At 66.1% G+C, this 115,343-nt stretch carries 71 protein-coding genes (1 of these 71 cut by a window edge); 31 read left to right on the forward strand and 40 right to left on the reverse strand.

Annotated features, from left to right (window positions below; all coding sequences use genetic code 11):
• Nucleotides 1-35 precede the first annotated feature (35 nt).
• Nucleotides 36-2,522, forward strand: coding sequence for an ATP-dependent helicase HrpB (gene hrpB, locus ACSION_RS01850; RefSeq protein WP_435304600.1), 2,487 nt, complete (start codon nucleotides 36-38; stop codon nucleotides 2,520-2,522).
• Between the two features lie 146 nt (nucleotides 2,523-2,668).
• Nucleotides 2,669-3,046 carry a hypothetical protein gene (locus tag ACSION_RS01855; RefSeq protein ID WP_435304601.1) on the forward strand — a complete coding sequence of 126 codons (378 nt, stop codon included), beginning with the start codon at nucleotides 2,669-2,671 and terminating at the stop codon, nucleotides 3,044-3,046.
• Between the two features lie 3 nt (nucleotides 3,047-3,049).
• Here the strand turns inward: ACSION_RS01855 and ACSION_RS01860 are convergent, their stop codons facing one another.
• Both ACSION_RS01860 and ACSION_RS01865 read right to left on the reverse strand, forming a co-directional pair.
• On the reverse strand, nucleotides 3,050-3,586 hold the full coding sequence (locus ACSION_RS01860) for a pseudouridine synthase (RefSeq protein WP_435304602.1): 537 nt from the start codon (nucleotides 3,584-3,586) through the stop codon (nucleotides 3,050-3,052).
• A gap of 59 nt (nucleotides 3,587-3,645) precedes the next feature.
• Nucleotides 3,646-4,515: a class I SAM-dependent methyltransferase gene (locus ACSION_RS01865; RefSeq protein WP_435304603.1), complete on the reverse strand. Its 870-nt coding sequence runs from the start codon at nucleotides 4,513-4,515 to the stop codon at nucleotides 3,646-3,648.
• Nucleotides 4,516-4,657: 142 nt separating this feature from the next.
• Here ACSION_RS01865 and ACSION_RS01870 point away from each other — a divergent pair, with 142 nt between their 5' ends.
• Nucleotides 4,658-5,686 (forward strand): NADP-dependent oxidoreductase, encoded by a 1,029-nt coding sequence (locus tag ACSION_RS01870; RefSeq protein WP_435304604.1) that lies wholly within the window; start codon nucleotides 4,658-4,660, stop codon nucleotides 5,684-5,686.
• A 10-nt stretch (nucleotides 5,687-5,696) separates the two neighbouring features.
• Here ACSION_RS01870 and ACSION_RS01875 read toward each other — a convergent pair whose 3' ends face one another.
• The 4 genes from ACSION_RS01875 to ACSION_RS01890 all read right to left on the reverse strand — a co-directional run bounded on the left by ACSION_RS01875 (nucleotide 5,697) and on the right by ACSION_RS01890 (nucleotide 11,990).
• Nucleotides 5,697-6,602 (reverse strand): hypothetical protein, encoded by a 906-nt coding sequence (locus ACSION_RS01875; protein WP_435304605.1) that lies wholly within the window; start codon nucleotides 6,600-6,602, stop codon nucleotides 5,697-5,699.
• The gene (locus ACSION_RS01880) at nucleotides 6,599-9,304 is read right to left on the reverse strand and encodes a bifunctional acetate--CoA ligase family protein/GNAT family N-acetyltransferase (protein ID WP_435304606.1); all 2,706 of its coding nucleotides are present in this window, start codon (nucleotides 9,302-9,304) and stop codon (nucleotides 6,599-6,601) included. The genes ACSION_RS01875 and ACSION_RS01880 overlap by 4 nt, the downstream gene beginning before the upstream one ends.
• Before the next feature lie 67 nt (nucleotides 9,305-9,371).
• Entirely contained in the window at nucleotides 9,372-11,081 is a 1,710-nt protein-coding gene (gene aceK / locus ACSION_RS01885; RefSeq protein WP_435306640.1) for a bifunctional isocitrate dehydrogenase kinase/phosphatase, read from the reverse strand.
• 30 nt (nucleotides 11,082-11,111) lie between these two features.
• Complete coding sequence (locus ACSION_RS01890; protein WP_435304607.1) at nucleotides 11,112-11,990, reverse strand: LysR substrate-binding domain-containing protein; 879 nt, start codon at nucleotides 11,988-11,990, stop codon at nucleotides 11,112-11,114.
• 109 nt (nucleotides 11,991-12,099) lie between these two features.
• Here ACSION_RS01890 and ACSION_RS01895 point away from each other — a divergent pair, with 109 nt between their 5' ends.
• Nucleotides 12,100-12,324 (forward strand): hypothetical protein, encoded by a 225-nt coding sequence (locus ACSION_RS01895; RefSeq protein WP_435304608.1) that lies wholly within the window; start codon nucleotides 12,100-12,102, stop codon nucleotides 12,322-12,324.
• A 74-nt stretch (nucleotides 12,325-12,398) separates the two neighbouring features.
• Here ACSION_RS01895 and ACSION_RS01900 read toward each other — a convergent pair whose 3' ends face one another.
• The 5 genes from ACSION_RS01900 to queF form a co-directional block, all read right to left on the reverse strand.
• A complete protein-coding gene (locus ACSION_RS01900) occupies nucleotides 12,399-14,624 on the reverse strand; it encodes an NADP-dependent isocitrate dehydrogenase (RefSeq protein WP_435304609.1) in 2,226 nt (741 codons plus the stop codon).
• Between the two features lie 248 nt (nucleotides 14,625-14,872).
• Nucleotides 14,873-15,043 (reverse strand): hypothetical protein, encoded by a 171-nt coding sequence (locus tag ACSION_RS01905; RefSeq protein ID WP_435304610.1) that lies wholly within the window; start codon nucleotides 15,041-15,043, stop codon nucleotides 14,873-14,875.
• Between the two features lie 159 nt (nucleotides 15,044-15,202).
• Nucleotides 15,203-15,682, reverse strand: a complete 480-nt coding sequence (locus ACSION_RS01910; RefSeq protein WP_435304611.1) for a hypothetical protein — start codon at nucleotides 15,680-15,682, stop codon at nucleotides 15,203-15,205.
• Between the two features lie 35 nt (nucleotides 15,683-15,717).
• On the reverse strand, nucleotides 15,718-16,038 hold the full coding sequence (locus tag ACSION_RS01915) for a LysM peptidoglycan-binding domain-containing protein (RefSeq protein WP_435304612.1): 321 nt from the start codon (nucleotides 16,036-16,038) through the stop codon (nucleotides 15,718-15,720).
• A 107-nt stretch (nucleotides 16,039-16,145) separates the two neighbouring features.
• Nucleotides 16,146-16,961 (reverse strand): NADPH-dependent 7-cyano-7-deazaguanine reductase QueF, encoded by an 816-nt coding sequence (gene queF, locus ACSION_RS01920; RefSeq protein ID WP_435304613.1) that lies wholly within the window; start codon nucleotides 16,959-16,961, stop codon nucleotides 16,146-16,148.
• Between the two features lie 69 nt (nucleotides 16,962-17,030).
• Here queF and ACSION_RS01925 point away from each other — a divergent pair, with 69 nt between their 5' ends.
• The 4 genes from ACSION_RS01925 (at nucleotide 17,031) to ACSION_RS01940 (ending at nucleotide 21,012) form a co-directional block, all read left to right on the forward strand.
• Nucleotides 17,031-17,453 (forward strand): protease inhibitor I42 family protein, encoded by a 423-nt coding sequence (locus tag ACSION_RS01925; protein WP_435304614.1) that lies wholly within the window; start codon nucleotides 17,031-17,033, stop codon nucleotides 17,451-17,453.
• A gap of 112 nt (nucleotides 17,454-17,565) precedes the next feature.
• Nucleotides 17,566-18,837, forward strand: coding sequence for a lytic murein transglycosylase (locus ACSION_RS01930; RefSeq protein WP_435306641.1), 1,272 nt, complete (start codon nucleotides 17,566-17,568; stop codon nucleotides 18,835-18,837).
• Nucleotides 18,834-19,700 carry a D-hexose-6-phosphate mutarotase gene (locus tag ACSION_RS01935; RefSeq protein WP_435304615.1) on the forward strand — a complete coding sequence of 289 codons (867 nt, stop codon included), beginning with the start codon at nucleotides 18,834-18,836 and terminating at the stop codon, nucleotides 19,698-19,700. Before ACSION_RS01930 ends, ACSION_RS01935 begins: the two co-directional genes overlap by 4 nt.
• A gap of 67 nt (nucleotides 19,701-19,767) precedes the next feature.
• Nucleotides 19,768-21,012, forward strand: a complete 1,245-nt coding sequence (locus ACSION_RS01940; RefSeq protein ID WP_435304616.1) for a TCR/Tet family MFS transporter — start codon at nucleotides 19,768-19,770, stop codon at nucleotides 21,010-21,012.
• Nucleotides 21,013-21,066: 54 nt separating this feature from the next.
• On the opposite strand, the gene ACSION_RS01945 is transcribed toward ACSION_RS01940, so the two are convergent.
• From ACSION_RS01945 to ACSION_RS02020, 16 genes are all read right to left on the reverse strand, one after another.
• Nucleotides 21,067-21,525 carry a PepSY domain-containing protein gene (locus tag ACSION_RS01945; RefSeq protein ID WP_435304617.1) on the reverse strand — a complete coding sequence of 153 codons (459 nt, stop codon included), beginning with the start codon at nucleotides 21,523-21,525 and terminating at the stop codon, nucleotides 21,067-21,069.
• A gap of 128 nt (nucleotides 21,526-21,653) precedes the next feature.
• Nucleotides 21,654-22,829 carry a benzoate/H(+) symporter BenE family transporter gene (locus ACSION_RS01950; protein ID WP_435304618.1) on the reverse strand — a complete coding sequence of 392 codons (1,176 nt, stop codon included), beginning with the start codon at nucleotides 22,827-22,829 and terminating at the stop codon, nucleotides 21,654-21,656.
• The gene (locus ACSION_RS01955) at nucleotides 22,826-23,710 is read right to left on the reverse strand and encodes a methylglyoxal synthase (RefSeq protein WP_435304619.1); all 885 of its coding nucleotides are present in this window, start codon (nucleotides 23,708-23,710) and stop codon (nucleotides 22,826-22,828) included. The genes ACSION_RS01950 and ACSION_RS01955 overlap by 4 nt, the downstream gene beginning before the upstream one ends.
• A gap of 65 nt (nucleotides 23,711-23,775) precedes the next feature.
• Complete coding sequence (locus ACSION_RS01960; protein WP_435304620.1) at nucleotides 23,776-24,243, reverse strand: hypothetical protein; 468 nt, start codon at nucleotides 24,241-24,243, stop codon at nucleotides 23,776-23,778.
• Nucleotides 24,244-24,336: 93 nt separating this feature from the next.
• The gene (locus tag ACSION_RS01965) at nucleotides 24,337-25,782 is read right to left on the reverse strand and encodes an FAD-dependent oxidoreductase (protein WP_435304621.1); all 1,446 of its coding nucleotides are present in this window, start codon (nucleotides 25,780-25,782) and stop codon (nucleotides 24,337-24,339) included.
• On the reverse strand, nucleotides 25,779-30,251 hold the full coding sequence (gene gltB, locus ACSION_RS01970) for a glutamate synthase large subunit (protein ID WP_435304622.1): 4,473 nt from the start codon (nucleotides 30,249-30,251) through the stop codon (nucleotides 25,779-25,781). Before gltB ends, ACSION_RS01965 begins: the two co-directional genes overlap by 4 nt.
• 239 nt (nucleotides 30,252-30,490) lie before the next feature.
• On the reverse strand, nucleotides 30,491-30,856 hold the full coding sequence (locus ACSION_RS01975) for an I78 family peptidase inhibitor (protein WP_296278752.1): 366 nt from the start codon (nucleotides 30,854-30,856) through the stop codon (nucleotides 30,491-30,493).
• A gap of 58 nt (nucleotides 30,857-30,914) precedes the next feature.
• On the reverse strand, nucleotides 30,915-32,729 hold the full coding sequence (locus tag ACSION_RS01980; protein ID WP_435304623.1) for a carboxypeptidase regulatory-like domain-containing protein: 1,815 nt from the start codon (nucleotides 32,727-32,729) through the stop codon (nucleotides 30,915-30,917).
• On the reverse strand, nucleotides 32,726-34,894 hold the full coding sequence (locus ACSION_RS01985) for a hypothetical protein (protein ID WP_435304624.1): 2,169 nt from the start codon (nucleotides 34,892-34,894) through the stop codon (nucleotides 32,726-32,728). Before ACSION_RS01985 ends, ACSION_RS01980 begins: the two co-directional genes overlap by 4 nt.
• Nucleotides 34,891-36,045, reverse strand: a complete 1,155-nt coding sequence (locus ACSION_RS01990) for a BatA domain-containing protein (protein ID WP_435304625.1) — start codon at nucleotides 36,043-36,045, stop codon at nucleotides 34,891-34,893. Before ACSION_RS01990 ends, ACSION_RS01985 begins: the two co-directional genes overlap by 4 nt.
• Entirely contained in the window at nucleotides 36,042-36,932 is an 891-nt protein-coding gene (locus ACSION_RS01995; RefSeq protein ID WP_435304626.1) for a DUF58 domain-containing protein, read from the reverse strand. The genes ACSION_RS01990 and ACSION_RS01995 overlap by 4 nt, the downstream gene beginning before the upstream one ends.
• Before the next feature lie 10 nt (nucleotides 36,933-36,942).
• On the reverse strand, nucleotides 36,943-37,938 hold the full coding sequence (locus ACSION_RS02000; RefSeq protein ID WP_056879898.1) for an AAA family ATPase: 996 nt from the start codon (nucleotides 37,936-37,938) through the stop codon (nucleotides 36,943-36,945).
• A 21-nt stretch (nucleotides 37,939-37,959) separates the two neighbouring features.
• A complete protein-coding gene (locus tag ACSION_RS02005; RefSeq protein ID WP_435304627.1) occupies nucleotides 37,960-38,670 on the reverse strand; it encodes a DUF4159 domain-containing protein in 711 nt (236 codons plus the stop codon).
• A 46-nt stretch (nucleotides 38,671-38,716) separates the two neighbouring features.
• On the reverse strand, nucleotides 38,717-40,051 hold the full coding sequence (locus ACSION_RS02010) for a TldD/PmbA family protein (RefSeq protein ID WP_435304628.1): 1,335 nt from the start codon (nucleotides 40,049-40,051) through the stop codon (nucleotides 38,717-38,719).
• Nucleotides 40,052-40,074: 23 nt separating this feature from the next.
• The gene (locus ACSION_RS02015) at nucleotides 40,075-41,709 is read right to left on the reverse strand and encodes a TldD/PmbA family protein (RefSeq protein WP_435304629.1); all 1,635 of its coding nucleotides are present in this window, start codon (nucleotides 41,707-41,709) and stop codon (nucleotides 40,075-40,077) included.
• Between the two features lie 179 nt (nucleotides 41,710-41,888).
• Nucleotides 41,889-43,517, reverse strand: a complete 1,629-nt coding sequence (locus ACSION_RS02020) for a TldD/PmbA family protein (RefSeq protein WP_435304630.1) — start codon at nucleotides 43,515-43,517, stop codon at nucleotides 41,889-41,891.
• Nucleotides 43,518-43,642: 125 nt separating this feature from the next.
• Here ACSION_RS02020 and ACSION_RS02025 point away from each other — a divergent pair, with 125 nt between their 5' ends.
• Nucleotides 43,643-44,476, forward strand: coding sequence for an NYN domain-containing protein (locus tag ACSION_RS02025; protein WP_435304631.1), 834 nt, complete (start codon nucleotides 43,643-43,645; stop codon nucleotides 44,474-44,476).
• The gene (locus ACSION_RS02030) at nucleotides 44,476-45,075 is read left to right on the forward strand and encodes a DUF938 domain-containing protein (RefSeq protein ID WP_435304632.1); all 600 of its coding nucleotides are present in this window, start codon (nucleotides 44,476-44,478) and stop codon (nucleotides 45,073-45,075) included. The genes ACSION_RS02025 and ACSION_RS02030 overlap by 1 nt, the downstream gene beginning before the upstream one ends.
• A gap of 3 nt (nucleotides 45,076-45,078) precedes the next feature.
• On the opposite strand, the gene ACSION_RS02035 is transcribed toward ACSION_RS02030, so the two are convergent.
• On the reverse strand, nucleotides 45,079-45,510 hold the full coding sequence (locus ACSION_RS02035) for a VOC family protein (RefSeq protein ID WP_435304633.1): 432 nt from the start codon (nucleotides 45,508-45,510) through the stop codon (nucleotides 45,079-45,081).
• The gene (locus tag ACSION_RS02040; protein WP_435304634.1) at nucleotides 45,507-46,229 is read right to left on the reverse strand and encodes an iron-containing redox enzyme family protein; all 723 of its coding nucleotides are present in this window, start codon (nucleotides 46,227-46,229) and stop codon (nucleotides 45,507-45,509) included. Before ACSION_RS02040 ends, ACSION_RS02035 begins: the two co-directional genes overlap by 4 nt.
• Before the next feature lie 213 nt (nucleotides 46,230-46,442).
• Between ACSION_RS02040 and ACSION_RS02045 the strand changes: the two genes are divergently transcribed.
• Nucleotides 46,443-47,279, forward strand: a complete 837-nt coding sequence (locus tag ACSION_RS02045; protein WP_435304635.1) for a hypothetical protein — start codon at nucleotides 46,443-46,445, stop codon at nucleotides 47,277-47,279.
• Nucleotides 47,280-47,327: 48 nt separating this feature from the next.
• Here ACSION_RS02045 and ACSION_RS02050 read toward each other — a convergent pair whose 3' ends face one another.
• Complete coding sequence (locus ACSION_RS02050; RefSeq protein WP_435304636.1) at nucleotides 47,328-51,035, reverse strand: indolepyruvate ferredoxin oxidoreductase family protein; 3,708 nt, start codon at nucleotides 51,033-51,035, stop codon at nucleotides 47,328-47,330.
• A gap of 159 nt (nucleotides 51,036-51,194) precedes the next feature.
• Between ACSION_RS02050 and ACSION_RS02055 the strand changes: the two genes are divergently transcribed.
• The 7 genes from ACSION_RS02055 to ACSION_RS02085 all read left to right on the forward strand — a co-directional run bounded on the left by ACSION_RS02055 (nucleotide 51,195) and on the right by ACSION_RS02085 (nucleotide 56,707).
• Nucleotides 51,195-51,827 carry a tetratricopeptide repeat protein gene (locus tag ACSION_RS02055; RefSeq protein WP_435304637.1) on the forward strand — a complete coding sequence of 211 codons (633 nt, stop codon included), beginning with the start codon at nucleotides 51,195-51,197 and terminating at the stop codon, nucleotides 51,825-51,827.
• A gap of 51 nt (nucleotides 51,828-51,878) precedes the next feature.
• The gene (gene ggt, locus ACSION_RS02060) at nucleotides 51,879-53,612 is read left to right on the forward strand and encodes a gamma-glutamyltransferase (RefSeq protein ID WP_435304638.1); all 1,734 of its coding nucleotides are present in this window, start codon (nucleotides 51,879-51,881) and stop codon (nucleotides 53,610-53,612) included.
• Between the two features lie 171 nt (nucleotides 53,613-53,783).
• Nucleotides 53,784-54,326 carry a hypothetical protein gene (locus tag ACSION_RS02065; RefSeq protein WP_435304639.1) on the forward strand — a complete coding sequence of 181 codons (543 nt, stop codon included), beginning with the start codon at nucleotides 53,784-53,786 and terminating at the stop codon, nucleotides 54,324-54,326.
• A 618-nt stretch (nucleotides 54,327-54,944) separates the two neighbouring features.
• On the forward strand, nucleotides 54,945-55,181 hold the full coding sequence (locus ACSION_RS02070) for a DUF1653 domain-containing protein (protein ID WP_435304640.1): 237 nt from the start codon (nucleotides 54,945-54,947) through the stop codon (nucleotides 55,179-55,181).
• A complete protein-coding gene (locus ACSION_RS02075) occupies nucleotides 55,178-55,678 on the forward strand; it encodes a hypothetical protein (protein ID WP_435304641.1) in 501 nt (166 codons plus the stop codon). Before ACSION_RS02070 ends, ACSION_RS02075 begins: the two co-directional genes overlap by 4 nt.
• A gap of 9 nt (nucleotides 55,679-55,687) precedes the next feature.
• Nucleotides 55,688-56,233, forward strand: a complete 546-nt coding sequence (locus tag ACSION_RS02080; protein ID WP_435304642.1) for a DUF1697 domain-containing protein — start codon at nucleotides 55,688-55,690, stop codon at nucleotides 56,231-56,233.
• A gap of 36 nt (nucleotides 56,234-56,269) precedes the next feature.
• A complete protein-coding gene (locus tag ACSION_RS02085; RefSeq protein ID WP_435304643.1) occupies nucleotides 56,270-56,707 on the forward strand; it encodes a hypothetical protein in 438 nt (145 codons plus the stop codon).
• Nucleotides 56,708-57,081: 374 nt separating this feature from the next.
• Here the strand turns inward: ACSION_RS02085 and ACSION_RS02090 are convergent, their stop codons facing one another.
• From ACSION_RS02090 to zwf, 4 genes are all read right to left on the reverse strand, one after another.
• Nucleotides 57,082-58,803: an ExeM/NucH family extracellular endonuclease gene (locus tag ACSION_RS02090; protein WP_435304644.1), complete on the reverse strand. Its 1,722-nt coding sequence runs from the start codon at nucleotides 58,801-58,803 to the stop codon at nucleotides 57,082-57,084.
• A 109-nt stretch (nucleotides 58,804-58,912) separates the two neighbouring features.
• Nucleotides 58,913-59,431: a c-type cytochrome gene (locus ACSION_RS02095; protein ID WP_435304645.1), complete on the reverse strand. Its 519-nt coding sequence runs from the start codon at nucleotides 59,429-59,431 to the stop codon at nucleotides 58,913-58,915.
• 166 nt (nucleotides 59,432-59,597) lie between these two features.
• Nucleotides 59,598-60,311 (reverse strand): 6-phosphogluconolactonase, encoded by a 714-nt coding sequence (gene pgl, locus ACSION_RS02100; RefSeq protein ID WP_435304646.1) that lies wholly within the window; start codon nucleotides 60,309-60,311, stop codon nucleotides 59,598-59,600.
• An 88-nt stretch (nucleotides 60,312-60,399) separates the two neighbouring features.
• Nucleotides 60,400-61,878, reverse strand: coding sequence for a glucose-6-phosphate dehydrogenase (zwf, locus tag ACSION_RS02105; protein WP_435304647.1), 1,479 nt, complete (start codon nucleotides 61,876-61,878; stop codon nucleotides 60,400-60,402).
• A 124-nt stretch (nucleotides 61,879-62,002) separates the two neighbouring features.
• On the opposite strand from zwf, the gene ACSION_RS02110 reads away from it, so the two are divergent.
• The 7 genes from ACSION_RS02110 (at nucleotide 62,003) to ACSION_RS02140 (ending at nucleotide 94,493) form a co-directional block, all read left to right on the forward strand.
• Nucleotides 62,003-62,752 carry a GntR family transcriptional regulator gene (locus ACSION_RS02110; RefSeq protein WP_056879880.1) on the forward strand — a complete coding sequence of 250 codons (750 nt, stop codon included), beginning with the start codon at nucleotides 62,003-62,005 and terminating at the stop codon, nucleotides 62,750-62,752.
• A 322-nt stretch (nucleotides 62,753-63,074) separates the two neighbouring features.
• Entirely contained in the window at nucleotides 63,075-82,076 is a 19,002-nt protein-coding gene (locus ACSION_RS02115; protein ID WP_435304648.1) for an OmpA family protein, read from the forward strand.
• Between the two features lie 11 nt (nucleotides 82,077-82,087).
• On the forward strand, nucleotides 82,088-85,807 hold the full coding sequence (locus ACSION_RS02120; protein ID WP_435304649.1) for a hypothetical protein: 3,720 nt from the start codon (nucleotides 82,088-82,090) through the stop codon (nucleotides 85,805-85,807).
• Nucleotides 85,808-86,012: 205 nt separating this feature from the next.
• Nucleotides 86,013-87,425 carry a prealbumin-like fold domain-containing protein gene (locus ACSION_RS02125; protein ID WP_435304650.1) on the forward strand — a complete coding sequence of 471 codons (1,413 nt, stop codon included), beginning with the start codon at nucleotides 86,013-86,015 and terminating at the stop codon, nucleotides 87,423-87,425.
• Between the two features lie 507 nt (nucleotides 87,426-87,932).
• Entirely contained in the window at nucleotides 87,933-91,490 is a 3,558-nt protein-coding gene (locus ACSION_RS02130) for a beta strand repeat-containing protein (protein WP_435304651.1), read from the forward strand.
• 192 nt (nucleotides 91,491-91,682) lie between these two features.
• Nucleotides 91,683-92,180 (forward strand): hypothetical protein, encoded by a 498-nt coding sequence (locus ACSION_RS02135; protein ID WP_435304652.1) that lies wholly within the window; start codon nucleotides 91,683-91,685, stop codon nucleotides 92,178-92,180.
• A 144-nt stretch (nucleotides 92,181-92,324) separates the two neighbouring features.
• The gene (locus ACSION_RS02140) at nucleotides 92,325-94,493 is read left to right on the forward strand and encodes a prealbumin-like fold domain-containing protein (RefSeq protein WP_435304653.1); all 2,169 of its coding nucleotides are present in this window, start codon (nucleotides 92,325-92,327) and stop codon (nucleotides 94,491-94,493) included.
• Between the two features lie 2 nt (nucleotides 94,494-94,495).
• On the opposite strand, the gene ACSION_RS02145 is transcribed toward ACSION_RS02140, so the two are convergent.
• Nucleotides 94,496-97,159 carry a protein kinase domain-containing protein gene (locus ACSION_RS02145; RefSeq protein ID WP_435304654.1) on the reverse strand — a complete coding sequence of 888 codons (2,664 nt, stop codon included), beginning with the start codon at nucleotides 97,157-97,159 and terminating at the stop codon, nucleotides 94,496-94,498.
• A gap of 456 nt (nucleotides 97,160-97,615) precedes the next feature.
• Between ACSION_RS02145 and ACSION_RS02150 the strand changes: the two genes are divergently transcribed.
• Nucleotides 97,616-103,774, forward strand: a complete 6,159-nt coding sequence (locus tag ACSION_RS02150; protein WP_435304655.1) for a hypothetical protein — start codon at nucleotides 97,616-97,618, stop codon at nucleotides 103,772-103,774.
• On the opposite strand, the gene ACSION_RS02155 is transcribed toward ACSION_RS02150, so the two are convergent.
• On the reverse strand, nucleotides 103,750-105,825 hold the full coding sequence (locus ACSION_RS02155) for a TonB-dependent receptor plug domain-containing protein (protein ID WP_435304656.1): 2,076 nt from the start codon (nucleotides 105,823-105,825) through the stop codon (nucleotides 103,750-103,752). The two genes, ACSION_RS02150 and ACSION_RS02155, sit on opposite strands and share 25 nt — an antisense overlap.
• A 109-nt stretch (nucleotides 105,826-105,934) precedes the next feature.
• A complete protein-coding gene (locus ACSION_RS02160; RefSeq protein ID WP_185894573.1) occupies nucleotides 105,935-106,348 on the reverse strand; it encodes a MerR family transcriptional regulator in 414 nt (137 codons plus the stop codon).
• Between the two features lie 101 nt (nucleotides 106,349-106,449).
• Here ACSION_RS02160 and ACSION_RS02165 point away from each other — a divergent pair, with 101 nt between their 5' ends.
• Nucleotides 106,450-107,073 (forward strand): cation transporter, encoded by a 624-nt coding sequence (locus ACSION_RS02165; protein ID WP_185894572.1) that lies wholly within the window; start codon nucleotides 106,450-106,452, stop codon nucleotides 107,071-107,073.
• 64 nt (nucleotides 107,074-107,137) lie between these two features.
• Here the strand turns inward: ACSION_RS02165 and ACSION_RS02170 are convergent, their stop codons facing one another.
• Both ACSION_RS02170 and ACSION_RS02175 read right to left on the reverse strand, forming a co-directional pair.
• The gene (locus ACSION_RS02170; RefSeq protein ID WP_435304657.1) at nucleotides 107,138-108,139 is read right to left on the reverse strand and encodes a hypothetical protein; all 1,002 of its coding nucleotides are present in this window, start codon (nucleotides 108,137-108,139) and stop codon (nucleotides 107,138-107,140) included.
• Nucleotides 108,139-108,681, reverse strand: a complete 543-nt coding sequence (locus tag ACSION_RS02175) for an RNA polymerase sigma factor (protein ID WP_185894577.1) — start codon at nucleotides 108,679-108,681, stop codon at nucleotides 108,139-108,141. The genes ACSION_RS02170 and ACSION_RS02175 overlap by 1 nt, the downstream gene beginning before the upstream one ends.
• A gap of 126 nt (nucleotides 108,682-108,807) precedes the next feature.
• Here ACSION_RS02175 and ACSION_RS02180 point away from each other — a divergent pair, with 126 nt between their 5' ends.
• From ACSION_RS02180 to ACSION_RS02190, 3 genes are all read left to right on the forward strand, one after another.
• Entirely contained in the window at nucleotides 108,808-109,473 is a 666-nt protein-coding gene (locus ACSION_RS02180) for a hypothetical protein (RefSeq protein ID WP_185894576.1), read from the forward strand.
• Complete coding sequence (locus ACSION_RS02185) at nucleotides 109,470-110,030, forward strand: cytochrome b (RefSeq protein WP_260618848.1); 561 nt, start codon at nucleotides 109,470-109,472, stop codon at nucleotides 110,028-110,030. Before ACSION_RS02180 ends, ACSION_RS02185 begins: the two co-directional genes overlap by 4 nt.
• 186 nt (nucleotides 110,031-110,216) lie before the next feature.
• Nucleotides 110,217-110,846 carry an alpha/beta hydrolase gene (locus ACSION_RS02190; protein ID WP_435304658.1) on the forward strand — a complete coding sequence of 210 codons (630 nt, stop codon included), beginning with the start codon at nucleotides 110,217-110,219 and terminating at the stop codon, nucleotides 110,844-110,846.
• A gap of 177 nt (nucleotides 110,847-111,023) precedes the next feature.
• Here the strand turns inward: ACSION_RS02190 and ACSION_RS02195 are convergent, their stop codons facing one another.
• Nucleotides 111,024-111,422 carry a hypothetical protein gene (locus ACSION_RS02195; protein WP_435304659.1) on the reverse strand — a complete coding sequence of 133 codons (399 nt, stop codon included), beginning with the start codon at nucleotides 111,420-111,422 and terminating at the stop codon, nucleotides 111,024-111,026.
• An 880-nt stretch (nucleotides 111,423-112,302) separates the two neighbouring features.
• On the opposite strand from ACSION_RS02195, the gene ACSION_RS02200 reads away from it, so the two are divergent.
• Nucleotides 112,303-115,343, forward strand: partial view of a hypothetical protein gene (locus tag ACSION_RS02200; RefSeq protein WP_435304660.1) — the 5' portion only. It continues 1,588 nt past the right edge of the window; 3,041 of the gene's 4,629 nt are visible here — the first part of the coding sequence; it begins with the start codon at nucleotides 112,303-112,305; its stop codon lies off the right edge, out of view.

Here is a 115,343-nt window from a genome sequence, read left to right on the forward strand (position 1 = left end):
TCCCGCTGGCGCGAAAGCCGTATCCTTTGCGCCGCATGCCGTCGCCCACGTTCCCGATCACCCCGCTGCTGCCGGATATCGTCCGCAGCCTGTCCGACCATCCGCGCCTGGTGCTGGAAGCCCCGCCCGGTGCGGGCAAGACCACGCAGGTGCCGCTGGCGCTGCTGGACGAGCCGTGGCTGCAGGGCCGCAAGATCGTGATGCTGGAACCCCGCCGCGTGGCCGCACGCGCGGCGGCCGGGTTCATGGCCAAGCAGCGGGGCGAAGCGGTCGGCGGCACGGTCGGCTACCGCATCCGGTTCGAGAACAAGATCGGGCCGGACACGCGGATCGAAGTGGTCACCGAAGGCATCCTGACCCGGATGATCCAGGACGATCCGATGCTGGAGAGCGTCGGCGCGATCCTGTTCGACGAATTCCACGAACGCCACCTGGCGGGAGACCTCGGCCTGGCGCTCGCGCTGGATGTGCAGGCGCAGCTGCGCGAGGACCTGCGCATCGTCGTGATGTCCGCCACGCTCGACGGCGAGAAGCTGGCGCGGTTCCTCGATGCGCCACGACTGAGCAGCGAAGGCCGCGGCTTCCCGGTCCAGGTCGCGCACTTCCCCGCGCGCCGCGACGAGCCCACCGATGTGCAGGCGCGCCGCGCCATCGAACAGGCCGTGCAGGCGCATCCCGGCGACGTGCTGGTGTTCCTGCCTGGCCAGCGCGAGATCGCGCGCGTGGCGACGATGCTGGCGGAGGTCTTGCCGCAGGACATCGTCGTCCTTGCCCTGCACGGCGAACTGCCGGTGGAGAAGCAATCCGAAGCGCTGCAACCGGATCCACAGGGCCGACGCCGCGTGGTGCTGGCGACCAACGTGGCGGAATCGTCGGTGACGCTGCCCGGCGTGCGCGTGGTGGTCGACAGCGGACAGGCGCGCGAGCCTTCATACGACCCGAACAGCGGCTTCTCGCGGCTGGAAGTGACGACCATCTCGCAGGCCTCCGCCGACCAGCGCGCCGGTCGCGCGGGTCGCGTGGCCGAAGGGTGGGCGTATCGCCTGTGGCCGCAGTCGCAGCGGCTGGATCCGCAGCGGCGGCCGGAGATCGCGCTGGTCGAACTCGGTGCGCTGGCGTTGGAGCTGGCTGCATGGGGCAGCGACGACCTGCGCTTCGTCGATGTCCCGCCGCCCGGCGCGATGAACGCCGCGCGCGACCTGTTGCGCCGCCTCGGTGCACTGACGGCGACGAACGCCATCACACCGCTGGGCAAGCGCATGCTCGCACTCGGCACGCATCCGCGGCTCGCGGCGATGTTGCTGTCGGCAGGCGAGGGCGAGGACCGCGCGCTCGCCTGCGACCTCGCCGCGCTGGTCGAAGCGCGCGATCCGCTGCGGATGGGCGGCGATGCGCTGGCCGCGCGCTGGCGTGCGCTGGCGGCGTTCCGCAGCGGCCGCGCGCCGCAGGACGCGAACCGGTCCGGCCTGGCCGCGATCGAAGCCGCTGCGAAGCAGTGGCGGCGCCGCGTGCGTGAGAACGCAGCGCCGCCCTCTTCCGTTGAAGCGCATCGCCTGGGCGACGTGCTGATGCATGCATTCCCGGACCGCATCGGTTTCCAGCATCCCCAGGACGCGCGTCGCTACCTGCTGGCGAACGGACGCAGCGCACGGCTGTTCGACGACAGTGCGATGGTCGGCGAGCCGTGGATCGTGGTGAGCGAGCTTCGCCACGAAGCGCGCGACGCGCTCGTGCAGCGGGCCGCACCGCTGGACGAACGGCGCCTGCGACGCGACTTCGCCGATCGCTTCGTCACCGAGGACACCGTCCGCTGGGATGCGTCGCGGCGCGCGCTGTCGGCGCAACGCGAATCGCGCTTCGACCAGATCGTGTTCGACGCACGGCCCGCCGGCCGCGTGGATCCCGTGCTCGCCGCCGCCGCGCTGACCGATGCGGTGCGCGACCTCGGTCTGGACGCGTTGCCATGGCCCGAATCGCTGCAGCAATGGCGCGAACGCGTGCGCTGCCTGCGCGAGTGGATGCCGGACCTCGGCCTGCCCGACCTGTCCGACGCCGCGCTGGTGGCGACGCTCGACACTTGGTTGAAGCCCGCGTTCGCCGGCAAGACGCGGCTGGATGCGCTGGGCGAGGACGATCTGGCGAACGCGCTGAAGTCCGGCCTCGACTGGTCGCTGCGCCAGCGCATCGATGCGCTCGCACCCACGCGGATCACCGTGCCGTCGGGCATGGAGCGCCGCATCGAGTATGCGCACGGCCAACCGCCGGTGCTGGCGGTGAAGCTGCAGGAGTTGTTTGGCCTGGCCGACACCCCGCGCGTGGCGGACGGCCGCGTGCCCGTCCTGCTGCATTTGCTGTCACCGGGCGGCAAACCGCTGCAGGTGACCTCCGACCTGCGCAACTTCTGGAACTCGACCTATGCCGAGGTGAAGAAGGAGATGAAGGGGCGGTATCCGAAGCATCCGTGGCCGGATGATCCGTGGAGCGCCCAGGCCACCCATCGGGCGAAGCCGCGCGGTACGTAGCGCGCCCAGGCGACCCATCGGGCGAAGCCGCGCGGGACTTGACGCGTCCATTCAGCCCGCGGCCAGCGCCGCGCCGACGAACTAACACCCCGTAAACATCCTCGCCCGGACACTGGCGACCTACCCACCTCTTCAGGGAAGGCCCCATGAGCAAGCTGACCACCATCACCGACCGCGCACTGGAACTTGCCAGCCAGGCGGGCAGCAGCATCAAGCATGCCGTTCCGGGCGCGGACAAGCTGCTGCAGACCGGCGCTGCCCTGGGCGTGGCCAAGACCGGCGGCAAGCTCGCGGTGAACTTCGTCCGACGCAACCCGGCCGTCGCGGTCGCGGCGGGCATCGGCGTGGGCCTGTTGGCCCTGGTCGCCTACCGCAAGCGCAAGCGCGATGAGGCCAACGCGCCGATCGAAGGCAAGTCGCGCCGCGTGGAAGCGCGCAAGGTCAACGGCAGCGGATCGTCAGCGCGCAAGACCGGCACGCCGCGCCGTCCGCGCAGCACCGCGTCGCGTTCCGCCGATACCTGATCGTTACAGCGCCCGCCACGTGCCGGGCGCGAGACCATCGAGCCGCACATCGCCCATCGCCGCGCGCACCAGCCGCAGCGTGGGCAGGCCGACCGTGGCGGTCATGCGGCGCACCTGGCGGTTGCGGCCTTCGGTGATCGTCAGTGCGAGCCACGCATCCGGCACGGTCTTGCGGAAGCGCACCGGCGGATCGCGTTCCCATAGCGCAGGGGCCGTTGCGAGCTGTTCGACCTTCGCGGGCAGCGTCGGCCCATCGTTCAACACCACGCCTCGCCGCAGCTGCTCGAGCTGCGCGTCCGTCGGCGTGCCTTCCACCTGCACCCAGTAGGTCTTGGGCTGCTTGTGGCGCGGATCGGTCAGACGGTTCGCCAATGCGCCATCGTCGGTGAGCAACAACAGGCCTTCACTGTCGTAGTCGAGACGGCCCGCGGCGTACACGCGCGGCGGCAAGCCGAACGCCGCCAACGTCCGCCGCGGCGGATCGCTGCGGTCGGTGAACTGGCAGAGCACGTTGAACGGCTTGTTGAAGGCGATGAGCATCGGCGAAGACGACAACGCCGTCGCGACCTGGCAGGCCGCGACGGCGCGTGCGTTCCGGCTTACTTGGCGGCCGGCTTGATGAAGCGCAGCGTCATCCGGTCGCTCTCGCCGATGGCCTGGTACTTGGCGCGGTCCGCTTCCGGATGGTCGTTGGTCGGCGGCAGCGTCCACACGCCGTTCGGATGGTCCTTGGTGTCCTTCGGGTTGGCGTTGACGTCGCTCTTGCCCGCCAGCTGGAAACCGGCGGCGGTGGCCAGCGCGATCACCTGCGCTTCGCCGACATAGCCGGTGCCATCGTCGGCCGGCACATCGGCCTTCGCGCGATGCTCCACCACGCCCAGCACGCCGCCGGGCTTCAGCACCTCGTAGAAGCCCTTGAACATGCCTTCGGCCTGGCCGGCCTTGCGCCAGTTGTGCACGTTGCGGAACGTCAGCACCACGTCGGCCGAACCCGCGGCACCGAACACCGGCGCGGCCGGGTCGTACTTCACGGTCGCGGCCTTGTCGAACTGCGCCGGGCCGTCGGTGAACTTCTTCTGCAGGTTGTCCACGCCGCGCTGGTAGTAGTTGCGGCTCTTCTCGGCCACGGCGGCGGGATCGACGACCGCGGCCACGTACTTGCCCTTCGCCTTCAGGTACGGCGCCAGCACTTCGGAATACCAGCCGCCGCCGGGCGTGATTTCCACGACGGTCTGCGACGGCGTGACGCCGAAGAACGACAGGGTTTCCTTCGGATGGCGGTACGCATCGCGCGCCGCGTTCTTCGGATCGCGCCAGTCGCCTTTCAGCGCGGCATCCAGTGCGGCGACATCGGCGGCGGGCAGCGCCTTCGCTGCAGCGTCGGTCTTCGCCGGCGACGCGGCGAACACGGCGGGCGATGCGGCGAGTGCGGCCACGAGTGCCAGGGACAGCGGAATACGGGTCGTCATGCGTCAGCCCTCCAGAAAGGTGCGCGGAGCCTAGCACGCGACATGTTCAGGCGGCATGGCGGTCGTCGCAGCACGGGCACGCTTCACCGCATGCCCCATCGTCGTCGTTAGACTGGGGCGCACCACCTACGGAGTCATCGCCATGACACGCCACGACGCTACGCAGAACACCCGCATCGTGCTGGCATCGCGGCCGCGCGGCGAACCGACCGCCGACGATTTCCGCCTCGAGCAGGTGCCGTTACCCGAACCCGCGGACGGCCAGGTGCTGCTGCGCAATCGCTACCTCTCGCTGGATCCGTACATGCGCGGCCGCATGAATGCCGGACGTTCGTATGCCAAGCCGGTGGAGATCGGCGAGGTGATGGACGGCGGCACGGTGTCGGAAGTGATCGTCTCGCGCCACCCGGATCTGCAGCCCGGCGACCTCGTGCTCGCGCATGGCGGGTGGCAGACGCATGCCGTCGCGCAGGGCGGCACGCTGAAGCGCAAGCTGGATGCGCGCGTCGCGCCACTGACTACCGCGCTCGGCGTGTACGGCATGCCGGGCTTCACCGCGTATGTCGGCCTGCACGAGATCGGCAAACCGCAAGCCGGCGAAACCGTCGTGGTCGCCGCAGCCAGCGGTCCGGTCGGGGCGACGGTCGGGCAGATCGCGAAGCTGCAGGGCGCGCGCGCCGTCGGCATCGCGGGTGGCGAAGCCAAGCGGGCGTACCTGCGCGACGAACTCGGCTTCGACGTCGCGCTGGATCATCGCGCGCCGGATTTCGCCGACCAGCTGCGCGCCGCCTGTCCCGATGGCATCGACGTGTATTTCGAGAACGTCGGTGGCGCGGTCTTCGATGCGGTGCTGCCGCTGCTCAACGATTTCGCGCGCATCCCGGTGTGCGGCCTGGTCGCGCACTACAACGACACCGCCTTGCCGGCCGGGCCGGATCGCATGGCGATGCTGATGGGCCAGATCCTGTCCCGGCACCTGACCGTGCGCGGCTTCATCCAGTACGACTTCATCGCGCTGTACCCGCAGTTCCTGCGCGACATGGGCGCCTGGCTCACCGACGGCAAGATCCGCTACCGCGAGGATCTCGTGGATGGTCTCGAGAACGCACCGCGCGCGCTGATCGGCCTGCTGCGCGGGGAGAACTTCGGCAAGGTGGTGGTGAAGCTCTGAACACTGCGGCTCAGCGCTCGATCCCGTGCTCGGCTTCGTAATCCTGCATCTTCGCGATGGCGTCCAGCAGATACGCGTACCACGCCTTCTCGATCTCCTCGAGCGGTCCGATCAGGCGTTCGAAGTCGGGCGTGGAGGCGCCCAGGGCAAGTAACTGTTTGTAAGCGCTGGCGTACGTCCCATCCCGGTGGTGGAAGAGGAAGTGCGAGAGACTCCAGTAGTGCAGGTAGTACAGATTGACGTGCTGGTCGATGCCCGGGCCGCGGCCTTCCACCAGCTCCCGCAACGGGATGAAACGCACGGCCGCGACGTCGGCGTCGAGGCTCCCCGTGAGCTTCATGCGCGATAGCCACCAGATCGGATAGGTGTCGGGATCGCTGCGACCCGGTGTGAGCACACCGTTCTCAAGCCAGCTCGCGCCGAGATAGCCTGCGACGCCTTCGTTGGCCCACGCGGGCAACCGCCAGCCGGCGACTTCGGTGTTCAGTTGGTGCACGGCCTCGTGCAGCATCCAATGGTACGGGTTCGCGCTGCCGCTCCCGTAATACGCATAGCAGGCGGGCCGCAGGTAATAGGCTTCGGCCCATGGCCGGCTGCGGTTGCTGCGCGCGAACTCGTCCGCGTCGCGGTAGAGCACCAGGATCAGCGGCGTGGTCGACGGCGCGACATGGTCCGCGAACAGCGACAGGTAGGCGGCATGCAGGCTTTCCGCGGCGGCGGCGATCTCCTGGGTCTGCGCAGGGGTCGCCGTGCTGTGCACGCGGTAGTGCGCGGTCTGCAGGAGGCTCGCGTCGTCCGGGATCGATGCCTTGGGTGCGGAAGTACGCTTCGGGGGCGTGGCCCTCCACGCGATGACGCCGGCGACCGAAGCCGTCAGCGCCAGTGACATCGCGACCAGCACGGTGCGACGCTTCATGCGGAGGAGGGCACCGGCAGGCTGACGTTCATCAGCGTGGGGTCGTCCGGGTCCAGTTTCACGGTGAACCCCAGGCTTTCGCACATCGCGAGCATGGTGCGGTTCTCGCGCAGCACCTGGCCTTCGATCAGCTTCAGGCCCTGCCATTGCGCGTACTCGATCATGATCTGCATCAGCTTCCAGCCGATGCCGTGGCCCTTGAGGTCCGAGCGCACCAGGATGCCGTACTCGCCCTTCTCGTAGTTCGCGTCGGCATGCAGGCGTACCGCGCCGAGCATCTCGTGGGTTCCCGGATGTACCGCGACCAGCGCGATCGAGCGCGCATAGTCGAGCTGGGTCAGGCGTGCGATGAACTCGTGGCTGAAATGACGCACCGACTGGAAGAAGCGCAGGCGCAGGTCTTCGTCGGTGATGTGGGTGAAGAACTCGCGGAACATCGCGTCGTCTTCCGGCCGCACCGGGCGGACCAGCGCGGGCTGGCCGTCGGCGAGTTCGATGGTCCTTTCCCACTCCGTCGGATACGGGAAGATCGCGAAGCGCGGATGGCCGCGGCCCTTGTGCAAAGCGCGGCCGCGGGCCACGGCGATGCGTGCGTCCACCGCGACCACGCCGTCGCGGTCCGCCAGCAGCGGGTTGATGTCGAGCTGCTGGATCTCCGGGATATCGGCCGCGAGCTGCGCCAGCTTCACCAACACCAGCGCGACGGCGCGCTCGTCGGCCGCCGGCACGTCGCGGTAGGCCTTCAGCACGCGCGACACGCGGGTGCGTGCGATCAGTTCGTGCGCCAGGCGCAGGTCCAGCGGCGGCAGGGCGACGGCCTGGTCGTTGATGACTTCCACCGCCGTGCCGCCACGACCGAACGCGATCACCGGGCCGAACACGGGATCGTCGGCGATGCCGGCGATCAGTTCGCGCGCCTTCGGGCGCAGCACCGTCGGTTGCACCAGCACGCCTTCGATACGTGCCTCGGGCCGGCGTTCGCGCGCACGCAGCAGGATGCCGGCGGCGGCTTCGCGCACGGCATGTGCGTTCGGCAGGTTGAGGCGCACGCCATCCACGTCCGACTTGTGCGGGATGTCGGGCGACAGGATTTTCACCGCCACTGTCCTGCCTTCGGCGAGCAGCGGGGCGGCGATGCGCGCGGCATCCTCGGCGTCGGTCGCGCGCCAGAGCGGCGCCATCGGAATGCCGTAGGCGGCGAGCAGTTGCGTGGTGGCCAGCGGATCCAGCCAGGTCTGGCCGGCGTCGAGCGCGGTGTCGACCAGGGCACGCGCCATCGCCACGTCGGGACTGAAGTCTTCCGGCAGGCTGGGGGGCGTCTCCATCAACGCGGCCTGCACCTCGCGGTGGCGCACCAGGTGCATGAAGCCGGCGACCGCATCGGACTCGTTGGGGTAGCGGGGCACGTGCGCGGCATCGAGCACGGCTTCGGCCTGCGGATCGTTGCCCAGCCACACGGTGAACACCGGCTTGCGCGACGCGGCCGCGGCGCCGCTGCCCAGCACGCCGACCACCGCATCGGCGGCCTCCGCCGAAGACGACAACACGGTAGGCACGTTGACGGCCAGCAGCGCATCGTTCTCGGGGTCGGCCAGCAGCGCTTCGATCGTCGCCGCATAGCGTTCGGCATCGATGTCGGTCAGCAGGTCCACCGGATTCGTGCGCGACCAGCCGACCGGCAGGATGCGATCCAGCGCATCGCGCGTGGCATCGGACAGCGTGGCCAGCGTGCCGCCCTGTTCGTACAGGTGATCGACCGACAGCGCACCCACGCCACCGCCGTTGGTGAGGATGGCCAGCCGCCGGCCCTGGAACGGACGCACCTGTCCCAGCGTGCGCGCCGCCGCGAACAGCTCGTGCAGCGAGCGCACCCGCAGCAGGCCAGCGCGCCGGAAGGCCGCGCCGTACACCGCGTTGGGTTTGGCGAGGTTCTGCGTGTGCGTGCTGCCGGCGGGCGTGACCTTGGCGTTGCGGCTGTGGCCGGACTTCACCACGACCACGGGCTTGGTGCGCGCGGCCGCACGTGCGGCGGACATGAACTTGCGCGCGTCGCGGATCGCTTCCACGTACAGCAGGATCGCGCGCGTGCGGTGGTCGGTGGCGAAGTAGTCCAGCAGGTCGGCGAAATCGACATCCAGTGCATCGCCCAGCGACACGACGGCGGAGAAGCCGACCGGTTGGCTCATGCTCCATTCCACCAGGCCGCCGGAAATCGCACCGGATTGCGAAATCAGCGCGAGGTCGCCGGCCTTCGGGAAACGACTCGCCAGGCTGGCATTGAGGCGCGCATGCGGCGCGATCACACCGAGGCAGTTCGGACCCAACACGCGCAACCCCTTCTCGCGCGTCAGCGCTTCCAGTTGCGCGGCCGGCGAACCGGGGCCGCTGCCCATCGCCGCGGTGAGCACGACGACCGCGGCGGCGCCTTTCTCCGCAGCCTCGGCGGCCAGCTGCGGCACCGTTGCCGCGGGGGTGGCGATCACGACCAAATCCGGCGTCCACGGCAGGTCGCGCAGGTGGCGTACCGTCGCCACGCCGTCCATCGGCGACGGATGCTTGTTGACCAGGCCGATGGGACCGGCGAAGCCGGCGTCACGCAGGTTCTCCACCACCGCGCGGCCCACCGAGCGCGGACGCGACTGGCTGCCGACCACGGCGACGGCGCGTGGGCGGAAGATCGAGTCGAGGCGGTAGGTGCTCATGGCGGGAAGGCGGTCTCCACGTGGCGACTAGGGTAACGCGCCGCCTGTTGCAGGGGCATGCGCGCGGTCACGCGAGCTTGAGCGTGTCCGGGTAAGGCGGAGTATCCGGATAGTCGCCCGCCGCGAGGTGCGACTGAAGGTCGCGCCACCAGCCAGGCTGGAACAGCGCGCCGTGCGCGGCCTTCAGCGCCTTCGCCTGCGACTCGGGCAGGCCGAGGAACTGCGGGAACCGCTCCGGGAACACATCACCGGCGTCCACATGGAACCACGGCGCATCGGCCATCTGTTCTTCGTAGCTCTCCGCCTGCGGCCAGTCGCGGAACTGGCAGTCGGTGACCAGGCGAAGTTCGTCGTAGTCGTAGAAGACCACGCGTCCGTGCCGGGACACGCCGAAGTTCTTCAGCAGCATGTCGCCGGGGAAGATGTTGTTGCGCGCCATGTCCTTGATGGCCTGCCCGTAGTCGAGCGCGGCGGCGCGCGCGGCCTCGGGCTTCTGCTCGCGCAGGTAGAGGTTCAGCGGCCGCAACCGCCGCTGCACGTAGCACAGCGCGATGACGAGGTCGTCGCCGTCTTCGCTGATGCTCTGCGCGCAGCTCTCGCGCAATTCCTGCAGCAAGGCCGGCGCGAACCGTGCACGCGGAAAGCGCAGGAAGCGGAATGCCTGCGTGTCCAGCAGCCGGCCGACGCGATCCAGGTGGAAGACCAGGTCGTACTTGTCTTCCACGTCCTGCCGGCTCATCGCCTTCGGATAGGCGAACCGGTCGCGGATCACCTTGAACACCAGCGGGTAGCTGGGCAGGGTGAACACCGCCATCACCATGCCGGGCGTGCCTTCGGCGTGCACCAGCCGTTCGTCCGGGTGCGCGGCGAAATGGTGGAAGAACGTGCGGTAGCGTTCGGTCTTGCCCTGCTTGGCGCGGCCGAGCACCGTGTAGATCTCGTCGATCGGCTTGCCCGGCAACAACGAGCGCAGGAACACGACCGCATCGCCGACCGTCGCCAGGTCGGCGTGGAAATAGCTGCGCGAGGTGCCGAACAGGTGCGCCACGTCGGCGCGATGGGTCAGCACGGCTTCCGCCCTCAGCTGGCCGCCGTCGTTCACCAGCGCGATCACGCAGGGCGAGAACCGGTGTTCGCCGAACACGCGGCCGACCAGATAGGCGCGCCGCTCGCGGTAGAACACCGTGTCCAGCAGCTCGATGCCGCGCACCGGCTGCGCGCCCCAGTGGGCCAGGTCGTCCTGCAGCCGTACCGCGATCGCCGCCGCGCACCGGGTTCGGTGCGCATACGGCACGTCGAAGCCGTAGTCCGCCAGTACGCGCGCGAAGGTGTCGGTGGGCCGATGCTCGGAGACCGCGTAACTGTGGCGTGCGACGGGGTGGGTGATCGCGTCGGTGGGTTCCACATCGAGTGCGACGAACTCCAGCGCCGGGTCCACGCCGCGGATGCGCAGGAAGCGGCGGCTCAGCGTGTTGTAGAAGGTCTTGTAGAGCTCGCGGTCGATCTGGCTGGCGACCAGCACCTCGAACGCGTCGCGCGCGGCGATCCACAGCGCCCTGTCGTGCGCCCGCCCGAGCAGCGCCGACTGCAGGCGCAGGGCGCATTCGGCGATGCACTGGTCGTACAGCGCGATGCGTTCGACGGCATCGTGGCGGGCCGCGGTCCAGTCCTGCGTCTCGAACCTGATCTTCGCGCGCTGGGTGATCTCGGCGAAGCGCGCGTGGTAATCCGCGAAGGCATCGTGGATCAGGCGGGCGATGGCATCGGCGGGGACCATGCGCGCGATGTTAGCCGGCACGCGCTGGAGTCATCGCTCCACTGCGATGCCGGCCTGCTCCAGCAGCCAGCTGCGCACCTTGCGGAAACCGGGATGGGCCAGGCTGCGTTCCGGATACACCAGGTAGTGGGCGAAGTCGGCCTGCAGCCGTTTCTTCGTCAGCGTCACCAGCCGCCCGGCCTTCACCAGGGGCTCGGCCAGCGTCCAGCGCGCCAGTGCTACGCCCACGCCTTGCGCCGCCGCCTGGTGCAGTGTCTCGGTGTCGTCGAACTGCGCGACATAGCGCGCCGGCGGCTGCCCGCCGAAATGTTCGAACCAGTCTTTCCATCGATTGACCGGATCGCCCAGCAACGGCAACTTCGCCATCTGGTCCGGTGCCGGCCGGCCGTGCTGTTTCAGCAAGGCGGGGCTGGCGACCGGGGTGATCCATTCGTGGAAGAGGAACTCCGCGTGCACGTTCGGCCAGCGTCCACCGCCGAGCCGCAGCGCCAGGTCCACCGGCTCGCGCTCGAAATCCACCACGTGCGTGCTCGATTGCAGATTGAGGCCGAGCTCCGGATGCTGGGCCAGGAACGCCGGCAGGCGCGGCACCAGCCAGGCCGTGGCCATCGAAGGGATCAGGCTCAGCGTCACCGTGTGGTCGTTGCGCAACGTGGCGCGCCGCAGCGCATGCTCGATGGTGTCCAGTGACCCGGAGATGGCATCGAAGAGGCGTTGGCCTTCCGGCGTCATCTCCACGCCGCGAGGTCCGCGCGCCAGCAGCTTGTGGCCCAGCCGTTGCTCCAGCAGCCGCATGCGGTGGCTCAACGCGCTGACGGTGAGGTGCATGGCCTCGGCGGCGCGGGTGAGATTGCGCAGGCGCGCGGCCGTGACGAAGGCGTCCACCTGGTCCAGCGGCAGTCGGCTCATCTTGAATCCACCTCAAGGCTGGCTTGCGGAGCTTTCGCTTTTTCGGGGCCGATCATGCGCCTACCTTGGGAGTCCTTCAAGCCGGACACCGGCGCCACGGAGCAGTCCCATGCAAACCGAAACCAGGAAGCAGTGGTGGCAGCAGCTGGGTGGAATGAGCCAGGGCATGCTGTTCCTGCAGGGTCATATCGCCCACACCGACAGCCCGCCGCCCGAACCCGCCCACCGGCACCATGTCCATGATGAAGCGGGCCAGGCGCGCCATCGCGAAGCGGTGCAGCGGCTCGGCGCACGGCGGCTGCGTGCGATGACCTCGTTGTCGTTGTTCCGCTGAGCGGACGGCCGTTCAAAACACGACGCCCGGCATGAAGCCGGGCGTCGGGATGGCTGCATCCGGCGGACCGGACGTTACAGCGAAGCCAGCGCGTCGTTGAAGGTCTTGCTGGGACGCATCGCGGCGGCGGTCTTGGCGATGTCGGGGTGGTAGTAGCCCCCGATGTCGAGCGCCTTGCCCTGCGCGCCGTTCAATTCGCCGATGATCGCGGCTTCGTTGTCGGCCAGGGCTTTCGCCAGCGGCGCGAACTTCGCCTTCAGTTCGGCATTCTCGTCCTGCGCGGCCAGCGCCTGCGCCCAGTACAGGGCCAGGTAGAAGTGGCTGCCACGGTTGTCGAGTTCGCCGACCTTGCGCGCGGGCGAGCGGTTCTCGTCGAGGATGCGGCCGTTGGCGACGTCCAGCGCGTTGGCCAGCACCTTGGCGGGCGTGTTGAGGTAACGCTGACCCAGGTGCTCCAGCGATGCGGCTAGTGCGAGGAACTCGCCCAGCGAATCCCAGCGCAGGTAGTCCTCTTCCAGGAACTGCTGCACGTGCTTCGGCGCGGAACCGCCGGCGCCGGTCTCAAACAGGCCGCCACCGGCCATCAGCGGGACGATCGAGAGCATCTTCGCGCTGGTGCCGAGTTCCATGATCGGGAACAGGTCGGTCAGGTAGTCGCGCAGCACGTTGCCGGTCACCGAGATGGTGTCCTCGCCCTTGCGGGTGCGTTCCAGCGACACCTTCATCGCCTCGACCGGCGGCAGGATGCGGATATCGAGCGCGTCGGTGGTGTAGTCCTTGAGGTACTGCTCGACCTTGGCGATCACCTGCGCATCGTGCGCACGGTCCTTGTCCAGCCAGAAGATCGCCGGCGTCTTGCTCAGGCGCGCGCGGCCGACGGCCAGCTTCACCCAGTCCTGGATCGGCGCATCCTTGGTCTGGCACATGCGCCAGATGTCGCCGGCTTCGACCTTCATCTCGAACACGACCCGGCCGGCGTCGTCGGTGACGCGCACGCTACCGTCGGTCGGGATCTGGAAGGTCTTGTCGTGGCTGCCGTATTCCTCGGCCTTCTGCGCCATCAGGCCGACGTTGGGTACGCTGCCCATCGTGGCGGGATCGAAGGCGCCGTGCTTGCGGCAGTCGTCGAGCACCGCCTGGTAGATGCCCGCATAGCAGCGGTCCGGGATGACGGCCTTGGTGTCCTGCAGCTTGCCTTCGGCGTTCCACATCTTGCCGGAGTCGCGGATCATCGCCGGCATCGACGCGTCGACGATCACGTCGCTCGGCACGTGCAGGTTGGTGATGCCCTTGTCGGAATTCACCATCGCCACCGCGGCGCCATCGGCGTAGACGGCTTGCAGGTCGGCCTTGATCGCGTCCTGTTGGTCGGCCGGCAGTGCGCCGAGGCGCGCGTACAGGTCGCCGATGCCGTTGTTGGCATCGAAGCCGATCTGCTCCAGCACCGCGGCATGCTTGGTCAGCGCCGCTTTGTAGTACTCGTTGACCACCACGCCGAACATGATCGGGTCGGAGACCTTCATCATCGTGGCCTTGAGGTGCAGCGAGAACAGCACGCCCTGGGACTTGGCGTCGGCGATCTCGGCAGCGACGAACGCGGCCAGCGCCTTGCGGCTCATCGAGGCGGCGTCGACGATCTCGCCGGCTTTCACCTTCACCTTGTCCTTGAGCACGGTGACCGTGCCGTCGGCGACGACCAGTTCGATCTTCAGCGCGCCGTCGTTGGCCAGCGTGGCCGACTGTTCGCTATCGAAGAAATCGCCGGCCGCCATGTGGGCGACGTGCGATTTGGAATCCGCGCTCCACGCGCCCATGCGGTGCGGGTGCTTGCGGGCGTAGTTCTTCACCGACAGCGGCGCGCGGCGATCGGAGTTGCCTTCGCGCAGCACCGGGTTCACTGCGCTGCCCTTGACCTTGTCGTAGCGCGCCTTGGCGTCCTTTTCCTTTTCGTCCTTCGGCTCGTCCGGGTAGTCCGGCAGCGGGTAGCCCTGCGCCTGCAACTCCTTGATGGCGGCCTTCAGCTGCGGCACCGAGGCACTGATGTTGGGCAGCTTGATGATGTTGGCTTCCGGCTGCGTCGCCAGCTGGCCCAGCTCGGCCAGGTCGTCGCTGATCTTCTGCGCGTCGGCCAGGTACTCGGGGAACTGCGACAGGATGCGGCCGGCCAGCGAGATGTCGCGGGTTTCCACGGCGATGCCGGCGGGGGCGGTGAACGCCTCGACGATCGGCAGCAGCGACTGGGTGGCGAGGAACGGGGCTTCGTCGGTGAGGGTGTAGATGATGCGGGGCGTATCCGACATGGGGATCAGGACTCTCGACAAGGGGCGATGGGGAACTCAGCGCGCCATTGTCGCGTGTCGCCGCACGCAGGGCAAAACGAGGGGGTATGGAGGGGAAGCCGCCTGCGCCAGGGCTGTCTATGAGACAGCGATCCGGAGCGCTCACTCCGGATACGGTTTGGCTGCCGGACTGGGAAGATTGGGCTGGCGCGAGAATGGAGGAGCGGGCCGTCAGACCCGCTCCCTGCCGTGCACAGTTAAAGGTGTGCTCAGCGGATCGTGCAAGCGAACGAGTAGTACGGCATGCCCCAAGCCGACGATGTGCCGGGCTTACAGGTCGATACGATCTGTTCCGTTGAAGTGACGGTGGCGGTCACGCCAGAGAAGTCGGCAGTACCACCCGAAGCCATCTGCACTTCAGCCGCGTTGAGTTCTTTCATGATGTTCCATTCCTTGGTTGAAGTCCCACAGCGGGACGTGTTGAACATGACGCAGCATCAACGCGAGCGCAATTAACATTTCGCGCAAAAAAAGCGGGCGTGGATTCCTCCACGCCCGAGCTTGCCCCACACACGTGGGAGAGAGACTTGCCTTGCGGATTACTTGACTTCGAACTCTGTCACGCCGGCCGACGTACCGTTGAGCGTGGCTTCGAACTTGTACTTGCCAGCCGGCAGTCCATCAGGCTTGGAGATGTTGAAGGTCGCCACGCCGGGGCCAGTGGTGTTGAGGGTCTTGGTTTCCTCGCTGACCGTCTGGCCATCCTGGAAGGTCCACTTGGACGCCAGGGTGGCGCCATTGGCGGCACCATCGGTTGCCACGGATGCATAGATGGTGTCCTTCGGTGCAAACGTGGTCGCAGCGGTGGTCACCTTCTGTTCGGCGTCGACGGCATTGCCCAGCGTCACGCCCGTCACCGACACGGCCGCAGGCGCCGGCTCCATCGGCGCGGGAGCCGGGGCGGGCTCCACCACGGCAGGAGGCGCCGCGACTGGCTCTTCCTTTTTTTTGCAGCCGACCAGGGCAACGGTGCCGATCATGGCGGCGGCGAGGGCATAGGCGATGCGATTATGCTTCATGGATTCGGTTCCTTTTGAATGGAAATGTGGGGCGCTCAAGCGTCGCTCGGCTTGGGCGGAAGCTTGATGACCTGGCCTGGAAAGATGCGATCGGGATCGTCGATGACGTCGCGATTGGCTTCGAAGATCTGCTTCCAGGCATTGGCGCTGCCGAGATGTTCCTTCGCAATCTTGGACAGCGTGTCGCCCTTCTCCACCGTGTAAGTGACCTCGGTGGCAGGTGTCACGTCTTCCACCTGACCAGATACCGCGAATCCTTCCTTGACGTTTGAAAAGTCAGGCGCCTGCTTCACCTCACCCGAGGTAGCGAAACCTTCTTTCACATTGGAGAAGTCGGCTTTCTTCTCTGTGCTCATTGCAACCACCCTTCCTGGCGGGCTGTGGGATGAGCAAGCGTTGCACGCGCGTTGTTAAGAATCCATAGCGCGGGCGTGAAATCGCCTCAATTGTTAGACGTGCAACATTACTGTCGCAGATCGCGCTTCATGAGCGGGACATTCATGTCGTCGGTGGCCCGCCAGGGATTGATGTCCAGGCCGCCTCGGCGGGTGTAACGCGCTTCCACCGACAGCGACGCCGGGCGGCAATGCGCCAGCAGATCGTGAAAAATCCGTTCGACGCACTGCTCGTGGAATTCGGCATGGTCGCGGAAGCTCACCAGGTAACGCAGCAGTTCGACGCGGTCGATGCGCGGGCCCCGGTAGCGGATCACCACCGTGGCCCAGTCGGGCTGACCGGTAACCGGGCAATTCGATTTCAGCAGTTCGGACGACAGCACCTCGTCGACCTGCACTTCCGGATCGGCGGCCAGGAAGTCCGCGCGCGGCGGACCGTAGTGGTCGATCTCCACATCCAGGCCATCGAGGGATTCGCCTTCCGGTGCGTCCGCCATCGGCGGCAAGCCGAGCACCACGCCCACGTCCGCGCCGGCGCGCGCCGACAGGTCGGTGGCGATGCGCTCGAGCACCGCGGCATCGCTGTTGAAGCGCGTGCTGTTGAGCGAGTTGAGATAGAGCTTGAGCGATTTGGATTCGATCAGGCACGGCGACGTGCACGGCACGGTCAGCGTGGCGGTCGCTACGCGCGGCTTGCCCCGGGCATCCAGCCAGCTCAGTTCATACGCATGCCAGCGGTCGTGGCCGACGAACGGCAAGGTATCGGCGGTGATACCGATCTCGTCGCGCGCGCCCTGGCGCGGGATCGGGAAGAGGAGGGTGGGGTCGTACTGCGTCGGGTACGCGACCTCGCGGCCCAACGAGGAATCCTGGGGAGTGCTCATGCCGCCATTCTACGGACGGCGCCTAAAGCGGCGGTGTATAACTCCCGGGTCTCCAGCGAGGGCGCGACGATGAAGGCATGGCTGGCCACCGGGTTGTGCGTGCTGCTGTCGGCCTGCGCCAGCGGACCGGCGACGGGCGGCGGACCGCCGTCCGACACGCTGCCGGACGACGGCATCATCCGGCCCCAGGGCAAGGCGCCCGTGGCGATGCGCGTCGGCCAGGTGCTGGAGATCGCCCTGACGTCCAACGCCAGCACTGGCTACCAGTGGGAATTCACCGCGGACGGCGCCCCCGTGCTGGCCCGCACCACCGGCCCGGCCACGCCGCCGCCGATGGATACGCAGCCGCCGATGCCCGGCGCCTCGTCGATCGCACGCTGGTGGTTCCGTGCGGAGAAGCCGGGCCAGACAACGGTGCGGCTCGAATACCGGCGGCCTTGGGAGAAAGTGCCGCCGGTGGAAGTGGCCGAGTACGAGATCCACGTCCGCTGACGGCGTCGCAGGGTCGCATTCGCTTTCCGCGCAAGGCAAAGTGAAGCCTCCCCCGAAGGCCAGGGAGGCCGAGATGACGCTCAACGCGACCTTCCTGCTGTTGTCGATGGCGATGGCGGTGCCCGGCATCGCACAGACGCTACCCGCATCCAGCGCGGCGCCGCCGGTTCCACCTCCTGTCTCGCCGTCGCCCGTGGTGACAACGCCTGTGCCCGTGCGCGATCCCGTGTACGCCGCGTGTATCACCGACCTGCGTACCGTCGCGGAGAAGCGTGGCATCGCACCGGCCAACTTCGACACGTACACGAAAGACCTGGCCGCCGACATGAGCGTGCTGGACCTGCTGGATGCGCAACCCGAATTCACCACGCCGCTGTGGGACTACCTGGCGGCCCTGGTCGACGACCAACGCGTCGCCGACGGCCAGGCCATGCTGGCGACGCACCGCGACCTGCTGGATCGCGTGGCGCTGGCCTACGGCGTCGATGCCGCCACGGTGGTTGCGGTGTGGGGCGTGGAGAGCGACTACGGTCGCGTGTTCGGCAAGCGGCCGCTGCTGGTGTCGCTGTCGACGCTCTCGTGCTTCGGCCGGCGACAGGCGTTCTTCCGTGGGGAGTTCCTCACCACGCTCAAGCTGCTGCAGGCCGGCGACATCCGCGCCGAGGGCCTGACGGGGTCATGGGCGGGCGCGTTCGGCCACACGCAGTTCATGCCGAGCACCTATGAACGCATCGCGGTCGATTTCGATGGCGACGTGCGGCGCAACCTGATCGACAGCATTCCGGATGCGCTGGCTTCGACCGCGAACTACCTGGTGACCTCCGGCTGGCGCACCGGCGAGCCGTGGGGCTATGAGGTGAAGCTGCCACCGGGCTTCGATATCGCGCAGGCCGGCCGCACCAGCCGCAAGCCGTTGCCGCAATGGGCTGCACAGGGCATCGCCCGCGTCGATGGGCAGCCGTTGCCTGCGGATGATCGCGCCGCGGCGGTGCTGGTGCCGACCGGCATCGCGGGTCCTGCGTTCCTCGTGTTCAAGAACTACGACGCGATCTACTCGTACAACGCGGCCGAAAGCTATGCGTTGGCGATCGCGTTGCTGGCCGATCGCCTGCGTGGCGGCAGGGGGCTGGTGACGGCCTGGCCGACGGACGATCCCGGCCTGGGTCGTCCGCAGCGCCGCGAACTGCAGACCCTGCTGCTCGCGCGAGGCCACGCGATCGGCACAGCGGACGGCATGATCGGCACGCAGACGCGGCGCGCGATCGTCGTCGAACAGCAGCGCCTGGGCCTGCAGCCCGCGGACGGTCGGGCCGGTGCGAAAATACTCGCTGCGCTGAAGGCGGAAGGGCCGCCCGTCGCGCCACCGGAGCCGCGAAAGCCGTGAGTGCATTACCCGAGGGCGTTACCCAGGAACGTTGGCAGGACATCGACGTGCTGCGGGTGGAAACCCCGATGTCCCTTGCTCGCATCAGTCTGCACGGCGGGCAGGTGCTGTCGTTCGCGCCGACGGGTTTCGACGACCTGCTCTGGGTGTCGCCGACCACGGCGATGCCGCCGAAGGCGATCCGCGGCGGCGTGCCGGTGTGCTGGCCCTACTTCGGCCGGCAGGGACAACCCGACGATGCACCCCAGCACGGTCATGCACGCGTATCGCGCTGGCCGCTGACGGACGTGCGGCGCGAGGCCGATGGCAGCGTCGTGCTCAAGCTCGCGTTGCCGCTGCGGGATGGCGTGCCGCTCGAACTGATCCAGACCGTACATGTCGGTCGCGACCTCCGACAGAGCCTGGACACCCTGCATCGCGGTGAGGCGCCGGTCGTGCTGACCCAGGCGCTCCACACGTATTTCCGCGTGGCCGACGCGGCACAGGTGCGCGTCACGGGCCTCGATGGCCTGCGCTATGCGGACAAATACGACGGCGGCATGCACGTGCAAGTCGGCGACTGGACGCTGCACGACCCGCGCGATCCGGGCCGCAGCGACCGGATCTATACCGATACCGGCCATCGATTCGACCTCGTCGATCCCGCCGGCCGCCGCCGCATCCGGCTGGACACCTTCGGCAGTCGTTCGCTGGTGGTCTGGAACCCGGGCGACGCCGGTGCGGCCGCCATCGGCGACATGCCCGACGAGGGCTGGCGGACCTTCGTCTGCCTGGAGGCGGCGAACGCCAGCGAGGACGCGATCGAACTGGAGCCAGGCCAGCGCCACCGCCTGAGCCACGTGATCTCCGCGACCCCGTTGTAACCGGCGGCGGCACGCCATCGGCAAGGGCGATGCCCTACACTTGCGCACCTTTTCGCCGGTCCGCTCCGTGAACGCCGAAGCTCCCGCACATGCCGGCCGCCGCGCCGCCCTGATCTTCATCTTCGTCACGGTGCTGATCGACATCCTGTCGTTCGGCGTGATCATCCCGGTGTTGCCCGGCCTGGTCCGCCAGTTCACCGGCGGCGATTTCGTGGAGGCCGCTTGGTGGGTGGGCACCTTCGGCATGCTGTTCGCCGCCATCCAGTTCGTCTGCACGCCGATCCAGGGCGCGCTGTCCGACCGCTTCGGTCGCCGACCGGTCATCCTGTTGTCGTGCCTGGGCCTGGGCATCGACTTCGTACTGATGGCGCTGGCGCAATCGTTGCCGTGGCTGCTGGTCGCGCGCATCTTCTCGGGCGTGTTCTCGGCCAGCTTCACCACCGCGAACGCCTACATCGCCGACATCACGGCGCCGGAGAAGCGTGCGCAAGCATTCGGCATGATCGGCGCCGCCTTTGGCGTGGGTTTCATCATCGGTCCGATCATCGGCGGGCAACTGGGCGCCATCGACCTGCGCTTCCCGTTCTGGTTCGCGGCAGGGCTGGCGCTGCTGAACTTCCTGTACGGCTGGTTCGTGCTGCCTGAGTCGTTGCCGAAAGAGCGCCGCACGTCGACGTTCGACTGGTCGCATGCCAATCCGATCGGCTCGATGGCGCTGTTGAAGCGATACCCGCAGGTGTTCGGACTGGCGGCCGTGGTGCTGATCGCCAACCTGGCGCACTACGTCTATCCGAGCGTGTTCGTCCTGTTCGCCGAGTACCAGTACCGGTGGAACGAACAACAGGTCGCCTGGGTGCTCGCGGCCGTCGGCGTGTGCAGCGTGATCGTGCAGGCGGGCCTCGTCGGTCGCGTCGTGCCGAAGTTCGGCGAGCGCCGCACGCTGCTATTCGGCCTGGCCTGCGGCGTGATCGGTTTCTGCATCTACGGCGCGGCCGATCTCGGCTGGATGTTCCTGATCGGTCTGCCGATCAGCGCACTGTGGGGCCTGGCAGGTCCGGCGACGCAGGCGCTGATCACGCAGCAGGTCGGCGCGGATGTTCAGGGCCGTGTGCAGGGTGCCCTGATGAGCCTGGTCAGCCTGGCCGGCATCGTCGGCCCGATGATGTTCGCGGGTACGTTTGCGTTGTTCATCGGCAAGTCCGCGCCCGCGCACGTACCCGGTGCGCCATGGTTGTTGGCGGCGCTGCTGCTCGCCATCGGCTGGGTGGTGGGCTGGCGCTTCGCGAGATCGCCGTCGCATCCGGCGCACTGAAACGAAAAAGGCCGCCCTGGGGCGGCCTTTTTCGTTGCACGACAAGCGCGCTAGTCAATCGTTTTCGACGTGGATGATCTCGCCGGTGTTGGCGGCCAGGTGGATCTCGACGTCATTGCCGTCGGCGCGCTCGGCCTCGGCCTTCCAGACGCCGTCGTCGAAGTCGACGTCGTGTACCTTGGAATAGCCGGCAGCGGCCAGCTTCGCCTTGACGTCGTTCTCGCTGAGGTTGGACACCAGCTTCTCGGCCACGATGTCGCCGCTGGCCGGATTGATGCGCACGTCGACGCGGTCGCCGTTGGCACTGGTCGCATCGGTTTCCCACTGGCCGTCCTCGAAATCGAGGTCATCGATGTTGGTGTAGCCCTTCTCGGTGAGCAGCGCGCGCACCTGCGGCTCCTTCAGCGCGTCCTTGCCGGCAGTCGGCGAAGGCGCCTGCGCGAACGCCGCGCCGGACAGCGCGGCGAGGGCAGCGAGCGTCAACAGGCGATGGCGGTAACGGATGGTCTGCATGGAAGTCTCCTATCGGGATGGCGTGGACCGATCCTGCCCACGTCCGCATCACCCCCAGGTGAATCCGCGCTGTTGAAACTGAACACTCCACGCCGCGTTCACCCGCATGAGCGGAACGCGAACGGGGCTCAGGTGCGGCGCAATACCAGCAGTGTCACCACGCCCGCGAGCAGGCCCCAGAATGCGGAGCCGATGCCCGCGAGGGACAAGCCCGATGCCGTCACGAGGAAGGTCACCAGCGCGGGCTCGCGCTCCGCTTCCTCACGCAATGCGGCGGCCAGGCTGTTGCCGATGGTGCCCAGCAATGCGATGCCGGCGATGGCGAGGATCAGTTCCTTCGGAAAGGCGGCGAACAAGGCCGCCACCGTCGCGCCAAACAGACCGACGAGGACGTAGAACACACCAGCCGCGATGGCCGCGACGTAACGACGCGCGGCATCTTCGTGCGCTTCGCGGCCCATGCAGATCGCCGCCGTGATCGCCGCCAGGTTGAGCGCGAAGGCGCCGAACGGCGCCAGCACCAGGTTGACCACGCCGGTCCAACCGACGACAGGCGAAATCGGAATCGGATACCCGGATGCGCGGATCACCGCTACGCCGGGGACGTTCTGCGAGGCCATCGTCACGATGAACAAGGGCAAGGCGATACCGACGACCGCCGCGAACGAGAACGTCGGCGTGGTGAAGATCGGCTTCGCCAGTTGCAACGACAGGCCGTCGATGCGCAGCAAGCCGAGCGCACTGGCGATCGCGATGCCGACCAGCAACGTCAGGATCACTGCGTAGCGGGGCAGCAGACGGCGGGCGAGCAGGTAGACCGCGAACATCGTCAGCACCATGCCCAGTTGCGTCTTCATGGACGCGAATGCGTCGATGCCGAAACGCAGCAGCACGCCGGCCAGCATGCCGGACGCCAGCGATACCGGGATGCGGCTGATCATCCGTTCGAAGAAGCCCGAGAATCCGCACACGGCGATCAGCAACGCCGACAGCAGGAACGCGCCGATCGCGTCCGACAGCGGCAGCCCGGCGACGCTGCTGATCAGCATGGCCGCGCCGGGCGTGGACCACGCCGTCACCACCGGCATCCGGTAGCGCAACGACAGGCCGATGCATGTCAGGCCCATGCCCAGGCCGAGCGCCCACATCCACGACGAGATTTCTTCCGGCGAGGCGCCCAGCGACTGCGCTGCCTGGAACACGATCACGGCCGAACTGGCGAAGCCGACCAGCACGGTCACGAAGCCCGCCGCGATGGCGGACAGCGAGAGATCCTTCAGCAGGTGGCGGGAAGCAGCGGTCATGGCGCGCCCGCGCGTGCCTTGCGCATGTCGACGGCTTCGCACCAGCGGCGCGCAACGGCCAGCGACGTGGTGCACACCGCTTCGTCGGTCACCGTGGTCACGGCGCGCTCCAGTAACTGGATGTCGGCCTCGTGCTGGCGCGCCACATGCGGATCCTCGAAGAAGATCACGCGCTGGCAGCGATGCTCCAGCACGCGGTCGGCGATCTGCGCGTCGCCACCGAGCGGACCGCTCTGGAAACGCTCCACCCAGGGCACGTCCTGCGGCCAGCCGCGGCTCCACGCCAGTTCGTTGAGGCGCAGGCCGGTGGTGCCGGTCGCCATGCGGTGCGCGAAACGGGACAACACGTCGAAGTGCGCGTCGGCGAAGGCCAGCATCTGCGGCTTCATCGCATCGTGCGCGATCAGTGCCAATGTTTGCGATTCCAGCGCATGGAACCGATCCGCGCCACGGTCGGGGGCGAAGCCGGCATGGATGCGTTCCATCTCGATCCAGTCGCGCGCCGAGGCGACCGTCGACAGGAACGGTTTTCCGTGGATCACGCACTGGCGCTTCAGCGCGGTGGCTTCGGGGAAGATCGAGGACGGATCGACCGGATCGATGAAGTAGATCGCACCATCGAGGCTGCGTTCGGCGCCTTCCAGCCCGACCACTTCCGCCACCAGCTTCATCAGTCCGCCATCGCGGCCGTACGGATACCGCTTGAGCCCATCGTAGCCGCGCAGCATGCCGGCGGCGGCGATCGCATCATGCGTGCGCCCCACCGCATGCAGCGCGAGTTGCAGGTCGCGGATGCCGGGCTCGCAGGCCCGCAGCCAGCGGAACAGCGCGGCGTCCTCGGTATGGTGGTGCAAGCGGTTGGCAGCCAGGCCCAGGCGCATGATCGATCGAGAAGAGGGAGGAGTCGCGAGTCTAGCCGAAGGTGCGCTTCATCCCGGGACGCGGCTCACGGTGATGGCGTTTCCGTGTCGTCGTCGGCATCTTCCTTGCTCTTCGGATCGGCGGTCTTGCCGCGATTCGCCGGACAATCGAGATCGGTAAGGGCCTCGATGCCGATGATCGTCCAGCGCCGGTTGGAAAGACTGCCGTCGTGCTTGGCGGCGTACCGATAGGTGGTGCAGGGCTCGACCGTCAGTGGAAGCGACTGGCGCGTGAGCTCGCCGTTCCGTCCGCGCTTGCTGGACGCGACCTCGAGCCAATGGAAGCCGGGACGCATCTTTACCTTCGTGGGGAGGTCCGGGTGGTGTTTGCCATCCACGGCGACGACGAGGAGGTCGTAGACGTCCGGGTCCGCGCGCGTGACCACCTCGCCATCGAAGGCGCCATAGTCGGGCCCGTAGACACTCTTCCGGTCGCGTGCATCCAGCGACAGGCTGACGGCCAGCAGAGCCGTCATGAACAGGATTCTCTTCATCGACGCATCCCCATGGTCGGTGGCGGAACGCAGGACGCAGGAGCGCCCTGCGGTAAGTGCGTCGAAGCTTACCTCAGTCCAGAGCGCCGCCCGCTACGCCAACAGCAGCGTCGCGATGCTGCCCGCCGCGTCGCGTCCCTCGGCGACCGCGGTGACCACCAGGTCGGCACCACGCACGGCGTCGCCGCCCGCGAACAGCTTCGGATGCGTGGTCTGGAACGGCAGGCGATCGCCGCCGCCGGCGACGATGCGTCCGTTCGGCGTGCCTTCCACGCCGACGTCGGCCAACCACGCCGGCACGGTCGGCGAGAAACCGAACGCGATGATCACCACGTCCGCTTCCAGCACCGATTCGCTGCCTTCGACCGGCACCGCGTTCTGGCGGCCGAGTTCGTCCGGCTCGCCGAGCTTCGTTTCGACCACCTGCACGCCGGCCACCGTGCCGTCGTCGCCGGCCACGACGCCAAGCGGCTGGCGATTGAACAGGAAGCGCACGCCTTCCTCGCGGGCGTTGGCGACTTCACGGGCGGAGCCGGGCATGTTGGCCTCGTCGCGGCGGTAGGCACAGGTCACCTTCGCCGCACCCAGGCGGATCGCACTGCGTACGCAATCCATGCCGGTATCGCCGCCGCCGAGCACGACCACGCGCTTGCCTTGCAGGTCCGGCAGCTGCAGCTTGTCTTCCCAACCGGCGATCGCGCGGCCCCAGGGATCGTTGCCGCTCACGATGCGGCCGTTCTGCACCAGGAAGGGCAGGGCCGGCAGCACGCCGTCCAGGTCCTGGCCGGGCAGGCCGCCGTCGGTATAGCGGTAGGCGCCGGTGCCGAGGAAGACCGCGTCGTACTCGTCCAGCAGTTGCGCGAGCGTCAGGTCGCGGCCGATTTCCACGCCCAGGCGGAATTCCACGCCCATGCCTTCCAGCACCTCGCGGCGCTGCGCGATGACGCTCTTGTCGAGCTTGAAGCTGGGGATGCCGAACTGCAGCAGGCCGCCGATCTGTTCGTAGCGGTCGTAGACCACGGCCTGGATGCCGGCGCGCGCCAGGCGGTCGGCGCAGCCCAGGCCCGCCGGTCCCGCGCCGATGACCGCGACGCGCTTGCCGGTCGGCTGCACGTCGCTCAGGTCCGGCCGCCAGCCATTGGCCAGCGCGGTGTCGACGATGTACTTCTCCACCGCGCCGATGGTGACCGCGCCGAATTCCTCCAGCGTGCAGCTGCCTTCGCAGAGGCGGTCCTGCGGGCACACGCGGCCGCAGACTTCCGGCAGCGGGTTGGTGGAGTGGCACAGCGCGGCGGCTTCCTCGATGCGGTTCTCCTGCACCAGCTGCAGCCACTGCGGGATCGCGTTGTGCACGGGGCACTTCCAGCTGCAGTAGGGATTGCCGCAGTCGAGGCAACGGCCTGCCTGGTACTGCGCTTCCTCCTTGCCGAACTTGCCGTACAGCTCGCCCCAGTCGCCGGACGTGCGCAACTCCAGCGGGATGCGTTGCGGCATCGTCCGCGGCAGGTCGAGGAACTGGAATACCTGCTTCTTGCTCATGCTGCGCGCCTCAAGGTCTCATTGAGCGAATCGATGCTCGCGGCCTTCGGCTTCACCAGCCAGAACTTGCCCACGTAGTCGCGGAACTCGTCGAGGATCTGCTGTGCCCAGATGCTGCCGGTCAGTTCGCGATGGCGGCTGATCAGCGTGTGCAGGTGCTGGCGATGGCTCTCGAAGCCTTCCGGGCTGATGCGGTGGATATCGATCAGTTCGTGGTTGTAGCGGTCGACGAAATCACGGTCCAGGTCGAGCACGTAGGCCAGGCCACCGGTGAAGCCGGCGCCGAAGTTCAGGCCCACCTTGCCCAGCACCAGCACGATGCCGTCGGTCATGTACTCGCAGCAGTGGTCGCCGGCGCCTTCGATCACCGCCAGCGCACCGGAGTTGCGCACGCCGAAGCGTTCGCCTGCGCGGCCGGCGGCGAACAGTTCGCCGCCCGTCGCGCCGTACAGGCAGGTGTTGCCGATGATGGGCGTGTTGCGTGCCTCGAAGCGCGCGCCGCGCGGCGGGCGTACCACCAGCCGGCCGCCGGCCATGCCCTTGCCCACGTAGTCGTTGGCTTCGCCTTCCAGCTCCATCTGCAGGCCGCCGGCGTTGAACGCGCCGAAGCTCTGCCCCGCGGTGCCGCGGAAGCGCAGGTTGAGCGGTGCGTCGGCCATGCCCTGGTTGCCGTGCTGGCGCGCGATGGCGCCGGACAGGCGGGTGCCGATGCTGCGGTCGGTGTTGTGGATCAGGAAGCGATGGTCGCCGCCGCTCTTCTTGCGGATCGGCTCGGCGAGCAAACCATCGAGCTGCGTGGCCAGGCTGTCCGGTGATTCGTACAGGCGTTGCGCCGCGCAGCTGCTGCTGTCGAACTGCGCGCCCTTCAGCAGCCGCGACAGGTCGACGTTCACGCCTTCGCGGGGCGATACATCGAGTTGCTGCAGCAGGTCGGTGCGGCCGACGATCTCGTCGAGCGAACGCGCGCCCAGGTACGACAGCCACTGCCGCACTTCCTCGGACAGCAGGCGGAAGAAGTTCTCCACGCGCTCGGGCAGGCCGGTGAAGTACTGCGTGCGCAGGCGCTCGTCCTGCGTGGCCACGCCGGTGGCGCAGTTGTTGAGGTGGCAGATGCGCAGGTACTTGCAACCGAGCACGATCATCGGGCCGGTGCCGAAGCCGAAGCTGTCGGCGCCGAGCAGCGCGGCCTTGACCACGTCCATGCCGGTCTTCAGGCCGCCGTCGGTCTGCAGTACGGTGCGGTCGCGCAGCTGGTTCACTACCAGCGCGTGGTGCGCCTCGGCCACGCCGAGCTCCCACGGCACGCCGGCATACCGGATCGAGCTCACCGGGCTGGCGCCGGTGCCGCCGTCATGGCCGGAGATGGTGATCAGGTCCGCGCCGGCCTTCACCACGCCGGCGGCGATCGTGCCCACGCCCGCATGGCTGACCAGCTTCACCGAGACCAGGGCCGTCGGGTTGATCTGCTTGAGGTCGTAGATCAGCTGGGCGAGGTCTTCGATCGAATAGATGTCGTGGTGCGGTGGCGGCGAGATCAGGCCGATGCCGGGCTTGGCGTAGCGCAGGCGCGCGATCAGCTCGTTGACCTTGTGGCCCGGCAGCTGGCCGCCTTCGCCGGGCTTGGCGCCTTGCGCGACCTTGATCTGCAGCACTTCGGCATTGACCAGGTACTCCGGCGTCACGCCGAAGCGGCCGGAAGCCACCTGCTTGATCTTGCTGCGCTTCTCGGTGCCGTAGCGCGCGGGGTCTTCGCCGCCCTCACCGGAATTGCTGCGGCCGCCAAGCCGGTTCATCGCGATGGCGAGCGCTTCGTGCGCTTCCGGCGACAACGCGCCGAGCGAGATCGCCGCGGTATCGAAGCGACGCAGCAAGTCGGCGGCGTCGGCCACCTCGTCGATCGGCGTCGGCACCTCGGCTTTCTTCAGCTGCAACAGATCGCGCAGTGCCGACGGCGGGCGCGAGTTCACGGCGTCCGCGTACGCCTGCCAGTCGCGGGCGTCGCCGGTGCGCGTCGCGCGCTGCAGCGTCATCACCACGTCCGGGTTGTACATGTGGTACTCGCCGCCGTGCACGTACTTCAGCAGGCCGCCGACTTCCGGCGATTCGCGGTCGTTCCACGCACGCGCATCGAGCTGGCGCGCCTCCAGGTCGAGGCGTTCGAACCCCACGCCGCCGATCCGCGACGGCGTTTCGGCGAAGCACAGGTCGACGACGTCCGGATCCAGGCCGACGATTTCGAACAGCTGCGCGCCGCGATAACTACTGATGGTGCAGATGCCCATCTTCGAAATGATCTTCGACAGGCCCTTGTAGATGCCCTTGCGGTAGCTGCGGCCGATCTGCGCCTGCTCGCCGCCCTTCTTGATCTGCAGGATGCCGCGTCGGCCCAGGTCGAACAGCGTCTGGTAGGCCAGGTACGGATACACCGCGGTGGCGCCCACGCCGATGAGGCAGGCCATGTGGTGCGGATCGCGCGCGGTGCCGGTCTCGACGATCAGGTTGGCGTCGCAGCGCAGGCCCACGCGGCAGAGGTGGTGGTGCACCGCGCCGGTGGCGAGCAGCGCATGCGCCATCGGCCGGCCCGGCTGCGGGTAGCGGTCCGACAGCAGCAGCATGACGTCGCCATCGCGCGCCGCCTGTTCGGCCTCGCGGCAGATCCGCTCCAGGCCGGCCTTCAGGCCTTCCTCGTGCGAATAGGACAGGTCGATCAGGCGGTTCTTCTCGACGTACTGCGGCATCTTCAGCAACTGCCGCAGCTTGCGCTGGCTTAGCACCGGCGAATTGAGGATGACGTGGTTCACCGTCTCCGGGCCGGCGTGGAAGATGTTGGTCTCCCGGCCCAGCTGGGTGGTCAGCGACATCACGCAGTCTTCGCGCAACGGATCGATCGGCGGGTTGGTGACCTGCGCGAACGCCTGGCGGAAGTAGTCGTACAGCGGTCGCGTCTGCCGGCTGAGCACGGCCATCGGGGTGTCGTCGCCCATCGAGCCGGTGGCTTCCTGCTCGGTCTCGGCGAGCGGGCGCAGCACCTGCTCCACTTCCTCGGTCGAGAGCTGGAACAGCTTGTGGTAGCCGCGCAGCGTGCGCTCGTCGAAGGGTTCCTCGACCAGCGACGGATCGATCAGTTCGGTCTGCAGGTAGGTCACGCCCTGGTGCAGCCACTGCTTGTACGGCGCGCGGCCACGGTTGATGCGGTCCACGGCTTCGCTGTCGAGCAGGTCGCCGCGGCGCAGGTCGATGGCCATCATCTCGCCCGGGCCGAGCTTGCCCTTGCGGGTGACGCGCTCGGCCGGCACTTCCCACACGCCGGCTTCGCTGGCGACGATGAAGTGGCGGTCGCTGGTCAGCATCCAGCGCGCGGGGCGCAGGCCGTTGCGGTCCAGCGTGCACGCGGCGTAGCGCGCGTCCATCGAGACGATGCCCGCCGGGCCATCCCACGGTTCGGTATTGAGGCCGTAGAACTCGTAGAACGCGGCCAGGTCGGCGTCCTTGAACTCCAGCGACTGCGTCGCCGGCGGCACCAGGATGCGCAGCGCCTGGATCAGCTCCATGCCCCCGGCGACCAGCAGCTCCAGCATGTTGTCCAGGCTCTGCGAATCGGAGCCGTGCATCGAGATGACCGGGTCGAATTCGCCGATGTCGAAGCGCGGCGTCTTCCACACCTTGCTGCGCGCCTGTGCCCAGCGGCGGTTGCCCTCGATGGTGTTGATCTCGCCGTTGTGCGCCAGCAGGCGGAACGGATGCGCCAGCGGCCAGCGCGGCAGCGTGTTGGTGGAGAAGCGCTGGTGGAACACCACCGCGCTGCTGGCCAGGTCACTGCGCTGCAGGTCCGGGAAGAAGGTCGACAACTTGTCCGGCAGCACCATGCCCTTGTAGCCGATCGCATGCGGCGACAGCGTGACCACGTAGAAGTCGGGCACGGACGCGCGCAGCTGCTGTTCGGCCCGGCGGCGCGCGAGGAACAGCGCCAGCGCGAAGGCTTCGTCCTTCTGTCCTTCGTCGGCCTCGACGTAGAGCTGTTCGATGCGCGGCAGGGTGTCCTTGGCCAACTGACCGCAGACGGCGTCGTTGGTGGGCGGCACGCGCCAGCCCTTCACCGCCACGCCGGTGCGGAACAGTTCGGCTTCGAGCGCGGCGCGGCATTGCGCGGCCTGCACCTCGTCGTGCGGCAGGAACACCAGGCCGGCGGCGAAGCGCGCACCCAGTGCAATGCCGGATTCGGCGGCGAGCGCGCGGAGGAATGCCTCCGGCTTACGGATCAGCAGGCCGCAGCCGTCGCCGGTGAGACCGTCGGCGGCCACGCCACCACGGTGGGTCATGCGCGAGAGCGCGGCGATGGCGGTATCGACCAGCGCACGCGAAGGCTGGTCGTCGAGCTGCGCGATCATGCCGAAGCCGCAGGCGTCGCGTTCGTCGTTCGGGTCGTAGAGACCCTGTTCAAAGCCGCCTTGGCGATTGCGAGGGGCCATGTCTTGCCTCAAACCGGAGTGACGGCGACACCGTGCCCTGCCCACGCAGCGGCACTTCGAAATGTCACCGGAAATCCGACTAGACCATAGATGTTGCGACGCCGCAACAACACCTATGGCGCACCACCTGTTGGTTGCAAAGGCAACTTTTCACGAGGCAAAACCGTGTCCGCCGGACAACAAAAAACCGCCCGCGTCGCCGCGGGCGGTTCGTCGTCCGATGGACGTGGCGCGAAGCGTCAGCCGCAGTTGACCGAGGTCGCCGCGCCCTTCTCGTCGAGGATGATGTTCAGGCGGTTCGGATTGAAGTCCATCGTCGCGGCGTCGCCCGGCTTCAGCGCGCGCACGGCGTCGGACTTGCTGTCGGCCTTGGCCTGTTCGATGTCGGCCTCGCTCGCGGTCTTGCCGATGATCCACTGCGCCTGGGTGTCGTCGCAGCTGCCGGCGAGTTCGGCCGGCGCAGGCTCGGCGGCGGGCGGCGTGGCCGCTTCGCTGGCCGCGGCCTGGGACTGTTCGGCGGCGGCGGTCTGTTCATCGGCTTCGGGCGAAGAGCAAGCGGCCAGCGAAAGGGTCAACAGCAGGGCGGGAATCGCCGTTCGGATCATGCGTAACTCCGGAGGGTGAGATGGAAGGAAGGATTACGCACCGGACATTCGAGAGTCGTTAACCGGCCGGTGCGCGCCTGCGTTCGAGCCACCATAGCAGCGCGCTGGCGGAAAGCCAGGCGAGGAACCACGGCCAGGCGGGCCCGCGAACGCCTTCCATGGCCGATGGCGATGCCACCACTGCGCTCGCGGCGCCTGTGCGCGAGCGTGTCTGCGCCTGGAGCTCGGCGCGATGCAGCGACGGCGCATCGTCTTCGGCGCGGACGAAGAATGGCGTCGCGGCGTCGCCCACCCTCAGCTGATGCCAGCCCGCGCTTCGCGGCCAGAAGCCTGCGCAGCGCGCGCTGCCGGTGGCGGGATCACGCACTACCTGCGTCGTGATGCCGTCGGGCGCGACGATCCGTGCGTCGTCTGCGATGCCGCACAGCGCCACGCGCTCACCCACGCGCGCGCCGTCGGGCGCCGCGGCAATGGCCCGTGCGCCCGCGCGTGCCAGCGTGGCGAACGCCTGCGACCACAGCGCGGCGTGCACGTCGGCGTGGCCCGCCAGCACCAGCGTGTAGGTATCGGCCGGCGTCCACACGCCGACCCGGCCGCGCCCCATCGCGTGCCACCACGCGGCCGGTGCGCCGGCCGCGTCCCGCAGCAGTGCGACATCGTCACCCGCAGGCATCCGCACCGCCCGCCGCGTGAGGATGGGCAGGCCGCCCGGCACGGCGTCGGCATCCACCGGCAGGTCCGCCGTGCCCGCGCCGCGTCGTGCGCGCCAGGCGTCGTCGTCCGGCGCGGGACGAGACAGGCGGAACTCGGACTCGTCGTTGCCGACGGCCGGCACGCCCAGCAGGCGTTGCACGGGCAGGGAGATCGGTCCGTCGGCGCGCACCAGCACGCCCAGTCCGTCGCGCACGGCCGCGCCGAGCGCCGCACGTTGCGCTTCGCCGAGTCCCGCGGCAGTGCGCGCATCCAGCACCAGCAGGTCGAAACGGCGCAGCGTTTCGGCGTTCATCGGCAACGGAGCGTCGCCGAGCTGCATGCCGCCGCCCAGGCTGACCTGCAGGTGCAGCGGGATGCCCACGTCCGTCGCCCAGCGACGCAGGTATTTGCCCTCGGCATGGGGCGCACCGGCGAGCACCCACACGCGGGGCGGCGTCGAGGGCTGCGTCCAGACCGGCAGCGACGCGGCATCGGCCACGCTACCGCGCGCTTCCCGCACCTCCACCCGGAACAGCGCCGGGCCGGGCAGGCGGGCGACACCGGTGAGGCGGAAGCGACCCTGCTCGTCCACCGGCGCGGCGTCGATGCGCTGGCCTGCGGGGTCGAACAGCACCACCGTCGCCTTCGGCACGTCGTTCACGCGACCGCCGGAGATGAAGGTGTCGCCCGGCGCCACGACCCCTACCGGCGCGAGTTCGACGACACCGCGCGGCAAGGCGGTAGGCGAATACATGACGCGCCGGTCGCCGAGCGCATCCCGGTCGCGGGCTTCCAGTCCGTCGCCGATGACGTGCAGCGTGCCTGCGTCGGGGTGCCGACGCAGCGCGGTGCCCAGGTCCGGCACGCGCTCGCTGTCGTCGGAGGCTGCGGCCTCCGGCAGGGCGACGCGGGGCTGGCCCTGCAGCGCCGCGGGCAGGGCGACCTGTCCGGCGTTCGCGGTCATCACCACCAGCGTGCCGGGGGTCGATGCCTGCCGCGGCGGCAGCAGGGTGAAGTAGAGCAGCAGCGCGCAGACGGGTTGCAATGCGCACAGCAGCAGGAAGCGGGAGCGGGAGCCGCGCTCGTCCGTGGCAGCACCACGACGCCGCGCGATCAGTTGCGCCCAGGCGAGCAGCACGCCGAGCGCGAGCAGCCCGGCCAGCAGCCAGGGCAGGGTCATCGCGCGGGCTCCTGTTGCAGGGCATCGAGATAGCGGCGGCCGGCATCGTCCGGCGCGGTCCGACGTTGCACCTGTGCGGGCGGTTGCGGCGACGCCGACCACAGCAGCGCACGCAGGCGTGCACGGCAAGGCGCGCACGCCGTATCGCCGCGCACTTCATCGATGGCCGCGAACAGGTCCAGCGCATCCGGCACGCGCGCTTCGTTCGTGCGCAGCCAGGTGTGCAGCGCGTCCAGGTCCGCGCCATCCGCCGGCGCGCGATCGTTGGCCAGGGCGCGCCATGCGCGCGCGGGGGCCGCGTCGACGTCGTCGGGCGTCGGGGCGAGCGGGCCGAGCGCGCGGGAGCCGATGCCCTTGCGATCGCCGCCCATCCGGCGCGTCTCGTCGATCGGCGGCAGCTCCGGTCCCACGCGGGCCAGGTAGATGCGCGTCGCCTGCTGCACCTGCTTGATGTACTCCAGCGCCTTGTACGCGAACGGCAGTGCGCGGTCCGGCTGTCCCTGGCGCAAGTGAAGTTCCGATTGCCACATCTGGTCCAGCGCCTTCTTCAGCGTGGCGCGCGTGTCGGGGTCGAGCAGCGTCGCGGCTTCCGCGTGGTCGTGCGTGTGGCCGTAGGCTTCCAGCACGTCGGCTTCGCGACCGAAGCTGGCGCCGCTCGCCGACGTCGCATGGTCGTGATCGTCCTGCGCGGCGGCCGGGGTTCCGGCGTGATCGTGTCCGTCGTCGTCCGCGTGGTCGTCGTCGGTGTCGCTGGTCGGCGGTGGTTGCGGCTCGCCTTCGGCTTCCTCGCCGAGGAACTGGCCGTAGCGCAGGCGCAGGATGCGCTGGTCCACGCCGATCACATCCGAGCGCGTGACGAACGTGTCCGCCGCCAGGCCGCGTTTCTGCTTCTGCAGTGCTTCGGCGTCGATGATGATCTGGCGCTGGCTGCGGAAGTAGGCGGGCATCACCTTCTTCACCAGTCCTTCCAGGCCCGTGCTTTCCTCGCCCAGGTCAGCCGGCCAGCGCAGGATCAGGCCGGGGCTCTGCGCGGTCTGCGGCGTCGGCGCGCGCGTGTCGCGCACGGTGAGCTGTGCGATCAGGTCATCGCCCACGGCCATGCCGAGCGCCTTCAGGTCCAGCGAGGCGGCGAACCGGCGCGCGGTCGCGGGGCCGGTGCCGTGCAGCGTCATCGCCTGTTCCTTGAACGCGATGTTCTCGCCGCTGCCTTGCGCGAGCGTCAGCTTCAAGGTGGCCGTCGCGGCCACGCCGTAGTCGTCGCGCGCTTCGAAGGCGAGCGCCCAGCGCGTCTGTCCGACCGCCACCAGGCTGAGGCCGCGGTCGGGCGCCAGCACCTTCACCTGCGGCGCGCGATCGGGAATGGCATCCAGCCGCCGGAGTTTCGACGGCGGTTGCGCCTCGGTGCCGGCGGCCACCACGCGGTACAGCGTGGATTTCGCGAGGCGATGCGTCGCTCGCCAGGTGTCGCGGTCGCGCTGCAGCGCGATGCGCTGGCCGTCGTGGAACACCAGATCCGCGCGGGTCGGTTGCGGTTCGAAGCGCAGCGTCCAGGCGAGTCGCGAGCCGACGGGGGCTTTCGCATCGAGCGTGGCTTCGTCGCGCGCTGGCTGCCCCGTGTAGGACGGCGGCGCGACGTGCAAGCGTTGGCCGACCAGGCGCGGGACGCCGGGAACGACCGGTGTTTCTTCGTCCGCAGGCGCGAGCATGCTGGCCATCGGTGCGCGCGCCGGCCACAACGCCGACACGGCGATCACCAGGCCGGCCACCAGCCACATCGCCACGACGCGCGGCCAAGGCCACGGCGTGCGCAGGTCCGGTGCCGGCTGGCTGCGCAGCCGTTCGCGGACGCGCGCTTGCTGCAGCTGTTGCAGCGGCGTCAGCGAAGCGGGTGGTGCCAGCAGCAGATCGCTGCTGTCGTCGAGGTCCTTGCGGCGCGCATCCAACTGGCGCACCAGCCAGGCGGTGTCGAACGCGCGTGCGCGTCGCCAAGCCAGCGCGGCGAGTACCGCGATCCCGCCCAGCGCGACGGCCACGGCGAGCATGGGCGATGCGAAGCGCCACAACACACCGGCGAGCGCGACAGGAATCGGTGCTCCCAACATCAGTTGGCCGAGCGTCGCATGGCGACGGACCTGGGCGAGACGATCGAAGGCCGACAACGTCATGGCGCCACGCTCCGCGTGCGCCGCGTGGCCATCCAGCGCTCCACCAGCACCAACACCGCGATCAGCAGCGCGAGCCAGGGTTGCAGGTCGCGTGGTGCGACGGGATAGGCCGCGCCACCGCGCGTCGGCGCGTAGTCCGTCGCGAGCACGCGCGCGGGCGCGTTGGCGGGACCGTCGAACAGGGCGCGCAGGCGGTGCGGGAAATCGGCGTCGAGCAGCGCCGGCATCGCGTCGGGCCGCAGCGCACGGGTGAAGCGCATCACCCGGCCCCGGCCGAGCACGGCACTTTCGACCAGGGGCGCACCTTCGGCGTCGCGCCAGGCCGTCGACGACATCGCAATGCCGTCCACTGTCGTTTCATGGGCGAGCAAGGCGACGCCGCCGGCCGAGATCCATTGCATGACCGGCGCGGGCACCGGTCCGCGCGCCAGCCACACCAGCGGCTGCGACGGCGGAGGCAACGGCGCGTCGGTGGTCCCGATCTGCACGGCCGTCGCGCTGTTCGGCTGCCACGCCCGTGCGGCGGCGCGCAGGTAGCGCAGCGCATGTTCGTCACCCACAGGGTGGCGGATCGCCCATGCAGGCGATGGCGAGGCCTTCGCCGACGATGCCGGCATCGCGCCGTCGACGACCCTCCAGGTCACCGCACGCGACAGCGCGGGCCTCTCGGCATCCGCACCCTGCAAGGTTGCAGGCACGATCACCGTCAACGCGACGCCGGGAGGCAGTTCGGCATCGAGTTGCCGCAGCAGGCTGCCGATGGCCGGCGTACCGGCAGGCATCGGCGCATCCAGCGACGGGAAGCCCGGCGCCAGCCAGTGCAGCCGCATGCGCGCATCGGCGCTCGTACGTGCGAAGCCTGCATCCACGCCGGGCACGGCGACCGTCCACGGCCGCGTATCGTCCAGGCCCGACAGCACCGGCCGGGCCAGCCACAGCACGAGCAATGCGAGCAGCAGCAGGCGCAGCAACAGCAACGGCCATTCGTCGAAGCGGATGCGGTGGCGCGGCTTCGGCTTCTGCCGCAGCCATCGAAGCGCGGCGAAATCGGTCGGCGTCTGCTCGTGCCGGCGCGCGAGATGCAGCAGCAGCGGCAGCAGCAACGCCGCGAACGCGGCCAGGCCGGCCGGCAGCAGGAACGCCAGGCTCATGCGTACTCCGCCGCGTCACGCGCGCCGAACAGCCGGCGCAGCGGCAGGTCCAGCGGCTGGTCGGTGTAGTGGCGGGCGTGGCGGATGCCGGCCGCGTCCAGGCGCGCATCAAGCACGCCCTGCGCATCCGCGAAGCGGCGCAGGTAGTCCGCGCGCAGGGCCGCCGCATCGCCCAGCAGCTCCTCGCCGGTTTCCGGATCGCGGAAGCGATGGCCACCGGTGTAGGAGAAATCGCGTTCTTCCGCGGTCAGCAGCTGGATGGCCAGCACCTCGCGCCGCGCGGCGGCGAGCCGTTCCACCAGCGCGGGCATCGCGTCGTCGAACCAGTCGCTCAGCACCAGCACCAGGTCGCCGGCGGCGATGCGTTCGAACACCGGGCCCAGCCGTTCCTGCGCAGGAAACGCGCCGTCCGCACGCAGGCCATGCAGCGCGAGCAGCAGCTGGTCGCGCTGGCGCGCGCCGTTCCCGGGCGCGACCAGGCGCACGCCATCGCCGTGCAGCACGAGCAGGCCGAAGCGGTCGCCCTGGCGCAGCGCGAGTTCGGCGACGCAGGCCGCGAGGCTGCGCGCAGCGTCGAAACGCGTACCGCGCGCGCCGTCGCGTTGCGCCATCGAGGCGGTCGCGTCGAGCACGATCCACACCGTCAGCGGACTCTCGCGTTCGGCTTCGCGCACGAAGAAGCGGTCCGAGCGCGCGTACAGCTTCCAGTCGATCTGGCGCAGCTCGTCGCCCGGCTCGTAAGCGCGGTACTGCGCGAACTCCAGGCCGGCGCCGCGGCTGCGGCTGTGGTGCACGCCGATCCCCTGCGCACCGATCGCACGGCGCGCGGTCAGCCGCAGGTCCTTCAACCGGCTGCGGACGTCGGCGGGGATCAGGTCGTGCGCCATGGGCGGTCGATCAGGCGGCGAGAGGCACGCCGCGCAGCAGCGCAGCGATCACGTCGTCCGCGCTGACCTGTTCGGCCTCGGCGGCGAACGACAGCAGCAGGCGGTGGCGCATCACCGGCTTCGCCAGCGCGACGATGTCCTCGCGCGTGGCCGCCAGGCGGCCGTGCAGCAAGGCGCGGGCCTTCGCGGCCAGCACCAGCGACTGGCCGGCGCGCGGACCGGCGCCCCAGCGCACGTACTTGCGGATCTCCTCCGGCACGCCATCGCCAGGACGGCTGGCGCGGACGAGCTTGGTGATCCAGCGCAGCAGATCCTCGCTGACATGCACGTCGCGCACATGTTTCTGCAGCGCGAGGACGGCCTCACCTTCCATCACGCGCGGCACCGCGCCGCCGGCGCGGCCGGTGGTCTGCGCGAGGATGTCGTGTTCTTCCTGCTCGGTGGGGTAGTCCACGCGGATGTGCAGCAGGAAACGGTCCAGCTGCGCTTCCGGCAGCGGATAGGTGCCGGCCTGTTCGAGCGGATTCTGCGTGGCCAGCACGAAGAACGGCGACGGCAGCGCATGCGTGGTACCGGCATAGCTGACCGTGCGTTCCTGCATCGCCTCCAGCAGCGCGGCCTGGGTCTTAGGCGGCGTGCGGTTGAGTTCGTCGGCGAGCAGCAGGTTGGTGAAGATCGGGCCGGGCTGGAAGCGGAAATGGCGATGGCCCGTGCCGTGGTCTTCCTCCAGCAGCTCGGTGCCGAGGATGTCGCTGGGCATCAGGTCCGGGGTGAACTGCACACGACGGAACTGCAGATGCAGGGCCTCGCCCAGCGAGCGCACCAGCAGCGTCTTGCCCAGCCCGGGCACGCCTTCGAGCAGGCAGTGGCCGCCGGCAAGCAGGCCGATCAGCAACTGCTCCACCACGTCCTGCTGGCCGACGATGGCCTGGCCGATGGCGGCGCGGAGTTCGCCCAGCGTGGCAAGTTGCTGCTGGAGGTCGGATTCGGTGATGGATGCGTTCATGGGGGTCCGGGAAGAAGTGCGTCAGGTGGTCAGCGCGTAGATCACGAGGTTGACCGCGAACTTGGTGTTGTCCTCGGCCAGGAAGCGCTTGTTGCGCCAGTCGTAGTCCCACTCGCAGCCGTAGTCCTTGTTGCTGTAGAGCACGCCGAGGCGGCCGTTGATCTCGATGCCCTGGAGGTACTCGTGCACCAGGTCGTCGCCCCAGCCGTTGAGCTCGAAGCTGGTGGCCGGCGGGCCATCGAACTTGAAGAACGAAGAATAGATCGCGTGCGTGTTCGGCAGCTTCTTCATCGCCTTCGCGCCGAAGATCGACGCCATCTGCGCCTCGAACGACTTGGCGAACAGGCCGTCGATGTCGTGGTTGCAGTCGTCGACGAACACGAAGCCGCCGTTGCGCACGTAGCGCTCGAAGTGGCGGCGCTCCACCGGGTTGAACTCCACCAGCTTGTGCCCGGCCAGGTAGCAGAACGGGGCGGCGAGCATACGCGGGTCGGACAGCGCCAGTACGTGTTCCTTCGGGTCCACGCGCATCGTGGTGTAGTCGATCAGCGAGGTGATCAGGTTGGACGGCATGCGCGCATCCACGTCCCAGTCGCCGGAGTCGTACTTCAGCCGGGTGAAATGGAAATCGTAGTGGCCGGCCGCGCGTGCGCTCCGCGTCGGCCCGGCCAGCATGGCGCCAGCCAGGCCGCCGGTGAGCAGGCGGAGGAACTGCGCGCGCGTGAGGTTCATGGGGGGTGCCCTCCCGGCGTGCGGGAGGGCGGTTCCTCAAGGGCGCTTAGACGGCGTCCGACAGCGAGGTGAAGGTGAAGTCGCGCAGCTTCATCGGCGGGATCATCATCACGAAGCTGGACTCGTCGCCGGCCACGCGCACCGGCTTGCCCAGTTCTTCGATGTTGTTGAGCATGATCACCGGCGACTCGTTGAAGCGGAAGTTCTTCACCGGGTGCTTGATCTGCCCGTTCTCGATGTAGAACGTGCCGTCGCGGGTCAGGCCGGTCAGCAGCACGGTCTGCGGATCGACCATGCGGATGTACCAGGTGCGCGTGACCAGGATGCCCTTCTGCGTGCCGGCGACCAGTTCGGCCGTGGACTTGGTGCCGCCGGCCACCAGCAGGTTGCCGGGGGAGCCGATCGCGCGCTTGCCCTGTTTCTGCGCCCAGAAGCGCGAGTACTCCAGGTTGGCGATCTTGCCATTCTCGACGATGGCCATCTTCTCGCGCGGCAGGCCTTCGCCGTCCCACGGCATCACTTCCGCGCCCGGGTGCCACGGGTCGGCGCTGATGTTCACGCGCGGGTCGTAGACCTGCTCGCCCAGCTTGTTGCCGCCGCCCTTCTTGGACAGGAAGCTGCGGCCTTCGTCGGCCTGGCGCGCGTCGAAGAAGTTCATCATGAAGGAGATCAGGCCCGCGGCCGCGGCCGGTTCCAGGATCACCGTGTACTTGCCCGGCTCCAGCGCCTTCGCTTCGGCCGATTCGCTGGCCTTGCGCATCGCGGTGCGGATGTCGCTATCGGCCTTGAACGCGTTCGCATCCTTCAGGTTGCGGCCGACCCAGCCGGAACCACGGCCGTCCTCGGTGCGCACCGTGCAGGTGTAGTTGAACGCGGTCGCGCGCTGGTAGCCGAAGTTGCCCTTGCTGTTGGCGAAGGCGACGAAGCTCTGTCCGTCTTCGAGGAAGCCGGCGGCGATCAGCTTCTCCGCCTTGCAGGGGCCGATCGAATCGGCGGCGACCTGGGCGCGGAACTCCGGCGTGATGGCGGCGGTGGATTCGCTGAAGGTGGGGCTGGCTTTGTAGGTCTGCTTCTCGACGGCCGGCATGAACTCGGGGTTCTCCGGCGCCAGGCGGGCGAGGTCTTCGGCGCGGCGGACCACGCGCTCCAGCGCGGCGTCGTCGAACTCGTTGATCGTCGCGATGCCCACGCGCTTGCCGAACGCCACCTGCACGCCAAGGTCGGTGTTGCTGACGATGCCGCTGGTGGAGACGTTGTTAAGCGCGAAACGGATGTTGCCGTCGACGGAGCCGGTGAGGGACGCGGTGCATTCGTCGGCGGTGGACAGCGCGATAACCTTTTCCAGGATGGCCTTGGCCTGCGCTTCGGTGAGGATGCTCATGTTCTAGGGTCTCCTTGCGCCGGTCAGCCGAGCGAGCGGGCGGTGTTGATGACGTTGATGCCGTTGAAGCGCGCGGTGGACGACCCGTGCGAAACCGCGGACACCTGGCCGGGCTGGCCCTTGCCGTCGAAGAACGAACCACCCAGGCGGTAGTCGCTTTCGTCGCAGACGGCGGCGCAGGCGTTCCAGAATTCCGGCGTGCGGATCTGGTAGGCCACGTCCTCGATCTGCTGGGTGATCTTGCCGTTCTTGATTTCGTAGAAGAGCTGGCCGCCGAACTGCGCGTTGTAGCGCTGCTGGTCGATCGAGAACGAGCCGTCGCCGATGATGTAGATGCCGTTCTCGACGTTCTTCACCATGTCGGCCACGGACAGCTTGGCCTTGCCGGCGGACAGCGACACGTTGGCCATGCGCTGGAACTGCACGCTGCTCCACGAGTCGGCGTAGCAGCAGCCGTCGGATTCGGTCTTGCCCAGGATGTGGGCCTGGTCGCGGATGGTCTGGTAGTCGACCAGCTTGCCGGCGCTCACCAGGTCCCAGCGCTTGGTCTTCACGCCTTCGTCGTCGTAGCCGACCGCGCCCAGGCTGCCGGGCTGGGTCTTGTCGGCGAACAGGTTGACCAGCTCGCTGCCGTACTGGAAGCGCTGCTCGCGCTTGTCCAGCGTGGCGAAGCTGGTGCCGGCGTAGTTGGCTTCGTAACCGAGCACGCGGTCCAGCTCGAGCGGATGGCCGACCGATTCGTGGATGGTCAGCCAGGTGTGCGAGGGGTCCAGCACCAGGTCGTACTTGCCCGGCTTCACCGACGGCGCGGTCAGCTTCGCGCGCGCCTGCTTGGCCGCCGCGATGGCGTCTTCCTTCATGTCGTAGGACAGGCCGTAGTTGATCACGCCGTTCGGCGTGGCGAACTTCTGGCCGGCGTCGCCATCGAGGTATTCGTAGCCCATGCCCATCGGCGAGGACAGGCCGTCGCGGGTGCGGAACTTGCCGCTGGCCTTGTCGATGGCGGTGACCGTCATCGGCACCCAGATACGGTGGACGTCCTGGTCGATGAAGGAACCGTCGGTGCTGGCGAAATACTTCTGCTCGTTGACCAGGAACATCATCGAGTTGACGAAGTCCGCGCCGGCGTTGATCGCCGCGGCGTTGACGCCCAGCAGCAGGTCGACCTTGTCCTTGATCGGCACGTCCATCGCGTTCTTCTTGATCGGCGTCTTCCACGACACCTCGCCGAAGCCCGGCGCCTTGGCCAGCTGCACCGGCGCGGTCTGGGTCTTGCTGTTGGCCTTGGCGATGGCGGCGGCCTGGCGCGCGGCGGCGGCCACGCCCTCGGCGGTCAGCGTGTTGGTGGCGGCGAAGCCCCAGGCGCCGTTGGCGATCACGCGGATGCCGGCGCCGGTGGACTCGGTGTTCACCACGTTCTGCACCTTGTCCTCGCGGGTGATCACGAACTGGCGCAGGTAGCGCCCGATGCGCACGTCGCAGTAGGTCGCGCCAGCCTGCTTGGCCGCGGCGAGCGCGGCATCGGCGAGGCGCTTCTTGAAGGCGACGTCGAGGGTGGACTGGAGTTGCTCGGCGGCGATCGCCTTGCCGAGGAAGGACGGCACCATCAGGCCGCCCAGGCTGAGGCCGGTCATGGCCAGGAAGTCACGACGTTGCAAGGCAATTCTCCACCGGTTGGGCCTGCCGGGCGGCAGGCGGGGCACTGCGACGGGAGCATTCCGGCCTGCGCCTTCACCACCGCGCAGGTCGTCCCGGATTCTTGCGCCCGCGTGCAGACAGCGTCAAATGACTTTCGGCATACACACGGTGTCGCGATGCCCGGATCGACGCCTTCGCATCACCCCAGGCTGCGCGCCGTGTTGATGATGTTGATGCCGTTGAAGCGCGTGGTGGCCGACCCGTGCGACACGGCCGATACCTGGCTGGGCTGGCCCTTGCCGTCGAAGAACGAACCGCCGAGGCGGAAATCGCGCGCGTCGCAGATTGCCGTGCAGGCGTTCCAGAACTCCGGCGTACGGATCTGGTAGGCCGCGTCCTCGACCTGGCGCGTCACCTGGCCGTCCTTGATCTCGAAGTAGAGCTGCCCGCCGAACTGCGCGTTGTAGCGCTGCTGGTCGATCGAGTACGAGCCGCGGCCGTGGATGTACAGCCCGTTCTCCACGTCCTTCACCATCTCGGCCACCGTCAGCGGCGTCTTGCCCGGTGCCAGCGACACGTTGGCCATGCGCTGGAACTGCACGCTGCTCCAGGAGTCGGCGTAGCTGCAGCCGTGCGACGCATCCTCGCCCAAGATATGCACCTCGTCGCGCGTGGCCTGGTAATTGACCAGCACGCCGTCCTTCACCAGGTCCCAGCGGCGCGTCTTCACGCCTTCGTCGTCGTAGCCCACCGCACCGAGGCTGCGCGGCTCGGTCTTGTCAGCGGTGAAATTGACGATCGGACTGCCCCATTGGAAGCGCTGCTCGCGCTTGTCCAGCGTGGCGAAGCTGGTGCCGGCGTAGTTGGCTTCGTACCCCAGCACGCGGTCCAGCTCCAGCGGATGGCCGACGTTCTCGTGGATGGTCAGGAACAGGTTGGACGGGTCCAGCACCAGGTCGTACTTGCCGGGCTTCACCGAGGGCGCGGTCAGCTTGGTCCGCGCCTGCTTTGCCGCGGCCACGATGTCCTCGCGCAGGTCGTACGACGCGCCATAGGCCACCACGCCGCCCGGCAGCGCAAATTTGTCGGCCGGATTCGCATCCAGGTACTCGTAGCCCATGCCCATCGGGGCAGAGAGCCCATCACGCGTCTTGAACTTGCCGGTCGCCTTGTCCACCACCGTCACCGTGAAGGGCACCCAGATGCGGTGCACGTCCTGGTCGATCCAGGATCCGTCGGTGCTGGCGAAATACTTCTGTTCGTTGATCACGAACATGCGCGATGCGGCGAAGCTGGCGCCAGCGGCGAGCGCGGTGGCGTTCGCGTCCAGCAGCAGCTCCACCTTCTCCTTCACCGGGACCGCCATCGCGTTCTTCACGATCGGCGTGCGCCAGGCCACTTCGCCCGCACCCTGCAACGGCGCCAGCTGCACGGGCTTGCCCTGGATGCGCGCATTCGCGCGGGCGATCGCCACGGCCTGGCGCGCGGCAGCGGCCACGCCATCGGGTGTCTGGTCGTTCGTCGCCGCGAAGCCCCACGCGCCCTGCGCGATCACGCGCACGCCGATGCCAGAGGATTCGGTATTCACCACGTTCTGCACCTTGTCCTCGCGGGTGATCAACGACTGCCGCAGGTAGCGGCCGACGCGCACGTCGCAGTAGCTCGCGCCCGCCGCGGTCGCGGCCGACAGCGCGGCTTCGGCCAGGCGCTTCTTCTTCGCCACGTTGCCGGGCTCCAGCAGCGCTTCGGCCGCGATGACGCGCGTGCCGGGCAGGGTGAGCCCGGCGAAGGCCAGGCCGCCGAGGGTCAGGAAGTCGCGTCGCTGCATGCGCGTGTCCGGAGGAAGGGAGCACCGGACTGTCGTCGGCGTGTCGCGTAGCGTCAAGTGACGCCGGTCATGGCCGGGTGACGTGGTGCACAATGCGGACCATCCCCCTGCAGGAGTCGGCGCGCATGAAGCCCCGCCCGGTCGCCAAGCCCGAGAACGACGACGAACAACCGCGCCTCGCGGTGCTGATCGATGCCGACAACGCCCAGCCGGCCGTCATCGAAGGCTTGCTCGCCGAAGTGGCGAAGTACGGCGTGGCCAGCGTGAAGCGCATCTACGGCGACTTCACCAGCACGCGCATGACCCAGTGGAAGCAGGCGCTGCTGAAGCATTCGATCAACCCGGTGCAGCAGTTCGCCTACACCAGCGGCAAGAACGCCACCGACAGCTCGCTGATCATCGATGCGATGGACCTGATGTACACCCGGCGCTTCGACGGCGTGTGCCTGGTCTCCAGCGACAGCGACTTCACCCGCCTGGCCCAGCGACTGCGCGAGGAAGGCCTGACGGTGTACGGCTTCGGCGAACGCAAGACGCCGGATGCGTTCGTGCAGGCCTGCGACAAGTTCATCTACGTCGAAGTCCTGCGCAGCGAGGTGTCTGCGCCGCCGCCCCCGCCGCCGGCGAAACCCGCGAAGAAAGCGGCCAAGCCCGCGGCGAAGAAGCCGGCCGCACAGGCCGAGCCCACCGCGGCGCCGGTCGTGGAGCAGGGCAAGCACGAATCGCTGCCGCTGCGGCTGATCCGACAGGCCATCGAGGAGGCCAGCGACGACCAGGGTTGGGCCTTCCTCGGCAGCGTGGGCAGCTACCTCAACAAGGTGCGCCCGGATTTCGACACGCGCCTGTACGGCCACAAGAAGCTCAGCGACCTGTTGAAGGCGCACCCGCGCCACTTCATCGTGGAAGAGCGGGCGGGCGACAATGGGCTGAAGCGCGTCTACGTGCGCTCGGCGGCCTGATGCCGGCCGACAAGCCCGTCGCTCCGTCGTGCGAACGCAACCAGGGCCCGATCCTGGAGGTGCTGCAGCGGCATTTCGACGGTACGCACCACGTGCTCGAAGTCGGGAGCGGCACGGGCCAGCATGCCGTGCACTTCGCCGCGGCGATGCCGGGCGTGTCCTGGCAGGCCAGTGACCGTGCGGACTATCTCCCCGGCATCGCCCTCTGGCTCGACGAGGCCGCACTGGCGAACACGCCACCGGCGATCGAGCTCGATGTCGACGGCCGATGGCCGGATGCGAGGTTCGACGCGGTCTTTACCGCCAACAGCCTGCACATCATGGGCTGGCCGCAGGTGGAGGCGTTCTTCGCCGGTGTCGGCGCGGTGCTGGAACCGGGTGGCCTGCTGGTGGTGTACGGCCCCTTCAACGTCGGCGGCGAATTCACCAGCTTGAGCAATCGTGCGTTCGAGCAATGGCTGAAGGACCGCGATCCTGTCTCCGGCATCCGCGACATCGAGGCGGTCGACGCACTGGCGCGCGGCATCGGCCTGGTGCGGGTGGAAGACAACGCGATGCCGGCCAACAATCGCTGCATCGTCTGGCAACGGACCGCCTGACGATCAGGGAATGAAGGTTTGTTCCGGATCGTCGAACGACTTGAACTCCAGCGCGTTGCCCGACGGATCGAACAGGAACATGGTGACGTGCTGGCCGGGCTTGCCCTTGAGCCGCAAGTGCGGCTCTTCGTGGAAGGCAATGCCGGCGGCCTTGAGCCGCATCGCCAACGCCTCCCACGCAGCGCGGTCCAGGTTCATGCCGAAGTGCGGCACCGGGACGGCCTCGCCATCGAAGCGCCCATTGTGCAGCGGCCGGCCATCGCCGCCGATATGCGCGACAAGGTGGTGGCCGAAGAAATCGAAGTCCTGGTACGACGTATCGCTGCGGCCCATCGGGCAGCCCATCGTGACCCCGTAGAAGCGGCGCGCCTCGTCCAGGTCGCGCACCGGGAACGCGAGATGGAACTGGCTGATGGTGTCGGCCACCGCGTTCACGAGGCGACCTCCAGCTGCGGCGCGTGCGCGTCGAGGATGTTCTGCCAGAACAGGTTCCACGCGCTGATGCTGCGTTCGTAGCCGCGCGCCAGTTCCGGTAGAACGCTGGGGTCGTGGCGCAGGTACTCGTCGATCGCCGCGCGCGTCAGCTCGCCGTGCACGATGTCCTCTTCGCCGGTGTGGATGGTCCAGAACTCCCAGTCGATGCGGTCTTCGTTCGCGCGCAGGTAAGGATGCGTGCGCATGTGTTCGAACATCACCGACAGGTAGGTCTGGCACAGGCATTCGCCGCCCATGCCGCGCATGCCCACGCCATAGGCCACCGGATTGCGCGTCAAGTCGCGGGTCAAGCCCTGCAGGATGCGCGCGTTCGCCGGCAGCACGCGTTCGATATCGCGGTCGTCCACGCCGATGCTGGAGAGGAAGCGGTCGTACACGGTCGGATGCGCACGCGCAGGATCGCCTTCGCCGAGTTCCTCCGACAGGATCTGGCCCAGCAGGCTGCGCAGGCCGCCGAACGGCAACCGCGACACCAGCAGCGCGAGGTCGGTGATGTAGTCGATGGTGAAGAACCGGTACTGCACGCAGAAGCCGCGCAGCTCCGCGATGTCGAGGCTGGGAAGGATGCGCATGCGCTGCGCGGCCAGCGCTTCGGTGGCTTCCTTGGCGGCGTCGGCGACGCGCCAGAATTGCTCCCGGGTCGTGGGTAGGTCTTGCATTGCTCGCTCCTGGGGGTGGGCGTGGCGCGACGCGGCGGAAACGCACGTGTACACCGTCGTCACGATGATGGAGACGGCCGGCGTGAGTAGAACGTGCACATTGCAGATGAATGGGGAAGGTGATGTCCCTGCGGCGCATGCGCGTGAGCCAAGGCTCATGGATGTGAAGAGAAGCTTCCTGTCGCGCCTTGCGTGCTTGTTAGCATCGTCGCCATGACGCGATCGCACGCCGCTGCGCACGTGCCCGTGCCGGCACGCAACTCCTCGGAAGCGCATGCCGATGATGGCGTGCGGCTGCTGTGGACCAGCGGTTGGGATTCGACGTTCCAGCTGCTGCGCCTGCTCCTGTTGCATCGCCTGCCGGTGACCCCGTATTACCTGGAGGACGACACGCGCGCTTCCACGGCGACCGAACTCGAGGCGATCGCGCGGATCACCGAGGCGCTGCATGCGCAGTACCCGCATACACGTGCGCTGCTGCGGCCCTTGCGCCGCTTCCGCGTCGCGGAGCTGGAACCCGATGCCGCGATCGCCGGAGCGCTACGCGACGTGCGCACGCGCATGTACATCGGCAGCCAGTACGCGTGGTTGCCGATGTTCTGCAAACAGCAGGGCGTGGACGGGATCGAGATGAGCGTGCACGTGGACGACAAGGTGCAGGCGTTGTTGTCCTCGCGCGTGGTCGCGTTCGAACAGGCCGGCACCTATCGCAGCGTGCGCGTCGCACCCGGGCATGCGGCGACGCCGGAGTACGCGCTGTTCCGCTACTTCAGTTTCCCGCTGTTCTCCATCGACAAACGGGCCATGGACCGCGAGGCGCGCCTGGCGGGCTGGGGCCCGCTGATGGAGATGACCTGGTTCTGCCATCGGCCGCTGCGCGGCAAGCCGTGTGGCGTGTGCGCGCCCTGCGTCTACACCATCGAAGAAGGCCTGGCCTGGCGGGTCCCGCGCACGCGACGCGCGCAGTCGTTCGTCTACCGGTTGTTCGCGCGGCCACTCAAGCCGCCGCTGCGCATGGCCTGGACGACGCTGCGGGGCATCCGCACCTGAGCCGATGCATGCCGGAAAGAAGAAACCCCGCCGAAGCGGGGTTTCTCGTCAGGCGGCGTGCACGATGTGCAGCGCCTTCGGGTTGCGCCACAAGCCCAGCAGCTCGGCCTCGCGCGCCTTGGCGGCATGCAGGTGCTTTTCCTTGACGTGTCCGTAGCCGCGGATGTGCTCGGGGATGCTGGCGATCTCCACCGCCAGGCCCAGCTTGCCGCCCTCCAGCGCGCCCAGCAGTTCGCCCACGGTCTTCTCGTACTCGGCGATCAACTGGCGTTCGCCCTTGCGCTCGTCGGTGTAGCCGAACACGTCGAACGTGCCGCCGCGCAGGAAGCGCAGCTTCGCCAGCAGGCCGAAGGCCTTGAACACCCACGGGCCGTATTCCTTCTTCATCAGGCGGCCGTGCGCGTCCTTCTTGGCGAACAGCGGCGGCGCCAGGTGGAAGTGCACTTCGTAGTCGCCGTCGAACTGCTGCTCCAGGCGGCGCTTGAATTCGCCGCTGGTGTACAGGCGGGCCACTTCGTACTCGTCCTTGTACGCCATCAGCTTGAAGAAGTAGCGGGCCACCGCTTCCGTCAGCGCGGTCGAACCCGGTGCGCGGGTGTTTTCCGCGTTGCGCACCTGCGTCACCAACTGCGTATAGCGCGCCGCGTAGGCCGCGTCCTGGTACTCGGTGAGGAAACTGGCGCGGCGAGCGATCAGTTCGTCCAGCGAGCGCGACAGGCGCAGGTCGTCCAGCGGCAGGAAGGCCACGTCGCCACCGTGGGTGCCGTCTTCGGGCAGGCCGCGCAGTTCGCTTTCGTTGCCGGGATTGCGCGGCGCCGCGTTCGCGCCCCACTCGGTGCTTTCCCATTCGCCCGGCGGCAAGACCTGCAGGGCGCGCGGGGTGCGCTCGCTTTCGGTCTGCGCGTTGCGGATCAGGCCGGCCGCTTCCTGCACGGCCTGCGGATTCACAACGGCCAGGCGACCCCAGGCGAAGGCGGTCTTGTTCATCTCGATCGCCGCGCCGTTGAGCTCGACGGCGCGCATGATCGCGTCGAACGAGATCGGCACCAGGCCCTGCTGCCAGGCGTAGCCGAGCATGAAGAGGTTGCTGCCGATGGCGTCGCCGATCAGAGCGGTCGCCACCTGGGTGGCGTCCACCAGCATCGGCTCGCGGCCGCCGAGGGCGACGCGCACGCCGGCGATGATGTCGGTGGCGGGGAACTGCATGTCCGGATGCGTGGTGAACGTGCCCGGCATCGCTTCGTAGGTGTTCAACACCACCTGCGAGCGCTCGCCGCGCACCTTCGACAGCACCCAGTAGTCGTTGACCACCACCATGTCGCAGCCCAGCACCAGGTCGGCCTCGCCGGCGGCGATGCGCACGGCGTGGATGTCCTCGGGGGTACGCGCGATGCGGATGTGCGTGGTCACCGCGCCGCCCTTCTGCGCCAGGCCGGTCTGGTCGAGCACGCTGGCGCCCTTGCCTTCCAGGTGGCCGGCCATGCCGAGCAGGGCGCCGATGGTCACCACGCCGGTACCGCCGACGCCGGTGATCAGGATGTTCCAGGGCTGGTCGAGGTCGGACTTGAACGCCGGCGCCGGCAATGCGGCCAGCAGGTCGGCGGCATTCGCCTTCTTGCCCTTGCGCGGCGTGCCGCCATGCACGGTGACGAAGCTGGGGCAGAAGCCGTCGACGCAGCGGAAGTCCTTGTTGCAGTTCGACTGGTCGATCTCGCGCTTGCGGCCGAACTCGGTCTCCTTCGGCAGCACCGACACGCAGAAGCTCTTCACGCCGCAGTCGCCGCAGCCTTCGCAGACCAGCGTGTTGACCATCGTGCGCTTGGCCGGGTCCGGCAGCTTGCCGCGCTTGCGGCGGCGGCGCTTCTCGGTGGCGCAGACCTGGTCGTAGATCAGGATGGAGACGCCCTTCACGTCGCGCAGGCGGCGCTGCACGTCGTCCAGGTCCTTGCGGTCGAAGAACTCCACGCCCGACGGGAAGATCTCGCGCTTGCTCCACTTGCCCACTTCATCGCTGACCACGACGATCGTGTCCACGCCCTCGGCGCGCATCATGTGGGCGATCTGCGGCACCGACAGCGTGCCGTCCACCGGCTGGCCGCCGGTCATCGCCACGGCATCGTTGTAGAGGATCTTGTAGGTGATGTTCACCCCGGTGGCCACCGACTGGCGCACCGCCAGCGAGCCGGAGTGGAAGAACGTGCCGTCGCCGAGGTTCTGGAAGACGTGCTCGGTCTCGGTGAACGGTGCTTGCCCGGACCACGTCACGCCTTCGCCACCCATGTGGGTGAAGGTGTCGGTGTCGCGGTCCATCCACGTCACCATGTAATGGCAGCCGATGCCGCCGAGCGCGCGCGAACCTTCCGGCACCACCGTCGAGGTGTTGTGCGGGCAGCCGCTGCAGTAGTGCGGCACGCGCGGGAAGTTGGCGCGCGGCAGCGCCATCTCGGCTTCCTTGTCCTCCATCCAGCGCAGGCGCTGTTCGATGGATTCGGTCGTGAAGAAGCGCTGGATGCGCTTGCCGATCACGCCGGCGATGGTGGCCGGAGTCAGCTCGCCGGTGGAGGGCAGGATCCACTCGCCGCCTTCGTCGTACTTGCCGACGATGGACGGACGCGTGCCCGCGCTGGCTGGCCAGTTGTAGAAGTATTCCTTCATCTGCCGCTCGATGAAGGCACGCTTCTCCTCCACCACGACGATGTCTTCCAGCCCCTTGGCGAACTCGGTGATGCCCACCGGCTCCAGCGGCCAGGTCATGCCCACCTTGTAGACGCGGATGCCGATGTCGGCGCAGGCCTGTTCGTCCAGGCCGAGGTATTCGAGCGCCTGCAGCACGTCCAGGTAGCTCTTGCCGGTGGTGACGATGCCGAGGCGCGCGCGCGGCGAGTCCAGCACGATGCGGTCCACCTTGTTGGCCCGTGCGAAGGCCTGCGCCGCGGCGACCGCGTACTTGTGCAGGCGCATCTCCTGGTCCAGCGGCGGATTCGGCCAGCGGATGTTGAGCCCACCGGCGGGCATGGCGAAGTCCTCCGGCAGGAGGATTTCGCGCGCGAACGGATCCACCTGCACCGAGGCCGACGATTCCACCGTCTCGGCGATCGTCTTGAAGCCGATCCAGCGGCCCGTGTAGCGGCTCATCGCCCAGCCCACCAGGCCTAGGTCCAGGATGTCCTGCACGCCGGCCGGGTTGAGGATCGGCATCATCGCGCTGACGAACTCGTCTTCCGAGCCGTGCGGGAGCGTCGAGCTGCGGCAGTTGTGGTCGTCCGCGGCCAGCGCCAGCACGCCGCCGAACTTCGAGGTGCCCGCGGCATTGCCGTGCTTGAACACGTCGCCGCAGCGGTCCACGCCCGGGCCCTTGCCGTACCACATGGAATACACGCCATCGACCTTGGCGCCCGGGAACAAGTTGGTCTGCTGCGTGCCCCACACCATCGTGGCGCCGAGGTCCTCGTTCAGGCCGGGGGTGAACTTCACGCCCGCCGTCTCCAGGTGCTTGCGCGCGCGCCACAGCTCCAGATCGAAGCCGCCCAGCGGCGAACCGCGGTAGCCGCTGATGAAGCCGGCCGTGTTCAGGCCCGCGGCCTGGTCGCGCAGGCGCTGCATCAGCGGCAGCCGGACCAGCGCTTGCACCCCGCTCAGGTAGATGCGGCCGTCGGTGCGCGTGTACTTGTGCTCCAGCGTGTAGTCGCTGTCGATCACCCCGATCTGCGGCGTGTTGGCGGACGAGGGCGAGGTGAGTTCGGCGGTGCTGGTCATGGCGGGCCCGTGCAAGCGGCTGGCGTGGCCCGATAACCCCTCGGGCGTGAAGGCGCGCATTGTAACAGCGGCCTTTTGTGTGACGCCGGTCACTTCGCTGTTGTGCGTTGCAGCGGTTAGGATGGGGCCGGGGGAATCCATTGCAGTCCGGGGGAAGTCGTGAAATTCGCTAAGAACATGCTGCTGGCCACCGTGCTGGCCTCTGCGGCGCTGTCCGTGCACGCGCAGACCGTGCCGAAGCCGAAGGAGTTCTACTTCGACGACGACAAGGCGGCGGTCCGCGAGATCGTGGTGGTACAGGGCGAGGGCGAAGCCCTTGTACAGGCGCTGGTCCGTGAGCGCGAGCGTGGCCGCAAGCCGACCGAAGCCACCGCCCAGCTGGCGCACGTGGCTTTCAGCGAGGGCCGCGTGGATCTGGGCAAGCAGTTGTACCAGGTGCTGCTGGGGAGCAGCGACGCCAACGGCAACCTGGGCCGCGCGTTCCGCTGGAACTACGGCTGGGACCTGTACCGCAACAAGGAGTATCCGGCTGCGCTGGAGCAGTGGCTGCCGTTGCTCGGTACCGCAGGCGGTCCGTCGTGGGCACCGCCGACGCTCGCGCTGGTGTTGTGGAAGCTCGACCGCAAGGCCGAGGCCGTCGCGTGGTACGGCGCCGCCGTGCGCACCGAACCGCTGCTGTGGACCGACGCCCGCAACTACGGCAGTTTGCTGCCGGGCTGGCAGCAGGAAGACCGCGACACGCTGGCCGAAGTGCTCGGCGCGTGGCAGAGCAACCCGCCGCGCTGGCCGTAACGCGTACCATCGGCGGATGAAGGCGCGCACGGTGCGCGCCATCGCCCGCCGATGATGCGCACCCGCCTTGTTTCCTGCCTGGCGACGGCTTTGGCCGTTGCCACGGCGCTGCCCGCCACCGCCGCCGACCGCATCGCCGGGCGCGCGTTCGCCACCCGCTCCGACGTGATCGCGCCGCACGCGATGGCGGCCACCTCGCATCCGCTGGCCACGCAGATCGCGCTGGACGTGATGAAGCAGGGCGGCACCGCGATCGATGCGGCCATCGCCGCCAACGCGGCGCTCGGCCTGATGGAACCCACCGGCAACGGCATCGGCGGCGATCTGTTCGCCATCGTCTGGGACCCGAAGACGAAGAAGCTGCACGGCTACAACGGCTCGGGCGGTTCGCCGAAATCGCTGACGCTCGATTACTTCAGGCAGCAGGGCATCACCGACATCCCCGCGCACGGGCCGCTGCCGGTCAGCGTGCCGGGTGCGGTGGATGGCTGGTTCGCGCTGCACGACCGCTTCGGCAAGCTGCCGATGCGCGACGTGCTGGCGCCGACCATCCGCTACGCGCGCGAAGGCCACCCGGTCCACCAGACGATCGCCTATTACTGGGAGCGATCGGTGCCGCGGTTGTCGAAGTTCCCCGGCTTCAGCGAGCAGTTCACGATCGGCGGCCGCGCGCCGCGCACCGGCGAGCTGTGGAAGAACCCGCGCCTGGCCGACACGCTGCAGAAGATCGCCGTCGGCGGCCGCGATGCGTTCTACAAGGGCGAGATCGCGCGCACCATCGACACGTACTTCAAGGCCAACGGCGGCTTCCTGTCGTACGAGGACATGGCCGCCCACCACGGCGAATGGGTCGAGCCGGTCAGCACCAACTACCGGGGTTACGACGTGTGGGAACTGCCGCCGAACGGGCAGGGCATCGCCGCGCTGCAGATGCTCAACGTGCTGGAGGGTTACGACTTCAGCAAGATTCCCTTCGGCAGTCCCGAGCACGTGCACCTGTTCGTCGAAGCGAAGAAGCTGGCCTTCGCCGATCGCGCGCGCTGGTACGCCGATCCCGCCTTCCAGCCCGCGCCGGTCGCGCGCCTGATCTCCAAGCCGTACGCGCGCGAACGCGCGAAACTCATTTCGCCCGACAAGGTGCTGCGCGAAGTGCAGCCCGGCACGCCGAAGGAACTGGAAGAAGGCGACACCATCTACCTGACCGTCGCCGACAAGGACGGGATGATGGTCTCGCTGATCCAGTCCAACTACCGCGGCATGGGCAGCGGCATGGCGCCGACCGGCCTGGGCTTCATCCTGCAGGACCGCGGCGAGATGTTCGTGCTGCGCGATTGCGACGGCGCCACGCCGCATCCCAACTGCTACGCGCCGGGCAAGCGTCCGTTCCAGACGATCATCCCGGCCTTCATCACGAAGGACGGGCAGCCCTGGGTCAGCTTCGGCGTGATGGGCGGCGCCATGCAGCCGCAGGGCCACGCGCAGATCGTGATGAACCTGGTCGACTTCGGCATGACCTTGCAGGAAGCCGGCGACGCGCCGCGCATCCAGCACGACGGTTCCACCGAACCGGTCGGCAGCGCCACCGCGATGACCGACGGCGGCGTGGTGCAACTGGAATCCGGCTACCCCTACGAAACCATCCGCGCGCTGATGGACAAGGGCCACCACGTCGAATGGGCCCTCGGCCCCTACGGCGGCTACCAGGCCATCAAGCGCGACCCGGAGACCGGCGTGTACTACGGCGCAAGCGAGAGCCGCAAGGATGGGCAGGCGGCGGGGTATTGAGGGATCGCGCGCGTGTTTTCATAGGTTGGGGTGAACGGAGTGAACCCCAACATCGCAGCGACGAAACATCCATCTGTTGGGTTTCGCAAGCTCAGCCCAACCTATCGCACTGTCTACGGGTAGAGACCAGGGCAGCACTTCCAACACGTGAATTCGTACAGGTGAGCAAGAATGCTGTATGCCGTGGCCGACGTCGTGGATCGTTCTCTGGCACGAAAAAACGCGCGGGAGCTGGCAACGTTGCTCGGCGCGCGTTCATCCTCGCAACAACGCAACGTTGTCGGCGAGCCGACTTGCCCTTACAAGGTTCGACTTAATACAGACGCTTTCTGGTTTGGTGTTGGCGTATCGGATGCGTCGTATGTCGTCGCCGGAAACTGGAGAGGGACGTTTGGGAACGAAGGTTGCTTCGGAGCCTCGTTGAAAACGCTTAGACCGGGAATGAGTCTCCGACTGGAAGGAGCTTCAAGAGAGCTCGGCGTACCGGTGTACGTAGCCAATCATGCCCAGGCCCCCAAGATCGCAGCCGCCCTTTGTTCGCCTACATGCCGGCCAATCATTCAGCAGATCCAATGGTCGGCGCTGAAGACCATGTTTCTGAGTCCAGTACAGATCCATGCGATAGGAGACTTCCGAACATCGGAGCAATGCGCCATCCAAGTGACCGTGCTCCGCGACCTGTTGCTTGCGTTTAGCAGTTCCCGCAACGCGTAGGATGGGTGGAGCGAAGCAGTTTTCAGTGGCGGAGCCGGTCTACCCATCATCTGCTCCTACTCAACCCATCCGCCGAACCCATCAAGCTCGAGGAGCACCATGGAGGCTGATCCTGTCGTTCGCCAACTCGTGGAAACCATGGCCTGGGAACATGGGCTCACGATCTCCTACGACACGCATTACGACGCAGGCAACTGGCAGCTCTCGTGGTGGGAGGATGGTGTGCGGCACGCGATCGATGTCCAGGGATATCCGGATGGCTGGATCGAAGTGTCGCGTCTTAGCACGCGCTACCCCGCGCTACCAAAGCTGCTGGCATGGGCGTGTCGTACGTTACCCATGTTCCCCCGTTGGGAGCGCACGGAGCACAAAGCGTTGGCGAGACTGCCCTGGCCAGGATCGGTTGAGGATGTGCGGAGCGCGATCGAGTCGGAACTTCTTGGACGTTCGCGTGCTGTGCAAGCCACCGAGACACAGCCGTAGTTCGTAGGGTGGGCCTCGGCCCACCACACGCATTCTTTATGGATCCAACGTGTCCCGGCGCGTGTGTTGCCTGATCGTGGACAATGTCCGCAACGGTGGGCCAAGGCCCCCCCTACCCATCCACGAGGCACACGCATGGCCACGCTCCCCGCCCTCCCCGAACTCACTCCCGGGCTCTATCGCCACTACAAAGGCAACGACTACGACGTGGTCGCCGTGGCGCGGCACAGCGAGACGCTGGAGCCGGTGGTGGTGTACCGCGCGCTGTATGGCGAAGGCGGCTTGTGGGTGCGGCCGTATGCGATGTTCTGCGAAGACGTGATCGTGGATGGGCGCGCGGTGCGACGCTTCGCGCCACTGGTGTCTGAATGAAGCGTTTCACCTTGATGTGGGCCGTCGCTGCCCTGGTGCCGATGACGGCCAATGCTGCTTGTGTCATCGAACCCCTCGAGCCGGAATTGCAGGCAGCCGAGACGGTCTACGTCGGGACAGTGGTGAGGTCGGCGCTGATTCCTTCCTTGGATCAGCTCCGGAGCGCGGCCACTCCCCATGATCGCCGGGCGGCGATTCGCCATACCGTGGAACCGGAGATCGTCTTCAAGGGCGATCCGTCGAACGTAGGCGCTGTCCTGTCCACGTGGCAGTACAACGATCCCAAGGCCAGCAAGCAAGCGGTGTTCTTTGAGCTTACGACCTTGATGCCCGGCGATACGATCCTGGTGGTGGCTGACGTGAGCGGTCGTGCCCGCTACGGGCTGTGTACGGCGAGCCGCATCTGGAATCGGGATACCGAGGAGCAGGTGCGAGTCTTTTTCCGTCGATCTCCTGATGCGCCGGAATCCGCCGTGCCGTCACCCGGACGGAAGTGAGGCAACGACGTGACCACCTACATCGCCCTGCTCCGCGGCATCAACGTCGGCAAGGCCAAGCGCATCGCGATGGCGGACCTGCGCGCGTTGCTGGAAGGGCTGGGCCATGCCGATGTCGCCACGCTGCTCAACAGCGGCAACGTGGTGTTCCGCTCCAGCAAGAAGAACCCCGCGAAGATCGCGGCGGAAATCTCCGCCGCCATCGCCGCGCAGCTCGGGATCGACGTGCCCGTCATCGTGAAGTCGGCGAAGGACCTGGCCACGATCATCGACGACAACGCGCTGGCCGATGCGGCCGCCGACCCGTCGCGCCTGTTGGTCGCCTTCGTGCAGGAGGCCGATGCACTGCCGGCGCTGTCCGCCATCGCACCGCACGTGGTGCCGCCGGAACAGTTCCTGCTCGGCAGCGAAGCGGCCTACCTGCATTGCGCCAGCGGCATCCTCGAAAGCAAGGCCGGCGAGGCGCTGGTGGGCAAGGCCGGCAAGGCCGCCACCACGCGCAACTGGGCCACCGTGTTGAAACTGCAGGCGCTGGTGGACAAGATCGGTGCCTGACGCACCGCGTCCCCCTCAAGCCCGGGATATTCAAGGATGACCATCACCCGTTTCCGCTCGCTGTTGATCGCGTCCTTCCTGTCGCTGGTTGCTGCGTTGGTGACTGGCCTGCTTCCGGGTGGATACTCGCCCGCGCTGGCCGATGCCTATGCGAACGAGCCTTCGCCATGGCTCCTGATGGACGACGGGGCACCCATTGCCCTTCTGCTGATGTTGTTGGCGGTGCTGACATTGCTGGCGGCGGCGGTGGCAGGCTTCATCGGTCTCTTCCTGCTCACGCGATGGGGACGCACGCTGTCGCTTTGCCTGACGCTGCTGGGCCTTCCGCTGTATCTCGTGCTTGGTCCGATCTTGATGTCGCCGCTCGAAGCGATGCTGACCGAAGCATCGACCCTGCTGTGGGGCGCGTGCCTGGCGCTGGCCTACTGGTCGCCGATCGCGACGCGCATCGAGGCTGGTGCAACCGGCCCCTAGCCATCGCCGACGTTCTTTCGTTCCATGACGAGGCAATCTTCCTCGACATTCGAGGCTCTCCTGCCTCGCCCGCCAGGCGTTGTTCCTTGTCATGGAACAGAACAGCCTCGTCAGTTCACGTCAGCGGCTTGTCATCGCACGCACAGGCCTCGGATGGCGCACCTCGAGGGTGCGGCATCTCACGGTCATGCGTCGTCGACTCACCTCAAGACGTCGCCATGGCACATCCATGCCTGGCCAGGGAGAAAAAAAGCCTCACCCACGAGGCAGGAAGCCTCGTCAACTCACCTCAGCGCTTCGTCATCGCACCTGAAAGCTGCGATGTCCACCGACGACGCGTGCGCGTCGATGCCGGCCGCATCGACGGAACGGTGTCAGAGATCGAAGCCGAGCAGCAGCGGGTCGTGGTCGGAGCTTCGGTAGGGCACGGTGGCGTCGCCGTCGGCGTAGCCCTGCGCATCCTGCTCGTCGGCGTTGATGTGCCACTCGGCGGCGCCACGCAGCTGCTTCGCCAGTGACGGGCTGAGCAGGGCGTGGTCGAGGCGGCCGCTGAGGCCGCTGTAGACGTAGCTGTAGGGCTGTTCGATGCCGGCCTGCTTGAACGCATCCACCCAGCCGGCGTCGTCGCGCAGCCAGCGCACCGGCGCTTCCATCGCGTAGGCGTTGAAGTCACCGAGCATGACGACGCGGTCGCTGCGGGTGCGGGTGGGATCGGTCTTCAGCCACGCGTCGAGACGCTGCGCCGAATCCAGGCGCAGTGCATTCCAGCACCCGGCGCCATCCTTCTGGTCGGCGTCCAGGCCGGTGGCCTCGGAGCAGCCCTTGGACTTCAGGTGGTTGGCGACCACGACGAAGGGTTTGCCGGTGTCGCGCGCGAAGGCCTGCGCCAGCGGGCTGCGGCTGCGCTCGCCGAACGGGCCGGCCTGCAGCGTGGCGGGCTTGCCGGTGGGCGTCACCTTGTCGCTGCGGTAGATGATGCCCACGCGGATCGTGTCCGGGCCGGGGCCCTGCTTCGCATCGATGAAGCGCCACGTGCCGCCGCCGGCGTTCAACGCGGCGACGAGTTGGGCGAGGCTGGAGTCGGCGCCGTAGCCGTCGTTCTCCAGTTCCATCAGCGCGGCGATGTCGGGATCCAGTCCGCGGATGGTGCCGACCAGTTTCTGCACCTGCGCCTGGTACTGCGCCGGGGTCTTGGCGCCGCGTTCGGTGGGGAAGCCGCCGCCCTGGCCGTCGCCGTTGAACAGGTTTTCCAGGTTGAACGCGGCGATGCGCACGTTGCCGGCGACCTGCGGCGCGGCCGGGCGTTCCGGTGCGGCGATCGTCGGTGCCACGGTGAGCTGCAGGCGCCACCCGCCGTGGCGCGCATCGACGATGCCCTGCGCGCCGGTCAGCACGGTGCCGGTCCGCAGCGGCTGGTTTTTCTTCACGTACCAGACGGTGGCGGGGTCGCGTTGGGTGCTGCCATCGTCCAGCACCAGGGTGCGGCGCGCGTTGTCGGCGGCCAGGCGCTTGGCGTCGGCGCTGCCGGGCACGGCGACTTCGCTGGGCTGCCACAGGCGGCCGTCGAAGCTGGTGGTGAGTTCGCCGAAACGGCCCAGCGCATCGGTACCGCTCAGCGTGAGCGGGGCGTCGATGCGGACGAGCATGCCTTCGTAGCGTTCCCAGTCGGCGGGCTGGGCGGTCAGCACGGTGGGTGCGATGCGGCCGGTGCCGCGCGACTGGATCACCGGCGCATGCAGCGCCGTCAGCGTGTCGTCGCCGCCGGCCTTGCGCTCGCCGACGATGCCGCGCACGCGGATGCGGTCGCCCGCGGTGAGAAGCGGGGCGGGCGTGCCGTCTTCGAAGGCGACGAACAGCGCGTCGGACGTCGTCGCCTTGCCGTCGCCGGCGTCCTGCACGAACACGCCGCCCAGGTTGGCGAAGGCCGCGGTGACGACGCCTTCGACGGTGACGGTCTGCCCGTCCAGCGGGCTGCGCGCGCCATCGCCCTGCACGTCGCCGATCGGCACGATGCGCTCCTTCGGCGTGGCGGCGCAGGCGGGCAGCGACAGCGAGGCGAGCAGGGCGAGCGTGAGCAGCGAGCGGGGAGACGTCATCGTGATCGAACCGGGCGAGCGAGGCGGCAAGGGTAAACGGAATGCATGACCGGAAGGCGGAAACAAAAACGCCGCCCGGAGGCGGCGTTTCTGCGGAAGGCGCGAAGCCTTACTTGATGTTGGCCAGCATCCAGTCGACGGTGGCGTGCACCTGCTCGTCGGTCAGGGCCGGATTGCCGCCCTTCGGGGGCATGATGCCGCCGTCCGGACCGGTGAAGCCTTCGATGGCGTGCTTGTACAGGGTGTCCTTGCCCTTGCTGACGCGCGCGCCCATGCCGGCGGCGGTCAGGGTGGGGGCCTTGCCCACGCCGTTGGTGTGGCAGGCGCCGCAGAGGTTCTGGTAGATCACGCTGCCGTCGGTGGTGCCGCCGTAGGCGACCTGCGAGGCGGCGGCGGCCTTGGCGGCGTCAGCGGCGGCGGCCTGGGCGGCGGCACCGGTTTCGCCGGCATAGACGGCGCCGGCCGGGGCGATGCGGCCCTCGGTGATCTGCGCGGTCTTGGGGTTCACTTCCGGCGGAATCGCGCCATGCAGGAAATGCGCGCCGACGATCAGGCCACCGGTGACCAGCACCAGGAAGCCGATCACCATCGAGAAATGCTTGAGGAATTCCAGGTCGTAGTTACGCACTTTCCACCTTTGGCAGCACGGCCGCAGGGCCGTGCATGGCTACGAAAACGGGGGCCAACGGTCCGCGCGAGGCGCGTTCCAGGCGAGACCGGGCGCCGGAACGCCGCGGGCAAGGGCACATTATAAGCAGTGAGGCCGTCTTTGCCTCAACACCGGCGCATCCGGCTCACTGCGCCAGATAGACCTGCAGCGGCGCATGCAGGGCCTGCAGCACCACGCGCATCGGGTAGCCGGCACCGGCGCCCTGGCCGGACAGCGCCTGCTGCAGCACCTGCCGCTTCTCGCCGCCCTCGATGTGCAGGTACAGGCGGCCGGCATCGCGCAGGACCGGCAGGGTCAGGGTGATGCGGGGTTCACCGGCGCCGGGGGCGCGCATCGGCAGGACGGTCGCGTCGGTCTCCGGGTCCATCGCCTCCGCCAGGCGGTCGCCGCCGGGGAAGAACGAGGCGGTGTGGCCGTCGCCCCCCATGCCGAGCACGGCGACGTCGAGCACGGTCGGCAGATCGGTGGCGACCTCGGCCAGGGCCTCGTCCGGGGTGGCGGCAGCGCGGTAGAGCGGGACGAAGCGGGCGTCGGCCGCTGCGTCCTGCAGCAGGTACGCCTTCACCAGGCGGGCATTGGAGCGCTCATGGCCTTCGTCGACCCAGCGTTCGTCGACCAGGGTGACGGTGACGTTCGCCCAGTCCAACGCCTGCCGGGACAGGGCCTGCAGGAAGCGGCGCGGGGTGGTGCCGCCGGACAGGGCGACGCTGGCCTGGCCACGCAGGGCGAGGGCGGCGCGCAGGTCGTCGGCGACGGCCTGGGCCAGCGCCTGGGCGACGGCGTCGCCGTCCGGGAATGGATGCAGCTGGATCTGCAGCGAGAGATCGGTGGGGGGCATGGAGCGACTCGGGAGTGGGGGCTTCCCGGGGGAAGGCAGGTCGGCGTGGGGGCGCCAGGAAAGCCCCGCCTGGGCGGGGCCGGCGACGTCAGACGGTGTCTTCGTGCCAGGTGCGGCCGTCGCGCTCGACCAGGGCCACGGCGGCGCTGGGGCCCCACGAACCGGCGGTGTAGGGCTTGGGCGTCTCGCGCCCGGCTTCCCAGGCGGAGAGGATCGGGTCGATCCAGGCCCACGCGGCCTCGACTTCGTCGCGGCGCATGAAGAGGGTCTGGTTGCCGCGGACCACGTCCATCAGCAGGCGCTCGTAGGCTTCCGGCTGGTGCACGCCGAAGGCCTCGGCGAAGCTCATGTCCAGCGGCACGTGCTGCAGGCGCAGGCCGCCCGGGCCCGGGTCCTTGATCATGATCCACAGCTTCACGCCTTCGTCCGGCTGCAGGCGCAGCACCAGCTTGTTGCCCATCACCGGGCCGGCGCTGTCGTCGAAGATGGAATGCGGGATCTGCTTGAACGCGATGACGATCTCCGAGACGCGCTCGGCCAGGCGCTTGCCGGTGCGCAGGTAGAACGGCACGCCGGCCCAGCGCCAGTTGTCGACTTCGGCCTTCAGCGCCACGAAGGTCTCGGTGCGCGAATCGGGCTTGCCGAGTTCGTCCAGGTAGCCCGGCACGGCGGCGCCGCTGCTGGCGCCCGCGCGGTACTGGCCACGCACGGACAGGTGGCTGACGTCTTCGCCGCGGATCGGCTTGAGCGAGCGCAGGACCTTCAGCTTTTCGTCGCGCACGGCGTCGGCCTGCAGGGCCGCCGGGGGTTCCATCGCCACCATGCACAACAGCTGCAGCAGGTGGTTCTGGACCATGTCGCGCAACGCGCCGGAGGTGTCGTAGTAACCGGCGCGCTTCTCCAGGCCGACGGTTTCGGCCACGGTGATCTGCACGTGGTCGATGCGGCTGGCGTTCCACAACGGCTCGAACAGGATGTTGGCGAAGCGCAGCGCCAGCAGGTTCTGGACGGTCTCTTTGCCCAGGTAGTGGTCGATGCGGAAGATCTGGTTCTCGGCGAAGGCGCTGCCGACGGCATCGTTGATGACCGCGGCGCTGGCCGAGTCGTGGCCGATCGGCTTCTCGATCACTACGCGCGCGTTGCCGGTATTCAGGCCGTGGGCGCGCAGGCGGTCGCAAATGTTCACGAACAGCGTGGGGCTGGTGGACAGATAGAAGACGCGGATGCGTTCGCCAGTGGTCTGCAGGCGGGCGGCGAACTCGTCCCAGCCCTCGTCCTTGGTGGCATCCAGGGCCATGTAGCCGAGCTTGTCGAGGAAGGCGGGCAGCTTGGCCTTGAGCGCTTCGTCGCCGCTGGCGATGCGGGCCAGCGCTTCGCCGACCTTTGCCCGGTATTCCGCATCGCCTTGTTTGTCGCGCGCCACGCCGAGGATGCGGCTCTCTTCCGGAATCTGGCCGTCGGCATAGCGTCGCAGCAGGCCCGGCAGCAGCTTGCGCAACGCCAGGTCGCCGGTGCCGCCGAAGATGACGAGATCGAAGGTGTCGACGGGCAGGGTCTTCGCGGTCACGGGAGCGTCTCGGTGCAACAGGAATGAGCGATCACAATACCACCGGGGTACCACAGGATGCCAACAGGTCCGCTAAGTGAAAGGATTGTTGCGATATTGGTACGGCACTGGTATCTTGATTGTCATGCAAACGAACCTGCTCGAGGAATACCAGCGGCTGCAGACCGGTGAGTCCACCCGGGCAGTGGCCTACCTGCGCCTGCGTCGCGCGCTGCAGAACCTGATGGACGCCGGCGTGCTTCGGCCCGGCCAGGCCCTTCCCAGCGAGCGCGACCTGGCCCAGTTGCTGGATCTGTCGCGTGTGACCATTCGCAAGGCGCTGGCGGGTCTGATCGAAAGTGGTCTGCTCGTGCAGCGACAGGGTGCCGGTACCTTCGTGGCCGAGCGGATCCTTAGGCAGTTCTCCCGCCTGACCAGCTTCACCGACGACCTGCGCGAGCGCGGGCTGAACCCGCAGGTGAAGTTCCTGGAGCGCACCGTGGGGGAAGTGACCCCCGAAGAATCGATGGCGCTGAACCTGTCCCCGGGCAGCGGCGTGGTGCGCATGTACCGTTTGCGGCACGTGGACGGATCTCCGATCGCCATCGAGCGCACCCTGGTGCCTTACGCGCTGTTGCCGGACCCGGACAGCGTGACCACCTCGCTGTATGAGGCGTTGGACGCCTACGGTCACCGGCCCAAGCGGGCATTGCAGCGACTGCGGGCCGTAGCCCTGGATGAAGAGGCTGCCCGCCACCTCGAGCTGCCTGTCGGCGCGCCGGGCCTGCTGGTCGAGCGGCGTGCCTTCCTGGAAGACGGTCGGGTCGTCGAATCCACCCGGTCCTACTACCGCGGCGACGCCTACGATTTCGTCGCCGAGCTGCAAAGCGACTGATTCCGGGGCCGGTCACGGCCCATTCGCGCACGTTCTTGAGACCCATACCCGCTACGCACTGTGTAGCGGGCGTTTCCGTGTGCGCCATTTCGTCGGCCGTTGCGCCAAATACTTGACGAAGCTCACTGAAATGGTGCGATCATGTACACGTGTGTAGTTGTTCATGTCATTAAATTGACGTTAAGATGGCGTGAACTGGGGTGAGCGTCACGATTTATCCGGACTTATGTCCGCTTTAACCACACGGATGCGAACTGTGACTCTGACCCATTGATTCGCCCGCGCTGCGGTGCGGACGAAGGGCAGCAACTTCAAGACAGCCTTGGGGGAGGCAGTCCCTGGCTGGCTATTCCTGATCCAGTCGCAAGGGACCACCGTGTACGGCCTGACCCATCTCTTCAAAGCGGCGTTCCGCCGCCGCATGGCGACCACGTGTGGTGTGCTGCTGGCCGCCATGGCGGCCCTTGCTCCCGCACACGCGCAGACATCGGTCCAGAACACCGCGACGGTTGCACTGCCCCCCGGGGCAACGGTGGTCGACAGCAACCCCTCCAACAACACCTCGACCGTGACGGTCGGCGTACTGGCGCTGCCCCGCCTGACGTTGGTCAAGCAGGTCGTCAACAACAATGGCGGCACGGCGCTGGCGACAGCCTGGACGCTGACGGCCACGGGCGCGGCCACCACCATTTCGGGCGCAACCGGGAGCGCGACGGTCACGTCGGCGGCGGTGCCTGCAGGGACCTACGCACTGGCGGAGTCGGGCAGTGCGCCCGGATACGCCGCCTCCACGTGGAGCTGCGTCAAGAATGGCGGTGCTGCCGTCCTCGCGAACTCGATCAGCCTGGTGGGTGGCGACGCTGCGACCTGCACCATCACCAATGATGACCAGGCCGCGACGCTGACGCTGGTCAAGACGGTCATCAACGACAACGGCGGCACGGCCACGATCAGCAACTTCCCGCTGACGGCGACCGGTCCGACGACGATCACCGGTGTGAGCGGCACGGCCGCGGTGACCAATGCTTCGGTCAACGCCGGCGTGTACACGCTGTCGGAAGTGACGGCAGCCGGTTATGCCGCGGGCAGCTGGAGCTGCACGGCCGGGACCTTGTCCGGTAACCAGCTGACGCTGGCCAATGGCCAGAGCGCGAGCTGCTCGATCACCAACAACGACCAGGCCGCGACGCTGACGCTGGTCAAGACGGTCATCAACGACAACGGCGGCACGGCCACGATCAGCAACTTCCCGCTGACGGCGACCGGTCCGACGACGATCACCGGTGTGAGCGGCACGGCCGCGGTGACCAATGCTTCGGTCAACGCCGGCGTGTACACGCTGTCGGAAGTGACGGCAGCCGGTTATGCCGCGGGCAGCTGGAGCTGCACGGCCGGGACCTTGTCCGGTAACCAGCTGACGCTGGCCAATGGCCAGAGCGCGAGCTGCTCGATCACCAACAACGACCAGGCCGCGACGCTGACGCTGGTCAAGACGGTCATCAACGACAACGGCGGCACGGCCACGATCAGCAACTTCCCGCTGACGGCGACCGGTCCGACGACGATCACCGGTGTGAGCGGCACGGCCGCGGTGACCAATGCTTCGGTCAACGCGGGCGTGTACACGCTGTCGGAAGTGACGGCAGCCGGCTACACCGCGGGCAGCTGGAGCTGCACGGCCGGGACCTTGTCCGGTAACCAGCTGACGCTGGCCAATGGCCAGAGCGCGAGCTGTTCGATCACCAACAACGACCAGGCCGCGACGCTGACGCTGGTCAAGACGGTCATCAACGACAACGGCGGCACGGCCACGATCAGCAACTTCCCGCTGACGGCGACCGGTCCGACGACGATCACCGGTGTGAGCGGCACGGCCGCGGTGACCAATGCTTCGGTCAACGCGGGCGTGTACACGCTGTCGGAAGTGACGGCAGCCGGCTACACCGCGGGCAGCTGGAGCTGCACGGCCGGGACCTTGTCCGGTAACCAGCTGACGCTGGCCAATGGCCAGAGCGCGAGCTGTTCGATCACCAACAACGACCAGGCCGCGACGCTGACGCTGGTCAAGACGGTCATCAACGACAACGGCGGCACGGCCACGATCAGCAACTTCCCGCTGACGGCGACCGGTCCGACGACGATCACCGGTGTGAGCGGCACGGCCGCGGTGACCAATGCTTCGGTCAACGCGGGCGTGTACACGCTGTCGGAAGTGACGGCAGCCGGCTACACCGCGGGCAGCTGGAGCTGCACGGCCGGGACCTTGTCCGGTAACCAGCTGACGCTGGCCAATGGCCAGAGCGCGAGCTGTTCGATCACCAACAACGACCAGGCCGCGACGCTGACGCTGGTCAAGACGGTCATCAACGACAACGGCGGCACGGCCACGATCAGCAACTTCCCGCTGACGGCGACCGGTCCGACGACGATCACCGGTGTGAGCGGCACGGCCGCGGTGACCAATGCTTCGGTCAACGCGGGCGTGTACACGCTGTCGGAAGTGACGGCAGCCGGCTACACCGCGGGCAGCTGGAGCTGCACGGCCGGGACCTTGTCCGGTAACCAGCTGACGCTGGCCAATGGCCAGAGCGCGAGCTGTTCGATCACCAACAACGACCAGGCCGCGACGCTGACGCTGGTCAAGATTGTCTCCGGTGGTCCTGCGGCAACCGCGAACTGGATCTTGAGTGCTGGTGGTCCCACACCCCTATCAGGTGCGGGCGGCGTTGCTTCAACGTCGGTGAACGCCGGTGTTTACACGCTGTCTGAGAGTGGCGGTTCTACCGGAAACACCTACAACGCGGGCAGCTGGAGTTGTACCGGTGGCACGCTTTCCGGTAGCCAATTGACGCTGAGCAACGGTCAGAACGCGACTTGCTCCATCACGAACACCTACGTCGCGCCTGCGGTGAGCTACAGCAAGTCGGCCAGCACGGCCGGTCCGGTGGCGGTGGGTGAGACGATCACCTACACGCTGACGACGGTGGTGGCGAACTCGCAGACCACGTCGGTGACGACGCTGACCGACACGCTGGGCACGGGCCTGACGTTCGGTGCGGTGACCAATGCCGGTGCGTACACCTGCAACAGCACCAACCCGCTGGTGTGCACGCTGCCGGTGGGCACGCTGCCGGGCACCTACACGGTGACCTACACGGCGACGGTGAATGACCAGGCCGTGGGCACGGTGGACAACGCCGTGGTCGGCACCAACGCGACCTGCACGACGAACTGCGGCACGAGCACGCCGGTGACGGCGCCTGCGGTGAGCTACAGCAAGTCGGCCAGCACGGCCGGTCCGGTGGCGGTGGGTGAGACGATCACCTACACGCTGACGACGGTGGTGGCGAACTCGCAGACCACGTCGGTGACGACGCTGACCGACACGCTGGGCACGGGCCTGACGTTCGGTGCGGTGACCAATGCCGGTGCGTACACCTGCAACAGCACCAACCCGCTGGTGTGCACGCTGCCGGTGGGCACGCTGCCGGGCACCTACACGGTGACCTACACGGCGACGGTGAATGACCAGGCCGTGGGCACGGTGGACAACGCCGTGGTCGGCACCAACGCGACCTGCACGACGAACTGCGGCACGAGCACGCCGGTGACGGCGCCTGCGGTGAGCTACAGCAAGTCGGCCAGCACGGCCGGTCCGGTGGCGGTGGGTGAGACGATCACCTACACGCTGACGACGGTGGTGGCGAACTCGCAGACCACGTCGGTGACGACGCTGACCGACACGCTGGGCACGGGCCTGACGTTCGGTGCGGTGACCAATGCCGGTGCGTACACCTGCAACAGCACCAACCCGCTGGTGTGCACGCTGCCGGTGGGCACGCTGCCGGGCACCTACACGGTGACCTACACGGCGACGGTGAATGACCAGGCCGTGGGCACGGTGGACAACGCCGTGGTCGGCACCAACGCGACCTGCACGACGAACTGCGGCACGAGCACGCCGGTGACGGCGCCTGCGGTGAGCTACAGCAAGTCGGCCAGCACGGCCGGTCCGGTGGCGGTGGGTGAGACGATCACCTACACGCTGACGACGGTGGTGGCGAACTCGCAGACCACGTCGGTGACGACGCTGACCGACACGCTGGGCACGGGCCTGACGTTCGGTGCGGTGACCAATGCCGGTGCGTACACCTGCAACAGCACCAACCCGCTGGTGTGCACGCTGCCGGTGGGCACGCTGCCGGGCACCTACACGGTGACCTACACGGCGACGGTGAATGACCAGGCCGTGGGCACGGTGGACAACGCCGTGGTCGGCACCAACGCGACCTGCACGACGAACTGCGGCACGAGCACGCCGGTGACGGCGCCTGCGGTGAGCTACAGCAAGTCGGCCAGCACGGCCGGTCCGGTGGCGGTGGGTGAGACGATCACCTACACGCTGACGACGGTGGTGGCGAACTCGCAGACCACGTCGGTGACGACGCTGACCGACACGCTGGGCACGGGCCTGACGTTCGGTGCGGTGACCAATGCCGGTGCGTACACCTGCAACAGCACCAACCCGCTGGTGTGCACGCTGCCGGTGGGCACGCTGCCGGGCACCTACACGGTGACCTACACGGCGACGGTGAATGACCAGGCCGTGGGCACGGTGGACAACGCCGTGGTCGGCACCAACGCGACCTGCACGACGAACTGCGGCACGAGCACGCCGGTGACGGCGCCTGCGGTGAGCTACAGCAAGTCGGCCAGCACGGCCGGTCCGGTGGCGGTGGGTGAGACGATCACCTACACGCTGACGACGGTGGTGGCGAACTCGCAGACCACGTCGGTGACGACGCTGACCGACACGCTGGGCACGGGCCTGACGTTCGGTGCGGTGACCAATGCCGGTGCGTACACCTGCAACAGCACCAACCCGCTGGTGTGCACGCTGCCGGTGGGCACGCTGCCGGGCACCTACACGGTGACCTACACGGCGACGGTGAATGACCAGGCCGTGGGCACGGTGGACAACGCCGTGGTCGGCACCAACGCGACCTGCACGACGAACTGCGGCACGAGCACGCCGGTGACGGCGCCTGCGGTGAGCTACAGCAAGTCGGCCAGCACGGCCGGTCCGGTGGCGGTGGGTGAGACGATCACCTACACGCTGACGACGGTGGTGGCGAACTCGCAGACCACGTCGGTGACGACGCTGACCGACACGCTGGGCACGGGCCTGACGTTCGGTGCGGTGACCAATGCCGGTGCGTACACCTGCAACAGCACCAACCCGCTGGTGTGCACGCTGCCGGTGGGCACGCTGCCGGGCACCTACACGGTGACCTACACGGCGACGGTGAATGACCAGGCCGTGGGCACGGTGGACAACGCCGTGGTCGGCACCAACGCGACCTGCACGACGAACTGCGGCACGAGCACGCCGGTGACGGCGCCTGCGGTGAGCTACAGCAAGTCGGCCAGCACGGCCGGTCCGGTGGCGGTGGGTGAGACGATCACCTACACGCTGACGACGGTGGTGGCGAACTCGCAGACCACGTCGGTGACGACGCTGACCGACACGCTGGGCACGGGCCTGACGTTCGGTGCGGTGACCAATGCCGGTGCGTACACCTGCAACAGCACCAACCCGCTGGTGTGCACGCTGCCGGTGGGCACGCTGCCGGGCACCTACACGGTGACCTACACGGCGACGGTGAATGACCAGGCCGTGGGCACGGTGGACAACGCCGTGGTCGGCACCAACGCGACCTGCACGACGAACTGCGGCACGAGCACGCCGGTGACGGCGCCTGCGGTGAGCTACAGCAAGTCGGCCAGCACGGCCGGTCCGGTGGCGGTGGGTGAGACGATCACCTACACGCTGACGACGGTGGTGGCGAACTCGCAGACCACGTCGGTGACGACGCTGACCGACACGCTGGGCACGGGCCTGACGTTCGGTGCGGTGACCAATGCCGGTGCGTACACCTGCAACAGCACCAACCCGCTGGTGTGCACGCTGCCGGTGGGCACGCTGCCGGGCACCTACACGGTGACCTACACGGCGACGGTGAATGACCAGGCCGTGGGCACGGTGGACAACGCCGTGGTCGGCACCAACGCGACCTGCACGACGAACTGCGGCACGAGCACGCCGGTGACGGCGCCTGCGGTGAGCTACAGCAAGTCGGCCAGCACGGCCGGTCCGGTGGCGGTGGGTGAGACGATCACCTACACGCTGACGACGGTGGTGGCGAACTCGCAGACCACGTCGGTGACGACGCTGACCGACACGCTGGGCACGGGCCTGACGTTCGGTGCGGTGACCAATGCCGGTGCGTACACCTGCAACAGCACCAACCCGCTGGTGTGCACGCTGCCGGTGGGCACGCTGCCGGGCACCTACACGGTGACCTACACGGCGACGGTGAATGACCAGGCCGTGGGCACGGTGGACAACGCCGTGGTCGGCACCAACGCGACCTGCACGACGAACTGCGGCACGAGCACGCCGGTGACGGCGCCTGCGGTGAGCTACAGCAAGTCGGCCAGCACGGCCGGTCCGGTGGCGGTGGGTGAGACGATCACCTACACGCTGACGACGGTGGTGGCGAACTCGCAGACCACGTCGGTGACGACGCTGACCGACACGCTGGGCACGGGCCTGACGTTCGGTGCGGTGACCAATGCCGGTGCGTACACCTGCAACAGCACCAACCCGCTGGTGTGCACGCTGCCGGTGGGCACGCTGCCGGGCACCTACACGGTGACCTACACGGCGACGGTGAATGACCAGGCCGTGGGCACGGTGGACAACGCCGTGGTCGGCACCAACGCGACCTGCACGACGAACTGCGGCACGAGCACGCCGGTGACGGCGCCTGCGGTGAGCTACAGCAAGTCGGCCAGCACGGCCGGTCCGGTGGCGGTGGGTGAGACGATCACCTACACGCTGACGACGGTGGTGGCGAACTCGCAGACCACGTCGGTGACGACGCTGACCGACACGCTGGGCACGGGCCTGACGTTCGGTGCGGTGACCAATGCCGGTGCGTACACCTGCAACAGCACCAACCCGCTGGTGTGCACGCTGCCGGTGGGCACGCTGCCGGGCACCTACACGGTGACCTACACGGCGACGGTGAATGACCAGGCCGTGGGCACGGTGGACAACGCCGTGGTCGGCACCAACGCGACCTGCACGACGAACTGCGGCACGAGCACGCCGGTGACGGCGCCTGCGGTGAGCTACAGCAAGTCGGCCAGCACGGCCGGTCCGGTGGCGGTGGGTGAGACGATCACCTACACGCTGACGACGGTGGTGGCGAACTCGCAGACCACGTCGGTGACGACGCTGACCGACACGCTGGGCACGGGCCTGACGTTCGGTGCGGTGACCAATGCCGGTGCGTACACCTGCAACAGCACCAACCCGCTGGTGTGCACGCTGCCGGTGGGCACGCTGCCGGGCACCTACACGGTGACCTACACGGCGACGGTGAATGACCAGGCCGTGGGCACGGTGGACAACGCCGTGGTCGGCACCAACGCGACCTGCACGACGAACTGCGGCACGAGCACGCCGGTGACGGCGCCTGCGGTGAGCTACAGCAAGTCGGCCAGCACGGCCGGTCCGGTGGCGGTGGGTGAGACGATCACCTACACGCTGACGACGGTGGTGGCGAACTCGCAGACCACGTCGGTGACGACGCTGACCGACACGCTGGGCACGGGCCTGACGTTCGGTGCGGTGACCAATGCCGGTGCGTACACCTGCAACAGCACCAACCCGCTGGTGTGCACGCTGCCGGTGGGCACGCTGCCGGGCACCTACACGGTGACCTACACGGCGACGGTGAATGACCAGGCCGTGGGCACGGTGGACAACGCCGTGGTCGGCACCAACGCGACCTGCACGACGAACTGCGGCACGAGCACGCCGGTGACGGCGCCTGCGGTGAGCTACAGCAAGTCGGCCAGCACGGCCGGTCCGGTGGCGGTGGGTGAGACGATCACCTACACGCTGACGACGGTGGTGGCGAACTCGCAGACCACGTCGGTGACGACGCTGACCGACACGCTGGGCACGGGCCTGACGTTCGGTGCGGTGACCAATGCCGGTGCGTACACCTGCAACAGCACCAACCCGCTGGTGTGCACGCTGCCGGTGGGCACGCTGCCGGGCACCTACACGGTGACCTACACGGCGACGGTGAATGACCAGGCCGTGGGCACGGTGGACAACGCCGTGGTCGGCACCAACGCGACCTGCACGACGAACTGCGGCACGAGCACGCCGGTGACGGCGCCTGCGGTGAGCTACAGCAAGTCGGCCAGCACGGCCGGTCCGGTGGCGGTGGGTGAGACGATCACCTACACGCTGACGACGGTGGTGGCGAACTCGCAGACCACGTCGGTGACGACGCTGACCGACACGCTGGGCACGGGCCTGACGTTCGGTGCGGTGACCAATGCCGGTGCGTACACCTGCAACAGCACCAACCCGCTGGTGTGCACGCTGCCGGTGGGCACGCTGCCGGGCACCTACACGGTGACCTACACGGCGACGGTGAATGACCAGGCCGTGGGCACGGTGGACAACGCCGTGGTCGGCACCAACGCGACCTGCACGACGAACTGCGGCACGAGCACGCCGGTGACGGCGCCTGCGGTGAGCTACAGCAAGTCGGCCAGCACGGCCGGTCCGGTGGCGGTGGGTGAGACGATCACCTACACGCTGACGACGGTGGTGGCGAACTCGCAGACCACGTCGGTGACGACGCTGACCGACACGCTGGGCACGGGCCTGACGTTCGGTGCGGTGACCAATGCCGGTGCGTACACCTGCAACAGCACCAACCCGCTGGTGTGCACGCTGCCGGTGGGCACGCTGCCGGGCACCTACACGGTGACCTACACGGCGACGGTGAATGACCAGGCCGTGGGCACGGTGGACAACGCCGTGGTCGGCACCAACGCGACCTGCACGACGAACTGCGGCACGAGCACGCCGGTGACGGCGCCTGCGGTGAGCTACAGCAAGTCGGCCAGCACGGCCGGTCCGGTGGCGGTGGGTGAGACGATCACCTACACGCTGACGACGGTGGTGGCGAACTCGCAGACCACGTCGGTGACGACGCTGACCGACACGCTGGGCACGGGCCTGACGTTCGGTGCGGTGACCAATGCCGGTGCGTACACCTGCAACAGCACCAACCCGCTGGTGTGCACGCTGCCGGTGGGCACGCTGCCGGGCACCTACACGGTGACCTACACGGCGACGGTGAATGACCAGGCCGTGGGCACGGTGGACAACGCCGTGGTCGGCACCAACGCGACCTGCACGACGAACTGCGGCACGAGCACGCCGGTGACGGCGCCTGCGGTGAGCTACAGCAAGTCGGCCAGCACGGCCGGTCCGGTGGCGGTGGGTGAGACGATCACCTACACGCTGACGACGGTGGTGGCGAACTCGCAGACCACGTCGGTGACGACGCTGACCGACACGCTGGGCACGGGCCTGACGTTCGGTGCGGTGACCAATGCCGGTGCGTACACCTGCAACAGCACCAACCCGCTGGTGTGCACGCTGCCGGTGGGCACGCTGCCGGGCACCTACACGGTGACCTACACGGCGACGGTGAATGACCAGGCCGTGGGCACGGTGGACAACGCCGTGGTCGGCACCAACGCGACCTGCACGACGAACTGCGGCACGAGCACGCCGGTGACGGCGCCTGCGGTGAGCTACAGCAAGTCGGCCAGCACGGCCGGTCCGGTGGCGGTGGGTGAGACGATCACCTACACGCTGACGACGGTGGTGGCGAACTCGCAGACCACGTCGGTGACGACGCTGACCGACACGCTGGGCACGGGCCTGACGTTCGGTGCGGTGACCAATGCCGGTGCGTACACCTGCAACAGCACCAACCCGCTGGTGTGCACGCTGCCGGTGGGCACGCTGCCGGGCACCTACACGGTGACCTACACGGCGACGGTGAATGACCAGGCCGTGGGCACGGTGGACAACGCCGTGGTCGGCACCAACGCGACCTGCACGACGAACTGCGGCACGAGCACGCCGGTGACGGCGCCTGCGGTGAGCTACAGCAAGTCGGCCAGCACGGCCGGTCCGGTGGCGGTGGGTGAGACGATCACCTACACGCTGACGACGGTGGTGGCGAACTCGCAGACCACGTCGGTGACGACGCTGACCGACACGCTGGGCACGGGCCTGACGTTCGGTGCGGTGACCAATGCCGGTGCGTACACCTGCAACAGCACCAACCCGCTGGTGTGCACGCTGCCGGTGGGCACGCTGCCGGGCACCTACACGGTGACCTACACGGCGACGGTGAATGACCAGGCCGTGGGCACGGTGGACAACGCCGTGGTCGGCACCAACGCGACCTGCACGACGAACTGCGGCACGAGCACGCCGGTGACGGCGCCTGCGGTGAGCTACAGCAAGTCGGCCAGCACGGCCGGTCCGGTGGCGGTGGGTGAGACGATCACCTACACGCTGACGACGGTGGTGGCGAACTCGCAGACCACGTCGGTGACGACGCTGACCGACACGCTGGGCACGGGCCTGACGTTCGGTGCGGTGACCAATGCCGGTGCGTACACCTGCAACAGCACCAACCCGCTGGTGTGCACGCTGCCGGTGGGCACGCTGCCGGGCACCTACACGGTGACCTACACGGCGACGGTGAATGACCAGGCCGTGGGCACGGTGGACAACGCCGTGGTCGGCACCAACGCGACCTGCACGACGAACTGCGGCACGAGCACGCCGGTGACGGCGCCTGCGGTGAGCTACAGCAAGTCGGCCAGCACGGCCGGTCCGGTGGCGGTGGGTGAGACGATCACCTACACGCTGACGACGGTGGTGGCGAACTCGCAGACCACGTCGGTGACGACGCTGACCGACACGCTGGGCACGGGCCTGACGTTCGGTGCGGTGACCAATGCCGGTGCGTACACCTGCAACAGCACCAACCCGCTGGTGTGCACGCTGCCGGTGGGCACGCTGCCGGGCACCTACACGGTGACCTACACGGCGACGGTGAATGACCAGGCCGTGGGCACGGTGGACAACGCCGTGGTCGGCACCAACGCGACCTGCACGACGAACTGCGGCACGAGCACGCCGGTGACGGCGCCTGCGGTGAGCTACAGCAAGTCGGCCAGCACGGCCGGTCCGGTGGCGGTGGGTGAGACGATCACCTACACGCTGACGACGGTGGTGGCGAACTCGCAGACCACGTCGGTGACGACGCTGACCGACACGCTGGGCACGGGCCTGACGTTCGGTGCGGTGACCAATGCCGGTGCGTACACCTGCAACAGCACCAACCCGCTGGTGTGCACGCTGCCGGTGGGCACGCTGCCGGGCACCTACACGGTGACCTACACGGCGACGGTGAATGACCAGGCCGTGGGCACGGTGGACAACGCCGTGGTCGGCACCAACGCGACCTGCACGACGAACTGCGGCACGAGCACGCCGGTGACGGCGCCTGCGGTGAGCTACAGCAAGTCGGCCAGCACGGCCGGTCCGGTGGCGGTGGGTGAGACGATCACCTACACGCTGACGACGGTGGTGGCGAACTCGCAGACCACGTCGGTGACGACGCTGACCGACACGCTGGGCACGGGCCTGACGTTCGGTGCGGTGACCAATGCCGGTGCGTACACCTGCAACAGCACCAACCCGCTGGTGTGCACGCTGCCGGTGGGCACGCTGCCGGGCACCTACACGGTGACCTACACGGCGACGGTGAATGACCAGGCCGTGGGCACGGTGGACAACGCCGTGGTCGGCACCAACGCGACCTGCACGACGAACTGCGGCACGAGCACGCCGGTGACGGCGCCTGCGGTGAGCTACAGCAAGTCGGCCAGCACGGCCGGTCCGGTGGCGGTGGGTGAGACGATCACCTACACGCTGACGACGGTGGTGGCGAACTCGCAGACCACGTCGGTGACGACGCTGACCGACACGCTGGGCACGGGCCTGACGTTCGGTGCGGTGACCAATGCCGGTGCGTACACCTGCAACAGCACCAACCCGCTGGTGTGCACGCTGCCGGTGGGCACGCTGCCGGGCACCTACACGGTGACCTACACGGCGACGGTGAATGACCAGGCCGTGGGCACGGTGGACAACGCCGTGGTCGGCACCAACGCGACCTGCACGACGAACTGCGGCACGAGCACGCCGGTGACGGCGCCTGCGGTGAGCTACAGCAAGTCGGCCAGCACGGCCGGTCCGGTGGCGGTGGGTGAGACGATCACCTACACGCTGACGACGGTGGTGGCGAACTCGCAGACCACGTCGGTGACGACGCTGACCGACACGCTGGGCACGGGCCTGACGTTCGGTGCGGTGACCAATGCCGGTGCGTACACCTGCAACAGCACCAACCCGCTGGTGTGCACGCTGCCGGTGGGCACGCTGCCGGGCACCTACACGGTGACCTACACGGCGACGGTGAATGACCAGGCCGTGGGCACGGTGGACAACGCCGTGGTCGGCACCAACGCGACCTGCACGACGAACTGCGGCACGAGCACGCCGGTGACGGCGCCTGCGGTGAGCTACAGCAAGTCGGCCAGCACGGCCGGTCCGGTGGCGGTGGGTGAGACGATCACCTACACGCTGACGACGGTGGTGGCGAACTCGCAGACCACGTCGGTGACGACGCTGACCGACACGCTGGGCACGGGCCTGACGTTCGGTGCGGTGACCAATGCCGGTGCGTACACCTGCAACAGCACCAACCCGCTGGTGTGCACGCTGCCGGTGGGCACGCTGCCGGGCACCTACACGGTGACCTACACGGCGACGGTGAATGACCAGGCCGTGGGCACGGTGGACAACGCCGTGGTCGGCACCAACGCGACCTGCACGACGAACTGCGGCACGAGCACGCCGGTGACGGCGCCTGCGGTGAGCTACAGCAAGTCGGCCAGCACGGCCGGTCCGGTGGCGGTGGGTGAGACGATCACCTACACGCTGACGACGGTGGTGGCGAACTCGCAGACCACGTCGGTGACGACGCTGACCGACACGCTGGGCACGGGCCTGACGTTCGGTGCGGTGACCAATGCCGGTGCGTACACCTGCAACAGCACCAACCCGCTGGTGTGCACGCTGCCGGTGGGCACGCTGCCGGGCACCTACACGGTGACCTACACGGCGACGGTGAATGACCAGGCCGTGGGCACGGTGGACAACGCCGTGGTCGGCACCAACGCGACCTGCACGACGAACTGCGGCACGAGCACGCCGGTGACGGCGCCTGCGGTGAGCTACAGCAAGTCGGCCAGCACGGCCGGTCCGGTGGCGGTGGGTGAGACGATCACCTACACGCTGACGACGGTGGTGGCGAACTCGCAGACCACGTCGGTGACGACGCTGACCGACACGCTGGGCACGGGCCTGACGTTCGGTGCGGTGACCAATGCCGGTGCGTACACCTGCAACAGCACCAACCCGCTGGTGTGCACGCTGCCGGTGGGCACGCTGCCGGGCACCTACACGGTGACCTACACGGCGACGGTGAATGACCAGGCCGTGGGCACGGTGGACAACGCCGTGGTCGGCACCAACGCGACCTGCACGACGAACTGCGGCACGAGCACGCCGGTGACGGCGCCTGCGGTGAGCTACAGCAAGTCGGCCAGCACGGCCGGTCCGGTGGCGGTGGGTGAGACGATCACCTACACGCTGACGACGGTGGTGGCGAACTCGCAGACCACGTCGGTGACGACGCTGACCGACACGCTGGGCACGGGCCTGACGTTCGGTGCGGTGACCAATGCCGGTGCGTACACCTGCAACAGCACCAACCCGCTGGTGTGCACGCTGCCGGTGGGCACGCTGCCGGGCACCTACACGGTGACCTACACGGCGACGGTGAATGACCAGGCCGTGGGCACGGTGGACAACGCCGTGGTCGGCACCAACGCGACCTGCACGACGAACTGCGGCACGAGCACGCCGGTGACGGCGCCTGCGGTGAGCTACAGCAAGTCGGCCAGCACGGCCGGTCCGGTGGCGGTGGGTGAGACGATCACCTACACGCTGACGACGGTGGTGGCGAACTCGCAGACCACGTCGGTGACGACGCTGACCGACACGCTGGGCACGGGCCTGACGTTCGGTGCGGTGACCAATGCCGGTGCGTACACCTGCAACAGCACCAACCCGCTGGTGTGCACGCTGCCGGTGGGCACGCTGCCGGGCACCTACACGGTGACCTACACGGCGACGGTGAATGACCAGGCCGTGGGCACGGTGGACAACGCCGTGGTCGGCACCAACGCGACCTGCACGACGAACTGCGGCACGAGCACGCCGGTGACGGCGCCTGCGGTGAGCTACAGCAAGTCGGCCAGCACGGCCGGTCCGGTGGCGGTGGGTGAGACGATCACCTACACGCTGACGACGGTGGTGGCGAACTCGCAGACCACGTCGGTGACGACGCTGACCGACACGCTGGGCACGGGCCTGACGTTCGGTGCGGTGACCAATGCCGGTGCGTACACCTGCAACAGCACCAACCCGCTGGTGTGCACGCTGCCGGTGGGCACGCTGCCGGGCACCTACACGGTGACCTACACGGCGACGGTGAATGACCAGGCCGTGGGCACGGTGGACAACGCCGTGGTCGGCACCAACGCGACCTGCACGACGAACTGCGGCACGAGCACGCCGGTGACGGCGCCTGCGGTGAGCTACAGCAAGTCGGCCAGCACGGCCGGTCCGGTGGCGGTGGGTGAGACGATCACCTACACGCTGACGACGGTGGTGGCGAACTCGCAGACCACGTCGGTGACGACGCTGACCGACACGCTGGGCACGGGCCTGACGTTCGGTGCGGTGACCAATGCCGGTGCGTACACCTGCAACAGCACCAACCCGCTGGTGTGCACGCTGCCGGTGGGCACGCTGCCGGGCACCTACACGGTGACCTACACGGCGACGGTGAATGACCAGGCCGTGGGCACGGTGGACAACGCCGTGGTCGGCACCAACGCGACCTGCACGACGAACTGCGGCACGAGCACGCCGGTGACGGCGCCTGCGGTGAGCTACAGCAAGTCGGCCAGCACGGCCGGTCCGGTGGCGGTGGGTGAGACGATCACCTACACGCTGACGACGGTGGTGGCGAACTCGCAGACCACGTCGGTGACGACGCTGACCGACACGCTGGGCACGGGCCTGACGTTCGGTGCGGTGACCAATGCCGGTGCGTACACCTGCAACAGCACCAACCCGCTGGTGTGCACGCTGCCGGTGGGCACGCTGCCGGGCACCTACACGGTGACCTACACGGCGACGGTGAATGACCAGGCCGTGGGCACGGTGGACAACGCCGTGGTCGGCACCAACGCGACCTGCACGACGAACTGCGGCACGAGCACGCCGGTGACGGCGCCTGCGGTGAGCTACAGCAAGTCGGCCAGCACGGCCGGTCCGGTGGCGGTGGGTGAGACGATCACCTACACGCTGACGACGGTGGTGGCGAACTCGCAGACCACGTCGGTGACGACGCTGACCGACACGCTGGGCACGGGCCTGACGTTCGGTGCGGTGACCAATGCCGGTGCGTACACCTGCAACAGCACCAACCCGCTGGTGTGCACGCTGCCGGTGGGCACGCTGCCGGGCACCTACACGGTGACCTACACGGCGACGGTGAATGACCAGGCCGTGGGCACGGTGGACAACGCCGTGGTCGGCACCAACGCGACCTGCACGACGAACTGCGGCACGAGCACGCCGGTGACGGCGCCTGCGGTGAGCTACAGCAAGTCGGCCAGCACGGCCGGTCCGGTGGCGGTGGGTGAGACGATCACCTACACGCTGACGACGGTGGTGGCGAACTCGCAGACCACGTCGGTGACGACGCTGACCGACACGCTGGGCACGGGCCTGACGTTCGGTGCGGTGACCAATGCCGGTGCGTACACCTGCAACAGCACCAACCCGCTGGTGTGCACGCTGCCGGTGGGCACGCTGCCGGGCACCTACACGGTGACCTACACGGCGACGGTGAATGACCAGGCCGTGGGCACGGTGGACAACGCCGTGGTCGGCACCAACGCGACCTGCACGACGAACTGCGGCACGAGCACGCCGGTGACGGCGCCTGCGGTGAGCTACAGCAAGTCGGCCAGCACGGCCGGTCCGGTGGCGGTGGGTGAGACGATCACCTACACGCTGACGACGGTGGTGGCGAACTCGCAGACCACGTCGGTGACGACGCTGACCGACACGCTGGGCACGGGCCTGACGTTCGGTGCGGTGACCAATGCCGGTGCGTACACCTGCAACAGCACCAACCCGCTGGTGTGCACGCTGCCGGTGGGCACGCTGCCGGGCACCTACACGGTGACCTACACGGCGACGGTGAATGACCAGGCCGTGGGCACGGTGGACAACGCCGTGGTCGGCACCAACGCGACCTGCACGACGAACTGCGGCACGAGCACGCCGGTGACGGCGCCTGCGGTGAGCTACAGCAAGTCGGTCGAGTTGCCGGTTGGTCAGACCGAAGTTTCGACGGGCGATACGTTGACATATACCGTGACGGCCACGATCTCGAACTCGAGTACCACCGCGCTACTGACCCTCACCGACACCCTGGGAACCGGCCTGACGCTGGGAACCGTGTCTGCGGGCAACTTCTCGTGCGGCACCGCTAACCCACTGGTGTGCACACTGCCTGCAGGGACAACGCCTGGCACGTACTCGGTCAGCTATACGGCCATTGTCAACGATCAGGCGACCGGCACTGTGAGGAACGCCGTCGTGGGCACCGGTGACGATGCACCGACCTGCGCAGGCACCTGCAACACCGAGACACCAGTGACCGAACCGCTGCCGCCGCTGGTGACCTACGCCAAGAGTGCCGTGCTGCCGGCAGGCCGGACGGAAGTGGCGGTGGGCGACAGCATCATCTACACGCTGACGACCAACGTGATCAACGCCGTCACCACCGCCGACGTGGTCCTGACCGACACCCTCGGTGCGGGCCTGACGTTCGGTGCGGTGACCAATGCCGGTGCGTATGCCGCCAACACGAGCGGTGCGCCCACGCTGCGCTTCACCCTGCCGGCGGGCACCACGCCCGGCACGTACGTCGTGAGTTATACGACGATCGTGAATTCGGCGGCACGAGTGACCGTGACCAACGCGGTCGTCGGCACGGGTGACGATGCACCGACCTGCGCAGGGAACTGCAGCACGTCCTCGCCGGTTGCGGCGCCTCGCGTGACGGTGGCCAAGTCCTCCGACCCCGCTAGCGGTACCCAGGTGCAGGTCGGCCAGACCGTGCGCTACACGCTGTCGGTGGATATCGGCATGTCCGCGTTGACGGGTGAGTTGGTGCTAGTGGATACGCCGGATCGCGGCCTGACTTTGGGCGCGCTGCCGGCCGGCTGCTCGTTCGACGGCACCGTGCTGACCTGCCGCCTGCCAGCAGGCACGGCTACCGGCGTGCACGCATTGAGCTACGACGCGGTCGTGAATGCCAATGCAGGTACGGTGGTGGGCAACCAGGTGGTCGCGACGGGTGGTGGCGGTGAGACGCCGATATGCACGGCGTGCAGTACCGAACACGAACTGGACGCGCCCGAGATCCGCTTGAGCAAGTCGGCTGGCACGCGTGAGGTCCGTATCGGTGACTTGGTCCGCTACACGCTGACGATCGAAAATGTCGGCGCGATGGACCTGGTCGGCGGCAGCATCGTGGATACGCCGGCGGCAGGCTTCAGCTATGTGGAAGGCTCGCTGGTCGCCAACGATGCCGACGGAATGGCGACGGCATCTGGCGGCAGCCCGCTCCGCTTCAACGGCGTGGATGTCGCTGCGGGACAGACCGCCACGCTGGTGTACGTGATGCGGGTGGGTGCCGGCGTCCGTCCGGGTACCCATGTCAACCAAGCACAGGTGCGCTCGTCGACGGATGATCCGGTGTCCAACATCGCCACGGCCGAGGTCCAGCTGACCGCGGATCCGCTGATGGACGACAGTCTGCTCTTCGGCACGGTCTTCAACGACCGTGACGGCGATGGCTGGCAGGACAGCGCAGCGTTGAGTGGCGTGAAGATCCAGGGTGGCTTTGCGCCGGCCGCCTACATCGCGAACTCGACGACGGTGGATCGCGGTGCCGGGCCGCAGCCTGAAGCGGATGCGAGTTCGCCCTTGCTGCACGGTATCGCCATCGGTGCCGTCAGCGGTCGCCAGTCCGTGGCCGACCCGGTCGAAGACCACGAGGTAGTCGTTCGTCAGTACCTGCGCGAACCGACCTTCACGGATGACTTCGTGCTGACGAGTGCCGAGGGCGTCACCGTTCGCATGGATGCGGCGGGCAACACCACGGTGCAGGCCAGTGGCGAGGCGGCCAAGGGGCTGACGGCTGCCGCCCCGACGGTGGAGCGTCGCGTGGCCCAGGACGCGAAGGGATATGTCGTCGACTACATCATCCGCAATGCGGGCATCGATGAGCGCGGCATCCCCGGCGTGCGCATCGCATCGGTGGAAGGCTTGCTGATCGAGACGGACCAGTTCGGTCGCTACCATCTGGCAGGGGTGCCTGGGGGCGCTTGGGAACGCGGTCGCAACTTCATCCTGAAGGTCGATCCGTCCACATTGCCCGCCGGTGCCGAGTTCACCACCGACAACCCCCTGTTGCGCCGGATCACTCCCGGCGTGCCGGTCCGCTTCGACTGGGGCGTCAAGCTCCCGGAACAGGTGATCGAAGGCGGATCAAAGCAGGTCGAACTCGAGATGGGCGAAGTGTTCTTCGCTCCCGGCAGTGCCGAAGTGCGCGAGAAGTACCTACCAGTGATCGAGGCGATGGCGGCCAAGGTGCGCGAGTACCAAGGTGGTGAGGTCGTCATCCACGCCAATGCCGACAGCGAGGGCCTGGCCTTTGACCGTGCGAACGCGGTCAAGACAGCTCTTCTGGACAAGCTGGATGCGGCCTCTGCCAAGGGTCTGGTGGTCAGCGCCCGCGGCACCGTGGATGACCCGAGTTCCATGATCGTAGGCGTGGAGGAAGGCGGCGCATTGCTGGGCACGGTGTTGTTCGATACCGACAAGTCCACGATCAAACCGGTGTTCGAGCCACTGCTCGACAAGGTGGCCGCGGCCCTCGAGAAGATCGGGGGGGGCAGTATCGCCATCGTCGGCCACACCGACGTGCGTGCCTCCCATGCCTACAACGTCGCCCTGGGCATGCGTCGCGCCAAGGCAGTCTATGAAGCGCTCGCCAAACGTCTGAGCCCGGAGGTGCGTGCCAAGGTTCGCGTGGAAACCAGCAACGATCCGACAGCCCCTGTCGGCGTACGGAAGTGAGGGGGCGGATCATGAAGAAGCGTATGAAGATGAAGCTGCTGGATTACACGCTGATCAGCCTGCTGGCAGGCGTGGCGCCCATGGCCGCCGCGCAGAACGCGGCGGTTCCCTCGCAGGCGCAGCAGGATCGCGCCGAGGGCACCGCTGCGGCGGTCGACTGCGATGGCGAGCGCTGCACCGGCGAGGAAGGCCTGTTGTTCCGCTTGCGCACCCGCAGCTACGACAGGCCTGTGACGCAGGGCACGACCCAGGCCTCTTCCTCGGAAGCGCTGCAGCCCGACCGTCGGGTGACGGTGGCGATGGAACAACCCGGCAAGGCCACGGCGATGGGCAAGTTCTCCATCGACCTGCCCGGCGGTGGCGTGATCTGGGCTACCGAGGACCCGACGCTGGGTCAGCCCGAACTGTCGGTGTCGGCGCCTTCGATCGTACCCTTCGATGGCCAGCGCATCACCAAGCCGATCTCGTTCTACGTGCGCGGCAATTACCCGGCCTTCATCAAGCGCCTGGAAGTCACCCTGTACCGCAGTAGCGATGCCGACCTGATCGAACCGATCGCGACGATCCCCCTGGATGTGGCCGGTGTCACCCGCGCCGACTGGGACGGCGCGCTCCCGGCGCGGTATCCGTTCCGGAAGGGCGATGAGCTGGTGTATGTGCTGCGCGCGTACGACGGTGATTCGCGTTTCGATGAAACCCATCCGCGTACTTTGCAGCTCGTTTCACCGGAAGAAGCCGAGCGCGGTGCGGACCTGCTGCGGAGCAGCGTCGAGCGCACGATGGGGAGCGCACTGACCTCGGCCCAGGCGGAAAGCCAGAGCCTGATCGACCGCGCCTTCGCCGAAAACGGCCTGCGTCAGCAGAACATCCCGATGTACGGGTCGCGCATCCGCATCCAGGGTCGCAATCTGCCGCCCGATGTCGCGCTGAAGATCAACGGCGAAGACTACCCGGTCGACCAGGAACGCAAGTTCGTTGCCGAATACCTGGTCCCGGTGGGGCGCCATAGGTTCGATATCGGCCTGGGCGGGCAAGGTGACGAAGCCGCGCCAAATGCCGCGCATACGCTGGACATCGACGTCACTGGGCGATATTTCTTCGGCGTCGGTCTGGCAGACGTGACGATCGCGCAGAACAAGGCCAGCGGCTCGGCCGCGCCGTTCGCCAACGACGTGAACTACCAGGATGACGTGATCAGCGATGGTCGCCTGGCGTTCTACGGCAAGGCGAAGCTGCGCGGGAAGTATCTGGTCACTGCACAAGCGGACACCACACAACGCGACTTGGACCGGCTGTTCAATGGGTTCACCCAAGCCGATCCGCAGGACATATTCCGCCGACTGGACCCGGATCTCTACTATCCGGTATACGGCGACGACTCCACGACGTACCGCGACGTGGACACCATGGGCCGGTTCTATCTGCGTGTGGACTGGGACAAGAACCAGGCGCTGTGGGGCAACTATTCCACCGGCATCACCGGCACCGAGTACGCCCAGTACCAGCGCTCTCTGTACGGCGCGGCGCTGAACTGGCGCTCGCTCGCCACCAATCGCTGGGGCGATCCGGGGACGGAGCTGCGTGCGTTCGGCTCGCAGGCCGAAACCGCGCCCGGCCACAACGAATTCATCGGCACCGGGGGCAGCCTGTACTACCTGCGGCATACCGACCTGTTGCCGGGCTCGGATATCGTGACGCTGGAAGTGCGGGACCTGACCACGGGGCGGGTCGAGAACAGGATTGTTCTGCAGCGTGGCGCGGACTACGAGATCGACGAACTTCAGGGCCGCATCCTGTTGACGCGACCCTTGGCGCAAATCACCCGCGAGAACATCCCCACACTGACACGCGATGCCCCGCTCGACGGGTTCGAGCAGCGTCTGCTGGTGGACTACGAATGGGTGCCGTCGGGTTTCGATGCCGACGATGTCAGTGCCGGCTTCCGCGGCAAGCACTGGTTCGGCAACCATATCGGTGTGGGCGCGACGTATGTGCAGGAGAACCGTGCGGGCGAGGACTACACGCTCGCTGCTGGCGATCTGACGTTGCAGGCCGGCAAGGGGACCTACGTCAAGGCCGAGTACGCGCAGACGGAGTCCTTTGGCTCCCCGGTGTTCTTCTCCGACAACGGTGGCCTGAGTTTCATCCAGCAGAACGATACGTCCCTGTACCGAGAAGGCGAGGCAAAATCAATCGAGGCGCGCGCCAACTTCAAGGAGCTGGGGTGGACTACGCAGGATTGGAGCGCAGGCGCGTGGTGGCGTAACACCAGCGCCGGGTACTCGATCTCACGCTACGACATGGGTCGTCCGGTAACGGAATACGGCGCGGAGTTGCTGGGCCAGTTCACGCCCAGCCTGGGTGTTTATGCGCGCTATACCCGTGCGGAGAGCGGTGCGGAGTCGCTGACGCAGGCGCAGGCTACGCTCGAGTGGCGCATCGACGATAGCAGCACGTTCAGTGCCGAGGTCCGTCGCGTGGATACAGAAGGCGCGTCCAGCGATGCCGTCGGCACGCTCGGCGCGTTGAAGTACCTGCATCGCTTCGGCAGCACGCTGGAGCTGTACGGACTCGCCCAGCTCACGCTGGATGACGATGGCGGGCAATACGCCGGCAACGATGCGTTCACGCTAGGGGGGAAGTACCTCTACGGCGACAACTCGTCCGTGGGTGCCGAACTGACGACGGGTGATCGCGGCGAAGCGGCGACCGTCAATGCCGAGCACCGCCTGACCGCGGAGCACTCGGTCTATGGCGCCTACACGTACTCGACGGATACGACAACGTACGACTCGCTGTTTACGCGCAATGCCCAGAACGGCTGGACGCTGGGTCAGCGCTGGCGCCTATCCAATCAGGTCAATCTCTACAACGAAAGTCAGTTCCTGAAGGAGCCCAGCCAGTCGGGCTTGGCGCATACCTTCGGCATGGATTTCTATCCCGCGCAGGGATGGAACATGGGTTTCACGCTGTCCGACGGCGAGCTGACCAATACCACGGGCGGCAATGTCGATCGCCGTGCCATCAGTATCTCCGGGGGTCGCACTTCGCCGGACACCGACTGGCAGAGCAAACTGGAATGGCGCGAGGATCGCGGTGCGGAGCAGCGCGAGCAGTGGGTCAGTACCAATCGTCTGACACACAAGATCAACGAGAGCTGGCGGATTGCCGCGCGCGTGAACTATGCGGACACCGAAGACGAGCTCAACCCGTTGGCCAGCGCGAAGTTCATCGAAGGCAACCTCGGCTTCGCCTACCGTCCATGGAACAACCAGCGATGGGGTCTGTTCGGCCGCTATACCTATCTGTACGACCTGGCCACGCTGGGCCAGCTGGGTGGCGCGGATTACGACCAGAAGTCGCAGATCCTGTCGTTCGAAGGCGTGTACAAGCTCGACCAGCACTGGGAGTTCGCCGGCAAGGTGGCGCGCCGCGAAGGCGAAGTCCGGATGGGCCGCGGTACGGGTGTGTGGCTGGATTCCGCCACCACGTTCGCGGCCGCCCAGGTCCGTTACGACCTGCGCACGCAATGGCATGCACTGGCTGAGTATCGTTGGCAGGATGTCGAGGACGGCGGCAGCAAACAAGGCGTCCTGCTGGGCCTCGATCGCGACCTCAACAAGAACTTCCGCATCGGCGTGGGCTACAACTTCACCGAATTCAGTGACGACCTGACGGACTTCGATTACGACCACGAGGGCTGGTTCCTGAACCTCGTGGGTACGTACTGATGCTTATCGAAGCGGCCGATGCCGTCAGTGTCGTCTCTTGCCGTGCTGCGGCGGCAGCGTCGTCGCAGTAAATGGCGGGTACCAGGCTTTTCGAGGCGGCCTCCGCCGTCGTCGGTAAGCCGTGTCCCGGGGCCTCAAAAGGGAAGCCACACGGTCTTGGTCGAAAGGGGTGGAGCTCCAATAGCCGTAACGCAGTTGGGAACTGATGAAAATGAACAGCATGGCGAAGCTCGCACAGCGAGCAATGATGAGAGGACTGCAGTGCTCGGAGGGTATCCGCTCGCGCCGAGCGGCAGATGTCGAGATGCGCGGAACTGCGACATGGTTGATCGCGCTGGTCCTTCTGATGGTTGCAAGTCCGGCACTGGCCATCGAAACACTTGATTTCGGCACCTTCACCAGCGCTAACCTGCAAACGACTCCGATCAACGCGAACGTCGGAGGCATCACAGCCACGGTAACGGCCACCAATTCAGGTGGGCCGTGGGATAGTGCCCCGGAGCTGCGCACTAACATCGCAGGACCCAACGGAACAACCGGCGTGGTGCTCATGCGGATGGACGCCGCTGTTAACTCCACGTTGCCATGGACGCAGGTGACTTTCACGTTCTCACGTCCTGTGACCAGCCTTACCTTCAATGTCGGCGATATCGATGGCGGTCCAAACTACGAGTGGAACGATCGCATCGTGTTCGACTCTGTGCCAGCGATGACGCCCACAGTAGTGACGCTTGGATCGCAGCTGACCTGGAACGCATCGACACGCACGGCGCAGTCCGTGGCCAATACCAACTCGAACACGATCGACTCCAACATCCGTATCCGTTTTCCGCAACCGGTGACACAGGTCAGCGTTCGCTATGTCGCGGCTCCTGTCGCCAATGGCGGCGGTGACGGCCCGAACCAGCAGTCGGTTGGCATCGACGATCTGACATGGGACTCCGGCGTGGTCAGAGTGAACAAATCCACCTCCCCCGACTTCGGTGGCCCGTTCTCGTTCGCGCAGACGAATTTGCTGAGCAGCCCTGCCAGCATCACGACGACAGCTGCCAACACCCCGACGCCTGCCAGTCCGACCGCACACGAAATCAATGGCCCGGGCACCAATGTCACGCTGACCGAGACGCTGCCCGCAGGCTGGATCCTCAATTCGGTCAGTTGCACGGATGCCAACAGTGCCGTCACCGGCAATTCGGGCGCGTTGGGTTCGTTGTCGGGCAGTACGGTGACATTGAATGCATCCAACTTGGTGCTGTCGGGCGCCAACATCACGTGCACGTTTGCCAACGGACGGCAGCAGACAGATATCCAGGTCGTCAAGACCGCAGCGCCCAATCCTGTGCTGAGCGGTGATGTAGTGAGTTACAGCCTGGTGGTGACAAACAACGGTCCATTGACGGCGAACAATGTCGTGTTGACCGACACCCCAAATGCCGGCCAGAACTGCAGTGTTCCATCCACAAGCGCGACATGCACGGCCACGGGTGGCGCCAGCTGCCCGTCGGCGACTGTTCCGGTAAGCAGCCTGACAGGTGGCGGCATCACCATCCCGGTGCTGCCAGTCGGTGGACAGGTGACCCTGGCGCTCCAATGCACGATCAGTGCCAATGGCTTGTAACCCAGGCGTGCTCGCATAAGCGATGAATGGTCCATCCGGTGAGCGGCCATTAGCGCACTCCCTTAGGGCGCGTGACTCTGGCGATCCGCTCTGTATCGCTCCCTGTCCTAACATGAGGCCGCTCTACGATCCGACTGTTCGATATGACAACCCGCCTGGCCGGGTTGTCGTTTTTCTTACGAACTGAAGGAATTCCGGATGGACACTTTGCTGAACGGCCATGGTGGCGATACCAGGGCTGGGCGCGCCGCTATGTGGCCGGTACGGAATCAGCGTGCCGGAGAAGCCGAACGGGGAGGCTCGTCGCTTCACGGTGGGCTGCCGGAAGTAACTGGCGTTACAAAATTGAGTGAAACAATCTGCGCGGATGTACGTGGCCTACACTCGCCGCGGAAGCAACACGAGAGAGGGTCTTCCGTGTGCCGCGCAAATCATCTTGATCTGGGCTGGGGGCGGCCCTTGGGCCGAGTGGCTGCACGCGCACTGGGGGCCTTATCGCTGTGCACGTTGCTGCTGCCGTTTCCACTGTTTGCGCAGGATGCTCCAGGGGGTGTCTCTTCTGGACTGAGCGCCTGGTATGACGCGGGGACGGGCATTCCCCAAGGCACCACCAACGTCACAGCGAACTGGACGCAGCGCGGCGGAAGCGCCGGCGAGTCTCCTCTGACACGCCAAGGTAACAATGGCACCATCGATACGGTGAGTGGCGCCTTCAATTTCAATCCGGCATTGGAGTTCAAGAATCCAACGTTCGATGGCTTCGGTCGCATGTATGGCGGGCCTTCGACTCGTGACCGCGAGTGGATTACGCCCAACAGCGCAGGTTCGGCATTCGGTGTAGGTGTCATCAGCGACCAGGTGTCTTCTCTCGCGCGTGGCTCCGGTTCCACATGTGGCTCCGATGCTGGTCGCTGCAACGTGGGTTTCCGCCCAGACGCTGGCGGCGGGACCAACTTTGGCGGCAACCCCTCCGGCACGCCTTACGCGAATGGCGTTGGAAATGTGGGACCAACGGCAAACATCTATGGCCTGTGGGCGAGTGTCGGCGTTGGCCAGCACCGCAATACCCGCAACGGCTGGACTGCAACGGGCGAAGGTGTCACGAAGCAGATAGCGTCCGACTATCAATTCCGCATCGGCAGCTTCCCGGGCTTCACCTACAACGGGCGCATTGCGGAAGTGTTCTATTACAACCGCAAGCTTACGGAAGCCGAAGCGCAGCGTATCTCCACCTATCTTGGCGTCAAGTATGGCGTGACCCTGGAGGGTGACGCTACCCGCAACAACACGACCAACTACGATTACATCAGCTCCACGGGCGTTGTCGTCTGGGACGGCACCGGAACAACGACCGTCAACGCTTATCACCGCAACGTGTTCGGCTTGGGTCGCGATAGCGCGTTGGATCAGCGCATTGGTACCAACATCAATGATTCCGGCCCCATCGGCACCTACCCGCTCGATATCCTCACGATGGCGACGGGCACGCTTGCGTCTCCCGCGCAGTTCACAGCAACCCATCAGAGCACGGGTACTCAGCTCTCGCAGGGGCAGTACCTGATGGTGGGTAACAACAATGCCAGTACAACGGCAGTGACCAGTACCGCTGTATCCGGCGTTTCGACGTCACTCGACAATGGCACTTGGTCGAGGTTGAACAGGTTGTGGCGCGTCCAGAACACGGGATCCGTCGGCACAGTGAGCCTGCTTTTCAATGTGCCGGCAGCGGGCGTGACGGCGTTGGGCGGCAATCTCAACAAGGTTGTTCTGCTGGTCGATAACGACGGGAATTACACCAACGGAGGCACGCGCGTCGTCACCAGCGGCCGCAGTGTGTCTGGCACCCAGATAAGCTTCAATGTAGCGCTTGCGGATGGCGAGATATTCACGCTGGCCAGCAGCACGGAGATATTGACGCTAATCAAGACCACGGTGCAGGCGGCGGGTACCTACACCTTTTCGCTGACGGGCACCACGCAGTCGTCAGGCAGCGTGATCATGGCGGCCAGCGCGACGACGACGGTCGATGGCAATACCGGTATCGCAGGAACGCAGAGCTTCGCCATCTCATCGGCGGGAACTGCCGTGACCATCACCGAAGGGGTGCTGCCAGCCGGCGTCAACCTCGCGGGTATGACGTGCACCAACGCGACATCCGGCGCGACGTTCTCCCCGGTCTACGACGTTGCGGCCCGCAGCGTCAGCATTCCGGGGTCTTCCGTCAACGCGGGCGCCAACATCACATGTACGTACACCAACGCGGTCACGCAGCCAGATTTCGGCACCTGCGACGGCCGCATGTACCTGTCGATCACGAATTCGAGCCCGACGCCGGACCAGACCACGCTACACAACATCAACTACGCGACCAATCCGTTTACGCTGCCGGTGCTTGGTGTCGGTTCGATTGCCTACAACGCGATCGGCTACAACCCGCTGGACAACTATCTCTATGGCATAGAGAACGATGCCTTCAGCGGCAACGAGTTGCTCAGGATCGGTAGCGATGGCAGCACGCTCAATCTGGGAACCATCACGCTCAGTACCGGCGGCAATCTGCTCGATGCTTCGTACTATGCCGGCGCGATCTCGCCCACAGGTGATTACTACACGATCTCTGCCGGCTCGGTCAGCAGCAGGTTGTACCGCGTCAACCTGAGTACGCGCGTGGCAACCCTGATCTCCCTCTCGCAGGCCATCAATGTACAGGACTTCGTGTGGGTGAACGGGCTCTTGTACACCGTCGAAAGTGGGCAACTCCTGAGCATCGATCCTGTCACAGGGGCCGTCACCACCATCGGCTCCACGGGTGCTCTGTCGTCTGCCTTCGCCCTGTGGGGGTCTCCCACCGGTCTGTTCGGTTGGAGTGGCTCGTCAAGTTTCTACAAGATCGACCTGGCAACGGGACAAACCACGGTCATATCCACGATGCCGACAGCTACGGGTGCCGATGGCGCGAACTGTCCCACGGCGCCCATCCTGTTCAGCACCGATGTCGCAGTCACCAAGACGAATACGCCCGCTCAGGGCGCCAACGACCTATCGGGTGACGGTTACACCCAGGGATCTGCGCGAACGTACTCCATCGTCGTGAGCAATATCGGACCGTTCGGTGTGCAGAACGCCACCGTCAGCGATCCCGTTCCCGCGGGTATCGATCCCGCCACCGTCAGCTGGACCTGCGGTTCTGCAACGGGCGGCGCGGTGTGCGGAGCGACGAGCGGTACGGGGGCACTCAACGACACAGGATTGGACCTGCCGCGCAATGCCACGGTGACGTATCAGCTGACAATGACGGTTCCCGCCGGCTTTACGGGTGACCTGGCCAACGTGGTCACAGTCTCTCTGCCATCGGGTACCACCGATACCAATCCCGCCAACAACTCAGCCACAGACGTCGATCAGGCAGTGCCGCGGTTGACGCTCCGCAAGATCAGCATCAACGGCGTGGACAGCTTCGGCTTCACCGGGACCAACGGCGTGGTCGCGCAGACCTTGGTCACCACGGTGGCCGGCACGCCTGTCAGCGGCGCGCCCCAGTCCCTGACGTCGGCCGGCACCTCCACCACGATTACCGAAAGCACGACCCCGGCGACCTATGGAGTAACGGATATCACCTGCACGGGCCTGGGCGCGGGCGGGACGGCGACACCGGATCTGGCCAACCGGACAGTGGTACTGGATGCGGCGGCCACCGTCGCCGGAAGCAGCATCGAGTGCACGTTCACCAACACGCTGCAGCAGACCGATATCCGGGTCGTGAAGACTGCTTCTCCCGATCCGGTCCTTAGTGGCCAGGTGGTGACTTACAGTCTGGTGGTGAGCAACAACGGTCCGCTGGCAGCCAGCAACGTGCTTCTGACGGACGTGGCTGGCGCCGGGCAAGACTGCACAACGCCGTCGGCCACGGCCACGTGTACGGCCAGCGGCGGAGCGACATGCCCTTCGGCCACGGTGCCGGTGAGCAGTCTGCTGGGGAGTGGTATCAGCATTCCCAGCTTGCCTGTGGGCGGGCAAGCCACCTTCACCTTGCAGTGCACGGTGACGGCGACCGGCAACCCTTGAAGCCAAGGCGCCGTCCGCGGGTTCTTCGCGATCCAACCCCACACCATCGCCAAGCAGAAGGAGTCGACGGCCTGAGCCGTCGATTCACATGTATGCGCGCGTTGTCCTTTTGTTGATCCCCGTCACGAATTCATGCAGACAGTGCGGGTGTGCCGCCCGCGCTACAACTCACATGAATCGAGGATCACACGCATGAATCTGTTTCGCAGCGCGGCAGCAGCATGGCTGATGGCCATGGCCGGCATGTCGGTGACGGCGGACGCACACGCAGAAGCCAGTTGCCAGTTCACCCAGGGCTACTGGCAGAACCGTGCGCAGAACGCAGGCGACCTGAGCACCGAGGTCTGGCTGGAACTTCGCTACCAGCCGTTCTATCTATCGGGGCTCACCTACCAGCAAGTCCTGCAAGAGCCGTCGCGTGGCAATGCTTACTGGATACTGGCCCACCAAGTGGTCGCCGCGCAGGCCAACTACGCGCTGGGTGCCCAGACCTCCCTCGCGATCGCGGATGCCCTGACGCGTTCAGGCCAACTGCTGGGCCAATACACTCCGGAGCAGATCGCCGCCCAGCCCAAGAGCAGCAGCCTGCGACAGGAGCTGATCGCACTTTCCCGCACGCTCGACGACTGGAACAACGGACTGATCGGCCCCGGTACGTGCACCGGCGGTGGCGGAGAGACCAACGGCTGATCAGCCAGTCCGCATCGCCAATGTTGATGTGCCCGACACAGGCTTGCGAACAGCACCCTGTCGGGCGTCCGGTCGCTGCTTCGCTCCATGCGGTGCAGCGACCGGACGGATTGGGCATCCATCGGAAGGAAAGATAGAGACCGCATGAAAAGCAGACGATTCGCCGGATGGGCGCTCGCGTTCGGGCTGGTTTCGAGCGGGAGCGTCACGACGCATGCGCAGACCGTGGCCTTCGATCATGGCGGCACCTCCACCGCGATCGGGGCCGGAGCCCCGGGAACGCCCTCCCTCAGCTTCAACGTGACGGCTGGGCAGAACCGCGTCGTCTTCATCACCGCGGCGTTCGAGCGCGATCACTGCACAACGGACACCTCGGAAGTCTCAGGCACGTGCATCGATGAAACTTCCGCCAACAGCAACTTCGCATCGCCCGCCTTCGTGGCTACGAATGGTGCGAATGTGCAGATCCAGTTCACCGTGACCGGCCCGGGTGGCTCGATGACGGTGACCAACCCGTTGGCGCCGCCGGCCGGCGACCTGCGGCTCGTCAACAATTTCTTCACCATAAGCAATGGTGGCGCCGACCGAGCGGCCTATTCGCAGGAGATGTACTTCACGGCGATCTACGAGTCTCAGCTGCGTACGTTGCTGGGCGGTGCCGGCAGCGGCACGCTCACGATCACGCTGCCCGACATCGATACACCGAACCGCGCCAGCGATGAGGCACTGCTATCGGCACTGCAGTTCAACCATGTCAGCCAGCTGGCTACCGGCGACCCCGGCACGGGCATCGTCCGGTCCCGCTTCACGTCCGGTACCGATTGCGGCACTGGATTGGCCTACCTGCCGGGGGTGAGCGCCCCGGGCACCTGGTCGTCGTGCCTGAACGGCTACGATGCCGGCCAGGCGCCGGTGAATGCGGGCGACGGCGTTCTGCTGGTGGGCTTCAACGGTTATGCGCGTAGCGGTCCTCTGGATTTCGCTACGGTGACCGGGTTTTCCGAAGTGCTGAATCCCTTCGTCGTCAATACCGACCCCAGCACGGCGGGCACAGCGGGTGCGCATTTTCTCGCGGCAACGGAATCGGACGGATTCAGCACGTCGTTCCAGTTCGCCAGTGGAACGCCGGCTGCGAACATCACCCTGCAGTCGCAAAACGGTTCGCTGACATCCGGCCAAAGCACGTCGGGTGGCATGGCGGCGAAGTTCACGCTGACGCGTGCCGCAGTCGACCTTTCGATCACCAAGACCAACACGCCCGGCACCAACGGAAACGTCGACCAGCCGAACGACACCCTCGTGCCGGGCGGCTCGACCACATACACCTTGGTGATCGCCAACACGTCGCTCAACTACGTCGATATGGCCACCCTGGTTGATCCGGCGAGCGCAGGCTTGGTCAAGACGGGCGTCGCGTGCGCCACAACCACCGGAGGTGCGGTGTGCCCGACCGCAGGTAGTGTCACGGTCGGCGCTCTGGAGAGTGCAGCGGGTATCGAAATCCCCACCCTGCCGCCGAACAGTACGGTGACGTTCACCGTTATCGCGACTGTCGCAGCCGGCGTCTCCCCAGTCGTGAACATGGCCACGATCCGTGCACCTACGGAGTACGTCGATCCGACGCCGGCCAACAACACGGCGACGGATAGCGATCCTGCGCTGACGCGGCTGACGCTGCGCAAGACCAGCCTCGGTGGTGTGGATAGCTTCGGTTTTTCCGGCACGAATGGCGTCGTGATCCAGACCGTCACCACTGCCACGCCGGGCACTCCGGTGGCAGGCGTGCCCCAGACGCTGACGGCGTCGGGTGTTGCCACCACCATTACCGAGAGTGCCTCGCCCGTGACCTACCGCGTCACCGACATCACTTGTACCGGCATCGGTGTGGGGGGAACCGTCACGCCGGATCTCGCGAACCGTGCGGTCTCGCTGAACGCCGTCGCGACGGCTGCCGGCAGCGACATCGTCTGCACGTTCACCAATACATTGCAGGAAGCGGACATCCAGGTCGTCAAGAGCGCCAATCCGGGCACGGTGGTCAGCGGCGATGTGGTGACTTACACAGTGACAGTAACCAACAACGGTCCGGTTGCCGCGAGCAACGTGCTGCTGACGGATACCGCGGGCGCGGGACAGACCTGCACAGCGCCCAGCGCGACGGCCACCTGCACCGCCTCCGGCGGCGCGACCTGCCCGTCGCCGACCGTTCCGGTGAGCAGCCTGCTGGGTACCGGCATCACGATTCCTGACCTGCCGGTGGGTGGCCGGGTCGACGTCACGGTGCAATGCGCGGTGACCGCGATCGGACAATAGCCTCAGGGGAGCGGCGCTTGCGGTGCGCCCACATCGTCCCCTGTTTCCACGGAGTCGCGCGCCGAGGGTCTCTTCATCAAGGCGCGCCGGATCTGGCGCGTGGTGAAGTGATCCGCGCCCAGGTGGCGCCTGGCTTCCACCAGTGCATCTTGCAACAGGCGTTCCGCTGTCTCGTCGTCCGCAGGCATGTCATGCGCCTTTACGTGCGCCCGCAGCCGAAGCGCCTGAGCGAGGGCCAGGCGAGCGGTCGGCGCGGGCCAATGCCGCTGCCGCGCTGTCTGCACGATCTCCTGCAGCAGTCCGATCGCATCGTCGACCTGGGGTGGGGAAGCGGTCAGAAGTTCGCCGGCCAGGACTTCCTTGGCTGCCAGGGTCGCCTCGTGGCGCGGGCCCAGCGTGTTCTCGAAAAGGGTTGTGGCTTCCCGTGCAAGACCGATGCGTTGCGTGGCATCCACTGTCGTGGGCGCGCGGGCCTCCAGCAGGCGCTGGCGCGCATACTCCGGGTGCCGGGTGCCGAAGCTGGCCGCGATGGCATCGTGCGATCGCTGCAAGGCGCCGGCGTCCACCGACATGGGCGCGGCCATGAGCGCGATCTCCAGTCTGAGCCTGAGGCTGCGGGACGTGTCCGGATGCGCCGCCCCCAGACGCTGGCGACGCGAGGCCAGCAAGGCATCAGCGATCCGAAGCGCTTCCTGCGGATGCCCTTCGTGCGCCAGCAGCGTCGCGAGCGCTTCGCGGGCGCTGTCCGCAGCGGCGGGAAGGTCGGCGCCAGCCAAGGCGACGGCGCCGCGCAGATCGCGTTCGGCATCTCGGAAATTCAGCAGTTGCGCATGCCATTGCCCACGCAGGGTCAGAAGATCGATGCGGATCGTGCGCGCGAGCGGCGCGGGCAGCCCGTCGGCCGCCGTGTCCGCGAATGCGAGGGCCTCGAAGGCTGCGGTGTGATCCGAAAGTCCCCAGTGCGCACGCGCGAGCTCGGTCAACAGGCTGAGCGATGTCAGGTCGGCCTTGTGTCGCGAGGCCGTGATCTGTTGCAGGCCCGCGAGCGCCACGTCCCGTGCATCGGCATACCGCGCCTGCAGATTGAGAAGCGTGGCGAGCGTGGCTTGAGTATCGGGGCGCAGCGCGGGCTCGTCCGCAAGTAGCGTGTTCGCTTCGTCCGCCAGCGCCAATGCATGCGGATAGTCGCCCAGCACCGCGTAACTGCGGGCCAGCGATACCAGTGCGCGTGCCTTGAGGGTGGGGCTGGACTGCAACGGCAGGCGACGCAGGTGGGCTTCGGTCTGGTCGAGCAGCTGGCGCGATGAAGGCCGGGTCTCGGCCAGCCCCGACAGCGTGGCGGCGCCGAGCGTGTCTTCGAACAGGGTGGAGACCGCTTGCATGTCGCGGTCCTCCTGCTGGTCGCGCAGGTGATACCAGGCGAACACACTTGCTGCCGTCAGCACGAATACCAGGGTTCCCGCTGCAATGGCGCTCGCGACAGCGTGGCGTTGGACGAAGCGTCGTGCCACGTAAAGACGCCCGCCTTTGCGCGCGACGACGGGCTTGCGTGAAAGCCAGTGCTGCAGGTCCGTGATCAAGGCGGCGACGCTTGGATAGCGATCCCCCGGCGCCAACGCGACGCATTTCAGCGCGATGGCATCCAGGTCTCCTCGTAACTGCTTGCGCAGCTGCGCGTTGTCGCGGCATCTGCGATGGGTGGCTACGCCCGCCCACGCGGCGTCGGCCAAGGAGGAGGGCGGTTGTGCCTTGATCGCCGGCAAGCGGGTGAAGCTGGCGTGCAAGGGAAGTAGCGGGCGCGGCCAGTTCGCCACGAACAACTGGTACATCATCACGCCGAGCGCATAGATTTCGCTGGCGACCGACGATGCTTCCCCCGCAAGTATTTCAGGGGCCGCATAGCCGTTGGATACGGCGATGCGCGGCGAGGCTGTGCCCTCGCCGCCATCGATGACGGCGGACAGGCCGAAATCGACGAGGTACACGCGACCGTCCTGAGCGACCAGCACGTTACCGGGCTTGATGTCCTGGTGCAGCACGCCACGGCTGTGCGCGTAGTGCAGCGCATCGCAAGCCTGCAACAGCAACTGCGTGCGTTCGGTGAGGGTCAGTGCCTGTTGGTCGGCCCACAGGTCGATCGACGTGCCCTGCACAAGCTGCATCGCGAACCAGGGGTGTCCGTCCGATTCGATGCCGCCATCGAGCAACGGCGCGATGTGCGGGTGGTCCAACTGCGCGAGGTGGTTGCGCTCGCGCATGAAGGCATCGATCAGCGACGGCGAAGAGATTTCGCTGCGGATGCACTTGAGCGCCACGCGCTTCTCGTACTGGCCGTCGGCACGGCTTGCCTCGTATACCGTCCCCATCCCGCCGGTCCCCAGCAGGCGGTCGATGCGCCACGGTCCCAGCCGATTGCCTACGCGACTGGAAGCGACGTCCCCTGACGCGTCCTCTTTATCGCCTGTGCCGGGCAACCCCAGCAGGTCGTCGAAGTCCATTTCTTCCAACGGATGATCCGCGGCGTCCGCCGCGAGCCAGCGGACGAGGACTTCATGGAGAGGGGGGTCCTCCACCGCCAGGCGTGCGAGCGCCGCGGCGCGGCGCGGCGTCGGCAGGTCGACGTAATCGTCGAACAGGGCAAGCGCACGGGCCTCTAGATCGGACATCGGCGAGGATCAGACGAAAGGGGAAAGCCGCGCGCGATCCGGCGTACCGGAGCCATCCGGGACGCCGTCGTTCGCGCCGACACGGGGGAAGATCGGAGCCTGGAAGCGTGAGCGGACATGCGTCCCATCGTGCGAGCGTAGCGTGCTTCGCAAAGGGAGGCATGGCGGCAGGAAGATGGCGCGCCCGGAGGGATTCGAACCCCCGACTGGCTTCGGAAGCCACAACCCAACGTATAGCTAGTAATACGTTAGATTGTCCAATCATCTGTCTTGTAGTTATAAGTTATTGACATATAAGCAATACATGAGGATCGGCTGCTCGTAGAGCGCGAGACCAAAGGTCAATCCAGATCAAATGAAGGCCGCCCTACTGTCCAAAAGACTGTCACACACTCTGGATTGATTCCTGAGTAATAGCTACCGTGAGCTACCCCATTCTTAGCACGGCAAGGCTGCATGCAATCGGCACTCAACTCGTCGGACTTTGACCCTGTTCGGGTGGCGGAGACATACCTAGAACTTGCCCCCAGTCACCGCCCATACGTAGCCGTACTGATTGAGCTCGCCAAAGTTGCTTGGGATGGTTCTTTGCCGGCACTCTTCTACCGAGACGTTGCCCGCTTGCTGAACACAGTGCCTTGGCTCGCCGACGGCTGGATCGACGCCGACGCCATCCATGCTCTGAGCAATCTCCCGATTACGGACGCCTGGCTGGAGAAAGATGCGGATTGGGCAGTGCCGCGCGGCATCTGGCGCCGGCGCTCAAAACTCGTGCAGCTCGAAGGACTTGTGCTCTTGGTCGCGCTCAGAGGGGGCGATGCGGCCAAAGTCCAGCTTGCGCGTGCGATCGATCTGATCGACCAAGGGCTTATCAGCGATCGACGAGGCACGGCCAAGAGGACCAAGCGCCGCCACCCGCTCAAAAACATCTTGCTTGAACTGGGCTGGCCTCAAGACATGGCGGGGCTGGCGAGAGCTCTCTCTCACGTGATTCCCAAGGTGCGGGTCTTGTACCCGGAGTTCGCGCAGTTCTTGTACGACGCCATCTATCCGCTTGTCACCGGCAGGACCTCCACGTGGTCCCCATCGGCGCACTCGGATGACTTCCTTGGCCTCGATAAGGACGAGTGCTGTGAAGATGAGATCGCAACGGAAATGCCGATGCTCGACTCTCAGCCAAGGGGCCTACGCGCGTTCAACGCGGCGGACTTGGTGAATGAGTTGGCAGTACTACTGGTGGAGTTGAGCAAAGACGAAAGGATCGCTGCCGCGTCACTTACACCTGTCTGGCGCGGAGAAAGTACTTGGGACTTTTACGATTCGATCTATCGGATATCACGTGTTGCGACTTGGCTGAGCCCGTTCCTACGGCAACGCGCAGATCTCTCCATGCTGCAATCAGTGAGCCAGTCAATTCATCGGATGAACCGACCCAGGGCTATTGCAAGGGTTAGGAGTTGGCGAGCGATAGAACGCATTGAGCCAACGACAGGGCCAAGTCCAAAGGCGTTGGTTGCGCCACCTAATGCAGATCGGCGACATGGAATCTTTCATCTACGCGGCCTGCTCGTGCTAGGCCGCTTTCGTGGAGTTGCTGAAACGAACGTCGACGCAGATCGGCAGCTTTGTGAGCTGATCTCCGATCTTGAGCGTGGTGCCCGTTTCCCGCTGCCAGACGACCTTATCGCGGACGGATTCCCTGATCAGCACCCGCTCGAGCCGATCTTGAATCGGATCGGGAAGCCCAAGTCGCTGGAAGCGCTAAGTGCCATCCTCCGCTCACTGCTTCCCGAGATATCACACATGAATCCGGCAGCTGGCCAGCTGCTCGGTGAGGTGTACCTGAACCTGTTGAGCGACGAACGCCCGGCGACAACTGGCGCGTCCGGTAGCCACCGATCCAAAAAGCGGCGCTCCGGCTTCAAGACGCGCCGCATTCATGTGCCTACACGCGAGCAAGCTCTTCCGGGCGAGTCCAAGGAAGAGGCGGAGCCGGGTCTCGTTGCTTTTCGCCGGTCGGAAGCCAGTAAACCAGGGACCAAGATCAAAGAAGAAATTCAGTGGGTTCACCAGAAGATTTGGGGCTCAAACCCTTTGCTGATTCGAGACCATATCGAGTCAGTTAGCGACGCAGAGATGCGTCTGATCATCAGAATCATCCAAAGGCGCGTAGATGCAGATCTAAAAGCCAACCGGCATGAATCTGTGCGCATCGGAATCGTCGCGGTGCTGACCGCGCTGACGGGCTGTGGGCCGACTACGTTCGCCCAAGCAGACAGTCGGCTTGGGCGTCGCCGGAACGGCAACTCGAGGCCTCGACTCTGCTTGAAGGAGGGAATCTTCGAGATGCCAGTTCTCCGTCCAGACGCTGCATTCAAGGCCACCCACGCAACCGCTTCCATGCTTGAAAAGACAGTGTCGGTCGTGAGCTTGTCGCTACCACCGAAACTATGTGAGTGGATCAACTCCTCGCTGGAGAGCAGCAACGATCCTTGGAAATGGAGGCAAGAAAACCTGCGTGCCGCGTTGAAAGAATATTTTGCCAGCGTCGAGGATGAGATAGGGTCTGGAATCAGCTTGGCGAGAGTGCGGAACTTCGCCAGAGCGCGCTTGCGTGAGGTCACCCGAGACACCAGCAAGACCATGCTGCTTTGCGGCGATACCTTTGGATTGTCGACGGCTCCCTTGTACTACGCCAATTTCCCACTGCAGGATCTTGATGCCTCATTCCGGCAGGCGATGTGGCCAGTACTCGGCGATGTGCACACTTCGGCGACCGACAAGGGCCCGGTCGAGTCAGGGCGTGTTGGATCGCAACTGCTTGTAACCGAGAATGCAGCACGTGAGCTTGCTCGCAGTCCGAGTGCGCCGATGAATGCTTCGGGGAAGGGTCGTTTGGAGGACCGTCGGCGGGTGCAGGACCATAACGCGCTCACCAACCACGTTCTCTGCATGCTGATGGCAGTGGGCGGGCACCGACCAACAGGAGCACTCCTGAAGCTGGGTCGATTCGACTTCGACATCGACCAGCCAGCGGCAATATTCAGTGATAAACAGTGCGATCCCGCGCATTTGTTTCGCTACGCGCCAACGGCTGACTTGATCGCTCAACAAGTTGCGCAGTACCTCCGCCATCTGCGAGGTCTTGTTCAGGAGATAGGAAACGAGCCCCTCTTGTCGCTGCGAGCGGGCCAGTCGCTATCGGGCGACGCACCCATCTTCTTTCACCTTGCTTGCGATGGCGCCCCGGTCGAGCTTGACATGGCATCTTGGCGAGCGACGCTTCCAAGCAATTGGAGTGCATTGCCGCTGAACTGGGGACGCACATGGTTGGCGAGTCGCGGGCGTGAAGCAAATATCGAGGCTGATCATCTTGCAATAGTCCTTGGCCACTTGGAGGCTACCGGATACCCGTACTCGCGTGAAAGTCCGCTCGAGCCCGCGCAACTCTCAAAAAAAGTCTCGGGCCCATTGGGCTCTTTGGCGCGCTCTGCAGGGTGGGTGCTGCGAAAAGGCCTGAATGCAGATGCCCCTCTTGACGAACTCCTCATGGAGGCGGGACCGCTGAGGAACTGGAGGTGCGAACGTCAAGAACTGGCGACACATATGAGACAGTTTCAGATTGAAGTTAACCAAACCCGCCGTTCGCAGGTACGCGCCAAGCGCGAAGAAGCTGAGCGGCTGGCGTGCACGATCATGAGGGAGACGATCTCCGCCGACATTCCCAGCCTGGATGAACTCGCCAAACTTCCGCCGCTGCCACAGACCCAAGACGCGGGGTCGGTGCCGCTCAATCATGGCATGCGGATTTCGCAAGACGAGTTGGAGGCTATTGAAAAGACAGTCGAGAATGCCGCTGGAACCGACAGGATTCTGGCTATCGCGGCGCAGAACTCCCTGTACCGGTACTTCAAACACGCCGTCAAACGGCTAGGTTGGGAGTGTCCCATCCCAAGTCCCTGGCTGGCTCCGCCCACGCAGGAACCCTCGCCGTTCTTTCCAGGCCTGTTTCGGGCAACGGTTCAGTTGCGCATACTGCGGGATCACTTCGGACGCATACCATCCCGACCCAGCGCGGGCACTGCGTTCACAGACTTCGAATGGGCTTGCGGCGTCTCGGCAATGGCGCTTTGCATCTTCTCGTTCGAAGATGATCCACTGCGCATGCGCCACATACTGTCAGCACGGGGGTCGATCACCAGCAGCAGCGCGATCGATGACCTGCTCCTGCTTACGACTGATGATCGCGCGCGGTCGGCGGGCGTCCGAAGCTTGGCTGCCGTAGCGCTCGCCCGACTACAGCGGGACCATCCAGCGGAGCCTCTGCCCGCACCAGAAAGGCTTGACGAAGTGCTGGCAGCACAGATGCCAAACGTGCTCGCGGGTTCCGCGGACGAACTTCTGGGGAGACTTTGCGCGACTGTTGAGATCGCAAATCGGGTTGAGCTGTCTGGACTTGCTCGTCTAGCCAATAGCAGTCTCTCCGGGTGCGCAAACATGACGGTCGCCCGCCAGAGACAGTTTTTGGAGGAGGGTTGGGGGGCGGTGGATTCCATGTCGTTGCCGTCCGAAAGAATGGACGATAGCGCCCAGATAAGGGGACGAAGGTCCAAGCCCAGTGAAGTGCATAGCGACTATCGTCGCTTGAGCGATGCGCTTTTCATCGGAATGGGGCCCAAAAAGTTCAGATTGACGGGAGAGTCACTATCGCAGGCGAACATTGGTGCATTTCGTGGACCACTTACGCGTGAGCTCCAAGCCCTTCTATCAGGAGAGAAGCTAAGCCCGATGGTGGCCTGCATCGCAACCTATGCGCTTCACATGACGGTGGTCGGCACGGCTGAAAAGAAGGAGCCCGCCTGGAGCACTGTCTACAAGTACATCACTTCATTCGGTTCGGAGCTGGTTGCTCAAGGACACGATGTTGACTTCATGGCCTTGGATGCTGACGAGTACTTGGATCTGTATCAGAGCGTGATCGATCGGAAAAGCACCAATCCTATCAAGGAGCTTGCCGCTCGCGAGCTGATCGCCTTCCACAACTACTTGCACGAACACCACGGTTTCGAATCCGTTGACTTCTCCGATCTGGAGGGCGTCATCATTGTTGGAGAGCATCAGGTTGATGCTGAGCTAGTGCAGCCGCAAGAGATGGTGCGAGGACTGGATCGAATGTCGGAACTAGCGTGGCCGACGGAAAAAGGGCGTAAGACTGACCCCGTTCTCACTCGGCTTAATCGGCAAACTCACGTATTCTCACTTCTGCTTCGGGCATCAGGCGCCCGCCACAACGAGGTGGCGGGCCTGAGGTTCAAAGATGTCCTGGCGAATCAAGAATCCACGCTTCTCATCTTGCGGCCATCTCGCTATCGTCGCCTTAAGACTTCGGCCGGTCGGCGCTCCATAGATGGATCCAGGAGGTTGACGCGTGCGCAGCGCCGGGTCATTAGCGAATGGATCGCCGCGGAGAAGGCACGTCTCGGGGATGGCTGGAGAAGTACTCTGCCCATCTTTGGTGCCTATGGCGACCCTAAGGTTCGCGTCGCGCCTGAGGACCTACGAAACAAGGCATTGGAGGCACTCGCTCCTGCGATTGGTGGTCGCTCGCGTGTGCATCGTGTTAGGCACTTGGTGGCCGGCGAAGACTTGTCATCGCTTTGGCTCTCAGATCAGGATTGGCGGGCGTTACGCGTATCACGCGCGCGAGCCCGAAGGATCGTCGTCGGCAGGCCTCGAACAGATCTGTCGCTACCAAGGGACATCCGAGAACAAGTAGTTCGATTTGGTCACCGTCGCAGTGCGACCACGATGCTCAACTATTTCCATATGTCGTGGATGACAAAGAGTCGGCCAACTGTGGCGCTGAAGGAGTTTGAGACGCGGCATGCTGCGGCCGTTGCACTTGGAGTATCGGTTGCTGGAGCCGACAAGATCCTGCAGCGGAAGAAATCAGTGCTCGATCGGGAGAAGTCACCCGTTTCTGCATGGATTCTTCATGCTGCAGGAGAGCGGGCGGCCACCCCGGGCAAGTCCGCCGTCGCGTTGCCAGAGCCGCCTGCGGATAAAGAAGCTAGCCCTCCCAGTGCCCGCTTAGTTGACCGTATGCTTCGGAGTATTCAACGCGGCATGCTATTCGAACAGGCCGTCTTAGCCTACGGGCTCAGTCGACACCAGGCTGACAGCTTGGCCCAAGCGATTGACGAGATCGAGAAGAGGACGGCATTCAGGTTCTTGCCGCATCCAAATCGCAAGGGGCGACCGCGCACTGTCAGGCAACTTGAGTCCGTACGGCCCGCAGAGCTGATCATGGACGTTCTGGATTCGGGCTCCGTCGTAGATCAAGTCTCATTGCGAGATCTCGCTCAAAGCCACTTGCTATGGGCAAACCGAAGCAAGCGTGATGAGCTCGTCTGGCCAGTCAGAGATGTGGATTGTATGACAGCGCTTCTAAATGAGATGGGTGTAGAGGAGTCGCGAGTACAGCGGTCCCTGGTGGCTGGTGAGGCTAGGTTCGAGAAGCTTATCGTGCTGCGAAGCGTCGAGAAAAATTCGACAATGAACCACGCTATCGCATGGGCACTCACCGTGGTCTACGCGACCTTGACGTTGCGCTGAGCTTGAGTCCGCTTCCGACCCAACGCAGACATCGCTCCTCCCATCCATGGCGGCTCCGCATCAGAACTTGATGCGGACACCACCATTGACGACGAATCCGTCCGTAGGCGCCCACGCATCCACGGTCCCTCGGCGCCACGCTGCGGCAGCGTCATGGGGTGATAGTCGGTCTGCCGGATGTTGAGGAGATTTTCCAGGTTCAAGAACAGGCTCACCTTGCCAAGGGTGATCTCGCCCAGCGCTCCCAGCTCGACATAGGGCCGCCCCGTGCGCCGGTAAGGATTCTCGTCGAGCGGCTGGGTGCCGGTGTAATAAGCCTCGATACCCACCCGGCCTCGACCGTGCTGCTCCCACATGGCTACAAGGCCGGCCGTGTGACGGGGTGTCAGGGGCACGCGCTGCCTTCCGGCGCCGTCTCCTTGCGGCTCTTTGGCGTCGGTGAACACGTAGCTGCCCGTGACCACGAAATCCTGCCAGCGATAACGCAATAGAAGTTCAGCGCCGCGTGTACGCGTCACCCCTGCGATATTGACCAACTGCACGCGTTCCGTGCCATCGGGGGCCGCTGCCGCAGGTGCAAGCCTCACTGCGTGATCGATGTCTGAGGCAAACAGGGCGACATTGGTCTCCCAAGGACCGCTGGCGTAGCCGACATCGAGCGAGGCCGTCTTTGCGGTCTCCGCCTTCAGTCCCTCCAATGGCGCCAGACGCGAGAGGCCAGCTGCCTCGATTTCTTCCACGAAAGGCGTGGGCCCGTAGAAGCCTTTGCCAACCGATGTCCGTAGCGTCCACTTGCCGGGCCGATACAGCAGAGAAAGGCGTGGACTCACGTGATCGCCATACTCGCTGTGGTCATCCCATCGTGCACTGCCGGACAGGATCAGGTCCTCGCGAAAGGACTGCTCTGCCTGCACGAAAACACCGGGCACGGTGTAGCGATGGTTGAACGCGGGAAAGGCCTGCGATTCAAAGCGATCCGTCTGCACGGCAGTTCCTGCGAGCCAGGTGGTGTCGCCGAAGCCCGAGGCATACGACACCTCAGCGAAGCCAGTCTGGTGCCGGTCGTCTTCCAGGACTTCGCCGAACCGGTGCAGGTGATCCGTCGACATCGCAGACGCACGGACCTGCAGACGATCTGTCTCGCGAACGGGAATTTCGATCACGGCGCCTGCGTCGTAACGCTCGGTGTCCTGCGTCAGCGGGAAAGGCTCGCCGTCAGGCATCAAAGCGCCCGGTGTCGTACCACCTATCCGGTCTTCCTTGGTCGCCCCGAAAGTGATGAGTGCTTTTGCGCCGTTCTCGGAGTTCCAGAAGAGGCGCGGCCTTACCGTCCATCGCTCGTATTCCGGCATGTCGATCCAGCCGTCGTCATCCAGATCCTGACGATCCTGCTCGTGATACCCGCCCACCAGCGAGTAGCTCCATGTATCGCTGATCAGTGCTGCCGTGTATGCGGTCGCGTCATAGCCCCCGCGGCTGGTGACGTTGAGCAACAGTTCGGCATCCCGCTCGTCGCGGGGCCGTCGGGTAATCAGATTGATGACGCCGCCCAAGGCGGCCGGTCCATAGAGTGCCGAGGCGCTGCCCTTGATGATCTCGACGCGCCCCAGATCGGTAGGCGGGATCTGCAGCAAACCGATGGAAGACGACTGGCCGCCATAGAGCGGCAGTCCATCTGCGAGCAACTGGGTGTACCGACCACGCAAGCCCTGGATGCGGATGTTGGAAGCGCCCAGCGCAGGGGACGTGCTCTGCACGCGGACACCGGCCGTCTCGGCGACCAGCATCGAGATGTTGCCCGGAGACATCAGCAACTTCTCTTCGATTTCTTCCCGGTTGATGACGTCGACCCGGATCGGCTCTTCGGACACCCTTCGTCCTGAGCGCGTCGATTCGACGATCACCGCATCCAGTTCCACCGCGTCTTCGTCATGGTGATCATGGTCGTCCGAATGGTTCTCCTGGGCGAACGCAGGAGGAACGCTGGCCAGGAGCAGGAGACTGACGGCTATCGCCAGAGGACGGAGGCGAAACGGACTACGTGGTGGCATCAAGGGCTTCCGAAGGCTTCGCCGGGATCGGCCGAAAGGGCGCCCTTTGTAAACCTTGGAGCTGCTACAGGGTCAACTGCCGGGCGGTGCGATGCTCCGCCCGTCCAGGTCAGTGGACGCTCTCGGGCGCATCCAGAGCGTCGAGGATGCGGCACTCCGCAATGTTCCCGCCCGGGCAACTGCTGATCATGCGGGCCAGCTCGTTTCGCAGCGCCTGCAGATCGCGGATCTTGCCCTCGATGTCTTCGACGTGGGATTTGACCACGTTGTCGACGGTCGAGCAGTCCGACTTCCCATGGCTGGAAAAGGCCATGAGCTCGCGGATCTGCTCGATGGAGAATCCCAGCTCGCGAGTCCTGCGGACGAACCTCAAACGTTGCGCGTCGGCCTCCGAATAAACGCGATAGTTACCCGCCGATCGCATCGGTGCCCCCAGCAGGCCGATCTTCTCGTAGTAGCGGATGGTCTCGGCCTTGGTGCCGGTCTGGTGCGCGAGCTCGCCGATGGTGAAGGTGGTAGACATTGCTTGACCTTGTAGTGGCTACAGGGTTGATAAGGGTTCCCCGAATCGAAATCAAGCCGTCTCTGACCAGTTCATGCAGGGCGGGTCCGGCGAGGGGTCTCATGGATCATTGCTGCAACAACAAGCGCCAGGAACTCGAAACATTGGCGCGCTATCGCGCACAGCGGCGGGTCCTGGTCATCGTCATGGTCATCAACCTGGCGATGTTCGTGGTCGAGTTCGGTGCTGGAGTGATCGCCCGATCCAGCGCTTTGCAGGCAGACGCCGTGGACATGCTGGGTGATGGAGTGGTCTACGCGCTGAGTCTCTGGGCCATCGGACGAGGGTCGCGCTGGGACGCAGGGGCGGCGTTGGCCAAGGGCGTGCTGATCCTGGCGTTTTTCCTCTTCATTGTCTGGAGCATCGTAGACAAGCTCGTCCATGGCGTTGCGCCAGCGAGTGGCCTCATGTTGATCTTCGGTGCCATCGCATTGCTGGCCAATCTGACATGCCTGGCACTGCTATGGCGCTTTCGCGCGCTCAACCTCAACATGAAAAGCACTTTCGAGTGCTCCAGAAACGATGTGGCTGCAAACGCAGGTGTTCTGATTGCCGGCGCTGCCGTTGGGCTGACGGGTTACGGCTGGCCTGATGTCTTGATCGCGTCGATCATCGCTCTCGTCTTCCTGCGTTCGGCGCTTGGCGTCACCCGGGAAGCTTGGCCTGCGTGGCGAAAGGCGAGCTGACAGAGGGCATGTCCGCTTCTGGCCGGAAGCGGACATTTTTAGGGGTTCAGCCCAAGGCGACTTGTCAGCCCAAGGCGTCTTGCCAGTTGAGCCACCAGGCCTTCGGGGGACGAGGCATCCGCTCCCACCAGGAGTTCATGGCGTGCACGCTCCCGCGCGACCAGGCTTCGCGATGACTGACTTCGATAGGTTCTCCGAGAAGCTCCGCCAGTTTCGGATAGATCGGCCCCGAAGCGAGTGCTGGATAGCGGGTCAGGAGGCTGAGCAGCGCGAATCGGTCTGAAGATGTCGCCTGATCCGCAACTTCTTGCTCAAAGTCAGGCGGGCGCATGCCTTGGGTCATCGCACTGTCGAGTTGTTCGACAGCTTTGCGGAAGCCGATCGATGCGGTAGTCGTGATTGGGATCCCCCCGCGCTCAGCGTTGAACGCTAGGCTCGATCCGGCAGGTACCAGCGTTTCCTGACCTTTCACCCGGTGCATGATCCAGCCACTGGTGACATGGATCGCGCCGTTGCCGTGCAGGTCGCGGTCCATCTCGAATTCACATCCCAGGTCGATGGTTTCGCTGGTACCGGCTGCAATGGCGAAGTATCCAGGGGGTGCCCAGATGCGGGCACGCACACGTCCGCTCACCAGTTCCAGACGATGATGGCCGGCGCGGGTATCGAGCAGTTTTACCCGCGTGCCTGGCGTCAGCTCCATGCGACCGATGCGAGCCACCTTCACCATCGCCGCCTGGCCGGCATCGGTGGTCAGCGTGTCACCAACATCCAGAGCCGCTGGCAGAGATGCGACTTTGGTGTCTATGACCCATTGCCGACCGTCCTGCCACTGCAGACGCCAAGGCATCCAGACTGCAAGACCTGCCACGCAGGCTGCCAGCGCCGCGGCGCCTGCGAGCATGATTCGACGCCTGCGTTCGCGGGGAATACGTGCCGGCCGTATCGACCACGCATGGTCGGAGGGGGGCGCGTAACGGTAAGCGCCAAGCAGCGACGTCAGGCGCTGAAGCGCTTCGTCACCCGGCAGAGCGGGGTCCCACAGCGGATCCGGTGTTTCGGACATCATCCTTCTCCTTGCTCCGCAGCGATTCCCAGTACCTGACGCAACTGGGTCATGCCACGATGCAGATTCACCCGAACCGACGACGGCGTCAGTCCCGTGAGGTTGGCGATCTCGGGGCCACTCAAGCCTTCAACCAAGCGCAGGATCAGGGTTTCTCGGTAGGCCTCGGGAAGCTGCCGGATCGCACGCAGTGCTTCATCGGCCTGCGCCACCGATTCGGGACCCGTGCCGGTCCAGACGGGCTCGTCTACTTCTGCCAGATCCCGTTCGTCCACATCCCCATGCGGTCGATTCCGGCGGGCGATCATGGCGATCCATGGGCCAAAGCTCGCCGCGTCGCGCAACTGATCCAGCCTGCCGAAGGCGATGACGAACGTTTCCTGGGTCAGCTCCTCCGCCCGCGCACGTGAGGTCATGCCCAGATGGATGGCGTATACGAGCGGCGCGAATGTGCGATGGAGCCAGGCAAAGGCGGTCTGCGACCCCCGTCGGGCATCCTGCACGTAGCCGGCGATGTCAGTGGGATCGAGAACGGCCTTCATGGCCTCGTTGTCTGGACGGTCGTGAGAGTTAGAGGGCTGTAGAAAGCGGAGTGTTAACAGGCGAGGCCTCGTTAACGAAGTGGTCGGAAGCGTGCTCTTCCCGAACACATCCCGCCAGAGATTCCCATGCCACGTCTTGCGTACCCGTCCTTCCTCCCCGCCTTCCGCTTCAATCGGGCAGTGGCATTGTGGCTGTTCCTTGGCAGCGCGCCAGCGGTTGCGGCCACGCCCATCGTCGGTCTGCCTTGCGAGGATTGCGAGGTGCCGCTCATTGGGTTGCCGGCCCATCCACCGGCCACGGCTCAGCTGGCGCCGGAAGGGGAGCCCGGCCAGGCTCTGCGCTTGACTGGACGAGTCCTCGATGCCGCCGGACATCCCCGCGGCGGTGTGATCGTTTATGCGCACCAGACGGACCAGGGCGGAATCTACCCGGGCGAGCGCTCGAACCGCGACCCTGGCATCCGGCGACACGGGCGCCTGCGCGCCTGGGCCACAAGTGATGCGGAGGGCCGGTACACGTTCCTGACCGTGCGCCCCGGCAGCTATCCGGGCACCACCATGCCGCAGCACATCCATCTGTACGTCATCGAGCCAGGCTGCGCGCTCTACTACATCGACGACGTCCTGTTCCGCGACGACCCGCACCTGACGCCCGCCGCTGCGCGGAGGGCCGACCAAGGGCGAGGCGGCAGCGGGATCGTCACGCCACGGCACATCGGAAGCGGCTGGGTGGCGCAGCGCGACATCATGCTGGGTCGGAAGATTCCCGGATATCCATCGTGCAGGCCATGAGCAGGAGCCCTCCGACACGATATCCACTCCCTCTGCGCGTGCTTCACTGGGGACTGGCTTTCCTACTGGTGGTGCAGCTCGTGCTCGGGTTCGCAGCAGAGCACTGGACGACACGAACGATCTCCGAAGCCTTGCTGGCGGTCCATTTCCGTCTGGGCGTCCTAATTTTGGGGTTGATGCTGGTCCGTCTAGCCCTGCGGCTCGTGCTGCCTGTACCGAAAGAGCACATGTCGCGCTGGCGAAGGAACGCCAAAGGCTCGGTGCATGGCCTTCTCTATTTGCTGGTCCTCACATTACCCATAAGTGGGCACGTCATCTGGGTCTGGATGGGAGCTGACCGGACGCTGGTTGCAGGGATCCAAGTGCCAGCGTTGTTTGTTCCGCCTGACGACGAGACGGGGCGTGCGGTTGCCTGGTACGTTCATGTCTACGGCGCATGGACGCTTTTGGGGGTGGTGTGTCTTCATGCTGCCGCCGCGGGGCTGCGATCAATGCGGGAACCGGCGTTCATCGCTCGACGAATCGGGTTTGGGAGAGCGAGACCAAAACCAGATTGAAACCATGGAGCCCCACGAGTCGGTGGCAGCTTCCGACCCGAAGCGGACATCCTCCATGTCAGCTTTGGGTCCGGTTACTGGCCTTGTTAGCCTGGCCCAAGACTCCCAAGATCGAGACATAGCAACGGACGACGTACCGGCTAGCGTACTGTGGGTAGGTTCTGTTGCCTTTGACGGGGCGCAATCATGATGAAGCTGCTGCTAGTGGGTACCCTGCTAGTCGTCCTAGTCCTCATGGTCGTCAACTTCGTTACGTCCTGGCCGAGCGTTCTTGTCATTCGCTATGAATTCGACAAGGGTGCGGAGAATGCATCAGCGGCGCTTGCGCCGAAAGTACCGACGAGCATCAAGGCGCAGTCGGGGTCGTCTTACGATCCCATGGAACCGGATGCCGTACTCGACATCTACCGCGGCACCGGCGATGCAGCGGACGGCCCCACCATCGTATGGTTCCACGGTGGAGGATTCGTGTCCGGCAGCAGGCAGGACGTCGCCAACTACCCCAAGATCCTCGCCGGCGAAGAGTTTACGGTCGTCAATGTGGACTACACCATCGCTCCGGAAGCGACATATCCAACACCGATACGGCAGGCCAACAAAGCGCTGGCCTATGTCGCCGCCAATTGCAGTTCACTGGGGCTTAATGCCAATAAGCTCGTGCCCGCTGGCGATAGCGCCGGCGAGCAGATCGCCGCGCAGACCGCAGCAATGATCTCCAACGCGGACCATGCCTGCGCACTGGGTATTGCCTCCGCCCGGGCGTGCATGGGGATCGGCTCGCGGGTGCCTTGTTGTACTGCGGCGTCTATGACGTGACCCAGATTGGTAACGGTGGTGGCGTACTTAGCTGGTTCGTGAAGTCGACGACATGGGCCTACAGCGGTGAGCGCGATTGGCGAAACGCTAACGGGTTTGAATCAATGACGATTCTACCGCATCTAACTTCAATGAGCGCTCCAACAGTGGGTACTCCCGGTCTGACTAATGTCTTGACTACTCCAGCCGCCAGGTCATGTAAGCCCCATTTTCCCACGATTTGAACTGGATATCCTCGGAGGATATCCAACTAAGCTGACCGGTGTACTGTCCTGGCTCGTCGGGGACATCTTCGGAGCAAGTGTTTCGCCACTTGTCTTTTATCTTGACGCCACTGTTAAGCACGAGGTAACGCCGCGAGCTGGTAGGCGGACCGTCAACGCCCATTAGGGTAACGAAGTGGCCCTCTGGATAGTGATCGTTCCTGACCCGAGTAACTGAGACCAGCAGTACATCCTTGACGGCTGCGCCCAGCAGGAACTCCGCGGGTACCTGACTAGCGCTCTGTACCCCTGTTTGCTCAATAATCGCCGCTCCCATCTGGACAATGTCCCGATGCGTGCGCTTCTTCAACACGTACCGATTCTGAGCATAGGAATCAAATCCGGCGACAATGTGTGCGTGCGAAACATCGCTAGACCCTGCCTTCTCTTCGATGCTCTTACGGAGCGCAAGCTCCTCCTGACGAAGCTCGCGCGAAGTGTTCACAGAGAGACGGGGGTCTCTCTTGAAAGCGAGCGCGGCTACCAGAGCATACGACTGGCAGCTAACTCCATTCGCTTGCCCTGCAGGAGATTGTAGAAACTTGGGCGTCTGGGCCCAAATGGCAGCCGGAAACAAAGCTAGACAAAATAAGATTGAACGGCCATTACGCATATTCAACTCCGCTGGTTGGAATGTTACGTGTGCTCAAACGCTCGTAACGTGCTGCCCAGGCCAGAACATGAGTACGATCGCGGCCCGCGAAACATTGGTTACGTCATTGGGTCGCCCAATGGAACTACCTGGGTATCGCGTTATCGCTACGTGTACCACGTGAAAGAAACCCATAGTGCTTTGCCGCCGACGAACGGTGTCCGATCTCACGGACATCAGTCGTAGCTCCAGTTCAGGACTCGCGCAACCGGTTAGTAGTTCACGGGTCGTAATTCGTCCGTGGTGGTTGGGGGAGCGCCCGCTGGCCTCATAAAGGGGAGAAATGGGTCTGGACATCTCTGTGGATGGACGACAGCTAAAACCTGCCTTGATTAGAGCACTTCTCCTGCTTGCAGGTTTGGCTTTGGCACCGATTACTATCAGGGCTGGGTCGCCAGATTCTGGCTCGAGTTGCAATCTTGGAGACCCAGGTCTGCGCGTTCTATGTCAGGTTACGAATGCCGAAGCATCAAATCTTGACGTTTCGGGATATCTACCCGCATCAGAAGTGTTGGATCCGATAATCCGTGCATATCTTGAAGTGAATGCCGCCAACGTCGGCAACCTCACGGTCAAGATGGAAGATGTGCGCGCCAAACTAGTTGCCGGCAACCTCGATCTTCAGGAACACGCCGACTCCGTACTGACCCTAGTGCCAAATCTGGGAGAAGAGCGAAAAGAGGTAAGACTTGAGATAGTTCAGACTCTGCTGTGCCCGTACTTGGCAGACGAGAGGGCTAAGTCGATTAAGTATCCCTGCGGCAAAGAGGGGCCCGCTTGGGATTCACTTCGCCACAGAAAAAAAATCGTACAAGCATTCAATCAGCGCTACAAAGAGCGTCACGGGAAGTTGTGCCCCTTGGCAGTTTGCATGGAGGCTGACCTCGGACCCGTGGACATGGTCAATGCGCTATCCGAGTGGATGTCGCCCTTACGTGCTGAGGTCTCAAGAGCGTGCGCTGAAAAGTCGGTGGAGCATTGTCAGGCAACTGTCGCAGCCGCTGCATTACGAACTGCATCGGCGCTAGTCGTAGATGAGCACGTGGCAGACGCGCTTGCGAACTTTAAGCCAAGCGGAACCTCTCTACCTCAGGGCCAGAACGTGGTCGCATCATGCCTCGGCTCGATAGCCAAAGATGTGACTTCCTTCGCAGAGGCCCGCGATTTCGAGAATGCCGCATCCGGGACACCTCCGCTTGCCTCGAAGGAGCTGTTTCAGAACGTCGCGCGTTTGTGGGCAGCAACAGACCAACGGCCACGCCAGCGCCTAGAGCGCCGCCTAGATGCCTGGCGGGAGCAGGCAAGACGGCTGCGCGATGGCGAGCTGCAGTTGGATGCGCGCTGTCTCAAGCCATCTTTAGATCCAATTCTTGCCCGAGCTACCAACCGCCTGAGCGCTCCGCGACTTACTGCAGAAGTCATAGCGCTGGATACCCAAGGGAATCTCCCGGCGCTGCGCCTTTCTCGAAGAGCAAACTACTACGACTTCGTCACGCGTGGCCGTGGTCCTCTGGCGGCAGTTCGCCTCCGGTACTCGGTTGCCGATGACATGCCCACATGTCGCAATTCGCGTGTAACCGGTGAGCTCTCGCTGATACTGCGTTATCAGGACAGCGACGGTGACTGGAAAGCCCGCGAGCTAGCCACAGGCATTGACGATCTAAGCATGTCGGGAATCTGCGAGTCGGCTCCGACATTAGCCTATGATCGAGCTACGCTATCCGATATGCAGCTGAGAGGAGCGCTTCAACAACTACTCCCCGCGTTCGTACAGATTCGCGATTCAGTTGGTGAGCTGCGCTACATGCCGGAGAAGGGTGGGCCCGGAAGACTGGCACTAGTGATCTCTGCCAGAATTGGCGTCGCAGGCGGAGACAAAGTACTGCCGGTCGCTTGGGATCTGACACAGGGTTCGATCAGCTTTGATCGAGCCGAGCTGTTCAACTCGATTCGACCTCTTCTTAAAGAGCACTTGTCGACACTGTTGGATGCCACAACCCTATCATTTTCCCCGCCGACCGAGTGTCCGCAGAGGCCGTCAGCGGATAGTCGTGCAGGGGGCTTTGTGATGTACGCATGCCCACGCTTGCCTGCGATGACAGAGCCAGTGCTCGTTCAACTTGAAATGGACCCAGTCGGCCGACTGAAGGTGGACCTTCCGCCAGATTCAATTCGGGCGGTGCAGTTGGGTCTAGTCAGTTGGCTTGAGCGGCAGCGACTTTCAAATGGAATGCGGTTAGACGTGCCGCGCGAAGAGTTTGATGTTCGGGTCGATGAGCTGTCAGATGGCATCCGAATCAAGTTTTCTTCCAGCCTCACTCTCGGTGGGAGCGCTGTTCCTTGGCCTGTCTCCTTAGACCTAAAATTTCGAGGCGGGATCGCGCTGGATGATCAGCTGTCGCAGCAGTTGCGGGGGCTTGGAGATTGGGCGAAAGCCCAAGCAGAGGCCAATTTTCTTCGAGAACTGGACGAAGCGCTGCACAACTTGGCCCTGCCAGGAATTCGAATCGTAGAGCGCAACATCAAGGAGCGCACAGTCACCCTAGAGCTATCAACGCCGATTCAGAAGCTGGAAAAGCTAGTAGTGAAGCTGCAGCTGAACGGGGATGGCGAACAGATGCGTCTCGCGATGAAGGCTGCCCTCCAGCGGAAAATCAACGATGAGCTGAGTGGCGAGACAATCCAGCTCCCAGGTGTGACACTCGACAGCCTGTCGGTACAGGGGCAGGCCTGGGTGCTCAATGCCCAGGCAGTGTTCCAAGACAGCCCTCGTGTCGCTGTGCCAGTTACGCTACCTCTATACGGAAACTTTCGCCCAAGCATGGGTCCGGACGCCGCAAAGCAGGCATTGTCTGGATTGCTCTTCAGTCGAATCAAGGAGCTGGGCGGGGTCGCAGGTCAAGCATTCACCGTCGCGCCTGAGTGGGTTGACGGTGCGCTCTCGCTTCGAATCCACGCGAAAGTCAGCCTAAGCCTCTTTGGCGACCAAGGATTTGTAGGCGAGTTGGATGCGCATGTTGCTCAGGGCAGAGGCTTGGTGCTGGATCGAATAAAGGCCACCTGTCAGGTTGCGACGTGCTGGGTTCCCGCCGGCCCATTCCAGGTGGGTGGTTTCTCATTGGCCTTCGACCCAGAGAAGATGAGGGATCTCGCGTTCGGTGCGACAGTAGCTATTACGCCAGCGATGAGTACTCGGCAGATGCTGCGGCTAGACGCCCAGCTAACCATCGGAACACCTATCGTACTCTCGGGTCAGCTGATTCTGCTTGACTCGCTTCATATAGGGCGATTTAGCGGCACTCTCAACGCCCCCGAGGGAACTATGCGGATGGAGGGAAGCTTCGAGATTCCCTATCTAGGCATTCCCATAAGTAGATCTCTACTGGAGCTTGACGGAAAGCGCTGTGTCCTCGTGAGCCAGTGGAATGACAAGCTTCTTGGAGTGGCCGTCGACATTCAAACTGGGCTCGTGTTTGCTAGATGTAAGCGTGATATGGCTAGCGCCAGCACAGCCATCGCGCAGATCTACGAGCTCTGCCAGTCGGCCGGCCCGGCTGACGTCGCAATCTGTGGTCGCGGTGA

It is taken from the genome of Pseudoxanthomonas sp. LjRoot125 (assembly GCF_964252705.1).
In the GTDB taxonomy this organism is placed as follows: domain Bacteria; phylum Pseudomonadota; class Gammaproteobacteria; order Xanthomonadales; family Xanthomonadaceae; genus Pseudoxanthomonas_A.

Bases quoted from the DNA above. Each gene is read 5' to 3' on its own strand.
- ACSION_RS02010 (WP_435304628.1), bottom strand. From the start codon at position 40,051: ATGAGCATCCTCACCGAAGCGCAGGCCAAGGCCATCCTGGAAAAGGTT.
- ACSION_RS01910 (WP_435304611.1), bottom strand. From the start codon at position 15,682: ATGAAGCATAATCGCATCGCCTATGCCCTCGCCGCCGCCATGATCGGC.
- ACSION_RS01965 (WP_435304621.1), bottom strand. From the start codon at position 25,782: ATGAGCAAGAAGCAGGTATTCCAGTTCCTCGACCTGCCGCGGACGATG.
- ACSION_RS01925 (WP_435304614.1), top strand. From the start codon at position 17,031: ATGAAGGCATGGCTGGCCACCGGGTTGTGCGTGCTGCTGTCGGCCTGC.
- ACSION_RS01865 (WP_435304603.1), bottom strand. From the start codon at position 4,515: ATGACGACCCGTATTCCGCTGTCCCTGGCACTCGTGGCCGCACTCGCC.
- ACSION_RS01855 (WP_435304601.1), top strand. From the start codon at position 2,669: ATGAGCAAGCTGACCACCATCACCGACCGCGCACTGGAACTTGCCAGC.
- ACSION_RS01950 (WP_435304618.1), bottom strand. From the start codon at position 22,829: ATGACCGCTGCTTCCCGCCACCTGCTGAAGGATCTCTCGCTGTCCGCC.
- ACSION_RS02185 (WP_260618848.1), top strand. From the start codon at position 109,470: ATGAGCAGGAGCCCTCCGACACGATATCCACTCCCTCTGCGCGTGCTT.
- ACSION_RS02125 (WP_435304650.1), top strand. From the start codon at position 86,013: ATGAAAATGAACAGCATGGCGAAGCTCGCACAGCGAGCAATGATGAGA.
- ACSION_RS02120 (WP_435304649.1), top strand. From the start codon at position 82,088: ATGAAGAAGCGTATGAAGATGAAGCTGCTGGATTACACGCTGATCAGC.
- ACSION_RS02040 (WP_435304634.1), bottom strand. From the start codon at position 46,229: ATGCAAGACCTACCCACGACCCGGGAGCAATTCTGGCGCGTCGCCGAC.
- ACSION_RS02025 (WP_435304631.1), top strand. From the start codon at position 43,643: ATGAAGCCCCGCCCGGTCGCCAAGCCCGAGAACGACGACGAACAACCG.
- ACSION_RS02170 (WP_435304657.1), bottom strand. From the start codon at position 108,139: ATGTCCGAAACACCGGATCCGCTGTGGGACCCCGCTCTGCCGGGTGAC.
- ACSION_RS02050 (WP_435304636.1), bottom strand. From the start codon at position 51,035: ATGACCAGCACCGCCGAACTCACCTCGCCCTCGTCCGCCAACACGCCG.
- aceK (WP_435306640.1), bottom strand. From the start codon at position 11,081: ATGGTCCCCGCCGATGCCATCGCCCGCCTGATCCACGATGCCTTCGCG.
- ACSION_RS02160 (WP_185894573.1), bottom strand. From the start codon at position 106,348: ATGTCTACCACCTTCACCATCGGCGAGCTCGCGCACCAGACCGGCACC.
- ggt (WP_435304638.1), top strand. From the start codon at position 51,879: ATGATGCGCACCCGCCTTGTTTCCTGCCTGGCGACGGCTTTGGCCGTT.
- ACSION_RS01860 (WP_435304602.1), bottom strand. From the start codon at position 3,586: ATGCTCATCGCCTTCAACAAGCCGTTCAACGTGCTCTGCCAGTTCACC.
- ACSION_RS01915 (WP_435304612.1), bottom strand. From the start codon at position 16,038: ATGAGCACAGAGAAGAAAGCCGACTTCTCCAATGTGAAAGAAGGTTTC.
- hrpB (WP_435304600.1), top strand. From the start codon at position 36: ATGCCGTCGCCCACGTTCCCGATCACCCCGCTGCTGCCGGATATCGTC.
- ACSION_RS02045 (WP_435304635.1), top strand. From the start codon at position 46,443: ATGACGCGATCGCACGCCGCTGCGCACGTGCCCGTGCCGGCACGCAAC.
- ACSION_RS02175 (WP_185894577.1), bottom strand. From the start codon at position 108,681: ATGAAGGCCGTTCTCGATCCCACTGACATCGCCGGCTACGTGCAGGAT.
- ACSION_RS01995 (WP_435304626.1), bottom strand. From the start codon at position 36,932: ATGGCGCACGACCTGATCCCCGCCGACGTCCGCAGCCGGTTGAAGGAC.
- ACSION_RS01960 (WP_435304620.1), bottom strand. From the start codon at position 24,243: ATGAAGAGAATCCTGTTCATGACGGCTCTGCTGGCCGTCAGCCTGTCG.
- ACSION_RS01985 (WP_435304624.1), bottom strand. From the start codon at position 34,894: ATGACGTTGTCGGCCTTCGATCGTCTCGCCCAGGTCCGTCGCCATGCG.
- ACSION_RS02075 (WP_435304641.1), top strand. From the start codon at position 55,178: ATGAAGCGTTTCACCTTGATGTGGGCCGTCGCTGCCCTGGTGCCGATG.
- ACSION_RS02165 (WP_185894572.1), top strand. From the start codon at position 106,450: ATGGATCATTGCTGCAACAACAAGCGCCAGGAACTCGAAACATTGGCG.
- ACSION_RS01990 (WP_435304625.1), bottom strand. From the start codon at position 36,045: ATGAGCCTGGCGTTCCTGCTGCCGGCCGGCCTGGCCGCGTTCGCGGCG.
- ACSION_RS01870 (WP_435304604.1), top strand. From the start codon at position 4,658: ATGACACGCCACGACGCTACGCAGAACACCCGCATCGTGCTGGCATCG.
- ACSION_RS01930 (WP_435306641.1), top strand. From the start codon at position 17,566: ATGGCGGTGCCCGGCATCGCACAGACGCTACCCGCATCCAGCGCGGCG.
- pgl (WP_435304646.1), bottom strand. From the start codon at position 60,311: ATGCCCCCCACCGATCTCTCGCTGCAGATCCAGCTGCATCCATTCCCG.
- ACSION_RS01980 (WP_435304623.1), bottom strand. From the start codon at position 32,729: ATGACCCTGCCCTGGCTGCTGGCCGGGCTGCTCGCGCTCGGCGTGCTG.
- ACSION_RS01955 (WP_435304619.1), bottom strand. From the start codon at position 23,710: ATGCGCCTGGGCCTGGCTGCCAACCGCTTGCACCACCATACCGAGGAC.
- queF (WP_435304613.1), bottom strand. From the start codon at position 16,961: ATGAGCACTCCCCAGGATTCCTCGTTGGGCCGCGAGGTCGCGTACCCG.
- ACSION_RS01880 (WP_435304606.1), bottom strand. From the start codon at position 9,304: ATGAGCACCTACCGCCTCGACTCGATCTTCCGCCCACGCGCCGTCGCC.
- ACSION_RS02000 (WP_056879898.1), bottom strand. From the start codon at position 37,938: ATGAACGCATCCATCACCGAATCCGACCTCCAGCAGCAACTTGCCACG.
- ACSION_RS02180 (WP_185894576.1), top strand. From the start codon at position 108,808: ATGCCACGTCTTGCGTACCCGTCCTTCCTCCCCGCCTTCCGCTTCAAT.
- ACSION_RS02140 (WP_435304653.1), top strand. From the start codon at position 92,325: ATGAAAAGCAGACGATTCGCCGGATGGGCGCTCGCGTTCGGGCTGGTT.
- ACSION_RS02070 (WP_435304640.1), top strand. From the start codon at position 54,945: ATGGCCACGCTCCCCGCCCTCCCCGAACTCACTCCCGGGCTCTATCGC.
- ACSION_RS02155 (WP_435304656.1), bottom strand. From the start codon at position 105,825: ATGCCACCACGTAGTCCGTTTCGCCTCCGTCCTCTGGCGATAGCCGTC.
- ACSION_RS01875 (WP_435304605.1), bottom strand. From the start codon at position 6,602: ATGAAGCGTCGCACCGTGCTGGTCGCGATGTCACTGGCGCTGACGGCT.
- ACSION_RS01945 (WP_435304617.1), bottom strand. From the start codon at position 21,525: ATGCAGACCATCCGTTACCGCCATCGCCTGTTGACGCTCGCTGCCCTC.
- ACSION_RS02190 (WP_435304658.1), top strand. From the start codon at position 110,217: ATGATGAAGCTGCTGCTAGTGGGTACCCTGCTAGTCGTCCTAGTCCTC.
- ACSION_RS02110 (WP_056879880.1), top strand. From the start codon at position 62,003: ATGCAAACGAACCTGCTCGAGGAATACCAGCGGCTGCAGACCGGTGAG.
- ACSION_RS02150 (WP_435304655.1), top strand. From the start codon at position 97,616: ATGCAATCGGCACTCAACTCGTCGGACTTTGACCCTGTTCGGGTGGCG.
- ACSION_RS02030 (WP_435304632.1), top strand. From the start codon at position 44,476: ATGCCGGCCGACAAGCCCGTCGCTCCGTCGTGCGAACGCAACCAGGGC.
- gltB (WP_435304622.1), bottom strand. From the start codon at position 30,251: ATGGCCCCTCGCAATCGCCAAGGCGGCTTTGAACAGGGTCTCTACGAC.
- ACSION_RS01900 (WP_435304609.1), bottom strand. From the start codon at position 14,624: ATGTCGGATACGCCCCGCATCATCTACACCCTCACCGACGAAGCCCCG.
- ACSION_RS02145 (WP_435304654.1), bottom strand. From the start codon at position 97,159: ATGTCCGATCTAGAGGCCCGTGCGCTTGCCCTGTTCGACGATTACGTC.
- ACSION_RS02085 (WP_435304643.1), top strand. From the start codon at position 56,270: ATGACCATCACCCGTTTCCGCTCGCTGTTGATCGCGTCCTTCCTGTCG.
- ACSION_RS01895 (WP_435304608.1), top strand. From the start codon at position 12,100: ATGCAAACCGAAACCAGGAAGCAGTGGTGGCAGCAGCTGGGTGGAATG.
- ACSION_RS02135 (WP_435304652.1), top strand. From the start codon at position 91,683: ATGAATCTGTTTCGCAGCGCGGCAGCAGCATGGCTGATGGCCATGGCC.
- ACSION_RS02090 (WP_435304644.1), bottom strand. From the start codon at position 58,803: ATGACGTCTCCCCGCTCGCTGCTCACGCTCGCCCTGCTCGCCTCGCTG.
- ACSION_RS01890 (WP_435304607.1), bottom strand. From the start codon at position 11,990: ATGAGCCGACTGCCGCTGGACCAGGTGGACGCCTTCGTCACGGCCGCG.
- ACSION_RS01975 (WP_296278752.1), bottom strand. From the start codon at position 30,856: ATGATCCGAACGGCGATTCCCGCCCTGCTGTTGACCCTTTCGCTGGCC.
- ACSION_RS02020 (WP_435304630.1), bottom strand. From the start codon at position 43,517: ATGCAGCGACGCGACTTCCTGACCCTCGGCGGCCTGGCCTTCGCCGGG.
- ACSION_RS02065 (WP_435304639.1), top strand. From the start codon at position 53,784: ATGCTGTATGCCGTGGCCGACGTCGTGGATCGTTCTCTGGCACGAAAA.
- ACSION_RS01905 (WP_435304610.1), bottom strand. From the start codon at position 15,043: ATGAAAGAACTCAACGCGGCTGAAGTGCAGATGGCTTCGGGTGGTACT.
- ACSION_RS02005 (WP_435304627.1), bottom strand. From the start codon at position 38,670: ATGAACCTCACGCGCGCGCAGTTCCTCCGCCTGCTCACCGGCGGCCTG.